The sequence below is a fragment of the Klebsiella sp. P1954 genome (assembly GCF_018199955.1).
GTDB lineage: Bacteria > Pseudomonadota > Gammaproteobacteria > Enterobacterales > Enterobacteriaceae > Klebsiella > Klebsiella pneumoniae.
Map to the genome: position 1 here is coordinate 905,332 of NZ_CP073373.1, position 112,326 is coordinate 1,017,657.

The window sequence follows — 112,326 nt, forward strand, 5'->3', positions numbered from 1 at the left end:
TCGATACGCTAAGGAGAACATCATGACCGCACCGATTCAGGATCTGCGCGACGCCATCGCGCTGCTGCAACAGCATGACAATCAGTATCTCGAAACCGATCATCCGGTTGACCCTAACGCCGAGCTGGCCGGTGTTTATCGCCATATCGGCGCGGGCGGCACCGTGAAGCGCCCCACCCGCATCGGGCCGGCGATGATGTTTAACAATATTAAGGGTTATCCACACTCGCGCATTCTGGTGGGTATGCACGCCAGCCGCCAGCGGGCCGCGCTGCTGCTGGGCTGCGAAGCCTCGCAGCTGGCCCTTGAAGTGGGTAAGGCGGTGAAAAAACCGGTCGCGCCGGTGGTCGTCCCGGCCAGCAGCGCCCCCTGCCAGGAACAGATCTTTCTGGCCGACGATCCGGATTTTGATTTGCGCACCCTGCTTCCGGCGCCCACCAACACCCCTATCGACGCCGGCCCCTTCTTCTGCCTGGGCCTGGCGCTGGCCAGCGATCCCGACGACGCCTCGCTGACCGACGTCACCATCCACCGCTTGTGCGTTCAGGGCCGGGATGAGCTGTCGATGTTTCTTGCCGCCGGCCGCCATATCGAAGTGTTTCGCCAGAAGGCCGAGGCCGCCGGCAAACCGCTGCCGATAACCATCAATATGGGTCTCGATCCGGCCATCTATATTGGCGCCTGCTTCGAAGCCCCTACCACGCCGTTCGGCTATAACGAGCTGGGCGTCGCCGGCGCGCTGCGTCAACGTCCGGTGGAGCTGGTTCAGGGCGTCAGCGTCCCGGAGAAAGCCATCGCCCGCGCCGAGATCGTTATCGAAGGTGAGCTGTTGCCTGGCGTGCGCGTCAGAGAGGATCAGCACACCAATAGCGGCCACGCGATGCCGGAATTTCCTGGCTACTGCGGCGGCGCTAATCCGTCGCTGCCGGTAATCAAAGTCAAAGCAGTGACCATGCGAAACAATGCGATTCTGCAGACCCTGGTGGGACCGGGGGAAGAGCATACCACCCTCGCCGGCCTGCCAACGGAAGCCAGTATCTGGAATGCCGTCGAGGCCGCCATTCCGGGCTTTTTACAAAATGTCTACGCCCACACCGCGGGTGGCGGTAAGTTCCTCGGGATCCTGCAGGTGAAAAAACGTCAACCCGCCGATGAAGGCCGGCAGGGGCAGGCCGCGCTGCTGGCGCTGGCAACCTATTCCGAGCTAAAAAATATTATTCTGGTTGATGAAGATGTCGACATCTTTGACAGCGACGATATCCTGTGGGCGATGACCACCCGCATGCAGGGGGACGTCAGCATTACGACAATCCCCGGCATTCGCGGTCACCAGCTGGATCCGTCCCAGACGCCGGAATACAGCCCGTCGATCCGTGGAAATGGCATCAGCTGCAAGACCATTTTTGACTGCACGGTCCCCTGGGCACTGAAATCGCACTTTGAGCGCGCGCCGTTTGCCGACGTCGATCCGCGCCCGTTTGCACCGGAGTATTTCGCCCGGCTGGAAAAAAACCAGGGTAGCGCAAAATAAGCAATAGCCGCCGGTAAACGGCGGCATTTTTCCATGCCGCGCGATCCTGAGCGGATGGCGCAGGCAGGATTAATTGATCGCAGCGGCGAGATCTTTTTTCACCAGCTCGCGCAGCTCAGAAATCAGCTCCTGGCTTACGTCGAAATGGCGATCGGGGCGTTACGCATGGGGGTATTTACAGGGAATGATCCTTCATAAAAAAGAGAGGCGCTTATCACTGCGCTAATAAAGACTATCAGTAGCAAAGGGGGAATTTAAAACTGGAAAATAAAAGAATAGCAGGTAACCGAAACCAGCCCCCGGTCGACCCTCAACCGCAAAGAAAAATATATTCTTCCTTCCAGTAGCGGCCCTGACCTATGATGTCCCCGGCAGAAGTGATTAACCGTTTTTGCTTTTCGGTTTCGATACCCTCAACGATCACATGGCCGGTCAGGGTATGAATAGACTGCAACAGACCGGGCAAAGCGGGGTCGTTTTCTTTATCCCAGAAGTAATCCTTATCCACTTTGACGCAATCGAAGCGGAATCTCTCCAGCAGCGGGAAGGAGGTTCGCCCGCGACCAAAATCATCCAGCCAGACCGGACAAAGCGCCGCCAGCGTGCTTAGCGCCGTCAGCTCGCGGCCGGCGATAAACTCATGAAAATTCTCATTTATCTCCAAAGCAATATGCTTACACGAGCGCAGAAAATCGCAGAGATAGCGGTCCGTCAGAATAAAATGGCTTAATAAATCATCGATATTGAGCGAGATCGGCTTATTATCGACCAGGGAAAAATCAAATACGGAAAGCAACTCGATTTGTCGGGTAAATAGTGCAAGCTTATCGCTTTCGGTAAGCGTGGAGAAAGAAAACGCGGGCGCTGAGGCGTTATTTCGCGCGGGTGCTATAATATCTTTAGTGAGCAATTCCCACGAGTGGCAGCTGCCATCATCGCTAATAGCGGGCTCCAGTACGAAGCGATAGGAGGTATTTTTCGCGTTTTCTTCAACCATTTAAAAAATACCAAAAATAAGAAAGGGTTAAAGCATGTCATATATTTACCGCCAACAAAAATAGTTTAAAATGATCGATAAGAAACATTCGATAGCTAAAAACTATCAACATATAATTTATTGATCGGTAAAGTGAATTAATATAAATTAGCCACCGCTGTCGCATGCGTTTAGACAACAATTAAAATATTGTTTCAAACCAGCCAGTTACATGACGAGCCGCATCCAGTCGTAGCCACATTACGCTTTTCCCCGGCGGCAAAAAAAAGCGTGGTGTAATAAAAATCAAAAATACAAGCCGCCAGTTTTCGTCCTCTCGTATGCCAAAAGATGAATAATCTCTGGCCCAACGCAACCGCTTGCCAATAATAAAAACGCTGCCCCGGTCAACGAAACGTCATACTTTACCGCTACCTTGCTGGCAGAACAGGCGCAGCGGATAAAGGGCAGTGAAAAGAAAATACATGGTTCCACTGGCGCTAATGCTCCTCATGCTCATCGCCAGCGCATGGCTGGAACCGGCCCCGCGGCCTATCGCCAGAGGGCTGTGCGTCTGGTTCGACCGGGCAATGGTCAACTGTCTGCAGAGGCAACGGCTGGGCGAAAGGTCGCCGATTCACTCGCTGGCCAGGCGGTAAACGGGCACTCGTCGGGTGGTATTGAACAAATTGTCGCTGACCTCCACCTCCGTCGTGACAATCGCCATGCCGGACCGGCGCAACTGCGCGATGTCCGCCGCCACTCGCTGACTGCCGAACCAGAACAGGGCGTCGAGAGCGGTGACCGGCAGGCCGGCGTTCAGCGCCTGGCGGAGCCGCTCCCGGGCCGGCTTTATCTCCCGGGCAATCTGCTGATACGGGGCCGCCGTCAGCCCGGTTGCATCGACGCGACGAATGCGGTTTGCCAGGCGGTAATGAAAGGCTTCCGGTACAGCCTGTAAATCCTGTTTCAAACTATAGACGCAGCCGTAACGTTTGCCGTTGAAAACGGCGGCTTTACGGCTAAGCTGCAATGTCTCACGAACATCGGCGATTAGCTGCGGCGCGCGCACCAGCAGCAGGCGAAAAGGCAGCTCGAAGCTGGTGACATAGTCGACGTTCAGTAACGCAATGCGCAGGCGCTCCTCTGCCCCGGCCCGCAGCTGACGACACTCCAGGTATACTTCGCGCCACTGCTCCCGGAGCCGTGGCGTCTCACCGGCTTCGGTAAACTGGTATTTTTCAATATCGTAATCAATTCTCCCGGCCACCGCGCATTCCTTTCTGAATCAGTCCGCGGGTTATATTATCATCCTCCGACGCCGTCCCCTATGCCCAACGCCGCTGTCGTTGTCGATTATTTACGATAAAGATAACGGGTGATGATCACATCAAGAACAAACAGCAGGAAGATAACGCTGCTTAACCATAATAAGCCTGCGAATAAATCAAGTAATTGCATCGTTGTTCCCTCGCCGTTGGCCCTAAAAAAGACGCTCCATCACCATAAAGTAGTTAACAACCACCTTACCAGCCACAGAATAAAATTATTTAGCACGATGCCATCCCGAGCCCGGACAGATTCATTTTATTGTCATTAATTTGTCATCAAAAAATGTCTATCATCAACCGGCGCCGCAGGGTCGTCTCTGCCGTCATGGTATGGCGGACAACGCGTCGCCACGCGGTTTAACAACACGGAATAACCTCGCCCTGCCTCATTCTTACTGTCATTGCATAATTTTATATCAGGCACGTTTGTCATCCTGCTGAATAATCCGTAAAAGCGCCGTAAGCAATAAAACCCCTGCAGATTGGTTTACCATGGAGAAATAAGATGCCTAGAGAAAAAGCCCGCAGCCTTGACCATTTCTATGAATTACTGGCGACAGGACAACACCCGAAGATTGAACTCGATTTTGATGTCGCCGCGGACGATTTTTTTAAAATCGCCACCGAGTTTGGCGATATTGGCGCGAGGATCACCCGGGTTAACGAACGATTTATTATTAAGATCAAGCCGCCGAAGGCATAAACACCCGGCCCGAGTCGTTGCAGCAGATCACCGGTTTGTGCGCATCCCTCTCGGTCATCCCTGACCGGACGGCGCGACGCGCCGGTCAATCAGCAGCCCGCCTGTTGGCCTCTCAGTGATAGCCCTCGCTACCGGAGACTTTGCCGCGAAAGACGTAGTAGCTCCAGGCGGTATACATCAGGATCACCGGGATAATGAGCAGCGCCCCCGGCAGCATAAATACCTGGCTGGACGGCGGCGCAGCGGCATCCCACAGAGAGATATGCGGTGGGATAATGTTCGGCCAGACGCTGATCCCCAACCCGCTGAAGCCGAGGAAAATCAGGCCCAGCGTCAGGATAAAGGGACGGGCGTGGCTGGCGGGGCGCGCGCTCAGGCGCCAGATCCACAGGCTCAGAGCCAACACCAGAATCGGCACCGGCACGAACCAGAAGAAATTGGGCAGCGTAAACCAGCGTTCCGCCACGTAGCGCCAGCCCAACGGCGTCCAGACGCTGACCACCGCGATCACAGCCATCAGCGCCAGCAGTACCTTGCGGGTCAGCTCGCGCATCCGCTGCTGCAGCGCGCCTTCGCTTTTCATAATCAACCACGTGGTGCCCAGCAGCAGATAGGCCACCACCAGCCCCAGACCGCAGAACAGATTGAAAGGGGTAAGCCAGTCCAGCGTCGAACCGGCGAAGCGGCGGTCAGCCACCGCAAAGCCGTTGATAAACGCGCCGACGACAATCCCCTGGCTGAAGGTCGCCAACAGCGAGCCGCCGGCAAAGGCATAGTCCCAGAAGATGCGATGCGAGGGAACCGCTTTAAAACGAAATTCAAAGGCCACGCCGCGAAAAATCAGGCCGATGAGCATCGCCGTCAGCGGGATAACCAGCGCATCGGTGATCACCGCATAGGCCAGCGGAAAGGCGCCGAACAACCCTGCCCCGCCGAGCACCAGCCAGGTTTCGTTACCATCCCAGACGGGGGCGACGCTGTTGACCATCACATCGCGCTCTTCGCCATCATGCACCACGCTGAAGAGCATCCCAATACCTAAATCGAAACCATCCATCACGATATACATCAGCGTGGCGAAGACAATGATGACAAACCAAATCACCGAGATATCGATGCTCATGATGCGTTCTCCTCATCACGCACCGGCTCAGCCGCTGAGAGCGGACGCGCCGGGGTGCCTGCGGTTTGCGAGGTCAGCTCCGTCACCGGCTGCGGCCCTTTTTTGATAAGCCGGAAAATGTAGTAATACCCCACGCCAAACACGGCGCAGTAAACCACGATAAATACCAGCAGGCTGATGGCCATCTGCAGGGTGCTGTGCAACGACACCGCATCCCGCGTGCGCAACAACCCGTATATCACCCACGGCTGGCGGCCCATCTCGGTGGTCACCCACCCGGCGACCAGGGCAATAAGACCGGCGGGCCCCATACAGAGCGCAAACCACTGGAAGGGACGCGAGTGGTACAGCCGCCGCCGATAGCGCAGCCAGGCGCTGCAGATCCCTAAGGCGATCATCAACACGCCCATCCCGACCATGATGCGAAACGACCAGAAGACGGCGGGCGAATAGGGTCGGTCCTCTTTCGGGAAGTCTTTCAGGGCCGGCACCTGCTTATGCAGGCTGTGGGTAAGGATCAGGCTACCGAGAGCGGGGATCTCCAGACCATAGCGGGTCCGCTCCTGCTCCATGTCCGGCAGGCCAAACAGCAGCAGCGGCGTGGCCTCGCCGGGGCGATTTTCCCAGTGCCCTTCGATGGCCGCGATCTTCGCCGGCTGATGCTCAAGGGTGTTAAGACCATGCATATCCCCCACCACCGCCTGGATCGGCGCCACCAGCAGCGCCATCCACATCGCCATCGACAGCATTTTGCGGATGGCCGGCGAGTCGTTGCCGCGCAGAAGATGCCACGCGGCAGACGCCCCGACGAACATGGCGCTACTGAGAAACGCGGCTATCGCCATATGGAACAAGCGATACGGAAAAGAGGGATTAAAGATAATCGCCAGCCAGTCCTGCGGGATGAGATGGCCATTTTCGATGATAAAACCCTGCGGCGTCTGCATCCAGCTATTGGAGGCAAGGATCCAGAAGGTAGAGACCAACGTGCCAAGCGCCACCATGCAGGTGGTAAAAAAATGCAGCGCTGGCGGCACTTTATTCCAGCCAAACAGCATCACCCCGAGGAATCCCGCTTCAAGGAAGAAGGCGGTCAGCACTTCGTACAGCAGCAGCGGGCCGGTAATACTGCCAGCGAACTGGGAAAATCCGCTCCAGTTGGTGCCGAACTGATAGGACATGACTAATCCGGAGACTACGCCCATGCCAAAATTGACGGCAAAAATTTTCAGCCAGAAATTGTAGAGTGAACGCCAGACATTATCCCGGGTTCGCAGCCACATCCCCTCAAGCACCACAAGGTAGCTGGCAAGGCCGATGGTGATGGCCGGAAAGAGGATATGGAAGGATACGGTAAAGGCGAATTGCAATCGGGCCAGATGAAACGCGTCGAATTCAAACATATTCCACACCCATCATTGTGAATCGCCCCGACCGCAGCCGGGGCTCATGCGAACATCACTTAGCTGATGATGAAGTGTTTTGCTTCCCGGCGCCGAGTTCGGCGCCGGTCAAAGGATCGCCCTGCGGGTCAGACTGCGTTCGCTTCAGCATCGCTTTGCACAGCGCTTCCTGCTCTGGCGTCAGGCCGACAGAAGCACTGCCATCTCCGCCGTCTACGCCCGGCTGTGGATCCTTGACATAATCGAAGTGTTTGTCACTGTTCCAGCTGCCGCGTACTTCTCCACCTTCAGACATATTGTAGTAGGTGTTAGCGTACTCGCTAATGGGCGGCAGTTTGCCCGGTGGATAGTTGTTGCGAATCGACTGCAAGGCCTTCTCAAAAGAGAGCTGATGCGCCGCTTCGCGGGTCATCAGGAAGGCCAGCGCGTCTTTCACGCCAGGATCGTCGGTCACGTTGATCAGGCGTTCATAGACGATCTTCGCCCTCGCCTCCGCCGCGACATTCGACCGCAGGTCGGCGGTGGGTTCGCCGATAGTATCAATGTAGGCCGCCGTCCACGGCACGCCCGCCGAGTTGGTCAGCGGGGTACCGCCGCCGTACAGCAGGGATGTAATATGGCTGTCATTGCCGTTGGCGGTGAGCGAACGATAGAGTTCCGCCTCGCTCTCGGTGCCCTCCGCCAGGGCTCCTTTGGCGCCTTTATTCAGCATGCCGACCAAAGTGCCAATGATCTCCAGATGGCTCAACTCCTCTGTCGCGATATCCATCAGCATATCTTTGCGGCCGGGATCGTCATCGCTTAATCCCTGGGTGAAATAACGACACGCGGCGGCCAGCTCGCCCTGAGGGCCGCCAAACTGTTCGAGCAGTAAATTCGCGAGCCCCGGATTCGGTTCAGCAACGCGTACGGTATACTGCAGTTGTTTCACATGACGAAACATAGGCCTGCCTCCTGGGTTATTTTTTCGCTTCTACGCCGTCAGCATCTGAACGCAGGAGAAACTGCTCCGTGGTCTGAGGAATATGTTTAATCAGCCAGTCGGCCATTTCCCGCTCTTCCGCCAGGATGGCTTCAATGGCTGGGATGGAGGCGGTATCGCCCGCTTTTTCAGCGGCCGCCAGCAGAGAGGTATAGCAGGCGATTTCAAACTGCTCGAAAACGTACCCGCTGATCGAGCCTTTGACGATTTCATCGGAAGGAAACATCCCGCCGATGGACTGGCCGAGAGCCGCCATTTTACTCATCGAATCTTTAATCACCGAGCGCGAAATCTCATTGCGGTCGAGGATCTCTTCCAGCACGGTAATTTGCCGTTTGGTCTCGTTAACATGCTGTTCGATTCTGGCACGGAGATCCGGATAATTATCGATACGGCCAGCCATTGATTCCAGCATGGACTCTGCCTGTTTTTCCATGGCATGCGCATCTCGTAGCCAGTCATGGTAATGTTCAACGTGATTCATCGTGATTTCCTCGTGTCAGGGAGAGTTTATTTTTCCGCTTTCTTATTAATATTACCTACCGCCAGATCGGTTAATTTCACATCGGTTTGTTTTTCTTCTTCCAGGGTTTCGGCAAGCAGTTTGGCTGCTTTTTTATAGCCCAACTGCTCTGCCAGGGTGACCAGAGTACCGTAACTGGCAATTTCGTAATGCTCGACCTTTTGCGCAGCGGCAATTAATGCAGCATCACGTACCTCATTTTTTTCCGTGCTCTCAACGACTTCATTAGCTTCTTCGATTAATCCTTCCATGGCCACGCATTTCATGCGTTTGATTTTCAGGTTGGATTCCTGTTCAATAATCTGGTCGATACGTTCGATCTGGCCCTGGGTTTCTTCAAGATGAGCATTGAACGCCGCGCTGAGTTTTTCACTGGACGCCGCTCTGGCTAGTTTAGCCAGCCCGCGGGTTAATTGTTTCTCTGCGCTGTAGGTATCTGAGAGCAGGTGAATAAATACATCTTCAATGCTTTTCATATTCATAGAAATACCTTCTGGAGTCAGAAAATAACTGCGAGTCTGTGACAGACTCGCAGGAGATACTTTCACTTCAGGGTGCAAGGAAAAGGATAATCAGGAATTATCGGACTTGCGGCCACCACCGTGGCTATTCTGTCCGCCTTTTTTACCCGCTTCGGACGCACGCTGCGGATCATTTTTAAAGTTCCCGCCGCTGTGCTGACCACCTTTACGACCTGCTTCAGAAGCTTTTTCACGGTCTTCAGCAAAATTACCGGAACCACCACGATGCTCTGCCATATTTCACCTCATGTATATCGGTTATGTCAGTACGATACGAAAATATTCCGTATCACTCGTCGTTCGATATTTAAATCTAGCGGGCAATGCTGGTTAGTCAAATTATTATTCCGTTTTTTCGACACCTTTTAGCAGTAATTCGGAATAATTCTACAAGACACCTGAAAAATAACCAGACGGCACCTTGCCGCTAACTCACTGTGTTCAGGGAAATAATGTATGCAGATCACCTCTGCGGCAAAGAATTATCTATACCGGAGGATTACTACCGTTGGGTTATATAACGAAGCGGCAGCATTGCCCTTTGCCAGACTGAAATTCAGAATTTTTCCTGGTTTTACGGATAAAAAAAAGCCGCTGGGGAAGCGGCTAGCAAACAAAATGGAGCGAATATCATGCCCGGTTAATACTGGCACACATAAGGGCAATAGGCAAATAACTCGAACAGACCAGCCGGGAAATAAGCGAAGCGTGGAATATATTCAGCTCCTGGAATATCACGCAGTTCCATTATTAGTACTCTACGCTTTATTTTTTACGATGATTTATCGGTGACGATAGCAGCCGTTCACCAGGCCGAAGAACCGCATGCTGTCAACCTTTCTCTCGAGGAGAATATTCTATGAAAGCACTCACTTATCACGGCCCGCATCATGTCAGCGTCGACAACATGCCTGACCCGGCCCTTGAGGCAGCGGACGATATTATTCTGCGCGTCACCGCGACAGCGATTTGCGGTTCCGATCTGCATCTGTACCGCGGAAAGATCCCCGGCACGCACCATGGTGATATTTTCGGCCATGAATTTATGGGGGAAGTGGTGGAAGCCGGTTCCGAGGTCACCGCGGTCCGCAAAGGCGACCGGGTGGTTATCCCGTTTGTCATCGCCTGCGGAGACTGCTTCTTTTGTCGCTTGCAGCAGTATGCCGCCTGCGAAAGCACCAATAGCGGCCAGGGAGCGACGCTCAATCGAAAAGGCATTTCGCCACCGGCGGCGCTGTTTGGCTATAGCGATTTGTACGGCGGGATCCCGGGCGGCCAGGCGGAATATGTACGGGTCCCCAAAGCCAATACCGGACCGTTTAAAGTGCCAGACACCTTACCCGATGAAAAGGTGCTGTTTCTGTCAGATATTCTGCCCACCGCCTGGCAGGCGGTTAAAAACGCCGAGGTCAAACCCGGCAGTAGCGTGGCTATTTTTGGCGCCGGCCCGGTAGGCCTGCTCTGCGCCTCCTGCGCCAGGCTCAATGGCGCAGAACAGATATTTATCATCGATCATAACGATTACCGACTCGATTTCGCGCAACAACGCTATGGCGCGATCCCGATAAACTTTGACCACCATGACGATCCTGCGCAGTGGATTATCGATAACACGCCGGGCCATCGCGGCGTCGACTCGGTGATCGACGCCGTGGGCTTCGAGGCGAAAGGTAGCCTTACGGAAACCGTCCTCAGCACCCTGAAAATCGAGGGGAGCAGCGGAAAAGCCCTGCGCCAGTGCATCGCCGCCGTGCGCCGCGGCGGCATCGTCAGCGTACCCGGGGTTTACGCCGGTTTCATCCACGGCTTTATGTTTGGCGATGCCTTTGATAAAGGACTGACCTTCAGGATGGGACAAACCCACGTCCACGCCTGGCTGCCGGATCTGCTGGCGCTTATTGAGCAAGGGCTGCTTACCCCGGAGGAGATTGTCACTCACCATATGCCGCTGGAGGAGGCCGCGCGCGGCTATCAGATCTTTGAGAAACGTGAAGAGGCGTGCCGCAAAGTGATCCTCGTACCGGGAATGCAGCCCGGGAAAGCGACCCTCTGAGAAGGCGATTACCGCGCAAGGAAATTCTCGGCGGACCGATCGCGGCATGATATAAACATAGCGTGCTTTGGCCCGCCGTCGCTGATATAGCCGTTCACCAGAGGAGAAGTTGATGCTCGAGTTACGTCCGAATTGCGAATGCTGTGATAAAGATCTGCCGCCAGACTCACCCGAGGCGTTTATCTGTTCGTTCGAGTGCACCTTTTGCCGGGACTGCATGACGACGCGACTGAACGGACATTGCCCGAACTGCGGCGGCGAACTGGTGCGGCGCCCTGTGCGTCCCGAAGAGGCGCTGCGGCGCCACCCCGCCTCCACCCTGCGCCGCCATGCACAGTAGGCGAGACGCAGGTCTCCCGGCTAAGGTAAAAATTCACGCCCGAGGAGAGCGCGGAGCCTGAAGGCGTGACCGGTGGCAGACAACGTGCTCTTTCGATTATCGCCCGGCGGCGCTTCGCTAGTCCGGGCGAGCGTTTCCGGGTTCATATTCTGCATGTCAGTAAAACGGCTTTCCCGCCCGTACTGCCCGTCGGCGATCGCTTTCATCGATAGCCGCAGCCGTCAGGGTTTATCCCCCCACATCGCGATTTCACTAAAACTCAGCCAGCCCTGTGCGCTCAGGCTGCCGTATCGCATGGCTGGCGTTCTTTTTTATTCACCATCGCAATAACGCCTGGGAGCATTTCCGTTGCAATCGTTGATCTCCTGCCTGGCATATTTCGCTGCATACCGAAGCTTCCTGCTCTGGCCGTCAGTAGACTGCCGGGAAATTCACCATGGAGCAGAGTTATGATTGCGGTACTTTTTGAGGCCGACGCCTTACCACAAGCACAGGAAAGATATCTTCAGCTGGCGGCCGGGCTGACGCCTTTGCTATCAGACACGCCGGGGTTTATTGCCATCGAGCGCTTTCAGAGCCTGAGTACGCCCGGCAAAATACTCTCGTTATCCTGGTGGGAAGATGAAGCCTCGGTGGCCAACTGGCAGCAAAATGAGCGGCATCTGGCTGCCCAGCGCGAAGGCAAAGCATCGATTTTTTCATACTACAGAATACGCGTCGCCCGCGTGTTCCGGGATTACGCATCGGATCGGGGAGCACAGTCGGATGTATGACATTCACGTGATTCTCAGCAACTCGCCGGGCTCGCTTGGCGCAATGGGTATGGCGCTGGGTAACAACGGCGTGGGGCTCGAAGGCGGTGGCGTATTCACCACGCCTGATGCCGGACATGCGCATTTTCTGGTGGAAGACGGTGAGACAGCCCGCAGGGTGCTGACCGAGGCCGGCTTTACGGTCAGCAATGTATGCCGTCCTCTGATACGAAAGTTACCTCAGGAACGTCCTGGGGAACTGGGAGACATCGCGGACACCCTGGCCCATAATGGTATTAATATTCTGGTACAGTACAGCGACCACCGTAACCGGCTCATTCTCCTTACCGATGATGACGCCCGGGCAGCGGAAGTGACCAAAAAATGGGCCATACTTTCTGAATGAATCTCCTGAAACCGCAGCAAGACAGTGAGCCAGAGGAGGCGCTGGAAACCGCTATGGCGATGGTGGCCTCCGCCCTCTCTGACTCGTCAAGGGTCAGTATTCTCTGCGCGCTGATGGACGGGCGCGCATGGACGGCAACCGAACTCAGTACGGTCGCCGAGGTGTCCGCCTCCACCACCAGCGGCCATCTTGCCCGGCTGCTCAGCAACGGACTGGTGGTGTGTCTCGCGCAGGGGCGCCACCGCTATTACCGCCTGGCGGGCTCGCATATTGCCGGGCTGCTGGAAAACCTGATGGGCGTCTCTATGCAAGCGCATAAGACGCTTCTCCCCAGCACGCCGGTTAATCTTCGCTACGCCCGGACCTGCTACGATCATCTGGCGGGCGAGCTGGCGGTCAATATTTATGAATTTATGCTGAGGGAAAAATGGCTGGCGGCAGATGGCCTGGCCCTGACGTCAGCCGGTAAAACCCAGCTTGAACGCCTTGGCGCAGTGTTTAACGCCCGCCCACGGCGTAAGCCCTGCTGCCCCTGTCTCGACTGGAGCGAAAGACGTTTTCATCTGGGCGGCGATGCCGGTTCGTCGCTAATGACGCTGTTCCTGCAAAAAGGATGGATAACCCGCGCGCCGGGATATCGGGAAGTACAAGTGACGGATAGCGGCAGAGCGGCGCTGTCCCGGCTGTTTAATCTGAAAGTGAGCGGATAGCCTGAGTTTAGGCTACAGCACATATTCGCCGAACGGCCCCGGTTTAAGCCGGTCGGGCCATCAGTATGACGCCTGGCGTGCAATCCGTTTTCATGCGAGCTCTTACGGCAAATGGATCTCTCCCTGTCATGAGGTATATAGCTTTGTTGAACGTTGCGCTGCGGGACATTCGCCATCGCCTAATGCTTCAAGCGTCCGGCAGAATAATTGCCTGAAGGCGAAAAAAAGCGGGAGCCCATCGGCTCCCGCTTTTACTTAATCCACCAACGGGATTACATGTTCGCGATAATCGCGTCGCCAAACTCGCTACATTTCAGCAGTTTAGCGCCTTCCATCAGACGTTCGAAGTCATAGGTCACGGTCTTGGCGGCGATAGCGCCTTCCATGCCTTTAACGATCAGGTCTGCGGCTTCGAACCACTGCATGTGGCGCAGCATCATCTCTGCGGACAGGATGATGGAGCCCGGGTTCACTTTGTCCTGGCCGGCATACTTCGGCGCAGTACCGTGAGTCGCTTCGAACAGCGCGCACTCGTCACCGATGTTGGCGCCCGGGGCGATACCGATACCGCCAACCTGCGCCGCCAGGGCGTCAGAGATATAGTCGCCGTTCAGGTTCATACAGGCGATAACGTCGTATTCCGCCGGACGCAGCAGGATCTGCTGCAGGAACGCATCGGCGATCACGTCTTTCACCACGATCTCTTTGCCGGTGTTCGGGTTCTTGATTTTCACCCAAGGACCGCCGTCGATCAGCTCGCCGCCGAACTCTTCGCGAGCCAGCTGGTAGCCCCAGTCTTTGAACGCGCCTTCGGTGAACTTCATGATGTTGCCTTTGTGCACCAGAGTGACGGAATCACGATCGTTGGTGATCGCGTATTCAATCGCGGCGCGCACCAGGCGTTTGGTGCCTTCTTCAGAGCACGGCTTGATGCCGATGCCGCAATGTTCCGGGAAGCGAATTTTCTTCACACCCATCTCATCGCGCAGGAATTTGATCACTTTGTCTGCTTCCGCAGAGTCGGCTTTCCACTCGATACCCGCATAGATATCTTCTGAGTTTTCACGGAAGATAACCATGTCGGTCAGTTCCGGGTGTTTAACCGGGCTCGGGGTGCCCTGGTAGTAACGTACCGGACGCAGGCAGACGTAAAGATCCAGCTCCTGGCGCAGCGCCACGTTCAGAGAACGAATGCCGCCGCCGACTGGGGTGGTCAGAGGACCTTTGATAGCAACGCGGTAGTCACGAATCAGATCGAGGGTTTCAGCTGGCAGCCAGACGTCCTGGCCATAGACGTGGGTTGATTTCTCACCGGTGTAAACTTCCATCCAGGAAATTTTACGCTCGCCCTTATAGGCTTTCTCAACGGCGGCATCAACCACTTTCAGCATCGCTGGGGTAACGTCAACGCCGATACCGTCACCTTCAATGAACGGGATAATCGGATTGTGAGGGACGTTCAGTTTGCCGTTTTGCAGGGTGATTTTTTGACCTTCCGCCGGAACTACTACTTTGCTTTCCATTAACCTCTCCTTCGAGCGCTTCTGGTTCTGCTCTTCCCTCTTCACGCGAGCCTGGTGTTGGCTGAGTCGGCCAGCTTCGGCGTACCGGGTCTTCCCGCTAACCGGAGCTATCGCGTCCGTGTCGCCTTCCTGCCTGTAGTGCGAATCGGTTTGAGCAATTTTTTGTTAATAATTTGTAATGAGCATGTCAATACTACCTGAATGTTTGCGTCCATGAAAGGCATTCGTAATTAGGCTATAATGCGGCAATTGATAAAGCCTGAAAATACCATGCAGAAAACTTCATTTAGAAAACATCGCGTTGAGCGATTCAGCACACAACAAGTCACCAGACAACGTAAAGAACGCCAGCCAAAAACTGTGATCTTGTTCAATAAACCCTATGATGTGTTGCCGCAATTTACCGACGAGGCCGGGCGCAGCACGCTGAAAGATTTTATTCCGGTGGCGGGCGTTTACGCCGCAGGTCGGCTCGATCGCGACAGCGAAGGCCTGCTGGTGCTGACCAACGACGGCGCGCTGCAGGCGAAGCTGACCCAGCCGGGTAAGCGCACCGGCAAGATCTACTATGTTCAGGTGGAAGGCGAACCCACGCCCGAGGCGCTGACCGCCTTGCGCGACGGCGTCACCCTTAACGACGGCCCCACCCTGCCTGCCGGCGTAGAACTTGTCGAGGAGCCCGTCTGGCTGTGGCCGCGCAACCCGCCGATTCGTGAGCGCAAATCGATTCCCACCCGCTGGTTGAAAATCACGCTCTACGAGGGACGCAACCGCCAGGTGCGCCGGATGACCGCCCACGTCGGCTTCCCCACCCTGCGGCTGATCCGCTACGCCATGGGCGGCTATACCCTCGACGGACTGGCCAACGGCGACTGGCGCAAAGCCGAATAACTGAAAAGGAAAAGCGATGTTTAAACCTCATGTCACCGTTGCCTGCGTGGTTCACGCCCAGGATAAATTTCTCATCGTCGAAGAAACCATTAACGGCAAAGCGCTGTGGAACCAGCCGGCCGGCCATCTCGAGGCCAATGAAACGCTGCTGCAGGCCGCCGAACGTGAACTGTGGGAAGAGACCGGCATTCGCGCCACGCCGCAGCACTTCATCCGCATGCATCAGTGGTTGGCTCCCGATAACACCCCGTTTCTGCGCTTCCTGTTCGCCATCGAACTTAGCGATCTGTGCGCCACTGAACCGCACGACAGCGATATCGATCGCTGCCTGTGGCTCAGTGCTGAGGAAATTCTTAACGCGCCGAACCTGCGCTCGCCGCTGGTTGCCGAAAGCATTCGCTGCTACCTGCAGGACCCGCGGCAGCCGCTGTCGCTGATTGGCGCATTTAACTGGCCGTTCACAGGGGGTGAATGAACGGTGAGCGCGTGCTAGAATACGCCGCCTCGAAGTTCAATGTAGCGAGTATTTCCATGTCAGAAAGCCAGAAAAAAGTGATCGTCGGCATGTCCGGCGGCGTCGACTCCTCGGTCTCCGCGTACCTGCTGCTGCAGCAAGGGTATAAGGTGGAAGGCCTGTTCATGAAGAACTGGGAGGAAGACGACGGCGAGGAATACTGCACCGCCGCCGCCGACCTTGCCGATGCGCAAGCGGTCTGCGATAAGCTGGGCATTGAACTGCACACCGTTAACTTTGCCGCCGAATATTGGGATAACGTCTTTGAGCTCTTCCTGGAAGAGTACAAAGCCGGCCGCACGCCGAACCCGGATATTCTGTGCAATAAAGAGATCAAGTTTAAAGCCTTCCTCGAGTTTGCTGCCGAAGACCTCGGCGCCGACTACATCGCCACCGGGCACTATGTGCGCCGCGCCGATGTCGACGGTAAAAGCCAGCTGCTGCGCGGCCTCGACGGCAACAAAGATCAGAGCTACTTCCTCTACACCCTTAGCCACGAGCAGATTGCCCAGAGCCTGTTCCCGGTGGGTGAGCTGGAAAAACCGCAGGTGCGTAAGATCGCCGAAGAGCTGGATCTGATCACCGCGAAGAAAAAAGATTCCACCGGCATCTGCTTTATCGGCGAGCGTAAATTCCGCGATTTCCTTGGCCGCTATCTGCCGGCGCAGCCGGGCAAAATCCTCACCGTCGACGGCGAGGAGATCGGTACTCATCAGGGGCTGATGTACCACACCCTGGGCCAGCGTAAAGGGCTGGGTATCGGCGGCACCAAAGAGGGTAGTGAAGATCCATGGTACGTGGTCGATAAAGACGTTGAGAATAATATTCTTATCGTCGCCCAGGGCCATGACCACCCGCGCCTGATGTCCGTCGGTCTGATTGCCCAACAGCTGCACTGGGTAAACCGTGAACCGCTGCAGGGCACCCTGCGCTGCACGGTGAAAACCCGCTATCGCCAGACCGATATCCCCTGCACCGTTACCGCGCTGGATGAAGACCGTATCGAAGTCCGCTTCGATGAGCCGGTCGCGGCGGTGACCCCGGGCCAGTCCGCAGTGTTCTATTTAGGGGAAGTGTGCCTCGGCGGCGGAATTATTGAACAACGACTGCCTCTGCAGTCCTGAACGCGCGTTATTTCCGCCGGGACGAACCGCCCTGGCGGCTGACAAGGAGTATGTGTGGCGAAGAATTACTATGACATCACCCTGGCGCTGGCTGGCGTTTGCCAGGCGGCGCGACTGGTTCAGCAACTGGCGCATCAGGGACATTGCGACAGCGATGCCCTGCATGTGTCGCTGAACAGCATCATCGACCTCGATCCTGAGTCGACGCTGGCGGTGTTCGGTGGCAGTGAAGCCAATCTTCGCCTCGGTCTTGAAACGCTGCTCGGGGTGCTCAATACCAGCAGCCGTCAGGGCCTCAATGCGGAACTCACCCGCTATACCCTGAGCCTGATGGTGCTGGAGCGCAAGCTCGCCGCCAGTAAAGGGGCGATGGACACGCTCGGCAACCGCATCGCCGGCCTGCACCGTCAGCTGGAACACTTTGACCTGCAGTCCGAAACGCTGCTCAGCGCCATGGCGGGCATCTATGTCGATGTGATAAGCCCGCTGGGGCCGCGTATTCAGGTGACCGGCTCCCCTGCCGTGCTGCAAAGCCCGCAGGTGCAGGCGAAAGTTCGCTCAGCGCTGCTGGCGGGTATTCGCGCCGCGGTGCTCTGGCATCAGGTGGGCGGCGGACGTCTGCAGCTTATGTTTTCCCGTAATCGTCTGGTTAACCAGGCAAAGCAAATTCTTGCTCATTTAACCCCGGAGTTGTGATCTATGGAATTATCCTCACTGACCGCCGTTTCCCCTGTAGACGGCCGCTACGGCGATAAAGTCAGCGCGCTGCGCGGTATCTTCAGCGAATTCGGTTTGCTGAAATTCCGCGTTCAGGTGGAAGTACGTTGGCTGCAAAAACTGGCCGCCCACGCAGCGATCAAGGAAGTTCCTGCTTTTGCTGCCGACGCAAACGGTTTCCTTGATAAAATCGTCGCCGATTTCAGCGTTGAAGACGCGGAGCGCATCAAAACCATCGAGCGCACCACTAACCACGACGTGAAAGCGGTAGAGTATTTCCTGAAAGAGAAAGTCGCTGACATCGCCGAGCTGCACGCGGTATCAGAGTTTATTCACTTCGCCTGTACGTCTGAAGACATCAATAACCTCTCCCACGCGCTGATGCTGAAAACCGCCCGCGACGAAGTGGTTCTGCCTTACTGGCGCAAACTGATTGACGCGGTAAAAGATCTGGCGACCCAGTACCGCGATGTGCCGCTGCTCTCCCGTACCCACGGCCAGCCGGCAACGCCGTCCACCATGGGTAAAGAGATGGCGAACGTCGCCTACCGTATGGAGCGGCAGTATCGTCAGCTGAACCAGGTGGAAATCCTCGGTAAAATCAACGGCGCGGTGGGTAACTACAACGCCCACATCGCCGCCTACCCGGAAGTCGACTGGCATCAGTTCAGCGAAGAGTTCGTTACCTCGCTGGGTATTCAGTGGAACCCGTACACCACGCAGATCGAGCCGCATGACTATATCGCTGAGCTGTTTGACTGCATCGCGCGCTTCAACACCATTCTGATCGACTTCGATCGCGACGTGTGGGGCTATATCGCGCTCAACCACTTCAAACAGAAAACCATCGCCGGGGAAATCGGCTCCTCCACCATGCCGCACAAGGTGAACCCAATTGACTTCGAAAACTCCGAAGGCAATCTCGGCCTGGCCAATGCGGTCATGCAGCACCTGGCCAGCAAACTGCCGGTTTCCCGCTGGCAGCGCGACCTGACCGACTCCACCGTTCTGCGTAACCTCGGCGTGGGCATCGGCTATGCGCTGATCGCCTATCAGTCCACCCTCAAAGGGATCAGCAAGCTGGAGCTGAACCAGGATCGCCTGCTGGACGAACTGGATCACAACTGGGAAGTACTGGCTGAGCCGATCCAGACCGTGATGCGTCGTTACGGTATCGAAAAACCTTACGAGAAGCTGAAAGAGCTGACCCGCGGCAAACGCGTGGACGCGGAAGGGATGAAGCAGTTTATTGACAGCCTCGCCCTGCCGGAAGAGGAAAAAGTGCGTCTCAAAGCGATGACCCCGGCCAACTATATCGGTCGGGCAACCACCATGGTTGACGAGCTGAAGTAATCGCCCTGCCCCTCTTTCCGCCGGAAAGAGGGGCGTTTTATCGCCGGAAAGCGATCAGATCCAAACGTCGTTCACCGCCGTCCGCTCGCCGCCTTCGTGGCCGGTATTCAACACCCCGCGCGGCTCAATCAGCATCAGCTTCGCTTCCGTCTCCGCCGAGGTCTTATGTTCCACCCCGCGCGGCACGACGATCATCTCCCCGGCCTTCACCAGCACATGCCCGTCGCGGAAGTCCACGCGCAATACCCCCTCCACCACCATCAATGTCTCATCGGTTTCCGGGTGGCTGTGCCAGATAAAATCGCCGACGATGCGCACGATCTTGAACTGATAGTCGTTCATCTCAGCCACCACTTTGGGCTGCCATTGTTCGCTGAACAGGGAAAATTTCTGAGCAAGATTAACGAGTTGATACATGGGCTGTCTCCTTGTGATAAAGGCAGTCAGCATAGTTCGCCTCGCCGCGGTCACGCTTGAACGATTGTGCAACCTGAACCGCGCTAGCCGCGGATCGCCCGCAGCCAGCGGCCCGGAGAGAGACCAAAGCGGCTGATAAACTGGCGCGTCATGTGGCTCTGATCGGCAAAGCCCGCGTCGGCGGCAATATCCACCAGACGTTCCCCGGCGCGCATCCGCTGGCGGCAAAAATCGAGCCGGCGCATCATGACGTAGCGCCACGGGCTGGTGCCGTACAGCGTTCTGAAATCCCGGCTCAGGCTCCAGCGGTCCCGGCCGCTGACCTGCGACAGGGTGTCGAGGGTCATATCCTGCATAAAACAGGCATGAATATACTCCCGGGCCCTCTCCGCCGCCTGATAATCAAACGCCTGGCGACGGGAACGTTGGCCGCCGACAACGGCCAGGGTCTGCGCCAGGTCGTACAGAGCATCCTCTTCCTCCAGCGGCTCGAAGGTATCCGTGACCGCTTTCAACAGCGGCTGCGCGGCGCGACGTAGCCGTGGATCCGCCGACAGGCCGTCGGGGATAAACGGTAGTGGCCTGCCGCCGAGTATCTTCTGGATCAGCGCCGGTTCGATATAAACCATACGGTAGTGAAACCCCGCCTCGGTGCCCGCCTCGCCATCGTGTATTTCGTCCGGATGAAGCACCATCGTTCCGCCGGGCAGGCTGTGCTGGAGTCCGCCGCGATAGTGAAAGCTCTGCACGCCGGCGATCGTCTGGCCGATGGCGTAGGTATCATGCCGGTGCGGTTCGTAGCCGTGGCCGCCGAAGAAGGCTTCGATGCGTTCCGTCCGGCTGGGCGATTGCGCCAGCCTGACCCAGTCCGCGCTCTGCTGCTGAGACATAATGGATAACCTGCGACGTTCTTGAGGGGTTATTCCAGCACTATTACACAAAAAATTAACATCACCAACCCGCTCGCCGTTCGCATCCTGCCGCTGGGCGTTTACTGAAATTACGCATAGAATGAAGGAGTTCCATGCAGTATGCGCAAAGGGCGCCGCCGAATGCTGGCCAGCCCGGGGGCACCAGGGGCCCTTTTTATAAAAAGCTTTATTTAACAGCCGTTTATATTTTGCGTATATAATGAGCGTCAGACTACTATCGAAAATGCTAGGGAGAACAGCCATGCGCGTACTCGTGGTTGAGGATAATGCCCTGCTGCGTCACCACCTCAAAGTTCAGCTGCAGGAGCTGGGCCATCAGGTCGATGCGGCGGAAGATGCCAGGGAAGCGGACTACTATCTGGGCGAACATCTCCCGGATATCGCCATCGTCGATCTCGGCCTGCCGGATGAAGACGGTTTATCACTGATCCGCCGCTGGCGCAGCCACGACGTGTCGCTGCCGGTGCTGGTGCTGACCGCCCGCGAAGGATGGCAGGATAAAGTGGAAGTGCTGAGCGCCGGGGCGGATGATTACGTCACCAAGCCTTTCCATATTGAAGAGGTTGCCGCCCGCATGCAGGCGCTGCTGCGCCGTAACAGCGGTCTGGCCTCGCAGGTGATCTCCCTGCCGCCGTTCCAGGTCGACCTCTCCCGGCGCGAGCTGTCGGTGAATGACCAGCCGATCAAGCTGACCGCCTTTGAATACACCATTATGGAAACCCTGATCCGTAACCGCGGCAAAGTGGTCAGCAAAGATTCGCTGATGCTCCAGCTTTACCCGGATGCCGAACTGCGAGAAAGCCACACCATCGACGTGCTGATGGGTCGGCTGCGCAAGAAAATTCAGGCTGAATACCCACAGGACGTCATCACTACGGTGCGCGGCCAGGGCTATCTGTTCGAATTGCGCTGATGAAGGGACTGTTGCGGCATATCTTCCCGCTGTCATTACGGGTTCGCTTCCTGCTGGCGACCGCCGGGGTGGTGCTGGTGCTCTCCCTGGCCTACGGCATGGTGGCCCTGGTGGGCTATAGCGTTAGCTTCGATAAAACCACCTTTCGCCTGCTGCGCGGCGAGAGCAATCTCTTTTATATGCTGGCGAGATGGGAAAACGGCGCTATTGACGTCGACATCCCGGAAAACCTGAATATGGAAAGCCCGACGGTGACCCTTATCTACGATGAGCAGGGCAAACTGCTGTGGGCGCAGCGTGATGTTCCATGGCTGGCGAAACGCATTCAACCGGAATGGCTGAAACGCAATGGCTTCCATGAGATTGAAGCCGATGTCGACAGCAGCAGTATGCTGTTGCGCAATAACCATGAGATTCAGGAACAGCTGGACGCTATCCGCGAACAGGGCGACGACTCTGAGATGACCCACTCGGTGGCGATCAACCTCTACCCGGCCACCAGCAAAATGCCTCAGCTCAGCATTGTGGTGGTCGACACCATTCCGGTGGAGCTCAAGCGCAGCTATATGGTGTGGAGCTGGTTTGTCTATGTGCTGGCCGCCAACCTGCTGCTGGTGATCCCCCTGCTGTGGGTCGCCGCCTGGTGGAGCCTGCGGCCCATTGAGTCGCTGGCCAAAGAGGTGCGCGAACTGGAGGAACATCACCGCGAAAAGCTCAATCCCAACACCACTCGCGAGCTGACCCGGCTGGTCAGCAACCTCAACCGCCTGGTTCGCAGCGAGCGCGAACGCTATGACAAATACCGCACTACCCTCACCGATCTCACTCACAGTCTGAAAACGCCGCTGGCGGTGATGCAGAGTACACTGCGCTCGCTGCGCGGCGAGAAGATCAGCGTCGACGAGGCGGAGCCGGTGATGCTGGAGCAGATAAGCCGCATCTCGCAGCAGATTGGTTATTACCTGCATCGCGCCAGCATGCGCAGCGGCGGCACCCTCTTGAGCCGGGAATTACACCCGATCGCCCCCCTGCTTGACAGCCTGACTTCCGCTCTCAACAAGGTCTATCAGCGCAAAGGGGTCAATATCTCGCTCGACATCTCGCCGGAGATCACTTTTGTCGGCGAGCAGAACGATTTTATGGAAGTGATGGGTAACGTTCTTGATAACGCCTGTAAGTATTGCCTGGAGTTCGTGGAAGTTTCCGTGCGCCAGACCACCGACAGCCATCTGCACATCCTGGTGGAAGACGATGGGCCGGGGATCCCGCAGAGCCAGCGCCGGGCCGTTTTCGACCGCGGCCAGCGGGCTGATACCCTGCGTCCCGGCCAGGGGGTAGGGCTCTCCGTTGCGCGTGAAATTGTCGAACAATATGATGGAGAGATCATCGCCGGGGAAAGCCTGCTCGGCGGCGCCTGCATGGAGGTGGTGTTTGGCCGCCAGCAGATGGAAGATAAACAGAGTTAATCGTTGAGATTTTTCACGGCGCCTGCATCGCCAGGGCGCCGCATCCGTTATAATCCCTGTCAGACACCTGCAGTGGAATATCAATATGGATTATCAATTAACGCTTAACTGGCCCGACTTTATCGAACGCTACTGGCAAAAACGGCCGGTGGTATTGAAGCGCGGCTTCGCCAATTTTATCGACCCCCTAAGCCCGGACGAACTGGCAGGACTGGCCATGGAGAGCGAGGTCGATAGCCGCCTTGTCAGCCATCAGGATGGAAAATGGCAGGTCAGTCACGGTCCTTTCGAAAGCTACGATCACCTGAGCGAAAACAACTGGTCCCTGCTGGTGCAGGCGGTTAACCACTGGCATGAACCGTCCGCAGCGCTGATGCATCCGTTCCGTGCCCTGCCGGACTGGCGTATCGACGACCTGATGATCTCCTTCTCGGTGCCGGGAGGCGGCGTCGGCCCGCATCTGGATCAGTATGATGTGTTTATCATTCAGGGCACCGGCCGTCGGCGCTGGCGCGTTGGGGAAAAGGTGCCGATGAAACAGCACTGCCCGCATCCGGACCTGCTGCAGGTTGACCCCTTCGAGGCGATCATCGATGAAGAGATGGAGCCGGGCGATATTCTCTATATTCCGCCGGGATTCCCGCATGAGGGTTATTCGCTGGAAAACTCGCTTAACTATTCGGTCGGCTATCGCGCGCCGAATGCCCGCGAGCTGTTTAGCGGCTTTGCCGACTATGTCCTCCAGCGCGAACTGGGCAGCCAGCGCTACGCCGATCCGGACGTGCCGTCCCGCGACCATCCGGCGGATATTTTACCGACCGAACTCGACCGCCTGCGCGAGATGATGCTGGGTCTGATTAACCAACCGGAGCACTTTAAGCAGTGGTTCGGCGAGTTTATCACCCAGTCGCGTCATGAGCTCGACGTCGCGCCGCCGGAGCCGCCGTATCAGCCAGATGAGATTTACGATGCCCTGCAGCAGGGCGATACCCTGGAACGCCTGGGCGGCCTGCGGGTGCTGCGCATTGACGGCGAGGTATTCGTTAACGGCGAGAAGATCAACTCCCCGCACCGTCCGGCGCTGGACGCCTTAGCCACCCATCTGACGCTGCGCGCCGACCATTTTGGCGATGCGCTGGAAGATCCTTCTTTCCTCGCCATGCTGGCAGCGCTGGTCAACAGCGGCTATTGGTTCTTTGGCGACTGAGCCATCATCCTGCCCGGCGGCGCTGCGCTTGCCGGGCCTACGGGTTCCGCGCTCACCGGCTGGACCGTAGGCCGGATAAGGCGAAGCCGCCATCCGGCATCTTGTCCGACACGCGGCCTTACCGGGCCACCTGAGAAGATTAATGCCCTTTGCGTGCCGCCGTCAGCTCGGCGATACGCACGATCACCTGCACCGCTTTCTCCATTCCTTCCAGGGTGACAAACTCATGTTTGCCGTGATAGTTGTAGCCACCGGTAAACAGGTTTGGGCATGGCAGTCCCATAAATGACAGCTGCGCGCCGTCGGTGCCGCCGCGGATCGGCTTCATCTGCGGTTCAATATCGCAGTCCACCATCGCCTGGCGGGCAATATCGACCACGTGCGGATGGGCGATCACCTGCTCATGCATGTTGTAATAACTGTCCTCGATCACCAGCTCAATATAACAGTCCGGGTGCAGTCCCTTGCCGACCTTTTTGGCGATCTCCATCATCTTGCGCTTGCGCGCCTCGAAGTGCTTACGGTCAAAATCGCGGATGATGTAATGCATCTCGGCCCGATCGACGCTGCCTTTCATGCTGGTGAGGTGATAAAAACCTTCATAGCCTTCAGTGGTCTCCGGCGCTTCATCGGCCGGTACTTCGGCATGAATGCGCGCGGCCAGCGACAGCGCGTTGACCATCACCCCTTTCGCGGTGCCGGGGTGCACGTTATTACCGACAATTTTTATCGTCACCGAGGCGGCGTTGAAGTTTTCAAACTCCAGTTCGCCGACCCCGCCGCCGTCGACGGTATAGGCCCAGCGGGCGTCAAAGGCCTCGACGTCGAAATGCTTCGCCCCTTTACCCACCTCTTCATCAGGGGTGAAGGCCACGCGGATATCGCCATGAGGAATATTTTTCGCCTGCAGGGTCGCCAGCGCGGTCATAATTTCGGCAATGCCGGCTTTGTCGTCCGCCCCGAGCAGCGTTTTCCCGTCGGTGGTGATCAGCGTCTGTCCCAAAAGCTGATGCAGAACCGGGAACATCACCGGGGAGAGCACCTCATCGCCGATACCCAGCGCGATATCGCCGCCGCGATAGTTTTCAACAATCTGCGGATTAACGTTTTTACCACTGAAATCCGGGGAGGTGTCGACGTGGGAGATAAAACCGATGGCCGGGATATCGCCCTCAACGTTAGCGGGCAAAGTTCCCATTACCGTCCCTTTTTCACTCAGCGTTACCTTGACCAGTCCCATTTCTTCCAGCTGCGCCTGCAACAGGCGTAACAGCTTCCACTGCCCTTCCGTGCTGGGGACCTGACGAACGCCAGGCTTTGACTGCGTGTCCAAAGAAACGTACTGCAAAAAACGCTCAAGCAATTTATCCATGTAGCCACCCTCTTCTTTTGTGACAACATTATTCATAAGCCAGAAAAGACAAATATTGCGTCAGGTCATTTTTAGCCCGTAAAGCGAAATTTAATAACGGAACCGACGTTATGGTGTAAAGGTAGACTATGCGGGCGTATCAAGGATTGGCGATTACCCTCGTTTGCCGTAGAATGCTGGCCCTTATTAAAAACGTGCAACCCCAAAGGTGGTTAATCACAAACCCCGCAGCGGCCGGAAATTTGCCGTTGCGTCTACATGGGACAGAGTCAAAAATTGAATATACAACCGCGTTCGCGTTCGCCGCTGGTGCATCTGGCGGGAATTCGCAAGAGCTTTGATGGTAAAACGGTCATCGACAACCTTAACCTGACCATCAACAATGGTGAGTTTCTCACTCTGCTTGGCCCCTCTGGCTGCGGTAAAACCACCGTTCTGCGCCTTATTGCCGGCCTGGAAAACGTCGACAGCGGACGGATCCATCTCGAAGATCACGATATCACTCATGTTCCGGCGGAAAACCGCCACGTCAATACCGTATTCCAAAGCTACGCCCTGTTTCCGCATATGACGGTGTTCGAGAACGTCGCCTTTGGCCTGCGGATGCAGAAAACACCGGCGGCGGAAATCACCCCACGGGTGATGGATGCCTTAAAGATGGTGCAGTTGGAGGCGTTTGCCCAGCGCAAACCGCACCAGCTCTCCGGCGGCCAGCAGCAGCGCGTGGCCATCGCCCGCGCGGTGGTCAACAAACCGCGTCTGCTGCTGCTCGATGAGTCTCTTTCGGCACTGGATTACAAGCTGCGCAAGCAGATGCAGAACGAACTGAAAGCGCTGCAGCGTAAGCTCGGGATCACCTTCGTCTTCGTCACCCACGATCAGGAAGAGGCTCTGACCATGTCCGATCGCATCGTGGTGATGCGTGATGGCAAAATCGAACAGGACGGCACCCCGCGAGAGATCTACGAAGAGCCGAAGAACCTGTTTGTCGCCAGCTTTATCGGCGAGATCAATATCTTTGACGCCACGGTAATTGAACGTCTCGACGAACAGCGCGTGCGCGCCCGCGTTGAAGGACGGGAATGCAACATCACCGTCAATTTTGCCGTGGAGGCCGGCCAGCGTCTGCATGTCCTGCTGCGCCCGGAAGATCTGCGCGTCGACGAGATCCACCATAACAGCGACGCCGACGGCCTGATCGGCTATGTCCGCGAGCGCAACTATAAAGGCATGACTCTGGAGTCGGTGGTGGAACTGGAGAACGGCAAAATGGTGATGGTCAGCGAGTTCTTTAACGAAGACGACCCGGATTTCGACCACTCTCTTGACCAGAAAATGTCTATCAATTGGGTGGAAAGCTGGGAGGTGGTGCTGGCCGATGAAGAACACCAGTAAATTCCAGAATGTGGTGATCGCCACTATCGTCGGTTGGCTGGTGCTGTTTGTCTTCCTGCCCAACCTGATGATCATCGCCACCAGCTTTTTGACCCGCGACGATGCCAACTTCGTCAAACTGGTCTTCACGCTGGATAACTATTCGCGGCTACTGGATCCGCTCTATTATGACGTTCTGCTGCATTCGCTAAACATGGCGCTGCTGGCGACCCTCGCCTGCCTGGCGCTGGGCTATCCGTTTGCGTGGTTCCTCGCCCGGCTGCCGCAGAAGGTACGGCCCCTGCTGCTGTTCCTGCTGATCGTCCCTTTTTGGACCAACTCGTTGATCCGCATCTACGGGCTGAAGATTTTCCTCAGCACTAAAGGTTACCTGAACGAGTTTCTGCTGTGGCTGGGGGTGATCGACACCCCGATACGCATTATGTTCACCCCCTCGGCGGTGATCATCGGCCTGGTGTACATCCTGCTGCCGTTTATGGTGATGCCGCTCTACTCCAGCATTGAGAAACTGGATCGCCCGCTGCTGGAAGCGGCGAAAGATCTCGGCGCCAGCAAGCTGCAGACCTTTATCCGCATTATCATCCCGCTGACCATGCCGGGGATCATCGCCGGCTGTCTGCTGGTGATGCTGCCGGCGATGGGGTTGTTCTACGTTTCCGACCTGATGGGCGGCGCCAAGAACCTGCTGATCGGCAACGTGATCAAAAGCCAGTTCCTCAATATCCGTGACTGGCCGTTCGGCGCGGCAACCAGCATTACCTTAACCCTGGTGATGGGCCTGATGCTGTTGATTTACTGGCGCGCGGCGCGCCTGCTGAATAAAAAGGTGGAACTGGAATGATCGGTCGACTGCTGCGCGGCGGCTTTATGACCGCCATCTACGCGTATCTCTACATCCCTATTATTATTCTGATCGTTAACTCGTTTAACCGGTCGCGCTTCGGCATCAACTGGCAGGGGTTCACCACCGACTGGTATAGCCTGCTGATGAACAACGATAGCCTGCTGCAGGCCGCCCAGCACTCGCTGACCATGGCGGTGCTGTCGGCGACCTTCGCCACCCTTATCGGCTCGCTGACCGCCGTGGCGCTGTACCGTTACCGCTTTCGCGGCAAACCGTTTGTCAGCGGCATGCTGTTTGTGGTGATGATGTCGCCAGATATTGTGATGGCCATCTCTCTGCTGGTGCTGTTTATGCTGATCGGCGTCCAGCTTGGTTTCTGGTCGCTGCTGTTTTCGCATATCACCTTCTGCCTGCCGTTTGTGGTGGTCACCGTTTACTCCCGCCTGAAAGGCTTTGACGTGCGGATGCTGGAGGCGGCGAAAGATCTGGGCGCCAGCGAGATGACCATCCTGCGCAAAATTATCCTGCCGCTGGCCCTGCCGGCGGTAGCCGCTGGGTGGTTGCTGAGCTTCACCCTGTCGATGGATGACGTGGTAGTCTCCTCGTTCGTGACCGGTCCGGGGTATGAAATCCTGCCACTGAAGATCTATTCGATGGTCAAGGTTGGCGTTTCGCCAGAGGTGAACGCTCTGGCCACGATTTTGTTGGTTCTGTCGCTGGTGATGGTCATCGCCAGTCAGTTAATTGCACGTGATAAAACTCAGGGGACGTTAAAATGAAAAAATGGTCACGCCACCTGCTCGCGGCGAGCGCTCTGGCAATCGGCATGGGCGCTGCGCACGCGGACGATAGCAAAACGCTCTATTTCTATAACTGGACCGAGTATGTGCCGCCGGGCCTGCTGGAGCAGTTCACCAAAGAGACCGGCATCAAGGTTATCTATTCGACCTACGAGTCGAACGAAACCATGTACGCCAAGCTCAAAACCTATAAAGACGGCGCGTACGACCTGGTCGTCCCGTCGACCTACTTTGTCGACAAGATGCGCAAAGAAGGTATGCTGCAGAAGATCGATAAGAGCAAGCTGACTAACTTCAGCAACCTCGATCCGCAGATGCTGAATAAACCGTTCGATCCGAATAACGACTACTCCATCCCCTATATCTGGGGGGCGACGGCCATCGGCGTCAACAGCGAGGCGATTGACCCGAAAACTATCACCAGCTGGGCCGACCTGTGGAAGCCGGAATACAAAAGCAGCCTGCTGCTGACCGACGACGCGCGCGAAGTGTTCCAGATGGCGCTGCGTAAGCTGGGCTATTCCGGCAACACCACCGACCCGAAAGAGATTGAAGCCGCCTATAACGAGCTGAAAAAGCTGATGCCCAACGTCGCAGCGTTTAACTCTGATAACCCGGCGAACCCGTATATGGAAGGCGAAGTGAACCTCGGGATGGTATGGAACGGCTCGGCTTACGTCGCCCGCCAGGCAGGTACTCCGCTGGAAGTGATCTGGCCGAAAGAGGGCGGCATCTTCTGGATGGACAGCCTGTCGATCCCGGCGAACGCCAAAAACGTCGACGGCGCGCTGAAGCTGATTAACTTCCTGCTGCGCCCGGATGTCGCCAAACAGGTCGCTGAAACCATCGGTTATCCGACGCCGAACCTTGCGGCGCGCAAGATGCTCAGCCCGGCAGTGGCCAACGATAAATCGCTCTATCCGGACGCCGCAACCATTGAGAAAGGCGAATGGCAGAATGACGTCGGCAGCGCCAGCACCATTTATGAAGAGTATTACCAGAAGCTGAAAGCGGGCCGTTAATCCCGCAGGGCGGAACTGCGGTTCCGCCCTTTTTTTTGCTCTCACCTTAGCCCCGCAGCGCGCGCCAGAGGAGCGCCGGCAATTTGCGCCAGCGCGGCCGATGGTAAAAATCCACCAGCCGCTGCGCCACCGCTTCCTGCCCCCGGTGGGTGATGAACCAGGGCGGCAGGGGCATCAGCGTCAGTTCGCCATGCCAAAGACTACGCGGAAACGGCCGAAACGGCGCCTCAATCACCGTGCGCTCCGTTTTCTCCAGCATAAAGCTGTTATGCACCTTGCCCCGCCCGCTCTGAATATCGTCGAGCGTGTGGCCGGGAAACGCTCCCCACGGGCAAGGGGCTAACAGGAAGGCCACCCCGCTCCAGCAGTTGATCGCCACCGTGCCGTAGCGCAGCTCGGCGATCAGCGCATTAAAACGCTTACGTCCAATCGCTTTGCGGGTGCGCGGGTGGATCACAATATTGGCCCCCAGCGTGCCCTGCAGCCGCTGATTCGCATAGCCGATCGCCTGGCGCAGAAAGCTTTCCGCACTATCGGCCTCAAGACGGGTGACCGACAGCCCCGGGCCAAAGACCTCCTGCTGGCAGAACCCGGGATCATCGTCGGTATTCGCCACAATCAACGGTAGCGCGTCACCGCGGGCTATCTCCAGCGGCTGACGGGCGCGCAGGCGAAAGTCGGTCAGCCGGTTTTCAGCGCCGGGGTAGTAGTCCGGGCGGGTATTCGCGGCGATCAGTCGGTACAGCTGATTCAGCAAGGCCGTCGCAGGCTCCCAGCCTTGCTGCAGGATCAGCACCTGGCTGGCCACGCAGTTAAACCCGCCGTTGTTCATCTTCTGCGTCGCCAGCTGCTGCGCCTGAAAAGCGATGTCCGCCTCGCTCCACGGCCCGGGTACGATAATGGTGGGGCTGACGCCGCCCAGCTCCGAGGTCACCCGACGCGGGTTCAGCGGCGTCCCGGCGGCCCGACGCTGGCGAGCCGTCTCACCCTCGCCCCAGACGATGACGTCATGGGTCTCGCGGGAGCCAGTGATATGGATCTCATCGACAGCGGGATGGGTAGTCAGCCACGCTCCCGCCCGGGCGTCGCCGGTGACGATGCGGAGCGCATCCATGGCAATCACCGGCGCCAGGGCCTGGGCCAGCAGATCGTGCAGATAATCATTCACCGGATTGAGCTTCAGCAGGCAGACCTGATTCTCAATAAACAGCTTGTGTAGCACATCCAGTGGCGCAATCGAGGCCACATTGCCGGCGCCAAGCACCAGCGCCAGCTTGCCCTGCCGCGCGGCAGGCGGGATGTCGTATGCCCGCGCCGCATAGCGGTCGAGATGGGCCCGGGTGACGCCTGGCTGCATCCATATCTCAGCGCGAACACCAGACAGAAGCAGCCGATCCCAGAGCGTGCCGGGCACCACCCGCAGCGCCAGGCGGCCGTCCGCCAGCGTCCGCAGCGGGATCCGCCGCAGAAAGGTCTTCTCCTCCAGTTGCTCCAGGGTGGCGATAAGCCCGTTGCAGCCGACCATTAGCGCGCAGGGGCCCGCCAGCCACTCTTCCCCCGCCAGCGGATCGCCCGCCGGCAGCCCTTTGGCCGCCGCTGCCGCGGCCACCCACGCCGGGGCAATGCCGGCCAGGGCATCCTTGATCTGGCGCAGGAGCGCCAGACGACGGTTCACTGAGGTTTCCGCCCAGCGCTGGCGCGCCGCCGACAAGGCGTGCAGGGCCGCATCATACTGAGAACAGGTCGTCAGACCGGGTCGCGCATGGCTCATTTTCCCTCACTCATTAAAATCTCTCCGTAGGCCTGGCGCAGCTGATTTTTGAGCACCTTACCCGTGGCGCTGACCGGCAGCGCATCGACAAATATCACCCGGTCCGGGATCTGCCATTTAGGCACCCGCTTCTCAAACCAGCTCAGCAGATCGGTCTCCTCCACTTCGCCCCCTTCCGCACGGACGCACAGCAGCACCGGCCGCTCGTCCCAGCGCGGATGGCGGGCGGCGATGGCCGCCGCGCTGCGCACCCCCGGATGCGCGATGGCGATATTCTCCAGCTCAACGGTGGAGATCCACTCGCCACCGGACTTGATAATATCCTTTGCCCGATCGCTGATCACCAGATAACCATTGGCGTCGAGCGTACCGATATCACCGGTATCAAACCAGCCTGCCGCGGTCAGGGCGCTCGCGTCCTGACCATAGTATTGCTCTACCACCCAGTGCCCTCTGACCTGCAGATACCCCTGGCTTTGACCATCCCGGGGCAACGGTTCGCCATCCACGTCCACCACCTGCAGTTCGATGCCGAAAATGGGCCGCCCCTGACCGGCGCGCTGCTTTTGCTGCTCCTGTGCCGGGAGCGCGTCATGTTTGCTCAACGGTGTGTTGATGGTGCCGATGGGCGATGTTTCGGTCATTCCCCAGGCGTGGGTCAGCGCAATGCCGTAATCACGCTGAAAGGCCTCGGCCATCGACGGCGGCAGCGCGGAGCCGCCGACCAGCGCACGTTTAAATTCAGGCAGCCGGACCTCTGTCCGGCGCATCGCCGCCAGCAAGCCGGCCCAGATCACCGGCACGCCAAACCCCACCGTCACCTTCTCGGCGGCCAGCAGCTGCAGCAGGCTGTCGCCATCGAGGTGCGGCCCCGGCAGCACCAGCCGCGCGCCGACCATGGCGGCGATAAACGGCGTCCCCCACGCGTTGACATGGAACATCGGCACCACCGGCAACAGGCTGTCCTTCGCCGATATGCCGGCGGCGTCCGGCTGGTTGCCGCTCAGGGCGTGCAGGACCAGCGAACGATGGGTGTTCAATACCCCTTTCGGCCGGCCGGTGGTTCCCGAGGTGTAACAGAGCGAAGCCGGAGTCAGTTCATTGAGCTGCGGCCAGCGATAGTCTGCCATCCCCTGCTGCAACAGATCGTCATAAAACAGCAATGAGGGCAGCTGGCTGAGCGCCGCTTCGCTGCGGGACTCCATCAGCACGACGTGTTTCACCGTCGGCAGCTGCGGCAGCAGCTGCGCTACCAGCGGCAAAAAGGTCTGGTCAAAAAACAGCACTTCATCGGCAGCGTCGTTGAGGATATACCGCAGATGGTCAACCGACAGCCGCGGATTGACGGTGTGCGTCACCCAGCCGCCGGAGGCGACGGCAAAATAGATCTCCAGATGGCGGCGGTTGTTCCATGCCAGCGTGGCGCAGCGGGCGCCCGGCGGCAGCCCCAGCGACGCCAGCGCCGATGCCAGCCGCTGAGCACGGCTGGCCACCTCCCCCCAGCAGCTGCGCTCCTTCTCACCGCCAGTACTCACCGAGACAATCTCGGTCTCGCTGTGATACTGCGCTGCATGGCCGAGCAGCGCGGCAGTGGTGAGATCCTGATAAATCATCGGTGACGGCATGGCGGGGTCTCCTTTACAGACGTCCGGCGGAATCGAGGGGCGCGGCGCGATCGTGCGGGCGCCTATTGAATCTGGTCTACATTTGCCGGTCTGCACAAAAAAACGTACAGAAATCAGCGGTCACGCACAAAATAGAGTGGGAAATGGTTCAGAAAGGAAAAGACAAACTCATGATCGGAAGATCATTACTCAGAGAGCGTATCGCCCGACTTCGGGCCGGGCGATAGCGGTGGGGATTTACAGCAGTGCTTTCGCTTTAGCAACCACGTTATCGACGGTGAAGCCGTACTCCTCGAACAGCTGCTCAGCCGGCGCAGACTCACCGAAGGTGGTCATGCCAACGATAGCGCCGTTCAGGCCAACGTATTTGAACCAGTAGTCAGCGATACCCGCTTCCACGGCAACGCGCGCGGTCACGGCTTTCGGCAGTACGGATTCGCGATAAGCCGCATCCTGCTTGTCGAACGCGTCGGTGGACGGCATGGAAACCACGCGCGCCTTCACGCCTTCGGCAGTCAGTTTGTCCCATGCGGCAACCGCCAGCTCCACTTCTGAACCGGTGGCGATGAAGATCAGCTCCGGCTGGCCGGCGCAATCTTTCAGCACATAACCGCCGCGGGCCACGTTCGCCAGCTGCTCTGCGGTACGCTCCTGCTGCGCCAGGTTCTGACGGGAGAGGATCAGCGCGGTCGGGCCGTCCTGACGCTCCACGCCATATTTCCACGCAATCGCGGATTCCACCTGGTCACACGGACGCCAGGTGGACATGTTCGGGGTCACGCGCAGGGAAGCCACCTGCTCTACCGGCTGGTGAGTCGGGCCGTCTTCGCCCAGACCGATGGAGTCGTGGGTGTAGACCATCACCTGACGCTGTTTCATCAGCGCGGCCATACGTACCGCGTTACGCGCGTATTCCACGAACATCAGGAAGGTGGAGGTGTACGGCAGGAAGCCGCCGTGCAGCGCGATACCGTTGGCGATAGCGGTCATACCGAACTCGCGCACGCCGTAGTGGATGTAGTTCCCGGCAGCGTCTTCGTTGATCGGCTTAGAGCCAGACCACAGGGTCAGGTTGGACGGCGCGAGATCTGCGGAGCCGCCGAGGAATTCCGGCAGCAGCGGGCCGAAGGCTTCGATGGCGTTCTGCGAGGCTTTACGGCTGGCGATTTTCGCCGGGTTGGCCTGCAGCTTCGCGATGAACTCGTTAGCTTTCGCGTCGAAGTCAGACGGCATCTCGCCTTTCATACGGCGGGTGAATTCGGCTGCTTCCTGCGGGAAGGCTTTGGCGTAAGCCGCAAACTTCTCGTTCCACGCCGCTTCTTTCGCCTGGCCGGCTTCTTTGGCATCCCACTGGGCATAGATGTCAGACGGGATGTCAAACGGCGCGTGTTTCCAGCCCAGCGCTTCGCGGGTCAGGGCGATTTCGGCGTCGCCCAGCGGCGCGCCGTGGGAGTCGTGGGTGCCGGCTTTGTTCGGCGAACCGAAACCGATGATGGTTTTGCACATCAGCAGGGACGGTTTGTCGGTGACCGCCCGCGCTTCTTCTACCGCGCGTTTGATGGCGTCAGCGTCGTGACCGTCCACGCCGCGCACCACGTGCCAGCCGTAGGCTTCAAAGCGTTTGGCGGTGTCGTCGGTGAACCAGCCTTCAACGTGGCCGTCGATGGAGATGCCGTTGTCATCATAGAACGCCACCAGTTTACCCAGTTTCAGGGTACCGGCCAGGGAGCACACTTCGTGAGAAATGCCTTCCATCATGCAGCCGTCGCCCATGAAGGCGTAGGTGTAGTGGTCGACGATATCGTGTCCCGGACGGTTGAACTGCGCCGCCAGGGTTTTCTCGGCGATAGCCATCCCGACCGCGTTAGCGATACCCTGGCCCAGCGGACCGGTGGTGGTTTCCACGCCTGCGGTGTAGCCGACTTCCGGGTGACCCGGGGTTTTGGAGTGCAGCTGGCGGAAGTTTTTCAGCTCGGATATCGGCAGATCGTAGCCAGTGAGGTGCAGCAGGCTGTAAATCAGCATCGAACCATGGCCATTTGACAACACAAAACGGTCACGGTCAGCCCAGGCCGGATTGTTCGGGTTATGGTTCAGGAAATCACGCCACAGCACTTCGGCAATGTCAGCCATACCCATCGGGGCCCCCGGGTGGCCAGATTTGGCTTTCTGTACAGCGTCCATGCTCAGGGCGCGCAGCGCGTTGGCGCATTGGCGGCGAGTGGTATTTGTCGTTTTCATCAGTCTTTATCCCCGCGGATTACAACATCTGCTGAATCTGTTGTTCCAGTTTCACCTGATCGACAGCAAACAGTCGGATCCCTTCCGCTAGTTTTTCCACTGCCATGGGATCCTGATGATGCTGCCAGAGGAACTCCGCCTGCGTCATCGGGCTGGGACGGGTTTCCGTCACGCAGCCGGGAGTCAACTGGCGGGTCAGCACTCCTTCGCTGGCCGCCAGCTCGTCCAGCAGTGCCGGAGAGATGGTCAGGCGATCGCAGCCCGCCAGCGCCTGGATCTGCTCAATTCGACGGAAGCTGGCACCCATTACCACCGTGTCATAGCCATGAGATTTGTAATACTGATAAATCTGGCGCACAGAGACCACGCCCGGATCGCTGTCCACCTGATAGGCTGACTGCGGCTGGTGCTTCTGATACCAGTCGTAGATGCGGCCCACAAAGGGCGAGATGAGAAAGACGCCCGCTTCGGCGCACGCCCGGGCCTGAGCGAAAGAGAACAGCAGCGTCAGGTTGCAGTTTATACCGCTCTGCTCCAACTCTTCGGCAGCGCGAATGCCCTCCCAGGTGGCGGCGAGCTTAATTAGAATCCGCTCGGGACCAATGCCATTTTTTTCATATAACTGGATGAGCTTGCGCGCCTTCGCGACGCACATCCCGCGATCCCAGGCAAAGCGGGCATCCACTTCGGTGGAGATACGCCCGGGCACATGGCGCAGCACCTCGCTGCCGATATCCACTGCCACCTGATCGCAGGCGTTAATCAATTGCGTTTCTGCGCTGCCTCCCTGGCGGCGTGCCTTGCCAATCGCATCGGCAATCAGCGGCTGATACTGCGGCAGCTGCGCGGCCTTCAGCACCAGCGAGGGGTTGGTGGTCGCATCCTGGGGTGCAAACTTTTTAATCGATTCAATATCGCCGGTATCAGCAACAACCGTGGTGTATTTTTTCAGTTCGTCTAACTGGCTCATCATCTGTTCCTTATCTTACGACTGCGGAGATTAATCTCTGGCATGCTGGTGTTCGTAATAATCAATACGTTCCACTTTGGGCGCGGATCCGCCGCCCTCATATTCGGACTCAAGCCACGCCTGAATAATTTTTTTGCCCAGCTCAGCGCCAATCACCCGCGCGCCAAGGGTAATAATCTGCGCGTTGTTACTTTTACGCGCTCGCTCGGCGGAGAAGGTATCGTGACACTGTGCGGCGCGGACCCCGGGGACTTTATTGGCCACAATACTCATCCCAATGCCGGTACCGCAGATCAGGATCCCACGCTCGTGTTCGCCCTGTTTAATCGACATCGCCACCGCATGGGCAACATCCGGATAAACGGTACTCCCCTGGCGTTTATCGCTGCTGTAATCCGCGACGTTAATTCCCAACCCATTCAAATAAGCGACGATGGAATCGCGAAAAGCATAGGCGGCATCATCCGCACCAATAGCGATTGTTTTCATGGTTATTTCCTTAATTTAACAGTACGTCTTAATGACAATTCGGGTAAAACGAAATTTGGTCGCCAGGCTGAATAATTTGTGGTGGTTCGCCGTAAAGGTGTACCGTCCCGGGTAATTCAGCGATATCTGCGCCATCAAAATTTAGCGTGATATGGCCAAGCTGTCGTAAATTTGCCGTTGCCACACGGCCTACCGCGGTCACCCGATAATTTTTATCATTTAATTTCATTTGCTGACCAGGCGATAACTCGGCGGTCAGTTCGCTGGCCTGGTGTACAGCGCAATAACTCGCAATATCGTCGGGAACGGCATCGGAGAATAAAATAAGCCGCAGCTCCCGCAGAGAGTACTCAACATATTCCCCGACGGCGGTAATCCGTAATGAATACAACGGCACGCTCATACTATTTGTGTCCTTTGGCGGCAGGGGAAGATAATGTCACGCTCTCTTCACTTTTCACCTCTTTCAGCGGTTCAGCGGCTGGCGCACGCTTTTTCAGCCGTTTATCAAACCAGGCGACCAGTATCGGCGCGGTGATCATGGTGATAATGCTCGCCGTCGCCAGCTGCGCGGTGGCGGCATCCACGTACATCGCCAGCGAATGATCCGCCTGGGCAACCATCGCCGGCGTCAGCGCCGAGCTGGCGGCGGTGGTTCCCAGCGCGGCGCCCAGCGCGCTTTTCTTCTTCAAAAACAGGTTGTAGATAAAGTAGAACACAATCCCGGTTAGCGCGGAGATAATCCCCAACAGGATCCCGGACAGCCCGGCGGTGAACACCGTATTGATACTGGAGTTGGCGCCGATGGCGAACGACATAATAATGATCACCAGCGGCTGCGCCGCAGCGCATAACTGTTTAAAGCGTTCGTCCAGATTGCCCCACAGCATGCCAATCAGCAGTGGGATCAGCATCGACAGCAGCGCGGCGAAGGGAATATTGGCCAGGCCGCTGACGCCCAGCACCATCATGGTAACAAACGGACCATCCTTGATGCAGAATACGGAGATCGCCCCGGCATCACTGGCATCGCCATAGTTGCTGCACAATGCGATATAGAGGGAGCTGTTCGAGCTGGTCAGGCAGGCAATCAGCGCCAGGGTCGATATTCCGAGAAAACCGCTCGGGCCAAACAACGTTCCCGCAACCCATACCGCCAGTGCCCCGGCCAGACATTTGAGAAACAGCAGCACGGCGCCTTTATAGAGCGGCAACCCGGCCTGACGGATATTGATCGAGGTTCCGCAAATGAGCAAAAATATGCCCATCATGGCGCTGGAACCGACTTTAAATAAGGCGGTGGTCGGGCCGCCAATGCTGAGCACCTGGGGCGCGAAAGTATTAATTAATATAGCCACCAGCAGTGGAATAATAATTAACCCACCGGGCACCTTATTCATTTTTTCAAGTATATTAATATTCATAGGGTAACTCTTAAATTAAGATTTAACAGAGATAACGACGCAATACTACCCTGACGACCATTACGTCGTTTATTAGTCATTAGATTACTGGGTTATTGCTGTGCTTCCTGATAAATTCGGTCAACAATGATGCTAATAATATCTTCCGGTCCGGTTAGCCCTCCTTTCCCGACGCAAATTAAGCCGGCATAATCGCCGCCAATGATCCGCACCATATCGGTTTGCGGGATGACATAGTCAATCATTTCTATTCCGGTGGCGCCCAGCTCTTTTAGTACATTGACCATGGTGTCACCACCGGTCATATACAATCCTTTAATTTCACCCGACGCACAGTTAAGCACCTCGCGCACAATACTGCCCAATCCGTGGTTAATATTTTGCGCAGCCTCACCGTGGGCCAGACCAAATCGCTGCTCCTCTTCCTGAAGGTTTAGCAACCGCCCGGTCAAGGCGGACTCAAAAACAAAGAGCGCGTTGTGCTGCGCCGGAACGCACTGTCGGGCATGCTGCACCACGCGATTGACTTCAATCTCAGCGGCGTTTTTCCGGTCAACCAACAGCTCGGCATCCACCGGGATATGGCAGACCCGGGCATCATTAGCGATCAAATACTGGAGCTGTTTTTTGGTTACTGGCGTTGCGCTGCCGGCAACGATCAAAATCGAGCCGCGCTGGCCGTCCGCTGTCAGGCTCGCGGGCGCGCTGCTCCGCGCTTCGCGCATCAGGCCGCGACGAACCGCCAGCCGTTCGGTAAAGGGCCCCGGATCGACGGCCAGCACGTTCCAGTTCAGGGCCACTACCGCCCCGGCGATGGCATCGACATCGTCGACGGTTATCGCATCGACCACTATCACCCGCACGCCGCGCTGTTGTTGTTCCTGTAAATCCTGCTGGATTTGCCCTTCGCCTTTCATCACCGATGTCAGCGCGATATGCCCGACCTGATGATGGGTCTGCGCCGCCAACAGTCCCGGCACCCACGACTCGGTGACCGGGGTACGTACATCGCGAGCCACATCGGTCCGCGACAGGGCTACCGAATCAATCACCGAGTAACCGCCGACGAGAATACGCCGTGACTGCGGCATCGCCGGCACCACAACCGCCACCGTCTCCTGCGGCAGTTGTTCCAGCATGGCGTCGATTTCAAATCCGATGCCGCCGCGCAGCGTGGTATCAATCCGCTTGGTGAAGTAATGCGCGCCGCGAGCCTGCAGCTGTTTCACCGCAGCGCTCACTTTGTGCTGGGCCTCCGCTTTCGGCAATGGGCGGCTGTCGCTGCTGACCACCATCGCCGGATACTCTACCTCATTGCGGGCGAAGGATTCGGTATCGAAAAACGCGGCGGTTTTTAAACCACTGCGCGCCAGCAGCACCCCGACGGTAGTTGCCCCGGTCAGATCGTCAGCCACGATCCCAAGCTTTCCGCCTTCCCCTTGCGGCCAGACCATCTCAATGCAGGCTGGCGTCACGCCGGAGACGTAGATCCCTTCGTGTATAAATTCCGCCAGCGGGCCGCTTTTACCGGTGGGATGCAGGTTAATGGTGGGAATTCCCCGCTTCGGATAGAGTCCACAGCGCAACGTGCCGCCGCAGTCGATGACCATTAAACCAATCTCTTCCGCCGGCGGTTCGCCATTCTTGAATACATCAATGGAAGGCCAGCCGGTCAGTTCGCTCAGGCGGTCGACGACCGGGGGACGGATCCCCCCGGTGATGTACGCAATCTTTTTCCCCTGACCTGGCGTGATAGTCAGCGGCCCGCCCCAGCCCTTACAGCCCTTGCTAATCAACAGATGTTTTTCCATTTCTCTGTCCTCGTGATTCGCATGAACCTCAGCGATTATTGATGCTTCATTTTCCAGTAACGGGCCGCCACCAGCGTCGACTCCAGCATACTAACGGTACCCGCCTTACCGGTACCGGCGATATCAAACGCCGTCCCATGGTCGACGGAGCTGCGCATAAACGGCAGGCCGAAGGTAATGGTGATCGAACGTTCAAAGTCGAGGGTTTTGCAGGCAATATGCCCCTGATCGTGATACAGCGAGAGAATGGCGTCGTAGCGCCCCTGTTTGCCGAGATGGAACACGGAATCGGCCGGAACCGGCCCGATAGCGTTGATCCCCATCTCCTGGGCCGCTTTCACCGCCGGGATCAGATTGTCAGCCTCTTCGTGACCAAACAGACCATTGTCGGAACCATGCGGGTTCAGGGCGGCCACGGCAATGCGCGGATTTTTGATGTTCAGGGCGGTAAATTCATGGTGGATCTGCTGAACGCAGGCCAGCACTCGCGCTTTGTTGGCATAGTCACAGGCTGCTTTTAGCGCCATATGACGGCTCACGAAGAAGACGCGCAGGTTGTGGACGTGGAACATGGTCAGACCGTAATCAGATTGGGTTTCCACCTGATAGATTTCGGTATGGCCCGGGAGCTTACATCCTGCCAGCTTGATGGCTTCCTTATGAATTGGTGCAGTAGAGACCACGTCGATCAGCCCCGCTTTGCCCAGCTCGATCGACTTCATCACATAGTCCAGCGACATTTGCCCCGCCAGTTTCTGCACCTTGCCCCATTCGATACTGTCGCAATCGTAGTCGCCAGTTTCCAGAACATCCAACGTCCCCCAGCTGAAACGGGCCTCCTGCGGATGGGCAATTTTATGGATAGCAAAATCGCAGCCCATGATTTTCATCGCCCGGCTGATAATCGGTACCGAGCCGATCAGGAACGGTTTGCACTCGTCATACACGCTTTTGTCCATCATGGTGGCCACGGTGATCTCCGGGCCGATCCCTGCCGGATCGCCAATGGTAATCGCCACAACGGGTTTTTTCTCTGCTGACATCATGCGCCTCTCATTTTTTCAGTTGATTGTTCATATGTTCAATGCCAAATCATATGCTCAAAACATTACCTGATGAATGAGCCGCCATGAGTGATGAAGATCACATAAAAAAATTCATAGATTTTTTTCATCGAAAAATGTGATCTAACATATGTTCACACAGTGATAAAAAGTTCAACCTCAATACAGGGTATAGCCCCGTTTCTGGCAAGTATTTGATTTTATTAAGAGGAGAAGCAATGATGACCCCGATATGGTTAGGAACCAGCTGGAAAATGAACAAGCCGCTGTCGCAGGCCATGGCCTGGTGCGAAACGCTGGCAGCGCGGATGCCGGAGGGCTGTCACCCTGCTATTCAGCCCTTCGTCATTCCCCCCTTCACCGCGATCCAACCCGTCAGCCATTTTCTGCAAACGCATCAGTTACCGCTTCTGACCGGCGCGCAGAATATGCATGAAGCGGATCAGGGCGCCTGGACCGGGGAAATCTCGGCGGCCATGTTGGCAGAAACCGGCGCCACGCTTGTTGAGCTGGGACATTCAGAACGACGCGCCGCCTTTAATGAAAGCGATGCCGCGATTAATCGAAAAGTGCATAGCGCCTTAGGTCATGGCCTGCGCCCGCTGATCTGTATTGGCGATAGCGCCGAGGAGAAACGCTGGCAGGTGTCGCGTGAAAGCGTGGTGCGGCAGATGAAGATTGCCCTGTATGGCCTGAGCCACCAGCAGGCGCTGCGGACCCTGATTGCGTATGAACCGGTGTGGGCCATTGGCGAACATGGTACGCCCGCCTCACCGCAGGAGGCGGGCGTCATTCATCAGGCGCTACGTCAGGCGCTTTGCGAGCGGTTTGGTCACGAGACGGGAACCCGTATCCCGCTGCTCTATGGCGGCAGCGTAACGCTGCAAAACGCGGTGGAACTGCTGCGCCAGCAGGAGATCAATGGGTTGTTTATCGGCCGCGCGGCCTGGGACGCGCAAGGCTATTGCGACATTGTTCAACGCGTTACACAGGAATTTATTTTGCAGGCGCAGTAATATAAAAGGGACACCAGAGATGGAAATTCCAGGCCATGATTGAACAAGACTCAGATTACGCCCTGCTCACTGAAATTGCGGTGGCTTATTACGATCAGGAACAAACGCAGGAAGAGATCGCCAAACGATTCGGCATTTCGCGTATCAAAGTCGGGCGCCTGCTGAAAAAAGCGCGCCAGGAAGGGATTGTTGAGATCAGCGTCAAATACCATCCGGTCTTCAGCTCCCAGATTGAGCAGCAGTTTATTTCGCACTTTGGCATTAAGCGCGCGTTAATTGCCCTGGATCACCATGATGAAGATGAACAGCGCCAGCAGGTGGCGGCCCTGGTCAGTAACTACCTTGCCGGGGTGTTAAAAAACGATATGACCGTCACCGTTGGTCAGGGGCGCAATGTGGCCGCGGTGGCGAATCACGTTGGCGTGTTTCCTGAGCGCCACTGCCGCTTTATCTGCGGCATCGGCGGAACCAAGCGTGACAATCAGCTGATTGACGCCGACCACATCAGCCGGAATCTGGCGCGCAAATTTAACGGCTTCAGTGAAACGCTTTACGCCCCGGCCTATGTGGAAACCCCGGAGCTGCGCGCGGCCTTTATGCAAAACCGCCTGATTAAGGCCACGCTCGAACAGGCCAGCAAAGCTGACGTGGCGATCATCGGCCTCGGCGATATGAATGAAAACAGCTTTATGGTGCAGCTCGGCTGGTTTTCGCCGCAGGAAATTGCCACCGCGCGTCAGGAACAGGGGGTGGTGGGCGATCTGGCGGGGTACAGCTTTTTCAATATTCAGGGCAAACCCGTCGATACGGTGATGAATGACCGGGTCATTGGCTTAAGTCTCGAACAGCTGCGGGCCATTCCCTGCGTCATCGCTATCGCCTCCGAAAGTACGAAAGCGACGGCGATCCTGGGGGCATTACGCACCGGGGTTATCGATGTGCTGGCTACCAGCGCCTCGAACGCCCGTTCGGTCATTAATATGCAAAAGGCGCTATAAATAAGCCACGGTGCAGGCGGCGGATCAGCGTTGACCGCCGTCGCGCTGGCCTTTGCCCTTCCCTTTTTCGGCTCGCCGCTGCACAAAATCTTCAATGATGCCGACAACCCAGTTGAGAGGTTTCCACAGCACCACCAGCAGCAGCAACGGGCCGTATATTCGCACACCGCCCGTCGCGACCTGACCGGTCAACAGCAGGGCTAAGAAATCCAGCAGCAGGCACAACGCGCTGCCAGTGCCGAGGAACAGACATAGCAGGAAGAGGATCGGTCGGCTATCGACATGTAGCGGTAAAGCGCGCTGGCTCCAGACGCCAACGATAATGGCCGCGATCAACATGATCGCTTCGATAACCAGCGGATTATGCATGGTCTGACTCCTGTCATGACGTGACATCCTTGTCAGCAGCGCTGCCGGCGGCCGTGGGCTGCGCCCTGGCTACCGGCAGGCTGCTTCAGTTTACAGCGCGTTTTCCTGCAGCAGCTTATCGATAAAGGCGGGTACCACTTCGCTTGCCAGCCCGTAGTGCTTCTCGGCAAACTCGCTGCCCACCTGGCTGGGCTCCAGGTTCAGTTCAACGGTATGGGCGCCGTGCAGTCGCGCCTCGTGCACAAAGCCAGCCGCCGGATAGACATGGCCGGAGGTGCCGATGGCGATAAAAATATCTGCGTCGGCCAGCGCGCTGTAGATCTCATCCATCCCCAGCGGCATTTCGCCAAACCAGACCACGTGCGGACGCAGCGCCGCCGGGAACTGGCAGCAGTGGCACTTGTCCTCGGCGGTGACGTCGCCGGTCCACTCCAGCACCTGGCCGCTCCACGAACAGCGCACCTTTAGCAGCTCGCCGTGCATATGGATCACCCGGCGGTTGCCGGCGCGCTCGTGCAGATTATCAATATTCTGGGTGACCAGCAGAAAATGGTCGCCCAGCAGATCCTCCAGACGCGCCAGCGCCAGATGCGCCGCGTTCGGCGCGATTTCCGGACTCTGCAGCTGACGACGACGGGCGTTGTAGAACGCCTGCACCAGCGCCGGATCGCGGGCGAAGCCTTCCGGCGTCGCCACATCTTCCACCCGATGCTCTTCCCACAGGCCATCGGCCGCGCGGAAGGTTTTGATCCCCGACTCTGCCGAGATGCCCGCGCCGGTTAACACCACCACTCTCGGTTTTGCCATCGCTTCAGGCTTCATCCTGTCCTCCCTAAAGAAAATCCGCTGACGCAGACGGTCACGCAACCGACGTTTATTGCGACGAAAACGGCTCAATCGATGTAAACGGCGCGACTGCATAGCTACCTCTGTGATTAATGGGTCAGGTGAAGGAAGGCCGCACCGCGCATTCCCCCGGCATCGCCGTGGCGCGCGCGCTCAATGCGCGGAACCCTGGCGACTGGCAGAAGATGGCGCGGCAATCGTTGCGCCAGCCCTTCGCTAATGGCCGTAAAGTTAGATAATCCACCGCCGAGCACCAGCAAGTCCGGGTCGACAATGGTCAGTATATTCCCCAGACACACCGCCAGCAGATCGAGATAGCGCTCAACGTGCGCCTGCGCGCGCGGATCGTGCTGCTGCCACTGCGCCACAATCTCCGGCGAGGAGAGCGGTTGCTGATAAAAATGTTCGTACAGCCAGGCGAAACCGCGACCGGAGAGATAATTTTCAATACAGCCCAGCTGGCCGCAGCCGCAGCGCAGCAGCGGAAAATCGCGCCCAACCACCTCCAGGGCATCCACCGGCAGGCGAATATGACCGAACTCGCCGGTGATATAGCTATGTCCGGTAATCGATTTACCGTTCAACACCAGGCCGCCGCCCACGCCGGTGCCGAGGATCAATCCCATCACCAGCGGGTATTGCGTAAACTCATCGTCCCACGCTTCCGACAGCGCGAAACAGTTGGCGTCATTATCGAGACGCACATCGCGCCCCAACCGCGCGCTGAGGTCAGCGCGCAGCGGCCGGCCGCTGGCGGCTGGCACGTTAGCGGCATACAGCGTGCCGTCCGCCGTTTCCGGCATTCCCGGAATACCGATCCCGACCGAACCCTGCTGGTCGAAGCGCTCATCGGCCTCGCGGACCAGCGCCTCTACCGCCTGGAGAAAATCCTCATAACTACTTTTCGGCGTAGCGACGCGTTTTTCCCACTGCAGTCGCCGCTCCTGATTAAATACGCCCAGCGCTATCTTGCTGCCGCCAATGTCAAATCCATAATACATTTCAGCAATTCCTCTTGTGTCGTCAGCCAGGCCGACGATGACGATAAATTACTGGCCACTCAGCACCCTCGCCGGGTCGATGCGGCTGGCGCGGCGGGCGGGATACCAGCTGGCCAGCAAACTCAGCAACAGTGCTGTCACCAGCACATAAAAGACGTCCAGCCAGTGCAATTCTGACGGCAGGAAGTCAATAAAATAGATGTCGCCGGAGAGGAATTTATGCCCAATCAGGTATTCGATGCCGTTGATGATCGACGTCAGGTTCAACGCGCAGATCACGCCGATCACCACCCCAAACAGGCTGCCTACCGATCCGGCTAATAAACCATACCACACGAAAATCGCGCGAATTAAGCCGTCTTTTGCGCCAAGCGTGCGCAGCACCGCAATATCGCCGCTTTTGTCTTTGACCGCCATCACCAGCGTCGAGACGATGTTAAAGCAGGCCACGCCGATCACCAGCACCATCGCCAGGTACATAATGGCGCGGATCATCTGGATGTCGCGATACATATAGCCATAGGTGCCGATCCAGCTCTTGATGTAGACGTAGCTATTGGTCACCTCGCCGGCGTCGCGTACCAGCTTGTTAGCATGGAAAACGTCGGTGACCTTGATGGCGATGCCGGTCACGCTGCTGCCCATCTCCAGGTACTGCTGCGCATCCTGCATCGGGATCATGGCAAAACTATGATCGAGCTGGCCGCTCAGCTGTAAAATTCCGGTCACATGCAGCCTGACGCGTTTTGGCTGCAGCAGCTGATGGTCGGCGTCGGCATTAGGGATCATGATCGACACCCAGTCCCCCTGCTTCACGTGCAGGGCATCGGCGACCCCTTTGCCCAGGATCACCTGCTGTTCGCCAGCCTTGAATCCGGCCCACGCGTTATTCTGCACAAAGGTAGGCAGCGCGCTGAGCTGGCTCTCCTGCTGCGGGTCGACGCCTTTCACCTGGATGGCGCGCATATTGCTGCCGCTCTCCACCAGGCCGGTGAAGTTAATATAGGGCGCTGCCGCGACAATCCCCTTCACCTTCTGCACCTTCGCCAGCGCTTCCTGCCAGTTATTCCACGGCTGATTCACGGGTTCGATTTCGCCGTGCGGTACCACCGCCAGCACGCGGTTATTCAGCTCGCGCTCAAAGCCGTTCATCGCGCTGAGGCCGACGATCAGCACCGCCACCCCCAGCGCAATGCCAATGGTGGAGATCACCGAGATCAGCGACACCATGCCGCCGCGCCGCCGGCCGCGGCTGAAACGCAATGCAATCAGTAACGATAACGGAGACGCCATTACTCGGCCCCCATCAGGGTCAGGTCGGCGGTCAGACGGCCATCGCGCATCTCCAGCTGGCGGCTCATGCGCTTCGCCAGCTGCAGGTCGTGGGTCACCACCAGAAACGCGGTGCGCTGCGCGACGTTCAGTTCGCCCAGCAGCTGGAAGATGCTGTCGGCGTTGCGAGCGTCGAGGTTACCGGTTGGCTCGTCCGCCAGCACCAGCCGCGGTTTATTCACCAGCGCGCGGGCAATCGCCACCCGCTGGCGCTCGCCGCCGGAGAGCTCCGACGGACGGTGATGGCTGCGGTGTTCAAGACCGACCGCTTGCAGCATCGCTTTCGCCTGGCGTTCAATATCCGCCGGCTTCTTTTTGCCAATCAGCAGCGGCATCGCCACGTTTTCCAGTGCGCTAAAGTCCGGCAGCAGATGGTGGAACTGATAGATAAAGCCCAGCTCGCGGTTACGCAGGTCGGCGCGCGCGGCGGTGGATAGCTTGCTCATCGGCTGACCGGAGAAAATCACGTCGCCAGAGGTGGGCGTATCCAGGCCGCCGAGCAGATGCAGCAGCGTACTTTTGCCAGAGCCGGAGGTGCCGACGATAGCCATCATCTCGCCTTCACCAATGCTGAAGCTGACATTGTGCAGGACATCGGTTTGCACATTGCCTTCCTGATAGCGTTTGCACAGGTTGTCGCATTGCAGCAGGATCTTATTCATAACGTAAAGCCTCAGCGGGTTGGGTGGCGGCAGCGCGCCAGGAAGGGTACAACGTAGACAACAGGGCCAGCACCATCGCCACCAGGGCGATAACAATGACCTGCAGCGGCTCAATCGCCACCGGCAGCGCCGCGCCGTCAAGGAAGGCGCCGATGATCGGCATTAAATTATTCAGCTGGCTGGCCAACAGGGCGCCAAGCACCGCTCCCAGCAGCGCGCCGACGATCCCGGCGCTGGCCCCCTGCACCATAAAGACGGCCATAATCTGCCGCGGCGTCAGCCCCTGGGTCTGGAGGATCGCCACTTCGCCCTGCTTCTCCATCACCATCATCCCCAGCGAGGTAATAATGTTGAAGGCCGCGACGGCGACGATCAGGCTCAGCAGCAGGCCCATCATATTTTTCTCCATGCGCACCGCCTGGAACAGTTCGCCTTTGCGCTCGCGCCAGTCCTGCCACTGAGTTCCCGGCGGCAGCGTCTGCTGACTCAGGGTGTCGACCTGCAGCGGTTTATCCAGCCACAGGCGCCAGCCGGTGATATTCCCCAGCGGATAGCGCATCAGACGGGAGGCGTCGTCGATGTTGGTCAGCATCTGATAGCCATCGACTTCGCTGTTGGCGGCGAAGGTGCCGATGACCGTGAACAGACGCTGGCTCGGCACGCGGCCCATCGGCGTAAACTGACTCGCGGAAGGAACCATCACGCGAATTTTATCGCCGCGATTAACCCCCAGCTGGCCCGCCAGCTGCTCGCCGAGAATAACGTTATATTTGCCCGCCTGCAGATCGCTCTGTTTGACGTTCACCAGGTATGGAGTCAGGGGATCGTTCTGCGCCGGATCAATGCCCAGCATAACCCCGACCGCCACGCTGCGCGCACTCTGCAGCACCACGTCGCCGGTGGTGATCGGCGCTACGCGGGTTACCCCATTAAGTTTCGCTTCGCGCTCCGGCAGTTGCTGAGGGTTCACCGAACCCTGTTTGGCGCTAAGAATGGCCTGTGGCATCAGCCCCAGGATGTTGTTTTGCAGCTCGCGTTCAAAGCCGTTCATCACCGACAGGACTGTCACCAGCGCCATTACGCCAAGCGTAATACCGATAGTTGAGAGCCAGGAGACGAAACGACCGAAGCGGTCGGCTGCGCGCCCGCGCATATAGCGTAGGCCGATAAAGAGTGCGGCAGGTTGGTACATGTCATCCATCTGGTTGCTGATAGCCGATGCCCGAGTATATAAGCGATTAGGGGCAGCGTAAACGACTGATACATGACGACTTTATTAGCAATAAACCTAAAAACCAAGTAAATACAAACGGATAGATAAGTACTTACTTATTTATCTTTACGCTTATCGACAGCGCTGACCTTTCTTCACCCAATACGCGATGGCAATTCGGGTTGGCGAATTCAGACCAATCGCGGATAATCTCACTATTGAATATCAGCGAGTTGCCCTCCATATCGGCAGAGCGAATCCCTAAGAGACCATGAAACCGTCTATGCCTGAACAATATCGATACTCATTGCCGGTGAAAGCCGGCGACCAGCGCCAGCTTGGCGAGTTGACCGGCGCAGCCTGCGCCACCCTGGTGGCGGAGATGGCTGAACGCCACAAGGGCCCGGTGGTGCTGGTGGCGCCTGACATGCAAAACGCGCTGCGTCTGAACGACGAGATCAGGCAGTTTACCGACAGCATGGTGATGGGGCTGGCGGACTGGGAAACGCTCCCTTACGACAGCTTCTCGCCGCATCAGGACATCATCTCCTCCCGTCTTGCCACCCTTTACCAGTTACCCACCATGCAGCGCGGCGTACTGATCGTCCCGGTCAGCACCCTGATGCAGCGCGTCTGTCCGCACAGCTTCCTTCACGGCCACGCGCTGGTGATGAAAAAGGGCCAGCGCCTGTCGCGCGATGCGCTGCGCGATCAGCTGGAGGGGGCCGGCTACCGCCATGTCGATCAGGTGATGGAGCACGGCGAATATGCTACCCGCGGCGCGCTGCTCGACCTGTTCCCGATGGGTAGCGATCAGCCCTACCGCCTTGATTTCTTTGACGATGAAATCGACAGCCTGCGCCTGTTCGACGTTGACAGCCAGCGCACGCTGGAGGAAGTGGCGGCCATTAACCTGCTGCCGGCGCACGAGTTCCCCACCGACCAGACCGCTATTGAGCTGTTCCGCAGCCAGTGGCGCGACCGCTTTGAGGTGAAGCGCGATGCCGAACACATCTATCAGCAGGTCAGTAAAGGGACGCTACCTGCCGGTATCGAATACTGGCAACCGCTGTTCTTCAGCGAGCCGCTGCCGCCGTTATTCAGCTATTTCCCGGCCAGCACGCTGATCGTCAACACTGGCGATCTCGAGGCCAGCGCGGAACGATTCCAGAATGAAGCCCGCGCCCGCTTTGAAAACCGCGGCGTCGACCCGATGCGCCCGCTCCTGCCGCCTGAGCTGCTGTGGCTGCGCAGCGATGAGCTATTCAGCGAACTGAAAAAATGGCCGCGCGTGCAGCTGAAAACCGAACGTCTGGCGGACAAAGCGGCAAATACTAATCTGGGCTACCAGACGCTGCCGGACCTCGCCGTCCAGGCGCAGAACAAAGCGCCGCTGGATAATCTGCGCCGCTTCCTCGAGTCCTTTACCGGTCCGGTGATCTTCTCGGTGGAAAGCGAAGGCCGCCGTGAAGCGCTGAGCGAAATGCTGGCGCGGATTAAAGTTGCGCCAAAACATGTGCTGCGTCTGGAGGAAGCCACCGGCAACGGCCGCTATCTGATGATTGGCGCCGCCGAGCACGGGTTTATCGACAGCCAGCGCGGCCTGGCGCTGATTTGCGAGAGCGACCTGCTCGGCGAGCGGGTGGCGCGCCGTCGTCAGGATTCGCGACGCACCATTAACCCTGACACTCTGATTCGCAACCTCGCCGAACTGCATATCGGCCAGCCGGTCGTTCACCTGGAACACGGCGTGGGCCGCTACGCGGGCATGACTACCCTGGAAGCCGGCGGCATCACCGGCGAATATCTGATGCTGACCTACGCCAACGATGCCAAGCTATACGTTCCGGTATCGTCCCTGCATCTTATCAGCCGCTACGCCGGCGGGGCGGAAGAAAACGCCCCCCTGCACAAGCTGGGCGGCGATGCCTGGACCCGGGCGCGACAAAAAGCGGCTGAGAAAGTACGCGACGTGGCGGCCGAGCTGCTGGATATCTATGCCCAGCGCGCGGCGAAGGCGGGTTTTGCCTTTAAACACGACCGCGAACAGTATCAGCTGTTCTGCGACGGTTTCCCATTTGAAACCACGCCGGATCAGGCGCAGGCGATCAACGCCGTCCTCAGCGATATGTGCCAGCCGCTGGCCATGGACCGCCTGGTGTGCGGCGATGTGGGCTTCGGCAAGACCGAAGTGGCCATGCGCGCCGCCTTCCTCGCCGTGGAGAACCACAAGCAGGTGGCGGTGCTGGTGCCGACCACCCTGCTGGCTCAGCAGCACTATGACAATTTCCGCGATCGTTTCGCCAACTGGCCGGTACGCATCGAAATGCTCTCCCGCTTCCGCAGCGCTAAAGAGCAGGCGCAGATCCTCGAGCAGGCCGCGGAAGGCAAAATCGATATCTTGATCGGCACCCACAAGCTGCTGCAGAGCGAGGTGAAGCTGCGCGATCTCGGGCTGCTGATCGTCGACGAAGAGCACCGGTTTGGCGTGCGGCATAAAGAGCGCATCAAAGCGATGCGCGCCGATGTCGATATTCTGACCCTCACCGCCACGCCGATCCCGCGGACGCTGAACATGGCGATGAGCGGGATGCGCGATCTGTCGATCATCGCCACGCCGCCGGCGCGCCGCCTGGCGGTGAAGACCTTCGTTCGCGAATATGACGCCCTGGTGGTGCGCGAGGCGATCCTGCGCGAAACGCTGCGCGGCGGCCAGGTCTACTATCTGTTTAATGACGTTGAGAACATCCAGAAAGCCGCCGACAAGCTGGCGGAGCTGGTGCCGGAGGCGCGGATCGCCATCGGTCACGGTCAGATGAGGGAGCGCGAACTGGAGCGGGTGATGAATGACTTCCATCATCAACGCTTCAATGTGCTGGTGTGCACCACCATCATCGAAACCGGGATCGACATTCCCACCGCCAACACCATCATCATCGAACGCGCCGACCATTTTGGCCTCGCCCAGCTGCACCAGCTGCGCGGCCGCGTTGGCCGTTCGCATCACCAGGCCTATGCCTGGCTGCTGACGCCGCATCCGAAAGCGATGACCACCGATGCGCAAAAGCGCCTCGAGGCCATTGCGTCGCTGGAAGATCTCGGCGCCGGCTTTGCGCTGGCAACCCACGATCTGGAGATTCGCGGGGCCGGGGAACTGCTTGGGGAAGATCAGAGCGGTCAGATGGAAACCATCGGTTTCTCCCTGTATATGGAGCTGCTGGAGAACGCAGTCGATGCGCTGAAAGCCGGGCGTGAACCCTCGCTGGAAGATCTCACCAGTCAGCAGACGGAGGTTGAACTGCGCATGCCTTCCCTGCTGCCTGATGATTTCATCCCTGACGTCAATACGCGCCTGTCATTCTATAAGCGCATTGCCAGCGCCAAAAACGAACAGGATCTGGAGGAGATCAAAGTCGAGCTGATCGATCGTTTTGGCCGCCTGCCCGATGCCGCCCGCAACCTGCTGGATATCGCCCGTCTGCGTCAGCAGGCGCAAAAGTTAGGGATCCGCAAGCTGGAAAGCAACGAAAAAGGCGGCGTGATCGAATTTAACGAGAAAAACAACGTCAATCCGGTGTGGCTGATCGGCCTGCTGCAAAAGCAGCCCCAGCACTTCCGCCTGGACGGTCCCACGCGCCTGAAGTTCATGCAGGACCTGGAGGAGCGTAAAACGCGGATGGACTGGGTTCGCCAGTTTATGCGCCAGCTGGAAGAGAACGCCGTCGCCTGACTGGCAGGAGATACGGCCCCGCTGCCGTATCTCCCTTCCCACATATCTGGCAATCTTTACAAACATTTTGCAATCCGCCTGGATTTCCCCACACAGACTCACGCCATAATCTCATCTGCTTTTCGTATAAAAATAACCAGTTACATATTTTGGAGTTATGGTAATGAGAAACCGTTTCCCCGTGACGCTTTGGCTGACGCTAGTCGCGTTAGTCGCCGCGCTGGCCCTGCCCGCGCGCGCTAACACCTGGCCCCTTCCCCCGCCGGGCAGCCGGCTGGTGGGTCAGAATCAGTTTCATGTGGTACAGGATGACGGCGGTTCGCTGGAAGCGATTGCCAAGAAGTACAATGTCGGCTTCCTGGCCCTGCTGCAGGCCAATCCCGGGGTTGACCCCTATGTTCCGCGCGCCGGCAGCGTGCTGACCATCCCCCTGCAGACGCTGCTGCCCGATGCGCCGCGCGAAGGGCTGGTGATAAACCTCGCCGAACTGCGCCTCTACTATTACCCGCCGGGCAAAAATGAAGTGACCGTCTACCCAATCGGCATCGGCCAGCTGGGTGGAACCACCATCACACCGACGATGGTCACAACCGTGTCCGACAAACGGGCCAATCCGACCTGGACACCTACCGCCAACATTCGCGCGCGCTACAAGGCTATGGGGATTGAGCTGCCGGCGGTAGTGCCTGCTGGTCCTGACAATCCGATGGGCCATCACGCCATCCGCCTCGCCGCCTATGGCGGAGTCTATCTCCTGCACGGCACCAATGCCGATTTCGGCATCGGTATGCGCGTCAGTTCCGGCTGCATTCGTCTGCGCGATAACGATATCAAGGCGCTGTACAACACTATCTCGCCGGGCACGAAGGTGAACATTATCAACACGCCGATCAAGGCGTCGGTTGAGCCGGATGGCCGCCGTCTGGTTGAGGTCCATCAGCCGCTGTCTGAGCATATCGATGACGACCCGCAGACCCTGCCCATTACGCTTAATGCGGCCATGACTGCGTTCAAACAGGCGCCGCAGACCGACGGGACGGTGATGGAGCGCGCGATGAATTATCGCTCGGGCATGCCGATTGACGTCACCCGTCATGCTGACCCAGGACCGCAGTCGCTGTAGTCTTACGCTGCACAAAACAAAAAACCCGCCTGATGGCGGGTTTTTTGTTGGCATGGGTCAAACAGGGGTACAACAGGGTCTTACTCATCGCCGTCCGGTGAAGGGGGCCGGGCAGCGACGCATCGGGCTTACTTGTAGATAACGGCGGTACCGTGAAGGGTATTCGGACCGGTTACCGAAGTAATACGATATGAAGTGGCGCCCATCTCATCCGCTTTCTGCGCCAGCTGGTCTTCCAGCGAGCCCAGGTTAGTCCCGGCAGAAGCAGAGATGGTGCCTACTTTATGCTGTCCTGCAGGGGTGGACTGCACCTCTACAGCGGCAAAGCTGGCGAAAGAAAGGGAACTTAAAACGGCGGCAATAGCCAGAGTATTAACGGTTTTCATGATTATTATACCTGTGCAGATGAATTTTATAGTAGGGTCGCAAGCATTAACTTAACGATCGATAGGTAAATAATAATGTGATCTATGTCACACGTCAATGCATTTTTATAACGATCGTTTAACTATTTATAAAATGCTTAAATTTCATACATATATGAATTATTTATTTTTAAACCGACAGCGCTGGCCCCGGCGATCGTTTATTTTTATAATGGCCTTTCACCAAACCAACATAGGTACAACGGCACCATGACAACTGACGTTCAAAGTTGCGCCAAAAAAAGCCGTGGCCGACCGAAGGTGTTCGACAGGGATGCGGCGCTGGACAAAGCCATGACACTCTTCTGGCAGCACGGCTATGAGGCGACCTCGCTCGCCGATCTGGTCGAGGCGACAGGAGCAAAAGCCCCCACCCTGTATGCGGAATTTGTGAATAAAGAAGGCCTATTCCGCGCAGTGTTGGATCGTTACATTTCGCGCTTTGCCGCGAAGCACGAAGCCGTGCTGTTTGCCGAGGGAAAATCCGTCGATCGCGCGTTGCGTGACTACTTCACGGCGGTCGCCACCTGCTTTACCAGCAAAGAGACGCCGGCCGGCTGCTTTATCATCAATACCTCCGCCGCGCTGGCCGCCTCCTCGACGGATATCGCCAATACCATCAAATCCCGCCATGCGATGCAGGAGCAGGCGCTAACCCAGTTTCTGCAGCAGCGGCAGGCGCAGGGCGAACTGCCCGCGGGCCGCGATGTCGCGCAGCTGGCGCAATTTCTTAACTGCGTTCTGCAGGGGATGTCGTGATGGGGACGGGGACGATTGAGATCGATAATAACCGCCAGCTGCAGTTGGTCACCCAGTATTATAAAAGCCAGGGCGATGATGACTACGGTCTGTGGCTCGGGAAGAACATGTCCGCGGTCACCAGCGGCGGCAAAGCGTATACCACCGATGGGCTCAATTCCGACCGTATCCCCGGCACCGAACGCCATCTGATCAGCCTCCAGTACTCCGATGCCGACTTTTTCGGCCAGAATCTGGTGAGCCAGGTGTACTATCGCGATGAGTCCCTCACCTTCTATCCGTTCCCGACGCTCACGAAAGGTCAGGTCAGTAGCTTCTCCTCGTCGCAGCAGGATACCGATCAGTATGGGGCCAAGCTGACCCTCAACAGTCAACCGCTGGCGGGGTGGGATCTCACCTGGGGTCTCGACGCCGATCATGAGACCTTTAATGCCAACCAGATGTTCTTCGATCTGCCACAATCGATGGCCTCCGGCGGGTTGCACAACGAATCGATCTACACTACCGGCCGCTACCCGGGATACAGTATTTCCAATGTCGCGCCATTCCTGCAGTCCAGCTACGATCTGAACGATATCTTTACCGTCAGCGGCGGGGTACGCTACCAGTGGACCGAAAACCGGGTCGACGACTTTGTCGGCTACGCCCAGCAGCAGGATATCGCCAACGGCAAAGCGCGCTCCGCCGACGCCATCAAAGGCGGCAAAACCGATTATGACAATTTCCTGTTTAACGCCGGGATCGTGGCCCACCTGACCGAGCGTCAACAAACCTGGTTTAACTTCTCGCAGGGTGTCGAGCTACCGGACCCTGGTAAATACTATGGCATCGGTAAATATGGCGCTGCGGTGAATGGTCATCTGCCGCTGATCTCCAGCGTCAACGTCGATGACTCGCCGCTGCAGGGGATCAAAGTTAACTCGTACGAGCTGGGCTGGCGCTACACTGGCGATAACCTGCGCACCCAGCTGGCGGCGTACTACTCGACCTCGGATAAGACCATTGTCGTCAACCGCACCGACATGACCATCGACGTTCAGTCCGACAAACGGCGTATTTACGGCGTTGAGGGGGCGGTCGACTACTTTATTCCGGATAGCGACTGGAGCGTCGGCGGTAACTTTAACGTGCTGAAATCCCAGGTGCAGACCGACGGCCGCTGGCAAAAATGGGACGTCACCCTCGCCTCGCCGTCTAAAGCCACCGCCTGGGTGGGGTGGGCGCCGGATCCGTGGAGCCTGCGCGTGCAGAGTCAGCAGGTATTTGACCTCAGCGATGCCGCCGGTAACAAGCTGGAAGGCTATAACACCGTCGATTTTATCGGTAGTTACGCGCTGCCGGTGGGGAAACTGACCTTCAGTATCGAAAACCTGCTTAACGAAGACTATGTCACTATCTGGGGCCAGCGCGCGCCGCTGCTCTACAGCCCAACCTACGGCAGTTCATCGCTGTATGAGTACAAAGGTCGTGGCCGCACCTTTGGTCTGAACTACGCCTTAACCTTCTGATAAAAAAAGCCCCTCAGCCTGAGCGATTGAGGGGCTAATCACTACACAAATCTGTTTTTAGATTTTGTTGTTCAGGACCAGCTGGCCGTTGTTGTCCAGCGGGATCTGGCTGCCGGGATCGTGATCCATGCGGATTTTCCCCTGCTGATCGCCTATCTTATAGGTCACATCGTAGCCGAGCATTTTATCGGATTTGTCATACACCGTTTTGCAGCGCTGCTGGGTGGTGGTGTAGGTATCGTTGTCCTGCATCGCGCCCTGGATCTGGTTGCCTGCATAGCCGCCGCCCAGCGCACCTACGACCGTCGCCACGCTGCGTCCGTGACCGCCGCCAAACTGGTGGCCAATCACCCCGCCCGCCACCGCGCCCAGCACCGAACCGGCGATGCGGTTTTCATCCTGTACCGGACGACGATGAGTCACCGTGACATTGCGGCATTCCTGACGCGGCGTTTTCACGGTTTCTTTAATCGGTGTACTGGAGACCACTTGCGCATACTGCGGGCCGCGATCCAACACGTTGAGACCAGCGACAGCTGCAACGCCCAGCGCGGCAGCCACGCCTATCCCTATACCCGCCAACATAGATTTATTCACGGGAGTTCCTCCTTTGTTGCTGTTGATACAATTTTGCAACCGGAGCCGGGAGGGCGCAAATCAGATAGCGGATGAAAAGTGCGAGAATTCGCTGCAAATCAAAGGGATTCAGAGGATTCCGAGCGGGATCTCTGCGGTTTCAGCAGAAGAGCCCGGAGGCGCCCTCAGAGCGCGCCTCCGGGTCGCGACAGCGATTAGTGCAGTTTCAGGCGCGGGCGAATGATGCGGTTGATGCGCCCGACCAGCATCATCAGGCCGGTCTTGAAGTAACCATGCAGGGCAATCTGGTGCATACGGTACAGGGAGATGTACACGAAGCGCGCAATGCGCCCTTCCACCATCATCGAACCGCGCATCAGGTTACCCATCAGGCTGCCGACGGTGGAGTAATTTGACAGCGACACCAGCGAGCCATGGTCTTTATAGGTGTACGCCTTCAGCGGTTTGCCTTTCATCTGCGCCAGGATGTTGTTCAGCGCGCAGGTAGCCATCTGGTGCGCCGCCTGGGCCCGCGGAGGCACAAAGCCGCCTTCCGGGCGGGCGCAGGAGGCGCAGTCGCCGATGGCGAAAATATCCGCATCGCGGGTAGTCTGCAGCGTCGGCTCGACCACCAGCTGATTGATACGGTTGGTTTCGAGGCCGCCGATCTCTTTCATGAAATCTGGCGCTTTGATCCCCGCCGCCCAGACCATTAGATCCGCCTCAATATATTCGCCATCTTTAGTGTGCAGGCCGCCCGCATCCGCGCTGGTGACCATGGTCTGCGTCAGAACCCGTACGCCCAGCTTAGTCAGCTCATTATGCGCTGCCCCGGAAATGCGCGGCGGCAGCGCAGGCAGAATGCGCTCGCCCGCCTCGACCAGCGTGACGTTCAGCGCTTCGTTGGTCAGCCCTTTGTAGCCGTAGCTGTGCAGCTGTTTCACCGCATTGTGCAACTCAGCGGAGAGCTCCACGCCGGTGGCGCCGCCGCCGACGATGGCGATATTTACTTTACCGTTAGCGCCGAGGTTAGCAGAGTATTTAAGGAACAGGTTGAGCATTTCCTGATGGAAGCGACGCGCCTGGTGCGGGTTGTCGAGGAAAATGCAGTTCTCTTTTACGCCAGGGGTATTAAAGTCATTCGAGGTACTGCCCAACGCCATGACCAGCGTGTCGTACGGCAGTTTACGCTCAGCCACCAGCAGCTCGCCTTTTTCATTGCGCAGCTCGCCGAGGGTGATGGTTTTCCCTTCGCGGTTGATATCAACCACCGAGCCCAGCTGGAACTGGAAACCGTGGTTGCGGGCATGGGCCAGATAGCTCAGCGCATCAACGCCTTCATCCAGAGAACCGGTGGCCACTTCGTGCAGCAGCGGCTTCCACAGATGGCTGTGGTTACGGTCCACCAGGGTGATTTTCGCTTTCTTATGGCGCCCTAACTTTCTCCCCAGCTGAGTTGCCAGTTCCAGTCCGCCAGCGCCGCCACCCACAATTACGATTTTTTTCAATGGCGTAGTCATGTGTACCCCTAAAATTATTAACCAATTGTTAAATAAAAGTTATTGAAATAGCCTTTATTTAACAATAAGTTACGTTAATGAAACCATTCAGCACTGTCGAGAATACCATGAACGGTGCATTGGTCATACCAAAATTGATGTGCATCAAGTTTTGTCGCGTATTTTTTCAGCGAAACCAATAAGTGTAGACATGAAAAAACCCGCGTGGTGAACCCGACGCGGGTTTGGGAACAAGGGAAAAGCAGTTAGCCGAGGGTTTTAAACGCTTTCAGCCGCTGCAGATGCGGCGAGATATTCTTAAACTTATGGGTCTGCTCTTCATCCCAGATAATTTCATAATAGTGGTGCAGGAGATCGGCGGAACGCTGGCTGTCCAACGCCTCGTCCTGGCGGGAAAGCACCACCAGGCAGCGATCGCGGTTCTTCTCGCGGAAGTTGGTCACGCACTTGGTGGCGATGTCAGCATACTCTTCCGGTCGGTCGATTTTGCCTTCCATGTTCTCATGCGGAAACAGGTTTGGATTGAACACCGCCTGGCGGATATCGCATAGAAAACCAATCCGCTCCGCCCAGTAGCCGCCAAGGCCGACGCCGCAGATCAGCGGCCGGTCATCGGCAGTGAGCTGCAGCATTTTATCGACCTCTTTCAGCAAATGCTGCATATCGTGCTTGGGATGCCGCGTGCTGTAGCTAATCAACCGCACGTCCGGGTCGATAAACTGCAGCTGCATCACCTTCTCATGGTTACCGGGGCTGTTCGAGTCAAAACCGTGTAAATAGATAATCATCGCATCCTCACCAGACAACAACGCCCCGTAGAGCGTTACGCGGACTTCGCCTCTTGCCAGCGCGCATGAAGCTGCTCCAGCTGGGCACTCACCGTTTTCCAACGGGCTGAATCCCTTAACTCCTGACGGGAAAAGGAACCTTTATGATACAATTTCGTAACACGCTCTGCTTTGATCGGCGACAGGTTATCCAGCACACTGACCGCGCCTTTACGATTATTGCAGACGAGGATCATATCGCAACCGGCGTCGAGCGATGCCTGACCGCGTTCGGCATAGCTGCCCATGATCGCCGCCCCTTCCATCGACAGATCGTCGGAGAAAATCACCCCGTCAAAGCCCAGTTCGCCGCGCAGCACCGTTTTCAGCCAGTACGCCGAGCCGCTGGCCGGACGCGGATCGAGCTCCGGGTAAATCACATGCGCCGGCATAATGGCGTCCAGACGCTGCTCGGCGATAAGGCTTTTGAACACCGCCATATCATGGTCGCGGATAACCGATGCCGCCCGCGGATCGAACGGCGTCTCTTTGTGCGAATCGGCAGTCACCGCCCCGTGTCCCGGGAAGTGTTTGCCGGTGGTTTTCATGCCCGCGGCGTGCATCCCGTCAATGAAGTGACGCGCCATCGTCAGCGCTTTCTGCGGATCTTCATGATAAGAACGTTCGCCGATTGCGGCGCTGATATGGCCGACGTCCAGCACTGGCGCAAAACTAATATCGATATCCATGGCGATCATTTCGCTGGCCATCAGCCAGCCGGCTTCGGCGGCCAGTTTGCCCCCCTCTTCCATCCCCAGCAGCGCGGCGAAAGACTGGGCCGCCGGTAGACGGGTAAAGCCTTCGCGGAAACGCTGAACGCGTCCCCCTTCCTGATCGACCGCCACCACCAGATGGTTACGGGAGGCGTCGCGGATCTGGCGCACCAGCTCCCGCAGCTGCGCCGGATCGTGATAATTTCGGGTGAAGAGGATCAACCCTCCCACCAGCGGATGCGCCAGAATCTCGCGCTCTTCCGCATCCAGTTCATACCCTTCAACATCCAACATCACTGGGCCCACACTGACCTCTCTTATCCTTTGCGTTCGTTGTCTAACTGACACCATGTTTCATCTGCCAGCGTGATAAATTGCCGATCCCCGCTCTGCCGCCAGCGCATTTCATACCAGCCCGCCATCAGCAGCAGTACCCACGGGCTCCAGCGCGCCACCTGCCGCCATAGCTGCTGCGCGTCGATGGCCGCCCGCCGGGCATACGCTTCTACCAGCCGACGGCGCTCGCCAGGCGTGATCCACACCGCGGCCAGCTCCAGCGCGATATCGCCATCGCCGGCATATTCCCAGTCGATCAGCCTCAGGCCGGACTCATTATGGATAATATTGCCGGCATGGACGTCCATGTGCAGCGGCGCCAGCCGCAGGGGACGGGGCTCGCCCTGTCGGCGCAGCCGCTGATGCCAGCGCAGCCAACGCGGCTTGCGCCGCGCCGGATCGCACCTCTGCCAGTACTGGGCCAGCAGTGGTGTGAGGCTAACCCGCCAGCCAAACCGCGGTTGCTGATGCAAATCATACAATAAGCCTGACAGCTGCGGGGAGGCCGGTAACTCGCTTTTCACCTCCCCTGCGCAATACTCCACCACCATCCAGCAGGGTGAGTAAAACAGCGGGGTTGGCGCCAGCCTGGCAGGCAGTCGGCGGAGTGCGTGATACTGACGGCGAAAATAGTAAGTGGCGGCAGACGGATCGTGCGGCTGACGCAGCACGTGCCGCCGGTCGCCGTCGCTGATAATCACACTGCCGCCGCTGAGGCCACTCTGGCTCAGCGAGGCGACAGGATGATAATGGGGAAAGAAGCGCGACAAGAGCTCGTCGCGCGTTAGCTTATTGTTGCTGAACAGCACCTTTACCTGACCAGATTATCTCACCGGTTTGCACCAGCATGAGCTGCATTTTCAGCTCAGGCGCGTTGACGTTGCCGGTGGCATTGGAGTAAAGCACATACTGCGCGCCCACGTTGCGGGCGATGCCCATGGCTTTGCTGCGGCTGCCGAGGCTGTCCTGCGGCGACAGGCCCAGCTGCTGCTTGGCGACCGCCAGCTGCTGCGCCGATACCAGGGTAAATTTGCCGTTACCGGCCAGCGCACTACGTAGCGCAGTGGTGGCTTCTCCAGCATTCAGCGAACCGTTGGTGCGGTTGTTCACGCTGTCGACCAGCAGAATACTGCCGGCATTGACCCCACTCGCCTGCAGCATCTGCCCCACCAGCGGCTGAACCGCGCCGTTCCAGTCATAATGACGCACGCGCGGCGCCGGCTGACCCGACTGCTGATCCTGATGCTCAATCGGCCCAGGCTGCGCCGGGACAGAGGGCACCGCCGGTACGGTCGGCACCGTGGGCTGCGGCTGCGCAGGCTGCTGCGGCTGCGGTTTGGCCTCTTCTACCGGCGCGGGCTGCTCCCGCAACCCCGCACAGCCTGCGAGGAATATCGCCAGTGCTGTGATTAACGCATAGCGACACATTTTCATCATTATAATTACCCCTTACAGATAAAGATAAAGGCGGGCCTTATGCGCCCCCAGGATATTGGCGCTGCCATATAACGTGACCGAGGAGCGGGCCGGTACCACGATGGTGCGCGGCGCGTCCAGCGGATGCATCTCCAGCCCTCGGGCGTCATACCAGAAAAAACGATAGTGCACGGTAACCGGCTGCTGGCGCTCGTTATATAGCGTTGAGGAGGCGGTAGCCTGAATCTCTGTCGCCACGACGGCAGGCTCGCTGGCGCTGATCCCCGCCGCCAGCACGCTCGACTCCATCACCAGCGCCTGCTGGTCAGAAACCGGGATCTCCGGGTGTGAACTACACCCGGCGAGTAGCCCCGCCGCCAGACACGCGCCCAAAAGGGTCCTGAGCATGACGTTAGCCTTTGTGCGCCAGCATCGGGCCAAGCGGACGACCGCCCAGCAGATGCATATGGATATGGTACACTTCCTGGCCGCCGTGGCGGTTGCAGTTGACGATCAACCGATAGCCATCGTCGGCAAGACCTTCATCGCGGGCGATCTTCGCCGCGACGGTCATCATCCGGCCCAGCGCCAGCTCATGTTCAGCGGTGACGTCATTTACGGTAGGAATCAGAACATTCGGGACAATCAGAATATGGGTGGGCGCCTGCGGGGAGATGTCGCGAAAAGCGGTCACAAGCTCATCCTGATAGACAATATCCGACGGGATCTCCCGGCGAATGATTTTGCTGAAAATCGTTTCTTCTGCCATGACTGATTCCTTATAAGTTTTATCCCGTGCGCTGGCCTGCTTCTGCAGATAAACGCGGACGCACAGGTTCCGCTAAGAGTATGAGCGACATTCTCCCTCTCTTTCAACCTGAAAGCTCTTTTTCTTATTCAACTATAGACTTAGCTGCTGAGGGAATAAGCATATGGCGGACTGTTTTCAGGGTTATCGCTTGTGGGGCACCGACTTTAGCGCATAAAAAAGGCAGCCAGTTGGCTGCCTTAGTCTCCCCGATACTACGTCTTAACTGTTACGGATGTACTCATCCATTTCAGTTTTCAGGTTATCGGACTTGGTACCGAAGATGGCCTGTACGCCAGAACCTGCCACTACCACGCCAGCGGCGCCCAGTTTTTTCAGGCCAGCCTGGTCAACTTTCGCTACATCCGCCACGCTAACACGCAGACGAGTAATACATGCGTCGAGGTTGGTGATGTTCTCTTTACCGCCGAAAGCGGCGACCAGAGCCGGAGCCATCTCGCTGGTGGCGCCAGCTTTGCTCTCTTCGGTGGTGTCTTCACGACCCGGTGTTTTCAGATCCAGGGCTTTAATCAGCACACGGAAAATGACGTAGTACACGATCGCATAGCAGATACCAACAATCGGGAACAGCCACAGCTTGCTGCTGTTACCGGACAGCACGATAAAGTCGATCAGACCGTGAGAGAACGAGGTACCGTCACGCATACCCAGCAGGATACAGATCGGGAACGCCAGGCCCGCCAGAATGGCATGGATAACGTACAGGATCGGCGCCACGAACATGAACGAGAACTCGATCGGCTCGGTGATACCGGTCAGGAACGAGGTCAGCGCGGCGGAGATCATGATACCGCCCACTTTGGCGCGGTTTTCCGGTTTAGCAGAGTGCCAAATAGCGATAGCCGCTGCCGGCAGACCATACATTTTGAACAGGAAGCCGCCAGACAGTTTGCCCGCCGTCGGGTCGCCTGCCATGTAGCGCGGGATATCGCCGTGGAACACCTGACCAGCCGCGTTGGTGTATTCGCCGATCTGCATCTGGAAAGGAACGTTCCAGATGTGATGCAGACCAAACGGCACCAGGCAACGTTCGATGAAACCGTAGATACCAAACGCCACCACTGGGTTCTGATAAGCAGCCCACTGGGAGAAGGTTTGGATCGCGGAGCCGATCGGCGGCCAAATGAAGGAGAGGATCACGCCGGTGAAGATAGCGGCCAGACCAGAGATAATCGGCACAAAACGCTTGCCCGCAAAGAAGCCGAGATATTCTGGCAGCTTGATGCGATAGAAGCGGTTGAACATGTAGGCGGCGATAGCACCGGAGATAATACCGCCAAGCACGCCGGTATCAGCAAGGTGTTTTGCCGCAATCTCGTCAGCAGGTAAATGCAGCACCAGCGGCGCAACAACCGCCATGGTTTTCACCATGATGCCGTAAGCCACGACTGCAGCCAGTGCGGATACACCGTCGTTATTGGTGAAGCCGAGGGCCACACCGATAGCGAAGATCAGCGGCATATTGGCGAAAACTGAACCGCCTGCTTCTGCCATAACGTGGGAGACCACGGCTGGCAGCCAGCTGAAGTTAGCGGAACCGACGCCCAGCAGGATACCTGCGATAGGCAGTACGGATACCGGCAGCATCAGCGATTTACCGACCTTCTGCAGGTTAGCAAATGCATTCTTAAACATAATTGAGAGTGCTCCTGAGTATTTGGTACTTTTTTACGCTTTCACGCATTGGCCCGGGGGGAGAACCGTGCCGTGGACAGGACATCTAAGCGCCCTTTATTTATTACACAGAGTAAAATAATTAACGGGATGATTGTTTGACGGCTATCACGTTTCAATCAGCCTTCCGGTAAAAATTTACATCAACTTACATAAATTGTATCTAGATGTTGCTAAAAAACCTTCACCGCCACTTTTGTGGCGGTGAACTTTACTCGCTTTGGCTATTAATTACGAGCCTTAAAATAATAAGCAGATCAAGCAGGTTGCAAACGGGCGGGGTCGATGTGGAACAGGGTGGCAAAATTGTCGGTGGTCTGCTGAGCCAGCTGCTCAAGCGACACCCCCTTCAGTACCGCCATATACTCGGCAACGTCACGGACCAGCGCCGGCTGGTTCTCTTTGCCGCGGTGTGGGACCGGCGCCAGGTACGGCGAATCGGTTTCAACCAGCAGGCGATCCAGCGGCACGTAGCGCGCCGCATCACGCAGCTGCTCGGCGTTACGAAAAGTGACGATACCGGAAAACGAGATATAGAACCCCATATCGAGCAGCTTGCCCGCTGTCTCCCTGTCCTCAGTGAAACAGTGTAGTACGCCACCGCAATCCGTCACCTTTTCTTCGCGCAAAATAGCCAGAGTATCGGCACGCGCGTCACGGGTATGGACGATCACCGGCTTATTGAGCTCACGGCCGATACGAATGTGGTCGCGGAACGAGCTTTGCTGTTGGGCTTTAGTTTCCGGGGTATAAAAATAATCCAGACCGGTCTCCCCCATCGCCACGACGCCCTCTTCCGCTGCCAGCGCGCGCAGGGTCTCTACCTCCCAGGGCTCGTCCTGGTTTAATGGGTGTACGCCACAGGAGAAGACGACGTTGTCACGCGTCCCCACCAATTCGCGCATACTGCGGTAGCCAGGCAGCGTCGTGGCGACGGCGAGGCAAAATTTCACATCGCGTGCGGCCGCTTTTGCCAGCACGTCGTCGACGTTTTTGTGTAGAGTTTGATAATCCAGACCATCAAGATGGCAGTGGGAGTCGACTAAAAACATAATGTCTCACTCAGAGGTGGGAGACGGGTAAACCCGTCCCGGGTTGCAGGTAATGTTCCCAGCGCAGCAGGCGCTCGGTAAGCAGCAGTTCGCGGTTGACACCGACAACGTTGAGCAATTGCTCGCGGCAGGTACAGACGTCATGGGCAATCGCCTGCAGCCGGGCGGCGGGCAGGCTGTGCGCCAGCTGCTCCAGCAGCGGCCAGACGTCAGGGTTACTCACCAGGGTAATCCCCTGCTGTCGTTTTTGCGCATCGACCAGCAGCGACGCCAGCCAGTGCAGGCGAACCGCCGCCTGTTCATGATTGAGTATCGGCAGCAGCGCCAGCCAGTCACCGCTCGCCAGGGTAGCCGCCAGCGCCTGACACAACTGCTGCCGCGCCGTCCACAGCGGTTCCTGTAACAGTTCGAGCGCCGCAGCCGGCGCGCTGGCGCACAGGCGTAACGCGGTCAACGATGACTCCTGCGGCAGGCTCACCTCACGCTCCAGCCAGGCCAGAGCATAAGGCTCAGACGGCGGCGCCAGATGATGCAGGCGACAGCGGCTGCGCAGAGTGGTCAGCAGACGCGCCGGCTCCTCGCAGGCGAGGAAGAACCAGGTATTCTCCGGGGGCTCCTCCAGCGTTTTCAGCAACGCGTTGGCGGCGGCATCGGTCAGCAAGGCAGCATCGCTAATCCAGACCACTTTTGCCCCACCAAGGCGCGCATGTTCATAGAGCTTTTCATTGACATCGCGCACCGCGTCAATACCCAGCGCGCTCTTGCCCTTCTCGGGGCTGAGCGCATAGTAATCGGGGTGCGTGCCGGCCTGCATCAGCTGACAGCTATGGCAGTGGCCGCAGCTTTTATGTCCTTCGGGCTGGCGGCACATCAGGAAGCGGCACAGCGCGTAAATCAACGCCTCACCGCCCATCCCGTTCAGGGACTGTAACAGTAAGGCGTGGTGGCCTCGTCCGGCCTGATAGCTACCGACCAGTTGCTCGAACGAGGGGCGCAGCCACGGATACCATTTCATGCCGCTTGCTCCGCCATCCACTGGGCGATCGTGGCGCGAATGTCGCGCGCCACGGCATCCAGCGGCTGAGTTGCGTCAACCGTGCGGATAGAAGGATCGGCGGCGGCCAGCTCAAGATAGCGCGCGCGGGTACGGTTGAAAAAGTTCATGGACTCCTGCTCAATGCGATCCAGCTCGCCGCGGGCCCGGGCGCGCTGCAGCCCCACTTCCGGCGTGACGTCGAGATACAGCGTCAGATTGGGGCGAAAATCACCGAGTACCGCGTCGCGCAGCGTCGCCAGCATCGTGCGGTCAATTCCCCGGCCGCCGCCCTGATAGGCCTGCGTCGACAGATCGTGACGATCGCCGATCACCCACTGGCCGCGGGCCAGCGCGGGCTTAATCACGGTCTCCACCAACTGGACGCGCGCCGCGTAAAACATCAGCACTTCCGCTTTATCGTTAATCACTTCATCGCCCGTGGACTGGATATCCAGCACCAGGCTACGCAGTTTTTCGGCAAGGATTGTGCCCCCCGGCTCGCGGGTAAACACCATATCGTGAATACCCGCCGACTGCAGCGTCTCCACCACCAGTTGACGTGCGGTGGTCTTCCCGGCGCCCTCCAGCCCCTCGATGACGATATAGTTACTGCGCATTTTTTTCCTTAAGTACTTTCAGATAATCCTGCACCGCACGGTTATGACTGACCAGGTTTGTGGTAAACGTATGGCCCCCTTTCCCGTCGGCGACGAAATAAAGATATGGCGTTTTCGCCGGATGGGCGGCCGCCTTCAGCGAGGCCTCGCCCGGCACCGCGATAGGGCCCGGCGGCAAACCGCTGATGGTATAAGTATTGTATGCGGTCGGCGTCTCGAGATCCTTACGCGTTAACTTACCAGTATATCCTGCGCCCATCCCGTAGATTACGGTCGGATCGGTCTGCAAGCGCATACCGATGCGCAGGCGGTTGATAAATACCGACGCGACGCGGTCGCGCTCTTCCGCTACCGCGGTCTCTTTTTCAATAATCGAGGCCATGGTCAACAGCTGGTTCTGATCGGCATAGGGCAGATTCTCCATCCGTCCTTCCCAGACCTTCGCCACTTCGGCGACCATTTTCTGATGCGCGCGCTTGAGGATGGCGATATCGCTGGTGTTGGCGGTGTACATCCAGGTATCCGGCCAGAACCAGCCCTCTACCCAGTCGGCATGCTCAAGACCTAATGCCTTAGCCACCGTCGCGTAGCTATCGTCTTCAAGCGTGTGCTTCACGTACGGGGCATCGCGCAGCTGGCGCAGGTAGTCGCTGACGCGCATGCCTTCGACAAAGCGCAGCGGAAACTGCGCCTCTTTGCCGCTGGCCAGCAGCTGCAACATCTCGCGCACCGTCATTTGCGGCGTGAAGCGATAGGTCCCGGCCTTGAAGTGAGACAGCTCAGGTTCCACCCGCAGCAGCCACTGGAAAACGCGCGGGCGATTGATCACCTTCTCGCGATAGAGATCCTGGCCCAGCGCCAGCCGGCCGGTGCCAGCTTCGAGGGTAAAGATGGTCTCTTCCTTAATCAGCAGCTTGCTGTCCGCCAGCTGGCGTACCTTCCACATGCCTGCCGCCGCAGCGATGCCCAACAGCACGACCAGCAACAGGATAAAACGTAACATTTTCTTCATACTAACCAGACAGCTCACACAAAGGGGCTAAAAAATGGTAAAGCTCACGCGAGGACCAGGTGGTCTCCTCCCAGCGGCGAACCGGCACCAGCGGCATCAGCGCATTGCAGATCAGCACTTCATCGGCCTCCCGCAACGTCTCGGGACGCGCTGTCACTTCGACAACGCGAAACGTCGATGGTGCCAGCTGCGCGATACAGCGCTGCCGCATAATGCCGTTGACCCCGGCATAATCGAGTCGCGGAGTAAATACATCACGTCCCTGACGCCAGAATAAATTCGCGGCACAGCATTCCGTAAGCCACCCGTCACTGTCAAGGACCAGCGCCTCATCGGCGTCCGTCTGCTCAAGATGAGAGCGGATCAGCACCTGCTCAAGGCGATTAAGGTGCTTCAGGCCGGCAAGCCAGGAGTTGCGCCCCAGGGGCACCGGACTCTGGGTCAGAGTAATGCCCTCCTCCCGCCAGCGCGCATAATGCGCCGGGTATGGAGAGAAGCTGAGAATGCGAGTGGGCGACACGCAGCCCGCCGCACTGTATCCCCTTCCCCCAACGCCGCGGGTGAGAGTCACCTTGAGCACGCCCTGCGCGTGCGGCCGAGCCAGACGCTGCATCTCTTCGCTCAGCGTCAGCCAGTCGTTAAATGGGATATGTAATTTTTCACAGGTTGTCTGTAAACGCTGCAGATGGGCGTCCAGTAGCGCAACCTGCCCTTGCTGGATGCGGGCGGTGGTAAAACAGCCGTCGCCAAACTGGATGGCGCGATCGTTCGCTGCCAACGTGTCCTGTACAACGCCGTTTATCAAGAACATAAAGGACTCCTTTTCACTGGTCGGTCAGTGTGTCAGGACCCAGAGCAGAGAACAAGGGGAGAAAGCTGAATAAAAAAGGCCCGATGAACGGGCCTTTTGTTAAAGCAGTACCGGGGCAAGCCCTGTCACACTTTTTTGAAGATCAGCGAACCGTTAGTGCCGCCAAAGCCGAAGGAGTTGCACAGGGTGTACTCCATACCGGAAACCTGACGCGCTTCGTGTGGAACGAAGTCGAGGTCGCAGCCTTCATCCGGGTTGTCGAGGTTGATCGTCGGCGGAACCGCCTGATCGCGCAGCGCCAGGATAGAGTAAATCGACTCTACCGCCCCTGCCGCACCCAGCAGATGCCCGGTCATGGATTTGGTAGAGCTCACCAGTACGCGGCTCGCCGCATCACCGAAGACAGACTTAACCGCCTGCGCTTCCGCTTTATCGCCAGCCGGCGTCGAGGTGCCGTGGGCGTTGACGTAGCCGATCTGGCCCGGTTCGATGCCCGCATCGCGAATAGCATTCACCATTGCCAGCGCGGCGCCCGCGCCATCTTCCGGCGGTGACGTCATGTGGTAAGCATCGCTGCTCATGCCGAAGCCAACGATCTCGGCGTAGATTTTGGCGCCGCGTTTTTTGGCATGCTCGTACTCTTCCAGCACCACCATACCCGCGCCGTCTCCCAGCACGAAGCCGTCACGATCTTTATCCCACGGACGGCTCGCCGCCTGCGGGTTGTCATTGCGCGTGGAGAGCGCACGCGCCGCGCCGAAGCCGCCCACGCCAAGCGGGGTGCTGGCTTTTTCCGCGCCGCCTGCCACCATCGCATCGGCATCGCCATAGGCGATGATGCGCGCGGCCTGGCCGATGTTGTGCACGCCTGAAGTACACGCGGTCGCGATAGAGATGCTTGGCCCACGCAGACCAAACATGATGGTCAGATGTCCGGCCACCATGTTAACAATTGTGGAAGGAACGAAGAATGGGCTGATCTTGCGCGGTCCGCCGTTAACCAGCGAACTGTGGTTTTCTTCGATCAAGCCGAGACCGCCAATACCGGAGCCGATAGCGGCGCCAATACGGGTTGCATTCTCTTCCGTCACTTCAAGGCCAGAATCCTGCATGGCCTGAACGCCAGCGACAATTCCATATTGAATGAAGGCATCCATCTTGCGCTGTTCTTTGCGCGAGATAATGTCATCACAGTTAAAATCCTTTACTAAGCCAGCAAATTTCGTTGCATAGGCGCTAGTATCGAAATGGTCGATCAGGCTGATGCCACTCTGACCGGCAAGGAGAGCTTTCCAGGTAGACTCTACGGTATTGCCGACAGGAGACAACATGCCCAGTCCGGTCACAACTACACGACGCTTAGACACGTTTGTCCTCCAGGGAGGGAAAATAGATTCTTGTGGGACAATAAAAAGATAAAACTCAGGCGGTCGAATGACCGCCTGGAGATGTTCACTTACGCCTGGTGGCCGTTGATGTAATCAATGGCAGCCTGAACGGTGGTGATTTTCTCAGCTTCTTCGTCCGGAATCTCAGTATCAAACTCTTCTTCCAGAGCCATTACCAGCTCAACGGTGTCAAGAGAATCAGCGCCCAGGTCTTCAACGAAGGAAGCATTGTTGGTAACTTCTTCCTGCTTAACGCCCAGCTGCTCGCCGATAATTTTCTTAACGCGTTCTTCGATAGTGCTCATACTCTTAAATTTCCTATCAAAACTCGCTTTCGCGATGGTTTTCGTAGTGTATAAAATGTTGAAAAATTTGCAACTAAATCCCGGCAGGTCTTACCACGATTTTGCGCTATTTTGAGGCCGTTTGCCCTAAGAACGCAAATCTTTTCGCACAAAACCGCACAGAGAACCGTGCGAAGTGCGCGGTTCCTGAACGTTTTGCACAAATCTCGGTCAGACCATGTACATTCCGCCGTTGACGTGCAGCGTTTCACCAGTGATGTAACTTGCTTCGTCAGAGGCTAAAAATGCAACCGCGCTGGCGATTTCATTTGGGGTGCCAAGGCGCCCCGCAGGAACTGCCGCCAGCGTACCCGCACGCTGCTCATCGGTCAGCGCACGCGTCATGTCCGTTTCAATAAAGCCCGGAGCAACAACGTTTACAGTAATACCGCGGGACGCAACTTCACGCGCCAGTGATTTACTGAAGCCGATCAGACCCGCTTTCGCCGCGGCGTAGTTGGCCTGACCCGCATTTCCCATGGTACCAACCACAGAACCGATAGTGATAATACGTCCATGACGCTTTTTCATCATAGCGCGCATTACCGCTTTTGACAGACGGAAAACCGATGACAGGTTGGTTTCGATAATATCGTTCCACTCGTCATCTTTCATGCGCATTAACAGATTGTCGCGAGTGATCCCGGCATTATTCACCAGGATATCCACTTCGCCAAACTCTGCGCGCACATTTTCCAGAACAGATTCAATAGATGCCGGGTCGGTCACATTCAACATCAGACCTTTACCATTGGCGCCTAAATAGTCGCTGATCGCCTGCGCGCCGCTTTCGCTGGTCGCAGTACCGATAACTTTCGCGCCACGGGCGACGAGCGTTTCAGCGATGGCACGGCCAATACCGCGGCTTGCACCGGTAACCAGCGCGATTTTTCCTTCAAAACTCATGGTTTTCCTCTTTTATTGCTCAAGCGCCGCAGACATCGCCGCCGGCTCGTTAAGCGCGGAAGCGGTCAGGGTGTCAACAATACGTTTGGTCAGGCCGGTGAGGACTTTACCCGGGCCAACCTCATACAGATGCGATACGCCCTCGGCAGCCATAAACTCAACGGTTTTGGTCCACTGCACCGGGCTGTACAGCTGGCGCACCAGCGCGTCGCGAATGGCGTCCGGCGCGGTTTCGCACTTCACGTCGACGTTATTCACCACCGGAATCGTCGGCGCGTTGAAGGTGATTTTCTGCAGCTCTACCGCCAGTTTTTCTGCGGCTGGCTTCATCAGCGCGCAGTGGGACGGCACGCTCACCGGCAGCGGCAGCGCGCGTTTGGCACCTGCGGCTTTACAGGCGACGCCAGCGCGTTCAACGGCCTCTTTGTGCCCGGCGATAACCACCTGGCCCGGGGAATTGTAGTTCACCGGAGAGACCACCTGCCCTTCGGCAGACTCTTCACAGGCTTTGGCGATAGCGGCGTCGTCCAGACCGATAATCGCGGACATGGCGCCGGTACCTTCCGGTACGGCTTCCTGCATGAATTTACCACGCAGCTCAACCAGGCGAACGGCATCAGCGAAACCGATAACGCCCGCGCATACCAGCGCGGAGTATTCGCCGAGGCTGTGACCCGCCAGCAGCGCTGGCGCTTTGCCGCCCTGCTGTTGCCAGACGCGGTACAGCGCCACGGAGGCGGCGAGCAGCGCCGGTTGAGTCTGCCAGGTCTTATTCAGTTCTTCTGCCGGGCCCTGTTGCGTCAGCGCCCACAGATCGTAACCCAACGCTGCGGAAGCTTCACCGAAGGTCTCTTCAATGACCGGCCAGGCGGCAGCCATTTCGGCCAGCATGCCTACGGCCTGAGAGCCCTGCCCCGGGAACACAAATGCGAATTGCGTCATGTTTAAATCCTTATACTAAAAACGAACCAGCGCGGAACCCCAGGTGAAACCGCCACCAAAGGCTTCCAGCAAAATCAGCTGACCGCGCTGAATACGGCCATCGCGGACGGCCTCATCCAGCGCGCAAGGGACTGACGCCGCGGAGGTGTTGCCATGGCGGTCGAGGGTCACAACGACGTTATCCATCGACATACCCAGTTTCTTCGCCGTCGCGCTGATAATACGCAGGTTAGCCTGATGCGGCACCAGCCAGTCCAGCGCTGAACGTTCAAGATTATTCGCTGCCAGCGTCTCATCAACGATGTGCGCCAGCTCGGTGACCGCCACTTTGAAGACTTCGTTGCCGGCCATCGTCAGATAGATCGGGTTTTCCGGATCGACACGATCGGCGTTCGGCAGGGTCAGCAGTTCGCCATAGCTGCCGTCGGCATGCAGATGCGTCGAGATAATGCCCGGCTCTTCGGAGGCGCCCAGTACAACCGCGCCGGCGCCGTCGCCGAAAATAATAATCGTTCCGCGATCCGCCGGATCGCAGGTGCGCGCCAGCACATCGGCGCCAACAACCAGCGCATAATCTACCGCGCCGTTCTTCACATACTGATCGGCGACGCTTAGCGCATAGGTGAAACCGGCGCAGGCGGCGGCGACATCAAACGCCGGGCAACCCTTAACGCCCAGCATTGACTGGATCTGGCATGCAGAACTCGGAAACGCGTGCGTGCCGGAAGTGGTCGCAACGATAATCAGACCAATTTGCTCCGCGGACACGCCCGCCATCGCCAGCGCCTGCTTTGCGGCTTCAAAGCCCATCGTAGCAACTGTTTCATGCGCTGCGGCAATACGACGCTCACGGATACCTGTGCGGGTGACAATCCACTCGTCAGAGGTTTCTACCATTTTTTCCAGGTCGGCGTTTGTACGCACTTGCTCGGGCAGATAGCTGCCGGTACCAATAATCTTCGTATACATGTACGCTCAGTCACTCTTGGGTGATATACCCGCCTCGTTCAACCGCCGCGGCGTCAATCGTGGCCATTCGTCCCGCTTTGCTGTCGGGCGTTCACGTCACTGTCGCTTTCCGGCAGCTCGAAACCAGCTGGGTATAAAGATTCCAGGCGCGCGGCGATCCGCTGAGGGATCTGCCGCTGCACCGCCTGCACTGCCTGCTCTATCGCGACGCTAAAGGCGCGTTGATTGGCAGCACCATGACTCTTGATCACGGAACCGCGCAATCCTAACAGACAGGCGCCATTATACTGGTCGGGGTTGAGGTGACTGAATCGCCTCGCCAGGCTTTTTTGTAACCAACGTTTTAGTAACAGCAGCCACCACGACCGTTTTTTGCCCTCTCCCTGAGATTTCAGCAGTGAAAGGAACATTCTGACAACACCTTCCATGGTTTTTAATGTGACGTTGCCCGTGAATCCATCACAAACCAGCACATCGGTTTTTCCGGTCAACAGTTCATTGGCTTCAAGATAGCCGATGTAGTTGAGGGAAGGCAGCGTTTTGAGCACTGCGGCAGCATCGCGGATGCTGCCGAGGCCTTTCATCTCTTCTTCGCCGATATTCAACAAAGCGACGCGGGGGTTGGCAATGCCGACCACTTCTTCCGCCAGCACCGCGCCCATTACCGCGAACTGCACCAGCATCGTGCTGTCGCAATCGACGTTGGCGCCGAGATCCAGCACCACGGTTTTGCCCTTCTGCTGGTGCGGTAAAACCGTCACCAGCGCCGGCCGCTCAATACCTTCGATCGGTTTGAGCAGCAGTTTCGCCAGACCCATCAGCGCGCCGGTGTTGCCAGCGCTGACGCAGGCTTGCGCCCGCCCTTCTTTCACAAGCTCCAGCGCCACGCGCATTGAGCTTCCGCGACTGCTGCGGATAGCCTGCGCGGGTCGCGCATCACTGGCAATAACTGACTGCGCAGGAATAATCTGCAGACGCGAACGTTGTTCGAAGTCAGCTTTGGCGAGTAATGGCGTGATGGCGTCGGGATCGCCGACTAAAAGAAGTGTGAGTTGCGAATTAGAGTTCAGTGCCTGCAGTGCTGCAGGCACCGTCACGGATGGGCCGAAATCGCCCCCCATGACATCTAACGCCAGGGTTAGACGTGTCAAGGTATCGTCGCTGCCCGGTTCGGTGATTCCCCAGTTGCCCGGGGAGTCCTCACTAAGCTTCATCACGCTGGCACCCGCGAATATTCACGCTGCAGACGCAACAATCCGGGCATAAATGCCCCCAGCGACCGGTTTAACCGAGTTTCCAGGGACGCACACGCCCGCCATGGCCTGCAACGGGAAATCCTGCGAGTATCGCGTGATTACTTAGCGATAACCTTGCGACCGCGGTAGAAACCGTCGGCAGTGATGTGGTGACGCAGGTGTTTCTCACCAGAAGTTTTGTCTACAGACAGGCTGGTGACTGCGGTCAGCGCGTCATGGGAACGACGCATGCCACGTTTGGAACGGGTTGGTTTATTCTGTTGTACGGCCATGGACCTTACTCCTCAATTACTTACGCTTTAAGCTGGCTAATACGGCAAATGGGTTTGGTTTTTGTGCCTCTTCAGGCAGTTCGCCAAAGACCATGTCCGCGTCGGACACTTCACAGTGTTCAGAATCATGCACCGGAACTACGGGCAGGGAGAGGATAATTTCATCCTCGACCATTGCCTGCAGGTCGATTTCACCGAATTCGTTAACCTCAATCGGCTCATACGCTTCCGGTAGTGCTTCGGCCTGTTCGTCATTTCTGACGGGGCTAAAACAATACGTGGTGTGGACGTGATGGGAGAACGGTTTCCCGCAACGCTGGCATTCGAGAGTTACCGTTACCTTTGCATCGCCAGTAATAACGGCGAGACGCTGGTTATCGATAGCGAACGACATGCTGCATTCCACATCGCTGTCCACGCTGACTACAGAATCGGTTACACGTTCAACCTGATCGCGGGCATAGATGCCTTCGTAATCAAGGCGTTTTTGAGCCGTGCGTACCGGATCAAGAGTCAGGGGTAATTTTACCTTTTGCATAGGGCGCGCATATTAACTTTGTAATGTCATAGAGTCAAAGAAAAAGGCAGCCTCAGGTTGCCTTTTACCATTTATTCGCACACATTGCGGCGCATAGTTTAAGATGATGCTCTGCGAAGCGCTATATGTGGATGAAAAAATATGTCTGATCTTATCCTCGCGTCAACCTCTCCCTGGCGGCGCATGCTGCTGGAAAAACTGGGTTTACCGTTTGAATGTGCCGCGCCTGACGTCGACGAAACGCCCCGGCCTGATGAATCCGCACGTCAGCTTGTCACCCGGCTGGCGCAGGCCAAAGCGCAAAGTCTGGCCACACGCTTCCCTAATCACCTTATTATAGGCTCCGATCAGGTTTGCGTACTGGACGGTGAAATCACCGGCAAACCGCACACCGAGGAAAATGCCCGCAGGCAGTTAAGAAAGGCCAGCGGATCAATCATTACCTTTTATACCGGACTGGCGCTGTACAACTCTGCCAGCGGCCATCTACAAACCGAATGCGAACCCTTTGACGTTCACTTTCGCCATCTCAGTGATAAAGAGATAGAAGGCTATGTGCGCAAAGAGAACCCGCTGCAGTGCGCCGGGAGTTTCAAGAGCGAAGGATTGGGCATTACGCTGTTCGAACGGCTGGAAGGCCGCGACCCGAACACCCTGGTCGGTTTACCCTTAATCGCGCTCTGTCAGATGTTGCGCCGTGAAAACTACAATCCGCTGTTAGGCTGAGGCAAAAAAAACGGCGGAACTGATTCCGCCGTTGCGCTTATTTGCTCTTCCGTAGCACCTGTAAACAGTGCTTCAGCTGGTTGTCCAGCGGCGCCTCAACGCGCATCACCTCCCCGCTCCCCGGGTGGGTAAACTTCAGCGCCGCCGCGTGCAGGAACAGGCGGTTTAAGCCGGTAGCGGACAGCTGCTTGTCGAACTCGCGGTCGCCATAGCGGTCGTCAAAAGCGATAGGATGGCCGGCATACTGGGTATGAACGCGGATCTGATGCGTGCGGCCGGTGACCGGGCTGCAGCGCACCAGCGTGGCGAATTCGTAACGCTCTTCCACTTTAAAACGCGTCTCCGACGGCTTGCCTTCCTGACTCACGCGAACGATGCGCTCCCCGCTCTGCAGAATATTCTTCAACAGCGGGGCCTGGACCACTTTGGTATGCGACTGCCACTGGCCGCGCACCAGCGCCAGATAATCTTTCTGCATGCCTTTATCGCGCAGTTGCTCGTGCAGCGAACGCAGCGCTGAGCGCTTTTTCGCCACCAGCAGCACGCCGGAGGTATCCCGGTCGAGACGATGCACTAGCTCAAGGAAACGCGCCTCCGGGCGCAGGGCGCGCAGCCCTTCAATCACGCCGAAGCTTAGGCCGCTGCCGCCGTGTACCGCGGTACCAGAAGGCTTATTGAGCACCAGAATATGATCGTCTTCATAGAGGATCACCTCAGAGAGCGCGGCCACTTTCTGCAGGTGCGGCGATACCGCCTCTTCTTCACGCTCCGCCACGCGCACCGGCGGGATACGGACTTCATCGCCCGCTTCCAGCTTATACTCCGGCTTCACGCGCTTTTTGTTTACCCGCACCTCGCCTTTACGCAGGATGCGATAAATCATGCTCTTCGGTACGCCTTTCAATTGCGTACGCAAAAAGTTGTCGATACGTTGCCCCGCTTCATCAGCAGCAATGGCAACCATTTTTACGGTTGGGGTCTCAGTTTTCATGGTGCGCGATTCTAAATAGCCGGACGCATTAGCGCCACTCATTTTTATATGCTTATATTTATCATTATCCTGTTTTCACGGTTTACCTGACCGCCATTTTGTTTGTTATTAGAACAATCTGTATGGGCAGGTGATAAAACTGTGAGTAACCGGGTGATAAAAGGTGAAAGTCAACTTGCTATAACAAGGTTAGCAATGGAATAATGAGACCGTTTTCCGTATTGCATCTTGTTAGAACAAGACATTAGCGGAATGACCAATTTTGTCTGACCGATCGCCCACGCAGCAATGGCGTAAGACGTTGTGATCTTTCAGACAGTTAGCGGGCTGCGGGTTGCAGTCCTTACCGGTACAGGCTCTATGGATTTCAAGTCGCAGGAAGGCGTCAACTCCGGGACTCCCGGGAGCTCATCTGGATCGCCAGATCGAGGTGAGCAGGTTAAGCCACCATGCCTGCAACGCGAAAGACGACGAGTATAAATGGAATATTCTCTGGTGATACATCCCAGGCTGTTCCCCTGAATAATTGCGCTGTGTTTCCGTTTGAAACACAGGCGACCGACACTCTGCGCCTCTTAAGCGCGCGACAACCGTGAGGTTGGCGACGTGAACCAGACACGAGGCCATCGGTTTTCCCCCGGAAAGGCATTACTCTGCCCGCAGCTTAGTCGTCAATGTAAGAATAATGAGTAAGTTACGATGAAAAGAATGTTAATCAACGCAACTCAGCAGGAAGAGTTGCGCGTCGCCCTTGTTGATGGGCAGCGCCTGTACGACCTGGATATCGAAAGCCCCGGGCACGAACAGAAAAAAGCGAACATCTACAAAGGCAAAATCACCCGCATTGAACCCAGCCTTGAAGCCGCGTTTGTTGATTACGGCGCCGAGCGTCATGGTTTCCTCCCCCTCAAAGAAATCGCCCGCGAATACTTCCCCGCCAACTACAATGCGCATGGTCGTCCTAATATCAAAGACGTACTGCGGGAAGGTCAGGAAGTTATCGTGCAGATTGATAAAGAAGAACGCGGCAACAAAGGCGCTGCGCTCACCACCTTTATCAGCCTGGCGGGCAGCTATCTGGTACTGATGCCGAACAACCCGCGCGCCGGGGGAATTTCCCGCCGTATCGAGGGCGACGACCGTACCGAACTGAAAGAAGCGCTGGCGAGCCTGGAGCTTCCGGACGGCATGGGCCTGATCGTTCGCACCGCTGGCGTCGGCAAATCCGCCGAAGCCCTGCAGTGGGACCTGAGCTTCCGCCTGAAGCACTGGGAAGCGATTCAGAAAGCCGCGGAAAGCCGTCCGGCGCCGTTCCTGATCCACCAGGAAAGCAACGTCATTGTCCGCGCCTTCCGTGACTACCTGCGCCAGGACATCGGCGAAATCCTGATCGATAACCCGAAAGTGCTTGAGCTGGCGCGCCAGCATATCGCCGCGCTGGGTCGTCCGGATTTCAGCAGCAAAATCAAACTGTACACCGGTGAAATCCCGCTGTTCAGCCATTATCAGATCGAATCGCAAATTGAGTCCGCCTTCCAGCGCGAAGTGCGCCTGCCTTCCGGCGGGTCTATCGTTATCGATAGCACCGAAGCGCTGACCGCGATCGATATCAACTCCGCCCGCGCCACCCGCGGCGGCGATATCGAAGAGACAGCCTTCAATACCAACCTCGAAGCGGCTGACGAAATTGCCCGCCAGCTGCGTCTGCGCGACCTCGGCGGCCTGATCGTTATCGACTTCATCGATATGACCCCGGTTCGCCACCAGCGCGCCGTGGAGAATCGTCTGCGCGAAGCCGTCCGTCAGGACCGGGCGCGCATTCAGATCAGCCATATTTCGCGCTTCGGCCTGCTGGAGATGTCCCGTCAGCGCCTGAGCCCGTCGCTGGGCGAGTCCAGCCACCACGTCTGCCCGCGCTGCTCCGGCACCGGCACCGTGCGTGATAACGAATCGCTGTCGCTCTCTATTCTGCGTCTGATCGAAGAAGAAGCGCTGAAAGAGAATACCAAAGAAGTCCACGCCATTGTTCCGGTACCGATCGCCTCCTATCTGCTGAACGAAAAACGTGCCGCAGTGAGCGCTATCGAATCCCGTCAGGGCGATGTGCGCGTTATTATCGTGCCAAACGACGAAATGCAAACGCCGCACTACTCCGTCCTGCGCGTGCGCAAAGGTGAAGAAACCTCAACGCTGAGCTATCTGCTGCCGAAGCTGCATGAAGAAGAGATGGCGCTGCCAGGCGACGATGAGCCGGCGGAGCGGAAACGTCCGGAACAGCCGGCCCTGGCCGCTTTTGTCATGCCAGATGCGCCGCCAGCCCCGATGCTCGAAGAGCCTGCCGCCGCGCCTGTCGCCGCAGCGGCACCGGTCGCGGCCGCCGCACCGGCGCAGCCTGGCCTGCTCTCACGCTTCTTCAGCGCGCTGAAGAATATCTTCTCTGGCGCCGAAGAGGCCAAACCGGCTGAAGTTCAGATCGAGAAGAAAGCGGAAGAAAAACCGGAGCGTCAGCAGGAGCGTCGTAAACCGCGCGCCAACAACCGCCGCGACCGCAACGACCGCCGTGATAACCGCGACAATCGTGACAACCGCGATAACCGTGACAATCGCGACACCCGTGCGGACAATGCCGAGGGCCGTGAACCGCGCGAATCGCGTGAAGAGAACCGTCGCAACCGTCGCGAGAAGCCGTCGCAGAACGTGGAAGCCCGTGATGTTCGCCAAACCTCAGGCGACGACGCGGAGAAAGCGAAATCCCGTGACGAGCAGCAGCCGCGCCGCGAACGCACCCGCCGCCGCAATGACGACAAACGTCAGGCGCAGCAGGAAGCCAAAGCGCAGACTCGCGAAGAGCCGGTTGTGCAGGAGACGGAGCAGGAAGAGCGTGTACAAACTCTGCCGCGTCGTAAACCGCGCCAGCTGGCACAGAAAGTGCGCGTTGAGTCCGCTGTCGTCGAGCCAGTTGCCGAGATCGTGCCCGAAGCCGTAGTGGCTGAAGTTATCGCTCCGCACAGCGAGCCGGTGAAAGCCGAGCTGCCGGCAGGGGTGGAGAGCGTGGCGGACCAGGACGAAAATGGCGAATCCCGTGAAGCGAACGGTATGCCGCGTCGATCACGTCGCTCCCCGCGTCACCTGCGCGTCAGCGGTCAGCGTCGTCGTCGCTATCGTGACGAACGCTATCCGACCCAGTCGCCTATGCCGCTGACCGTAGCCTGCGCATCGCCGGAGATGGCTTCCGGTAAAGTCTGGATCCGCTACCCGGTGGTTCGTCCGCAGGATCAGCAGCCGGAAGAGGTTCAGGTTCAGGACGCCAGCGTCGCGAAAACTGTCGAGGCTGTAGCGGCCCCGGTTGCCGTCGTTGAAACCGTTACCGCTGCGCCGGTCACCGTCGAGCCGGCTACCATGGAACCAGTAACCGCTGAGCCGGTAGTCGTCGAGCCGGTAGCGGCCGCCGAGCCGCTGGTCGTTGATGCTGCGGAAGTTGTCGCGCCAGCAGCCGTCGAGCCAGCGCCTCAGGAGCCGGTCACCGAAGCACCGGCTGTCGAAGCGCCTCAGGCTATCGCGCCAGTGACGCTCGACCCCGAGCCGGTGGTGGTAGAACCTGAAGCGGTGGAAACGACGCCTGTCGTTGCAGCGCCAGTGGAAACTATCGCCCCGGTCGCAGAAACCGTGGAGCAAGCGCCAGTGACCGAAGCGGCCCCTGCCGAACCGGTCAAAGCCGAGCCCCCGGTGAGCAAGCCGGTCGTAGTGGCGGGTCATCGCCATGCCACCGCGCCAATGACCCGTGCGCCAGCTCCGGACTATGTCCCGGAAGCACCGCGTCACAGCACCTGGGTGCGCCCGCCGTTCGCCTTTGAAGGTAAAGGCGCCGCCGGTGGTCATAGCGCGACCCATAAAGCCACCGCTGAACCGACTCGCCCACAGCCCGTCGAGTAAGCGTGCTTAATAAAAAAACCGGCCTTTGGCCGGTTTTTTTATGCGCTTTGCGGACGCTGCATCCCGGCGAGATCCGGCATGATCTCCCGCATCAGGTCGAGGAACTTACGCAGGCGTGTCGGGTAATAGCGCGCCCAGGGATAAACCAGATGAACCGGCAGCGAGGCGGGTCGCCACTGCGGGAACAGCTCAATCAGCCGTCCGGCGGCAATATCCTCCACGACTGTCCAGCTGGACACCATCGCCACCCCCAGCCCCGCCAGCGCGGTGTTGCGCGCGACGTAAAGACTGTCAGTGCTCAGACAGGGAGTAATCGCTGTAGAGACAATCTGCCCGCTTGCCTGATGCCTGAGCCGTACCTCATGCTGATAAAAGGTATTAATGGAGATCCATGGCAGGCCCGATAACGCCTCCAGCGAGGTTAACGGCGGATACTTCGCCAGCAGCTCAGGAGAAGCCACTACGCAGCGCGGCACTTCCGCCAGCAGTACGGATACCGTTGCTGGATCCACCTCCGCCCCCACGCGAATAGCGCAGTCGATATTATCGCTGAGGAAGTCGACGGTATTATCGTTTAGCATCCACTCCACCGACAGCTGCGGATGGCGCTGTAGAAATGCCACCAGCGGCGCCAGCAGCTGCTGCTGGCCAAACGCGTGGGGCGCCCGCACTCGCAGAACGCCCACCGGCCGATCGTCGGCAATACGCAGGTCATCCTCCAGCGCCAGCCAGGCGTCCACCACCTGACGGGCGTGACGATAACAGCGTTCGCCATCGTCAGTGAGCTTCATCGCATGGGTGGTGCGCAGGATCAGCTTAACCCCCAGCAGCCCTTCAAGGGACTGCAGGCGGCGGCTGACGGTCGCCTGGGTAGTGTCCATCTGCCCTGCGGCGGCGGAGAGCGATCCGGCCTCTACGATGCGGATATAGGTGCGCATCAGCTCAATGCGGTCTATACGCTCTTGTCTTTTCATTTTCCTTTTGCCTATACGTGCTACGTATAACCGTTTTACCACCAGCCCGGCTACCGCGCCAGCCGCGTTCAGGGAAAAATAGCCCCATCGCATCTATGAGGCATTGAACATGACACCGACTTCCCTTTCCACCCGCGACGCAGGCTGGATTATCTTCATTCTCGCACTCGGCGCCGGCTTTAGCGTCGCCTCTATTTACTACGCGCAGCCGCTGCTGCCGTTGATGGGCGCCAATCTCCACCTGACTGTAGAAGGTATGGGTCTGGTCCCTACCCTGACGCAGGCGGGTTATGCGCTCGGCATTCTGTTCCTGCTCCCGCTCGGCGACCGCCACGATCGCCGCCGGCTGATCCTGGTGAAAAGCGCGCTGCTGGCGCTCCTGCTGCTCCTGTGCAGCCTCACCGGCCAGCTCAGCTCACTGCTGGTGGTCAGTCTGCTGATCGGTATGGCGGCGACCATGGCGCAGGATATCGTCCCGGCGGCGGCGATCCTCGCCCCGGCGGGCAAGCAGGGAAAAATGGTGGGCACGGTGATGACCGGGCTGCTGCTGGGGATCCTGCTCTCCCGGACGGTCAGCGGCGTGGTGGGCGCCGTATTCGGCTGGCGGGTGATGTATCAGGCGGCGGCGGTCAGCGTCGCGCTGATTGGCCTGGTAATGTGGCGCGTCCTGCCGCGCTTCGCTGTGCACTCGACGCTGAGCTATCCGCAGCTGATGGCCTCGATGGCGCATCTGTGGCAGCGTTACCCGGCATTACGCCGCGCCGCGCTAGCTCAGGGCGCGCTCTCCATCGCCTTTAGCGCCTTCTGGTCGACGCTGGCGGTGATGCTCTCCGAACACTATCACATGGGCAGCGCAGTAGCGGGCGGTTTCGGTATCGCCGGGGCCGCCGGGGCGCTGGCCGCGCCGCTTGCCGGCGGTCTGGCCGATAAATTTGGCGCCGGTAAGGTGACACAGATGGGTGCGGCGCTGGTCACCCTCTCCTTTGCCCTGATGTTTATGCTGCCGCTGCTGCCAGTGCACGCTCAGTTGGCGCTGATTGCCCTGTCGGCGATTGGCTTTGACCTTGGCCTGCAGTCAAGCCTGGTGGCGCATCAGAACCTGGTATATGGCCTTGAGCCACAGGCCCGCGGCCGCCTCAACGCCCTGCTGTTCACCGTGGTGTTTATCGGGATGTCGCTGGGGTCGGTGCTGGGCAGTAAGCTGTACGTGCTGGCCGGCTGGAACGGAGTGGTCACGCTGGCAGTGATCACTGGCGCGCTAGCCCTGGCGATCCGCCTGCTGGAGAATGCCCGCATCCTCGCTGCCGAACGCAGCGCATCATAAAAAAACCCCGCTTCGCCTGCGGCGAAGCGGGGTTTTTCTACCCACACAACCGCTTACGCCGTGCGACGGACAAACTCTTTCACGCGGAAGCCCAGCACCAGCAGCGTGGCGAAATAGGCTACCACCCCGGCGATAACCACCGCCAGCAAACGCATCAGACGGAACGGCATCGTCCCAAGCGACCACTCAGGCATGAGATGCATGACGCCCAGCAGCGCCGCGGCCATAACCAGCACTGCAATAATCAGACGCAGCAGGAAGGCCAACCAGCCCGGCTGCGGGGTGAAAATTTTCTGTTTACGCAGTTGCCAGTAGAGCAGCGCGGCGTTCAGGCAGGCCGCCAGGCCGATGGACAGCGACAGACCCGCATGCTTCAGCGGGCCGATAAACGCCAGGTTCATTACCTGGGTCATAATCAGGGTGATAATAGCAATCTTGACCGGGGTCTTGATGTCCTGACGGGAATAGAAGCCCGGCGCCAGCACTTTCACCACGATAAGGCCCATCAGCCCTACGGAATAAGCCACCAGCGCGCGCTGGGTCATCGCCGCGTCAAAGGCGCTGAATTTGCCGTACTGGAACAGAGCCACGGTTAGCGGTTTGGCGAGGATCCCCAGCGCCACCGCGCTCGGCAGCGCCAGCAGAAAACAGAGACGCAGTCCCCAGTCCATCAGCCGGCAATACTCGTCATGGTTACCGCTGGCGAAGCTTTTTGACAGCGATGGCAGCAGGATAGTGCCGAGCGCCACGCCCAGCACGCCGGAGGGAAACTCCATCAGGCGGTCGGCATAATACATCCACGACACCGAGCCCGACACGAGGAATGAGGCGAAAATGGTATTGATGATAAGGGAGATCTGGCTTACCGACACGCCAAGGATCGCCGGCCCCATCTGCTTCACCACCCGCATCGCGCCGGCATCTTTCAGATTAATTCGCGGCAGGACCAGCATGCCAATCTTCTTCAGATGCGGCAGCTGGTAAGCCAGCTGCAGCACGCCGCCGACCGTCACCGCCCAGGCCAGCGCCAGCACCGGCGGATGGAAGTACGGCGCGGCAAACAGCGCAAAACCAATCATACTGACGTTGAGGAACGTCGGCGCAAAGGCCGGCACCGAGAAGCGGTTCCAGGTATTGAGGATCGCCCCCACCAGCGAAGCCAGGGAGATCAGCAAAATATAGGGAAAGGTAATACGCAGCAGCTGGGTGGTTAGCGCAAACTTATCGGCGGTATCGGCAAAGCCGGGCGCAGTAATGGTGATTACCCACGGCGCCGCCAGCATCCCGATAACGGTAACGATAGCCAGGGCCAGGGTCAGCAGCCCGGAGACGTATGAGACAAACACGCGGGTGGCATCTTCGCCCTGCTTGCTTTTATATTCGGCAAGGATCGGCACAAACGCCTGTGAGAAGGCGCCTTCGGCAAAAATACGCCGCAGCAGGTTAGGCAGTTTGAAGGCGACAAAAAAGGCATCGGTCGCCATCCCGGCGCCAAAAATACGCGCCACAATCGCATCGCGGGCAAAGCCCAGCACGCGCGAAAACATGGTCATCGAACTGACTGCCGCCAGTGATTTTAAAAGGTTCATTACGCTGTTATTCCAAACCCTGGAGTAAAACGCCCGCAAATGCGGGCGCTGGAAAGTGGCGATAGTCTACCGGGTTCAACATGAATTACTACTGTCAGTTGTTACAATGGATTATTCGCTAATGGCGTCGCGCCACAGTTTCTCAACGATCCGCTGAGCCAGCAGCGCCTGTTCGCCTGCAGTTTCAGGAACTGTCTGATTTTGCACGCATTCGATAAAATGGCGCGCGCAGCCGACAAAGCCGCGCTGCTCAAGGGTGGTTTGCCAGCCGGCAACCGGGCGCTGGACCACGCCATGACCGCACTCCTCCTGCCATTCGCGCATCTCGCTGACGGCATATAGCCCGCCATCCGTGACCGCCTGCACCCACTCGCGCTGGCTGCCTGCGCGACGATGCATGCTGGTGGTGACCTGCAGCCGGGGCGAACTGAACTGATGTTCGGCATAGAGCATTTCGCCCTGCGGGGTGATCTTCAGCGCGCCGCCGCGCAGACGCGCCTGACCGTCGGCCAGCCATAGCGCGGTATCCACCACATGCAGATAGTCATCAAGCAGCGTAAAGCGCAGATCGTTGCCGACGCTATCGCTACGATGCTTATCCATCCGCAGCGAGGCCGCCTCGCCCAGCCGCCCCTTCAGCTCCCGATAGAACGGCGCGAAGCGGCGATTAAAACCGACCATCAACGTCAGTCGACGTCGCGCCGCCAGCTCGACCAGCGTCTCCGCCTCACTCAGCTTGTCCGCCAATGGTTTATCCACACAAACATGAACCCCGGCATTCAGTAAGTGATTCACTACTTCATAATGTGAAGCCGTCGAGGTATGGACAAAGACCGCATCGCACTGTGCCGCCAGGGCATCGAGGGAATCAGCGTATGGCATCCGCCAGGTTTCGCAGATCCGCAGCGCCTTCTCTTTACCCGGCGACCAGGCCGCCTGCAGCGTCCAGCTTTCCGCCGCCCCCAGCACCGGCAGCCACGCTTTCTGCGCAATGCTGCCTAAGCCGACCACCCCAATGCGCAATCTTGTCCCCACGTTTTAGTCTCCCAGATGGTGTAACAGCGAATCGAGGCGCGCCCACCTCGCCCTCCAGCGCTTCAACCCTGGCGCGCAGATCGCCGTCATCGTCCAGCGGCGCGAGAGCTTCCACTGTGGTGATCAGCGTGTCCATATCGTCGCAAAACAGATGCATATAGCGGCTTTCCCGTTTTCCCGGCTCCCGGGGCAGCCGGGCGACGAAGGGGCCATCTTCGCGCGTCGTCAGCCCTTCCAGCACGCTTTCCACTTCCGCCATATCGCTGAACTCATACATCCGCTGCGCCCGGCTGCGTAGTTCGCCCGGCGTCTGAGCACCGCGCAGCAGCAGCGTCGTGACCACCGCGACCTCGCCGGCGCTAAGCTTCAGATCGCCAAATTCAGAGTTGCAAAAGCGCTGTTCATACTTGGTGACGCGATTACCGAATCCGCTGACCGTGCGCAGATAGTGCCGTTTCACCAGCGTATCCAGCAGGGCCTGGACCTCGCTTTCGCTCAGCGACATCACTGGCTCGCGGTTGGTTTTCTGATTGCAGGCGGTCACCACAGCATTTACCGACAGCGGATACTGCTCGGGGGTGGTGACCTGCTTTTCCAGCAGGCAGCCAATGACGCGCGCTTCATGCGCAGTTAACTGATATTTCATCCTCTCTCCTTAACGTCCCGCAGACCAGTCCGGCGTCGTTAGCGCCGTCAGTACATGGTCACGCCACTGCCCGTCAATCAGCAGATAATCTTTGGCGTAACCCTCTTTTTCAAACCCCAACCGCGCCAGCAGCGCGCCGCTGCGCTGATTATGCGGCATGTAGTTGGCCATAATGCGATGAATATGCTGCGTGCGCTGCATATAGCGAATCGCCGACGTCAGCGCTTCAAACATCAGCCCCTGCCCCTGCCACTTCTCGCCAATGGAATAGCCAAGATAACAGGCATGGAAAGATCCGCGCACCACGTTGGAGAAATTCGCCACACCGATGATCTCTTTTTCCTCAGGGTCGAGCAGCGCGAAATAAAAAGCTGACCCCTGCTTATGAAACTCAGCGATCATCGACAGACGCGCCTGCCATCCGGAGGGATAGCAGTGGCTGTCGTCACGAACCGGCTCCCAGGGTTTTAAGAACGCTTTATTTTCGGCGTAATAATCGGCCAGACGCCAGGCGTCACGATCGTGAACCAGGCGCACCACCAGCCGGTCCGTCGTCAAACGCACCTTCGGCACGTTACTGCGATAGCCAAACATTTCCTTTTTCAGTCCCCCTGACTTCACTCTTGCTTTCATCACTATACCTTTCCTGCACGATAGTGTGAAAACAGCAACATACCATTTTCTGCGCCATCTCCTCTTTTCGATGAATAGGCTCAATCGATCTTGCTTTTTGATAAAAAAATATTGTCGCAAGGGTGCTGGGAAAAGCAGCAGATTGCCCGCAGAATATCCTCGCTTATCTCTATTTTTCCCTGGAGGGGAAATGTCCCGCGTCTCGCAGGCAAGGAGCCTGGGTAAATATTTCCTGTTAGTCGATAACATGCTGGTCGTGCTGGGCTTTTTTGTCGTTTTTCCGCTGATTTCCATCCGCTTTGTCGATCAGATGGGCTGGGCAGCGCTGATGGTCGGCATTGCGCTCGGCCTGCGCCAGCTGGTACAGCAGGGATTAGGCATCTTTGGCGGCGCCATCGCCGACCGCTTCGGCGCGAAACCGATGATCGTCACCGGTATGCTGATGCGTGCCGGCGGTTTCGCGGCGATGGCCGTCGCCCATGAGCCGTGGGTGCTGTGGTTCTCGTGCATACTCTCCGGACTCGGCGGTACACTGTTCGATCCGCCGCGGGCGGCGCTGGTGGTTAAGCTGGTGCGTCCGCATCAGCGCGGCCGCTTTTTCTCCATCCTGATGATGCAGGATAGCGCCGGCGCGGTGATTGGCGCGCTGCTGGGCAGCTGGCTGCTGCAGTATGATTTTCGCCTGGTGTGCAGCGCCGGCGCCGCGCTGTTTATCGCCTGCGCCGCGTTTAACGCCTGGTATCTGCCGGCATGGAAGCTCTCGACGGTGAAAACGCCGATTCGCGAGGGTCTGGGCCGGGTGCTGCGGGACAAACGCTTCGTCACCTATGTCCTGACGCTGACCGGCTATTATATGCTGGCGGTGCAGGTGATGCTGATGCTGCCGATCATGGTGAATGACATCGCCGGCTCGCCGGCCGCCGTGAAATGGATGTACGCCATCGAAGCCACCATTTCGCTCACCCTGCTCTATCCTATTGCCCGTTGGAGCGAAAAACGCTTCCGCCTTGAGCACCGGCTGATGGCCGGTCTGCTGGTGATGACCCTGGCCATGCTCCCCATCGGGATGACCAGCAGTTTACAGCAGCTGTTTACCCTGATTTGCCTGTTTTACATCGGCTCTATCATTGCCGAACCCGCCCGCGAGACGCTGGGCGCTTCGCTGGCGGACGCCCGGGCGCGTGGCAGCTATATGGGTTTCAGCCGTCTGGGGCTCGCCTTCGGCGGCGCGCTGGGTTACGCGGGCGGCGGCTGGCTGTTTGATGCCGGGAAAGCCGTCGGCCAGCCCGAACTGCCGTGGCTGATGCTCGGCGCCATCGGGGTTATCACCTTCCTGGCGCTATGGTGGCAATTCAGTCCGAAACGCTCTGCCTCCGGTATGCTGGAGCCGCGCACCTGATGCGCGCGGCGGCGGATTCTCCTGCTTTCAGCCTATTCTGCTGGCGCGATGGGTGCTGACAGGTCATGATGCTTTGTGTCAGGATGAAGGAAGGTATGAGCTTGAGGAACCCCATGAAAAAGATATTGATCGCCGCCGCGCTAATTGTCAGCGGCCTGCTGAGCGGCTGTAATCAGCTGACCCAATACACGGTAAGCGAGCAGGAGATTAACCAGGCCCTGCAGAAGCGAAACCATTTCGCCAAAGATATTGGTCTGAAAGGCGTTGCCGACGCCCATATCGAACTGCAGAACCTGACCAGCGCTATCGGGCGCGAGGAGCCGGGCAAAGTCACCCTGAGCGGGATCGCCAACGTCGATCTTAACTCCCTGTTCGGCACGCAGAAAGCGACGATCGATCTGAAGCTCAAAGCGCTGCCAACCTTTGACCGAGAGAAAGGCGCCATCTTCCTGCAGGAAATGGAAGTGGTCGATGCCAAAGTGGCGCCGGAGAAGCTGCAGTCGGTTATTCAGGCCCTGCTCCCCTACCTGAATCAGTCTCTGCGCAGCTACTTCAGCCAGCAGCCGGCTTATGTCCTGCGTGAGGACGCCAGCACCGGCGAAGCGCTGGCGAAGAAATACGCCAAAGGTATAGAGGTGAAGCCAGGCGAGATTGTCATCCCCTTTACCAATTAATCTCCAGGGCGCTACGGCGCCCTGAATTTTTTACGGAAATGAGTGCAAAGGAAAACGTTTACGCTTATCCTTAGTGCCCGGCAAAAAACAGCCCTGATGACTGAACCTATTAGCCGGAGCCTTCCATGACAGCACAATCCCAGGTATTGAAAATCCGCCGCCCAGACGACTGGCATATCCATCTGCGCGATGACGATATGCTGAAAACCGTCGTGCCTTATACCAGTGAGTTTTATGGCCGGGCGATCGTGATGCCGAATCTGGTGCCGCCTGTCACCACCGTCGCGGCGGCTATCGCTTACCGCCAGCGCATTATGGACGCCGTGCCGGCCGGGCATGATTTTACCCCGCTGATGACCTGCTATCTGACAGACTCCCTCGACCCAGCGGAGCTGGAACGCGGCTTTAACGAAGGGGTTTTCACCGCCGCCAAGCTCTACCCGGCCAATGCCACCACTAACTCCAGCCACGGCGTCACCAGCACCGACGCCATTATGCCAGTGCTGGAGCGGATGGAAAAACTGGGGATGCCGTTGCTCGTTCACGGCGAAGTCACTCACGCCGAGATTGATATTTTCGATCGTGAAGCGCGCTTTATTGAGACGGTGATGGAGCCCCTGCGCCAGCGCCTGCCCGGCCTGAAAGTGGTTTTTGAACATATCACCACCAAAGACGCCGCCGAGTACGTGCGTGACGGTAATGAACTGCTGGCTGCTACCATCACCCCGCAGCATCTGATGTTCAACCGCAACCATATGCTGGTGGGCGGCATTCGCCCTCACCTGTACTGTCTGCCGGTACTTAAACGCAATATTCATCAGCAGGCTCTGCGGGAGCTGGTCGCCAGCGGCTTCAGCCGCGCCTTCCTCGGCACCGACTCCGCACCGCACGCCCGCCACCGTAAGGAAGCCAGCTGTGGCTGCGCCGGCTGCTTTAACGCCCCGACCGCCCTCGGCAGCTACGCCACCGTGTTTGAAGAAATGAACGCTCTGCAGCACTTTGAGGCTTTCTGCTCGCTGAACGGCCCGCGCTTCTACGGTCTGCCGGTCAATGAGAGCTACGTTGAACTGGTGCGTGAAGAGACGACCGTTGTGGACAGCATTGCCCTGCCTAATGACACCCTGGTTCCCTTCCTGGCGGGTGAAACCGTTCGCTGGACCGTGAAGAAATAAAAACGCAGCCCCCTGTTGTCAACGCTAACCGGATACTGTATAAATAACCAGTATCGAACGCAGGGGGCAATTATGCGCATTGAAGTGTCTATCGCCAAAACGACCGCCTTACCTAACGGCGCGCTGGAAGCGCTGAATAACGAACTCTCTCGCCGTATCGCCGAGCAATTCCCGGCCATCGATAGCCAGGTGAGCGTCCGCTACGCCAGCGGCAATCAGCTCTCGGTGTTTGGCGCCCTGAAAGAAGACAAAGACCGGATAAGCGAAATCCTGCAGGAAACATGGGAAAGCGCGGACGACTGGTTTGTCCACGATATCTCCTGAAGCATGGCGGGATCCAGTTACTCTGGTTTGCTCCCTCATTGTGCTTTTTTTGCCGGGTCGCCCCGGCTTTTTTTATCCCCTCTTCTGTTCAGAATAGTCCTGATTATTCTGCTCAATATCGACTAAAGTGGCCATTTTACGCGCTTATCTTGAGTAAAAAAGCGGCAAAAGAAGAAAATCATGCTGCCTTTCATTTAATTTCTCGAGTTTATTCTTGATCCCTGATATAATTAACTTGCTTCAAAAAATATGCATTAAACCTCGAGAATTGTTGTCTTTTAACATATGAATAAGGGGTTATGATGGAAAAAAATAATGAAGTCATTCAGACCCATCCCCTCGTTGGATGGGACATCAGCACCGTTGATAGCTACGATGCGCTGATGTTGCGCCTGCACTACCAGAACCCCACTCAAGAAAACAGTAATGATGCTGAGATCGGCCAGACGCTATGGCTAACGACGGACGTCGCACGTCAGTTTATTTCAATCCTGGAAGCAGGCATTGCGAAGATTGAATCTGGCGAATACCAGGAAAACGAGTATCGCCGACATTAACGCGGCTTGCGAATGACTTAACATTAAACTTAACAGGCACCTGCGGGTGCCTGAATTATTTTCGGGCTTGTATAAGCACAGGGAGTTAATTACCCTGCTAACAAGGCAATTACCCGGAACTCACCATGCAATACGATCTTATCATTATTGGCAGCGGCTCCGTCGGCGCCGCCGCTGGCTATTATGCGCGCCGTGCCGGACTCAATGTTCTGATGACCGATGCCCATCAACCTCCCCACCAGGAAGGCAGCCATCACGGCAGCAGCCGTCTTATCCGTCACGCCTATGGCGAAGGTGAGAAATATGTTCCGCTGGTGCTGCGTGCCCAGCAGCTATGGGACGAACTGGCAGAGATCAGTGGCGAAGCCGTGTTTGAACGCACCGGCGTCATTAACCTCGGCCCCGCCAGCTCCGCTTTTCTCGCCAACGTCGCCGCCAGCGCCCGTGCGTTCCAGCTTGAGGTGGAAGAGCTGGATGCCCAGGCCGTGATGCAGCGCTGGCCGGAGATACGCCTCCCCGATGACTATCGGGCGATTTTCGAACCCGCTTCCGGCGTACTGCGCAGCGAACTGGCCGTCGAAACCTGGATCCGTCTGGCGCGGGAAGCAGGCTGCGCGCAGCTATTCAACTGTCCGGTCTCGGCTATTCATCACCATGCTGACGGGATCACCATCGATACCCTCGACGGTGAATATCATGGTAAAAAGCTGCTGGTCAGCGCCGGCACCTGGGTCACCCGCCTGCTTCCGGACCTCCCTATCCAGCCGGTACGCAAGGTGTTCGCCTGGTACCAGGCCGATGGCCGTTACAGCAGCAAGAATCACTTCCCGGCCTTCACCGGCGAGTTGCCCAATGGCGATCAATATTACGGTTTCCCGGCGGAAGATAATGAACTGAAAATTGGCAAGCATAACGGCGGCCAGCCGATCTCCACCCCGCAGGAACGGGTAGCGTTTGGCGCTGTCGCCAGCGATGGTTCCGAATCCTTCCCGTTTTTGCGTAACGTCCTGCCTGGCATCGGCGGCTGCCTGCACGGCGCCTCCTGTACCTACGACAATACCGTCGATGAGGACTTTATTATCGATACGTTGCCAGGCAGGCCAGACACGCTGCTGATCACCGGGCTGAGCGGCCACGGCTTTAAGTTTGCGCCGGTGCTGGGCGAAATTGCCAGTCAGTTTGCTCAGGGCGAAGCATCGAGCTTCAATCTGGCCCCCTTTTCTCTGGCGCGCTTTAACGCGTAATGGAATGCGGCACTTTTGCCGTTGGGTAAAGAAACGGCCTCTGCTGAGGCCGTTAGTGATTGAGAGCGGTTATGCGTCGCCTGTTTAATATGCTGGTCAACAACGTGCGCGAGCATTTTATGATCTACCTGGCGCTCTGGCTGCTGCTGGCGATCATCGATCTCGTCTGGTTATGGTTTTTCTGACGGCTCCGGGTCGAGGATCCCGAGTTTGGTATTCAGCCGGCCACGGGATTTATTAAAGATTTTGTTGCCGTTTTCACGCCCGGCGCGCAGCTTACGCTGCTCCTCCTCCGGTAGCTTATGCTCTTCCATGCAGGCTTCGCTACAGCAGCCGGCAAACTTCTCGGCGCAGCTCGGGCACTGGATAAACAGCAGATGGCAGCCATCGTTCAGGCAGTTAGTATGGGTGTCGCACGGCGCGCCGCACTGATGACAGTGCGCGATAACGTCATTGGAGATCCGCTCGCCCATCCGCTCATCAAAGACAAAGTTTTTACCAATGAAACGCACCGGCAGCCCCTGCTCGCGGGCGCGACGGGCGTACTCGATGATGCCACCCTCGATGTGCCAGACCTTATTGAAGCCGTTATGCTTCATCCAGGCGCTGGCTTTTTCACAGCGAATGCCGCCGGTGCAATACATGACAATTTTCTTGTCTTTATGGTCCTGCATCATTTCCACTGCTTTCGGCAGCTGGTCGCGGAAGGTATCCGCCGGGATCTCCAGCGCGTTTTCGAAATGGCCCACCTCATATTCATAGTGGTTGCGCATATCGATAAACACGGCATCCGGATCGTCAAGCATCGCGTTGACTTCCGCCGCCTTGAGATACTCCCCCACATTGGAGGCGTCAAACGAGGGATCGTCGATGCCGTCGGCGACGATACGATCGCGAACTTTCAGGCGCAGCACCCAGAAAGACTTACCATCGTCCTCCACGGCGATATTGAAACGCAGCCCCGCCAGCGCCGGATCGAAGCCATAGAGAAACTCACGCAGAGCCTCAACGTTGCTTTGCGGCACGCTGATTTGCGCGTTGATCCCTTCCCGGGCCAGATAGATGCGGCCAAAGACCTTCAGCTGGGTTAAGGCAACCCACAGCGCATCACGGGTCGCCTGCGGGTCGACAATGGTGAAATATTTATAGAATGAGATCGTCGTGCGCGGCTCGGTCTCAGCCAGCATTTGCGCCTTTAACGTCTCATTTGAAATGCGGTTGTGTAACACTGGCATGGTGTACCTGCTCGACATAGAAATGAGGAAATAAACGGCGGGCATGATATAGCAAAGCTGTTTAATTTACATCCCTACATTTTACGCTACATTTCTCTCACCCGGTCGCGCCCCGCTTAACAAAACGAGCTGACTGTCGCCGCCTTTGGCTGGCCGGTAAAAAAATGCGATAATATAAGACGTTGCTCACTGATACGGGTATGAAATGACTCATTTGCCTAAATTTTCTCCGGCGCTGTTGCATCCGCGCTATTGGCTGCTGTGGCTGGGTATCGGCCTGCTGTGGCTGGTTGTCCAACTGCCCTACCCGCTGATCTACCGCCTCGGGAACGCCATCGGCCGTCTGGCCATGCGCTTTATGAAGTGCCGGGCGAAAATCGCCTATCGCAACCTTGAGCTCTGCTTCCCCGAGAAAAGCGAGCAGGAACGCCACCGAATGGTGGTGATGAACTTTGAATCGGTGGGCATGGGGCTGATGGAGACCGGTATGGCCTGGTTCTGGCCGGTTCGCCGTATCGCCCGCTGGACCGACACCATCGGCTTTGAGCATATTCGCGATGTGCAGGCGCAGCAGCGCGGCATTCTGCTGATCGGTATTCATTTCCTCACTCTCGAGATGGGAGCGCGGATGTTCGGTATGAACGAGCCGGGGATTGGCGTCTATCGCCCCAACGACAACCCGGTGATCGACTGGCTGCAGACCTGGGGCCGCTTGCGCTCCAACAAGGATATGATTGACCGTAAGGATCTGAAAGGCATGATCCGGGCACTGAAAAAAGGCGAAGTGGTGTGGTACGCACCGGATCACGATTACGGCCCGACCGCCAGCGTCTTTGCCCCACTGTTTGCGGTCGACCAGGCGGCGACCACCTCCGGCACCTGGATGCTGGCGAAAATGTCCAAAGCCTGCATCGTGCCCTTCGTCCCGCGTCGCAAACCGGACGGTAAAGGTTATGAACTGATTATCCTGCCGCCAGAGTGTTCCCCGCCGCTGGACGACGCGGAAACCACCGCCGCGTGGATGAACAAGATCGTTGAGCAGTGCATCATGATGGCCCCGGAACAGTATATGTGGCTCCATCGTCGCTTCAAAACCCGCCCCGAAGGCATGCCCTCCCGCTACTGATCCCTTTTCCCGGCCGCGCTCATCCCGGCCGGGAAGCTTCGCCGCTCAGGCTTTAGGCTCTCCTTTAGCTTTAAAAGCTCTCCTCCATTGCGGCATCTATTTCTCAGGCGCATAATTAGGAGGCTCATATTTTCTCTTAATTTGACCTGCCGCGCAGGCCAGTGGAACCCTATGTCGTCTGCTGAAACCCCCATTAACTGGAAACGAAACCTGACCGTGACCTGGCTTGGCTGCTTTTTAACCGGCGCCGCCTTCAGCCTGGTCATGCCCTTTCTGCCACTCTACGTCGAACAGCTCGGCGTCACCGGGCATAGCGCCCTGAACATGTGGTCCGGGCTGGTCTTTAGTATTACCTTTCTTTTCTCCGCCATCGCCTCGCCGTTCTGGGGGGGGCTTGCTGATCGCAAGGGGAGAAAAATCATGCTGCTGCGTTCCGCCCTCGGGATGGCCATCGTGATGATGCTGATGGGAATGGCGCAGAATATCTGGCAGTTTCTGCTGCTGCGCGCATTGCTCGGCCTGCTGGGCGGTTTTATTCCTAACGCCAACGCCCTGATCGCCACCCAGATCCCGCGCCATAAAAGCGGCTGGGCGCTGGGGACACTGTCTACCGGCGCGGTAAGCGGCGCCCTGCTCGGCCCGCTGGCAGGTGGCTTCCTGGCCGACCACTGGGGATTGCGCACCGTCTTCTTTATGACCGCGGCGGTACTATTTATCTGTTTCTTGTTTACCCTGTTTTTAATCCGCGAAAATTTTGTGCCGATCGCCAGGAAAGAGATGCTCAGTGCCAGAGAGGTGTTCTCCTCGCTGCAGAATCCCAAACTGGTGCTCAGCCTGTTTGTGACCTCGCTGATAATCCAGGTGGCCACCGGTTCCATTGCGCCGATCCTGACGCTTTATGTACGCGATCTCGCGGGCAACGTCAGTAACATCGCCTTTATCAGCGGAATGATCGCCTCGGTGCCGGGCATTGCCGCGCTGATGAGCGCCCCGCGGCTGGGCAAACTGGGGGATCGCATCGGGCCGGAAAAAATCCTCATCGTGGCGCTGATTATCTCGGTGCTACTCCTGATCCCGATGTCGTTCGTTCAGACCCCGCTGCAGTTAGGTATCCTGCGATTCCTGCTCGGCGCCGCGGACGGCGCGCTGCTGCCGGCGGTGCAAACCCTGCTGGTGTACAACTCCACCAGTCAGATCTCCGGGCGAATCTTCAGCTATAACCAGTCGTTCCGCGATATTGGCAACGTTACCGGCCCCCTGATTGGCGCGTCGGTTTCCGCTAACTATGGCTTCCGCGCTGTATTTCTGGTCACCGCAGGGGTGGTATTGTTTAATGCGATCTACTCCACCCTCAGCCTGCGTCGGCCAGCCGCGGATACTTCGCATTCAGTAAATTAACGTCGAGAGTGGCTCTGTCCCTTGACGCCGTGCGTACCGCCTTCTATAGATTGAATCGTGTTCAATTCATATTCTTCTCAGGAGATTCGCTATGCCAAAGGATTCGATGTTCTACGCCACGCTTGAAGAAGCTATTGATGCAGCACGTGAAGAATTTCTCGCCAACAACCCTGACAGCGATGAAGAGAGCGCCAACGTTGAGCAGCTCAACATTCAAAAGTATGTGCTGCAGGATGGCGATATCGCCTGGCAGGCCGAATTTTTTGCTGACGAAGAGGAACAAGGCGAATGCCTCCCGATGCTCAGCGGCGAAGCCGCGCAGAGCGTCTTCGACGGGGATTATGATGAGATAGAGCTGCGTCAGGAGTGGCTGGAGGAAAATACGCTCCACGAATGGGATGAAGGCGAATTTCAGCTCGAGCCCTCGCTGGACACCGAAGAGGGGCAGACGGCAGCCGACGAGTGGGACGAGCGTTAATCAGTTATAGGGTCCGTGGCTGGCGTCCAGAGGCAGCAGAAGCGTATCAAATACCAGCGAGAACGGCAGGTCGAGAATGGTGAGATAGCGCCATGCCGAATCGCGAACATCCCACTGTACGCCCGGGTAATATTGATTGCCATGCCCCTGCCCGGGCACCGTACGGCTGATAATGCTGCCGCAGCCGCTGAGCAGCAGCGCCATGGCAATGATCGGTAGTATTCGCATCCACATCCTCGTATTTCAGATAAAAAAATACCGGCATCGCTGCCGGTATTTTCCTTAACGTACGGCTTATTTCGTTTTCAGCGCCAGCGGGTTAAGCGCCAACTGCTGATAGGCGTTCACCCATGAAGAGTATTTCTCCGGCGCGGCCCATACGCGATAGTGCAGACGCGACATGGTTACCGGGTCGCTCAACAGCACCAGTCGGCGATCGCGGTTCAGCTTATCCGGCGTTTCATTCAGCGCCTGCTCGACATGGCGCTCGCGGGCGATCTCCAGGATATGCCCCTGACGGTGGCGCGCAGTGGCCATTGCGGTGGCGAGGGCGTTAAACGACGGGTTAAACACCGCGTGCATAAAGCCATCGTCCAGCGAACGCTGACGGTTCATCGTCAGGTACGCATCGGTATCCTTGAGCACCTGCGGCGGCGAATACTCTTCCGGGATCAGGAACAGCTTCCAGCGCTTGGTGCGCAGGCCCACTGTCGCCCGGCTGGAAATTGCCGATACGAACGGCGAGAGGATCAGCGAGACGACGATCGGCGCCAGCCAGAACAGGAAGCGCAGATCCAGCCATGCCATCCCGACCGCCCACACCAGCCCCAGCAGCAGCTGCGAGCCGTGGCGCATAAAGGCTTCCCCCCACGGCGTGGAGTCATCATCACGCTGCGGCGAATTCCATACCACCTCCCAGCCGAGGAAGGCGCTGACCACGAAGACGGTGTGGAACAGCATACGGACCGGCGCCAGCAGGACCGAGAACAGGACCTCCAGCAGCAGTGAAAGCGTGACGCGGATAAATCCTCCGTACTCTTTCGGCCCTTTACACCACACCAGAATAATACTCAGCAGCTTCGGCAGGAACAGCAGCACCATGGTCGAGGCGAACAGCGCGATGGCCAGCTCAGGCCGCCACTGCGGCCACACCGGGAACAGCTGACGCGGCTGCAGGAAGTACTGCGGTTCGGTCAGGGCATGCACCACCTGCAACGCCGTCGACAGGGCAAGGAACATAAACCACAGCGGCGCCGACAGGTAGGACATCACGCCGGTAAGGAACACCGCCCGGTGAACCGGGTGCATCCCTCTGACAAGGAACAGGCGGAAGTTCATCAGGTTGCCCTGACACCAGCGACGGTCGCGTTTCAGCTCGTCCAGCAGGTTCGGCGGCAGCTCCTCATAGGAGCCCGGCAGATCGTAGGCAATCCACACCCCCCAGCCGGCACGGCGCATCAGCGCGGCTTCGACGAAGTCGTGCGACAGGATCGACCCGGCAAAGTTGCCCTCGCCCGGCAGCGGCGCCAGCGCGCAGTGCTCAATGAACGGCTTCACGCGGATAATGGCGTTGTGGCCCCAGTAGTGGGACTCCCCCAACTGCCAGAAGTGCAGACCCGCCGTAAACAGCGGACCGTACACCCGGGTGGCAAACTGCTGGCAACGCGCATACAGCGTGTCCATGCCCGAGGCGCGCGGGGAAGACTGAATGATCCCGGCATTCGGGTTCGCTTCCATCAGGCGCACCAGGCTGCTCAGACACTCACCGGTCATCACCGAGTCAGCGTCCAGCACCACCATATAGCTATACTGGCTGCCCCAGCGGCGGCAGAAGTCATCGATGTTGCCGCTCTTACGCTTCACTCGACGACGACGGCGGCGGTAGAAGATCTGCCCTTCGCCCTGCACTTCGGCAATCAGCTCCATCCACGCCTTTTGCTCAGCCACACAGATATCGGGGTTATAGCTATCGCTGAGGATATAGACGTCGAAATGAGCGGCGTTACCGGTCGCTTTCACCGACTCCCAGGTCGCCCGCAGGCCGGCGAAAACGCGGTCAACGTCTTCGTTACAGATCGGCATTATCAGCGCCGTACGGTGCGCCGGGTTCAACGGTTCGTCACCGACCGTCGAGGCGGAAATACTGTACTTATCGCGGCCGATCAATAGCTGCAGGAAGCCCATTAACGCGGTCCAGAAGCCGGCGGAAACCCAGCAGAACAGCACCGCGAAGAGGATCAGAATGCCGCTCTGCAACACGTACGGCAGCAGCTGCATGAACGAGATCCACAGGTTCTGCCCCACCATGTCGGCCGGGTTGATCAGCGCCCAGCCCTGATAAGGCAGAATGGTTTTCATATACCAGGTGGCCACTACGGTCTGCGACAGCGTCAGCAGCAGCAGGATATAGCGACGAATGGTGCCGACGGTACGCCATTTTTGCTCACTCTCGCGCTCTTCTTGCGTCAGACGGGAGAGATAGCGCGGCGTGACATCGCGTCCGCGCAGACGGTCCCAGAAGCGGCCGACCGGGTTGGTACGCCACGGGTCCGGGATCATTGAGGAGCGCTTGGCTTTAGGCATCGCATGCAGCTGAGTACGGCCTTCATCATCCTTCACCAGCTGATCGCCAGACAGCGAATCCGGCCAGCTGTGCGCCAGCCGTGCCTTGACCGACCCCAGCGGGGAGTCGTCTTCACGGGCGAAGGTCTGATGGTCGTCATCCAGGGCCTGATGAACGGCCTGCAGGCTGGTGTCCGGCAGCGCCGATTTCTCGGCGTCCGACAGCGGCAATGCGTCAATGTACTTTGTTATCTTATTCATTGGCAGGCAGCTGATAGCTCCAGGTTTCGCTCAACGTGTCATCACCGTTAACCAGCGCGGCGCGCATTTCCGTCGTTTTCTTCGGATCTTTCACCTTCAAACGCAGGATCATTCGCCAGCCTTTGGTCACCGGATTGTAACGCACGGTATTTTCAACGATTTCAGCGTTATCGCCGGTACTCGCCTGGGCGGCGACCGGGGTATCCGCTGGCAGTTTTTTCATATCGGCGCCGGTGAAGTCGACAATGAAAGCAATGGTGCCGTCCGGCTGGCGGATCAGGTTCGACTGCTTCACGTCGCCGGTAGAGCGGCGGGTCTGCATAACGTAAGCGTTATCCGGCGCATGCAGCTTGTCTTCATCGCGGCTGAAGGTGATGGTGTACTTGAAGTTCATCTCCTTGCCCGGCTCCGGCAGCTGATCCGGCGTCCAGTAAGTCACGATGTTATCGTTGGTTTCATCGTTGGTCGGGATTTCAACCAGTTCGATTTTCCCTTTGCCCCACTCCCCTTTCGGGGTGATCCAGGCGCTCGGACGCAGGTCATAACGATCGTCGAGATCCTCGAAGCGCGAGAACTGACGGCCGCGCTGCAGCAGGCCAAACCCTTGCGGGTTTTCCATCGCATAGCTGCTAACGGCAAGGTGTTTCGGGTTGTTCAGCGGACGCCAGATCCACTCGCCGTTACCGGCCAGGATCGACAGACCATTGGAGTCGTGTAGCGCCGGACGATAGTTAAGCGCCGGAGAAGGCTGGTTGGAACCGAACAGGAACATGCTGGTCAGCGGCGCCACGCCCAGTTTGCCCACTTTGTCACGCAGGTAAACTTTGGACTGGACATCTACCACGGTGTCGCGTCCCGGCATGATGACAAAGCGATAAGCGCCGGTTGCCCGCGGGGAGTCCAGCAGCGCATAGATAGTCAGACGTTTGTCGGTGGCTTTAGGACGCTCGATCCAGAACTCGCGAAAACGCGGGAACTCTTCGCCGGACGGCAGCGCGGTATCGATAGCCAGGCCGCGCGCGGACAGGCCGTAAACCTGACCCTGACCCAGCACGCGGAAGTAGCTGGCACCGAGCATGCTGAGGATCTCATCGTTCTTATCTTTGCTATTGATCGGATACAGTACTTTGAAGCCGGCGAAACCGAGGTCTTTCACCGTGTCTTTATCGTGCTGAACGTTACCAAAGTTAAAATAGTCCGGGCTATATTTAATTTTGCGCACGCTGGTGGCCGTCACTTCATTGATGGTGACCGGCGTGTCGAAGTACATACCCTGATGGTAAAATTCAAGCTTGAATGGGGTTTTCTGGTTATTCCAGTAAGCTTTATCGTGATTAAACTGAATTTGCTGGTAATCCGCGTATTTCATGTCGCGGAAAGCGGAGGGCAGGTTACTCTTCGGCGCTTCATAGCCTTTCCCGGCTAACGTTTTGGCCTCTTTTGCAACGTCATCAATGCTAAATGCCCATGCAGATGAAGTACACAGGGACAACATTACGGCTGCGCTTAACCAACGCATTTTCATCATCTGTGGTTTATGTTTCATATAAGTAAGCACTTCCCCCTTTGTGTGCTTAAATCGATCCGATCTATTTTAATGGAAACTCAGGCAATCCGACAACATAATCCCTGCTTTGTTCAGCGTAGCGGCGCAGGGAATAAACAGTTCGCTATCCCGTTTGCACTTTGCGTGCTTATCCTGGAGACAGGTACCCCGAGTTCATGTAGGGTTGCTGATAATGTAAGCGTTATCATCTTGAGTGATAAGACGAATTATCTGAGATTGTCGTGAATCGTATGAATAATACTCCGGTACAGCGTGAATATTTCTTCGACAGCATCCGCGCCTGGCTGATGCTGCTGGGGATCCCTTTCCACATTTCGCTGATCTATTCCAGCCACAGCTGGCATGTCAACAGCGCTGAGCCCTCGTGGTGGTTGACGCTGTTTAATGACTTCATCCATGCCTTCCGGATGCAGGTCTTTTTCGTCATCTCCGGCTATTTCTCCTACATGCTGTTCCTGCGCTACCCGTTGAAAAAGTGGTGGAAAGTGCGCGTCGAACGGGTCGGTATTCCGATGCTGACCGCTATCCCACTGCTGACGCTGCCGCAGTTTATTATGCTGCAGTATGTCAACGGCAAGGCGGAAAACTGGCACACCCTTTCCGGGTACGACAAATTTAACACCCTGGCGTGGGAGCTTATTTCCCACCTGTGGTTTTTACTGGTGCTGGTGGTGCTGACCTCGCTGGGCGTGGTGCTGTTTAAATGGCTGACGCGCCGCCCGGCAGGGGGCGCCTCAGCCTTTGGTGACACTGTCACTATGGGCCAGCTAACGATGATTTTCCTTGCGCTGGGGGTGCTTTACGCGCTGATCCGCCGATCGCTGTTCCTGATTTACCCGCCGCTGCTTAGCAATGGTCTGTTTAACTTTGTGGTGATGCAGACGCTGTTCTATCTTCCCTTCTTTGTGCTGGGGGCGCAGACCTTTATTAATCCGCGTCTGAAGGCGATGTTTACCACCCCGTCACCATGGTGCTGCGCAGCGGCGCTGCTGGGATTTATCGCCTACCGGCTGAACCAGCAGTACGGCTCCGGCGACGGCTGGATGTATGAAACGGAATCGGTGATCACCATGGTGCTTGGGCTGTGGATGGTCAATGTGGTTTTTTCGCTCGGCCATCGCCTGCTGAATTTCCAGTCGGCGCGCGTAACCTATTTCGTCAATGCTTCGCTGTTTATTTACCTGGTGCACCATCCGCTGACGCTGCTGTACGGGGCGTGGATCACCCCGGTCATTAAGTCCAATACCTTAGGCTTTATTGGCGGGTTGGTTTTTGTGGTGGGTATTGCCCTGATCCTGTATGAAATTCACCTGCGCATTCCGCTGCTGCGTTTCCTGTTCTCCGGTAAACCGATGAACAAACCGGCCAAAACCCCAGCCTCGGCCAGCTAACCATTAGCCTGTGCGGCACGCCAGGCGTGCCGTATTATGCCTGCTCGTCAAAAAGCCGGTCGAAAATCATATTGTACAGGGCTTCTAAATCTGCCTTATCGACCGGGGTGGAGGCGCTCAGCTCACAGCGGTAAGCTGCCCCCTCCGTCAGAACGGCGATGAGCTCTGATGCGGCATTGCGTCGCGCATCGCTGAGCCCGGGATGGTAGCGCTGCGACAGGCGACCGCCCTCCTCTTTCAACCGCCGATCGGCCTGCATCAGGATCTCACGCAAGCGTGGGTTACGCGAGGCCTCGGCATTGATCTCCATCAGCAGATAATTATCGCTTTTGGTGGCTGCCGACGTCGGGATCCTGCCAGCCAAAACCGCCGCTTTACGCGCCAGATTGTGGTTCTCATCGATCATCTCCCCGACTCTGGCGTTGACGATTTCGCTAACAATCGCTTCGATGATCGCTTCCTTGCTGGCAAAAATGCGATATAGCTGACCGACGCTCAGGCCCGCTTCCCGGGCGATATCGGCGACGGAAGCGCCGTGCAGCCCCTTTTCAGCGAAACATTTTTGCGCAGCGACAACGATCTCCGCGCGGCGCGCCTGCTGTTTCTGCTGGACTTTTCCTTCTGACACCCTGCTCCCTCCTGCTACCCATCATTCCCGTCAAGACTGGCGGTTATCATAGCCTATTCTGTTGAATCAGGGGTATGACGCCAGCAGGCGGCGATAGATAGCCGCCGTTTCCTCGTCAAAACAGACGAACAGGACGCGCTCAAGAGGGTTATAGCGAGTGAGAAACGCGGTGACGGTGCGCACGGCGATCGCCGCCGCTTCCTCTTTCGGATAGCCATACACGCCGGTGCTTATCGCCGGAAACGCAATGGAGCGATAGTTGTTTGCCGAGGCCAACTGCAGACTGTTTTTGTAAGCATCGGCCAGGGTTTGCGCCTCCATGCGGTCGCCGCCGTGCCAGACCGGGCCCACGGTGTGGATCACCGCGCTGGCCGGCAGATTGCCGGCAATAGTAATTACCGCATGCCCGGGAGGGCATTCGCCCTGCTGCTGCAGCACCTGCTTGCAAGCCGCCAGCAGCGCGGGACCGGCCGCCCGGTGGATGGCCCCGTCTACTCCGCCACCACCCAGCAGCGAGGGATTTGCCGCATTAACAATCACATCGACATCAAGTGTCGTAATATCGCCGAGAATTACCTCAGGTTTAACAGCCATTTCTCCTCCTGTCGGCATAGCGTGTGGATACGGCTTTCTGCCGATACTAGGGCATTCTCGCCTGCGGGAGCAAGATTATCGCTTTGTCCGGTGACGAGAAGATAAAAAAACAGGACCCGTAAGGTCCTGTTTTTTAGTCGTCCTGCCGATCAGGCGTTGTCGTTGGCGAACGATTTATGCTTATCCGCACGGGCCGCCAGCCACAGGCCACTATTTTTCATGGCATAGCCAAAGACCAGACCCAGCGCCAGGGAAGGGATCACCAGACGCCAGTCGCCGTCTGCCGCGAAGGTCGCGCAGGCGCCGATAAAGGTGCCCGGGACAAACGACAGCAGCGTCCGTCGCGCCTGAATGCACATCAGGAAGGCGACCACACCGGTCATCATATAGCTGAGGATCTGCACCTGTGGCGCCAGCGCGCTACCGTGGATAATCACTAACGCCCAGGCCACGCCGCTCATCACCGTGCAGGACGAGATGGCCAGCCCTTTCAAGCCGCCCTGCGGGCAGGCGAAATAGGCCGTACAGCCGAGGAATCCGGCCCAGCTCAGCAGGCCGAGAGCGACCGCCACCCACCCCCAAATCCCGGAGAGGATGCCTGTCGTTAATGCGATTGCGAAGAGTATGTTCATGGCGCGTATCCTAGCAGATACGCGCCGGAAGAATGCGATCTAAAACACAGTATATGAATGAACTTTCTTTCAGTTTCATTCAAACAGTGATTTACATCACATATTATTGCTCATCTTCTTCCTGAAGCTCGTCCCACATCGCGGCGATGGCGTCGCGGGTCAACGGCGCCATGGTGCGCCAGAACGGCGTGTGCGCATGGGCTTCGACTTTCCCCAGCATCGTCCCGCACCACGGCAGGATATAGTCGGCGAACAGGAGCTCCAGCGTCTCGCTCTGGTCTTCTGCGGCATGATCCTCCAGCCAGGAGGCGGCCAGCAGCAGCGAGCCGAGATGATCCGCCGGACCTTCCCCTGTCGGGATGCCGTGTTCGCTCAGAAAAGACCGAACTTCCGCTTCCGAGGAACCCTCCACCCACGCGCTACGGTACGGCGGGACGCTGCAGGCTTCACCGACGAACAGCGCATTATAGTCCGTCGCCAGGGACTGCATTTCACAGCTTTTCTGCAGACGCGCCAGCAGCTCGTCCTGCTCAAGCGGCCAGCTGGCGGCCAGTTTGCCCTCGCGGATCAGGGTAAACAGCGGCACCAGCAGCGGGTCCTGCGGTTGACGGTAATACAGCGAACCCAGCACGCGGCAGAGGATTGAAAACTCGTTCATTCAGTTATTCCAGTTATACAAATTAAAGGTCAGCAAATTCCGGGATCGCCGGCATGCCCCGCGACTCGAGGAAGTTAAGCAGGCGACGCGGAGAAACGTTGAGGATCCTCTCCTCCGGGAAATCGACCGCATCAAGGATCTTGCGGCATTCGGTAAACTCCCCGAGGGTAAAGGCGGTGTGAGAGTCCGAGCCCAGCGCCACCCATCCCCCGGCATCACGCACTGCGGCGGCGATGGCCCGGCAGTTGTCTTCACTGCCCACGCGCGATGATACGAATGAGGAGTTATTAATCTCCAGCGCCACCTGGTAGCGAGCCGCCGCTTCGGCAATCGCCGGGATATCCACCGGGAATTTCGGATTACCCGGATGGCTAATCATATGCACTTTACCGCTGGCCATCGCGGCTATCATCGCCTGTGTATGGGTGTCACGATCCTGCGGCGGAAACACCGGCTCATGAAATCCGGCGATGATCAGATCGAGAGAAGTCAACATCGGTCCGGAACAGTCGATCTCGCCTTCAATATTTTTAATATTCGACTCAATACCGCGCAGGATCCCCACCCCGTCTACCAGGCGAGGCCAGATGCGCATATTAACGAAGTGCCAGTAGTGCGGAGCATCCGCCATGTCCGGGCCGTGGTCGGTGATGGCGAAGAGTTTGATCCCTTTACGCTTTGCTTCCGCAATATAATCGTGCAGGGTGCTGTAGGCATGGGTGCTGGCGACGGTATGCATGTGCAGGTCAACGGGATACATCACATTCTCCTCTTCTGTTTGCCGCAAGAATAGCAGGAAACCGGGCTATTGATTAGCAAAAACCCCGCCGTGGCGGGGTTCTCTCGTCTTAATAACCGCGCTGGCGGTCGACCTGACCGCTTACCGGCTCCCCTCGCTCAAGCCGGCTAATGGTCTCCGCAATGTAGGTGATAGCTTCCATTGGACGGGTCACTGCCGCCACATGGGGGGTCATGGCCACCCGCGGATGCGCCCATAGCGGGCTCTCCTGCGGCAGCGGTTCGCGACTGAAGACATCGAGCATCGCCCCTTTGAGCTTACCGCTGTTCAGCGCCGCCAGCAGATCCTCTTCAACGACATGCACGCCGCGAGCAAGGTTGAGGACATAGCTCTCATCAGGCAACTGCGCCAGCAGCGTCTGGTTAATAATGCCGGCGGTTTCGGCGGTATTCGGCAGCAGGTTGATCAGCACGCGAGTGCCCTGCAGGAATTCGCCCAGCTCGGCCTGGCCGGCGAAGCTCTGCACCTGCGGCCAGGATTTGCGGCTACGGCTCCAGACGCGAAGCGGGAACCCCCAGGGTTGCAGACTTTCCGCAACCTTCGCCCCCAGCACGCCGGCGCCCATAATCCCGACGGTGAATTCGTCGGCGCGGTACTCTGGCAGCGGCTGCCAGCGGGAAACCAGCTTCAGCGCCTGATAGTCATCAAAGCGGCGGAACCAGTGGAGCACCTGGCTCACGGCATACTCCTGCATCTGCCGTCCCATACCGGTATCTTCGAGACGAAACAGCGGAATCGACAGCGGCAGCATATCCGGATGGTCGCGCAGCTTGCTGAGAATAGAGTCCACCCCTGCCCCGAGGGCGAACACGGCCTTCAGCGCCCGGCCCTGCAGCATCTCTACCGGCGGATGCCAGACCAGGGCATAGTCCGCCGGCCGGTTATCGCCCGCTTTCCACTCGCGCACCCGCGCGCCGGGTAACTGCTTTTCCAGCTCACAGATCCAGTATTGGGTATCAAAGGTCGGATGGTAAAAAATAATCTCCATAGGGGCTCCTGATAGCAGACGCCTTTGGCCGATTGACGCTGGCGTCTTATTTTACTCATTGTTTTCTATTGGTTTGCCAGCATAACAAATTTCCCCCGAGCGAAAAGGGAAAAGCTACTGGCGACAAAAAAACGGATTTCGCACGTTTAAGGAGCAAGTTGCTCGAAGTTTGTCTAAACGCGCTTTTTTTGCAAAAAGTTGATTGACGGGCGATACGTATTTCCCTACATTAGCGCCCGTTCCCGACAACAACGGGAAAGACAATATGGTGAGGTGTCCGAGTGGCTGAAGGAGCACGCCTGGAAAGTGTGTATACGGCAACGTATCGGGGGTTCGAATCCCCCCCTCACCGCCATATTCGAGATGAGAGCCTGTACGAAAGTACGGGCTCTTTTCTTTTATATTCTCCACAGGGGGGGATGAGAACCCCCGACCGGGGTTCGACAACTGGCGCAGCCAGTTGGACAGACCGCGAGCCTGCGAGCGGGCTGCCCCGCAGGGGCGAGCGAAGCGAGTCAATCCCCCCCTCACCGCCATATTCAAGATGAGAGCCTGTACGCAAGTACGGGCTTTTTTCTTTTATATTCTCTGCCGGGGGGGAGCCCCGAGAAAAGCCAATCCCGAAGCTAATCCTCCTCCATCCGCTGATACTCTTCGCTGAGGTAGTCCACCAGCGCCCTGACGGAGGGCAGCAGCCCGCGCCGTGAGGCAAATACCGCATGGATCACTTCCCGCCGCGGCTGCCACTCGTCCAGAACCACCTCTAATTCCCCTGACGCCAGCTGATCGCGCACCATTAGTAAAGGAAGCTGCACCACGCCTACGCCGGCCATCGCCGCCTCGCGCAGCGCCAGCATATCGGTGGTCACCATTCGCGGCGTGAAATACACTTCCGCTCTCGCTCCCCCGGGCCCGGTGAGCTGCCATTTATGCTGATGCTTGTTCGCACCCAGGCTGAGCCCCGGCCAGGCGCTCAGCTCGGACGGTGCCTGCGGACGTCCGAGCCGGGAAATGAGATCCGGGCTGGCCACCAGTCGGTGCCCGCGGTCCGCCAGCACACGCATCACCAGGTCGCTATCCTCGATGGGCCGGGGACGGACGCGGATCGCCACATCAACGCCCTCCCCGACCACATCCACCCGGCGGTTGGTCGCCTCAAGATGCAGCGTTACCCCAGGATAGCGTGCCATAAATCGCGCCAGCATCGGTCCGATATGGACATGCAGCAAGGTGACCGGACAGGTGATCCTGACGCTACCGCGCGGCTCGGCGCGCAGCGTCTCGACCGCCTGCTGCGCCGCCTCGGCCTCAATCAGCATCGCTTTGCAATGCTGATAAAAGGTCTGCCCGACCTCGGTGACCGCGAACTGACGGGTGGTTCGCTGAATCAAACGCACGCCCAACCGCTCCTCGAGTTGCGCAATGCGGCGGCTGAGTTTGGATTTCGGCTGGTCAAGCGCTCGCCCCGCCGCCGCGAAACCGCCATGGTCTACCACCTGGACAAACCAGGCGAAGTCATTGAGATCCTGCATCCTTCCTCCATTGTTCCATTTTTAGAACAGTATAGGTCATTTTTGCTCACTACCGCATACGTCGTCCCGGATATAAGCTTATTCACATCAGATACCGATACACAGGAGAAAGCCATGAAACAGATCACAGGAGTCTACACCGCGCCTGCGCAGCATTGGGTAGGCGACGGCTTCCCGGTTCGCTCGATGTTTTCCTATCAGACGCACGGCCAGCAGCTGAGCCCCTTCTTACTGCTCGACTATGCCGGGCCGTACACCTTCCCGGCGGGCAGCGAAAAACGCGGCGTCGGTGAGCATCCGCATCGCGGATTTGAAACCGTCACCATCGTCTACGCCGGTGAAGTAGAGCATCGTGACTCCACCGGACGCGGCGGGGTGATTGGTCCAGGCGACGTGCAGTGGATGACGGCGGGCGCCGGGATCCTGCACGAAGAGTTCCACTCGGAGGCCTTCACCCGCAGCGGCGGCGAGCTGAAGATGATCCAGCTGTGGGTCAACCTGCCCGCGAAAGACAAAATGGCGACCCCCGGCTACCAGAGCATTACCGCCGGGACGATCCCCACCGTGGCGCTGGCGAACGGCGCCGGACAGGTTCGGGTTATTGCCGGCCAGTATGACGACGTCAGCGGCCCGGCCCATACCTTCTCACCGCTTAACGTGTGGGATCTGCAGCTGAATCAGGGGCACGACCTCACGCTGCGCCAACCGGAGGACTGGAGTACCGCGCTGGTGGTGCTGGAAGGGGAAGTGATCATTAACGGTTCCGAATCTGCTCGCGAAGGCCAGCTGGCCGTCCTGAGCCAGGCAGGTGACGCAGTGCATCTGGAGGCGACCGCCCCGGCAAAAGTTCTGCTGATGGCCGGAGAACCGCTACAGGAGCCGATTGTGGGCTATGGCCCGTTTGTCATGAATAACAAAACGCAGATCGCAGAAGCTGTACGCGATTTTAACAGCGGCCGCTTTGGCCAAATCTAACTGATTGAGGTGAATACTATGTCTACTCCCGCTAACTTTAACGGTGCTCGTCCGGTGATTGATGTTAACGATACCGCAATGCTGTTGATTGACCATCAGAGCGGTCTGTTCCAGACCGTCGGCGATATGCCGATGCCAGAGCTGCGCGCTCGCGCCGCCGCGCTGGCCAAGATGGCGTCGCTTGCCGGGATCCCGGTGATCACGACCGCCTCCGTGCCGCAGGGGCCGAACGGTCCGCTGATCCCGGAGATTCATGAAAACGCGCCGCATGCGAAATACATCGCCCGTAAAGGTGAGATTAACGCCTGGGATAACCCGGAATTTGTCGCCGCGGTGAAAGCGACCGGCCGTAAAACGCTGATTATCGCCGGGACCATCACCAGCGTCTGCATGGCCTTCCCGGCTATCGCCGCTGTCGCCGACGGTTATAAAGTGTTTGCCGTGATTGACGCTTCCGGCACCTACAGCAAAATGGCGCAGGAGATCACCCTGGCTCGCGTGGTACAGGCCGGCGTAGTGCCAATGGATACCGCCGCCGTCGCCTCTGAGCTGCAGCGCACATGGAATCGCCCGGACGCCGCAGAATGGGCGGAGGTGTACACCAAAGTCTTCCCGGCCTACCAGCTGCTGATCGAAAGCTACAGCAAAGCGCAGGACGTCGTGAAGAATAACGAACAGCTGGATTCCCAGCGCTAAAACGCCCGCCCCGCTGAGCCGCAGCGGGGCATTGTTCATTGCGTGAGCGAACGGCAAAGAAAGAAGAAAATATGCTTGACCGTTTTAACGCAACTCCCTATAGTAGCGCCCCGTTGCCCACCCAAGGTGAGCAGCAAGACAATATGGTGAGGTGTCCGAGTGGCTGAAGGAGCACGCCTGGAAAGTGTGTATACGGCAACGTATCGGGGGTTCGAATCCCCCCCTCACCGCCATATTTTAAGAAGAGCTCGTACGCAAGTACGGGCTTTTTTTTTCGCATGTGGCACCCACCGGGGGGGATGAGAACCCCCGACCGGGGTTCGACAACTGGCAACGCCAGTTGGACAGACCGCGAGCCTGCGAGCGGGCTGCCCCGCAGGGGCGAGCGAAGCGAGTCAATCCCCCCTCACCGCCATATTCGAGATGAGAGCCTGTACGCAAGTACAGGCTTTTTTCTTTTATATTCTCCGCAGGGGGGATGAGAACCCCCGACCGGGGTTCGACGAGTGGCAACGCCATCCGGACAGAACGAAAAAGACAAACCTAATGATACTTTCTCACTTCGTGTTACAGGGGCTTGTTAAGCAAAAATAAAACCAGATTAGCCATATCCTCTGCATAGGTATCATAGTCATCTTGCGCGAGTGATGCATTGTTAATATGATATTTTCCTGAAACATAAAAAGAAGGCGTACCATGCACTTTCATTTTTTCGACCAGATTATCCTGTCTGGCAATTAAAGCTTTTACCATAAAGTTACTTTGCATTTCGGCATATTTCTCTGACGTAATGCCAAGTTGATTAAACACCATAACAATATCAGCTGCCGTTTTAATATCACGCTTAACCTGTAAACCTTCAAACAATAACTTTTCCACCTTGCCATCTACCCCAGCATATTGTGCTACGGCCCATGCTTCTGTTAATGCTGGTCCTAAAGGCCCCATCTGGCTGACATGGTATTTTTCCAGTTTCATATCGTCGGGCAGGCGCTTTCTGATAGCTGTATCAACATTGATGCGCTCTGCAAACGCATAACAAGGTCCGCAGTAGAAGGAAAAAAACTCAACCAGTGGCGGCGGTTGCTTAACAGTAGAATGAATAACAGTGAAGTTTTTCCCTGCCTGATAATCTTTACTATAAGCAGCGGATGACAACCCCACCATCAAAATAGTAATTAATAACTTGATAACTTTCCCATGTACGACCATTGTGCTTCCCTTACAAGTATCCATACAATTAAATGAGTAAAACGGCGTAAGACGAAAGAAATTATTAGAAAGGCGCTTATGTATAGCAAAGCAGATATTCTTGTATTACAGAGAAGAAATTCTATCACATACAGCGATGGATCCCTCAAAACAGAAATTTTATCCGCACTTCAGACTGTCGCAAGGATCAAAACAACAAAGCCCGGGCTAGCCCGGGCCTTGCTCACAGTATGACGATTAATAATAGGCTTTCAGCGTCCGCTGGCAGAGGGCCGAGCGCACGCAGTCATCGGTGGTGAAACGCACGATGCCGATCATCTCGTCTTCCTCAAAACGCGCCAGCGCATCGCTCAGGCCAGATCTCACGCCAGAGGGCAAGTCGCACTGGGTGATATCGCCATTGACGATGACCGTCACGTTCTCCCCGAGGCGGGTTAAAAACATCTTCATTTGCGCTGCGGTCACGTTCTGGGCCTCGTCCAGAATCACCACCGCATTTTCAAAGGTACGTCCGCGCATATAGGCGAACGGCGCGATTTCCACCTTGCCGATTTCCGGACGCAGGCAGTACTGCATAAAGGAAGCTCCCAGCCTTTTCACCAGCACATCGTAAACCGGTCGGAAATAGGGAGCGAACTTCTCGGCGATATCTCCCGGTAAGAAGCCGAGATCTTCGTCGGCCTGCAGAACGGGACGGGTAACAATAATTCTGTCCACATCCTTATGGATCAGGGCTTCAGCTGCCTTCGCCGCACTGATCCAGGTCTTGCCGCATCCAGCTTCGCCGGTAGCGAAAATCAGCTGCTTATTGTCGATGGCATTCAAATAATGCGCCTGAGCCTCATTGCGCGCCTCAATTGGGGAAGTATCACGGCTGTCCCGCGCCATGCCAATTGCTTCTACGCCACTCATTTGCACAAGCGATGTGACCGATTCTTCTTCACGCTGTTTATGGCTGCGTGAATCCCGTCTCAGCACACGTTTTGCTTCACGACGAGCTTTGATCACTGCTTTTTGTCTTCCCATGGATAGCACCTTGCGTTGTTGGTTTACATCACACGCGTCAACATCGACGCGACTATGCGCACGAACGATTGAGGTTTGGCTTCCTTGTAAGC

General features: G+C 57.7%; 114 protein-coding genes, 2 tRNA genes, 1 other RNA gene and 3 pseudogenes. 48 read left to right on the plus strand and 72 right to left on the minus strand.

Translation table 11 applies throughout. From position 1 onward, the window contains the following. Window positions 1-22 precede the first annotated feature (22 nt). Together KB890_RS04540 and KB890_RS04545 are read left to right on the plus strand one after the other, a co-directional pair. Window positions 23-1,531, plus strand: a complete 1,509-nt coding sequence (locus KB890_RS04540; RefSeq protein ID WP_004140497.1) for a UbiD family decarboxylase — start codon at window positions 23-25, stop codon at window positions 1,529-1,531. Between the two features lie 33 nt (window positions 1,532-1,564). Then, window positions 1,565-1,729, plus strand: a complete 165-nt coding sequence (locus KB890_RS04545; protein ID WP_009486509.1) for a hypothetical protein — start codon at window positions 1,565-1,567, stop codon at window positions 1,727-1,729. Window positions 1,730-1,841: 112 nt separating this feature from the next. Here the strand turns inward: KB890_RS04545 and KB890_RS04550 are convergent, their stop codons facing one another. The 3 genes from KB890_RS04550 to KB890_RS04560 all read right to left on the minus strand — a co-directional run bounded on the left by KB890_RS04550 (window position 1,842) and on the right by KB890_RS04560 (window position 3,777). Beyond that, on the minus strand, window positions 1,842-2,528 hold the full coding sequence (locus tag KB890_RS04550) for a KPN_01159 family EAL domain c-di-GMP phosphodiesterase (RefSeq protein ID WP_004150790.1): 687 nt from the start codon (window positions 2,526-2,528) through the stop codon (window positions 1,842-1,844). Window positions 2,529-2,925: 397 nt separating this feature from the next. After that, on the minus strand, window positions 2,926-3,105 hold the full coding sequence (locus KB890_RS04555; protein WP_020324078.1) for a hypothetical protein: 180 nt from the start codon (window positions 3,103-3,105) through the stop codon (window positions 2,926-2,928). A 39-nt stretch (window positions 3,106-3,144) separates the two neighbouring features. After that, on the minus strand, window positions 3,145-3,777 hold the full coding sequence (locus tag KB890_RS04560) for an ECs1377 family protein (RefSeq protein WP_004150791.1): 633 nt from the start codon (window positions 3,775-3,777) through the stop codon (window positions 3,145-3,147). Between the two features lie 566 nt (window positions 3,778-4,343). On the opposite strand from KB890_RS04560, the gene KB890_RS04565 reads away from it, so the two are divergent. After that, a complete protein-coding gene (locus KB890_RS04565) occupies window positions 4,344-4,541 on the plus strand; it encodes a hypothetical protein (RefSeq protein WP_020324075.1) in 198 nt (65 codons plus the stop codon). Between the two features lie 112 nt (window positions 4,542-4,653). Here KB890_RS04565 and cydB read toward each other — a convergent pair whose 3' ends face one another. From cydB to KB890_RS04595, 6 genes are all read right to left on the minus strand, one after another. Next, window positions 4,654-5,664, minus strand: a complete 1,011-nt coding sequence (cydB, locus tag KB890_RS04570) for a cytochrome d ubiquinol oxidase subunit II (RefSeq protein WP_004140509.1) — start codon at window positions 5,662-5,664, stop codon at window positions 4,654-4,656. Continuing rightward, window positions 5,661-7,067 (minus strand): cytochrome ubiquinol oxidase subunit I, encoded by a 1,407-nt coding sequence (locus KB890_RS04575; protein WP_004140511.1) that lies wholly within the window; start codon window positions 7,065-7,067, stop codon window positions 5,661-5,663. The genes cydB and KB890_RS04575 overlap by 4 nt, the downstream gene beginning before the upstream one ends. Window positions 7,068-7,122: 55 nt before the next feature. After that, a complete protein-coding gene (locus KB890_RS04580; protein ID WP_004179357.1) occupies window positions 7,123-8,010 on the minus strand; it encodes a manganese catalase family protein in 888 nt (295 codons plus the stop codon). A 16-nt stretch (window positions 8,011-8,026) separates the two neighbouring features. Next, window positions 8,027-8,533 carry a ferritin-like domain-containing protein gene (locus tag KB890_RS04585; RefSeq protein WP_004140514.1) on the minus strand — a complete coding sequence of 169 codons (507 nt, stop codon included), beginning with the start codon at window positions 8,531-8,533 and terminating at the stop codon, window positions 8,027-8,029. 26 nt (window positions 8,534-8,559) lie between these two features. Then, the gene (locus KB890_RS04590) at window positions 8,560-9,054 is read right to left on the minus strand and encodes a YciE/YciF ferroxidase family protein (RefSeq protein WP_004148027.1); all 495 of its coding nucleotides are present in this window, start codon (window positions 9,052-9,054) and stop codon (window positions 8,560-8,562) included. Window positions 9,055-9,144: 90 nt separating this feature from the next. After that, a complete protein-coding gene (locus KB890_RS04595) occupies window positions 9,145-9,330 on the minus strand; it encodes a con-10 family general stress protein (RefSeq protein WP_004150795.1) in 186 nt (61 codons plus the stop codon). A 219-nt stretch (window positions 9,331-9,549) separates the two neighbouring features. On the opposite strand from KB890_RS04595, the gene KB890_RS04600 reads away from it, so the two are divergent. The 3 genes from KB890_RS04600 (at window position 9,550) to KB890_RS04610 (ending at window position 11,486) form a co-directional block, all read left to right on the plus strand. Beyond that, window positions 9,550-9,885 carry a hypothetical protein gene (locus KB890_RS04600; RefSeq protein WP_022631258.1) on the plus strand — a complete coding sequence of 112 codons (336 nt, stop codon included), beginning with the start codon at window positions 9,550-9,552 and terminating at the stop codon, window positions 9,883-9,885. 67 nt (window positions 9,886-9,952) lie between these two features. Beyond that, window positions 9,953-11,146 (plus strand): zinc-dependent alcohol dehydrogenase, encoded by a 1,194-nt coding sequence (locus KB890_RS04605; RefSeq protein ID WP_020324096.1) that lies wholly within the window; start codon window positions 9,953-9,955, stop codon window positions 11,144-11,146. 112 nt (window positions 11,147-11,258) lie between these two features. Next, the gene (locus tag KB890_RS04610) at window positions 11,259-11,486 is read left to right on the plus strand and encodes a DUF1272 domain-containing protein (RefSeq protein ID WP_004140530.1); all 228 of its coding nucleotides are present in this window, start codon (window positions 11,259-11,261) and stop codon (window positions 11,484-11,486) included. Between the two features lie 20 nt (window positions 11,487-11,506). Here the strand turns inward: KB890_RS04610 and KB890_RS27735 are convergent, their stop codons facing one another. Next, entirely contained in the window at window positions 11,507-11,692 is a 186-nt protein-coding gene (locus tag KB890_RS27735; RefSeq protein ID WP_019704434.1) for a hypothetical protein, read from the minus strand. On the opposite strand from KB890_RS27735, the gene KB890_RS04615 reads away from it, so the two are divergent. From KB890_RS04615 to KB890_RS04630, 4 genes are all read left to right on the plus strand, one after another. Continuing rightward, on the plus strand, window positions 11,640-11,816 hold the full coding sequence (locus KB890_RS04615; RefSeq protein ID WP_020805510.1) for a hypothetical protein: 177 nt from the start codon (window positions 11,640-11,642) through the stop codon (window positions 11,814-11,816). The two genes, KB890_RS27735 and KB890_RS04615, sit on opposite strands and share 53 nt — an antisense overlap. 119 nt (window positions 11,817-11,935) lie before the next feature. Further along, the gene (locus tag KB890_RS04620) at window positions 11,936-12,259 is read left to right on the plus strand and encodes an antibiotic biosynthesis monooxygenase family protein (protein ID WP_004150797.1); all 324 of its coding nucleotides are present in this window, start codon (window positions 11,936-11,938) and stop codon (window positions 12,257-12,259) included. Then, entirely contained in the window at window positions 12,252-12,644 is a 393-nt protein-coding gene (locus KB890_RS04625; RefSeq protein ID WP_004150798.1) for an amino acid-binding protein, read from the plus strand. The genes KB890_RS04620 and KB890_RS04625 overlap by 8 nt, the downstream gene beginning before the upstream one ends. Then, the gene (locus KB890_RS04630; protein ID WP_020324087.1) at window positions 12,641-13,354 is read left to right on the plus strand and encodes an ArsR/SmtB family transcription factor; all 714 of its coding nucleotides are present in this window, start codon (window positions 12,641-12,643) and stop codon (window positions 13,352-13,354) included. The genes KB890_RS04625 and KB890_RS04630 overlap by 4 nt, the downstream gene beginning before the upstream one ends. A 272-nt stretch (window positions 13,355-13,626) precedes the next feature. On the opposite strand, the gene icd is transcribed toward KB890_RS04630, so the two are convergent. Beyond that, on the minus strand, window positions 13,627-14,877 hold the full coding sequence (gene icd, locus KB890_RS04635; RefSeq protein ID WP_004150800.1) for an NADP-dependent isocitrate dehydrogenase: 1,251 nt from the start codon (window positions 14,875-14,877) through the stop codon (window positions 13,627-13,629). A gap of 240 nt (window positions 14,878-15,117) precedes the next feature. Here icd and rluE point away from each other — a divergent pair, with 240 nt between their 5' ends. The 5 genes from rluE to purB are packed head-to-tail and all read left to right on the plus strand — an operon-like array spanning window position 15,118 to window position 19,476. Beyond that, the gene (rluE, locus tag KB890_RS04640) at window positions 15,118-15,768 is read left to right on the plus strand and encodes a 23S rRNA pseudouridine(2457) synthase RluE (RefSeq protein WP_004150801.1); all 651 of its coding nucleotides are present in this window, start codon (window positions 15,118-15,120) and stop codon (window positions 15,766-15,768) included. Window positions 15,769-15,784: 16 nt separating this feature from the next. Further along, window positions 15,785-16,243: an NUDIX hydrolase gene (locus KB890_RS04645; RefSeq protein WP_004150802.1), complete on the plus strand. Its 459-nt coding sequence runs from the start codon at window positions 15,785-15,787 to the stop codon at window positions 16,241-16,243. A gap of 56 nt (window positions 16,244-16,299) precedes the next feature. After that, window positions 16,300-17,406: a tRNA 2-thiouridine(34) synthase MnmA gene (gene mnmA, locus KB890_RS04650; protein ID WP_004150803.1), complete on the plus strand. Its 1,107-nt coding sequence runs from the start codon at window positions 16,300-16,302 to the stop codon at window positions 17,404-17,406. A 54-nt stretch (window positions 17,407-17,460) separates the two neighbouring features. Next, a complete protein-coding gene (hflD, locus tag KB890_RS04655) occupies window positions 17,461-18,102 on the plus strand; it encodes a high frequency lysogenization protein HflD (RefSeq protein WP_004140557.1) in 642 nt (213 codons plus the stop codon). Window positions 18,103-18,105: 3 nt separating this feature from the next. Continuing rightward, window positions 18,106-19,476 carry an adenylosuccinate lyase gene (gene purB, locus KB890_RS04660; protein WP_004150804.1) on the plus strand — a complete coding sequence of 457 codons (1,371 nt, stop codon included), beginning with the start codon at window positions 18,106-18,108 and terminating at the stop codon, window positions 19,474-19,476. Between the two features lie 54 nt (window positions 19,477-19,530). Here the strand turns inward: purB and KB890_RS04665 are convergent, their stop codons facing one another. Next, window positions 19,531-19,893: a cupin domain-containing protein gene (locus tag KB890_RS04665; protein ID WP_019705568.1), complete on the minus strand. Its 363-nt coding sequence runs from the start codon at window positions 19,891-19,893 to the stop codon at window positions 19,531-19,533. Between the two features lie 83 nt (window positions 19,894-19,976). Further along, window positions 19,977-20,783, minus strand: coding sequence for an AraC family transcriptional regulator (locus KB890_RS04670; RefSeq protein ID WP_004179353.1), 807 nt, complete (start codon window positions 20,781-20,783; stop codon window positions 19,977-19,979). A 283-nt stretch (window positions 20,784-21,066) separates the two neighbouring features. On the opposite strand from KB890_RS04670, the gene phoP reads away from it, so the two are divergent. The 3 genes from phoP to KB890_RS04685 all read left to right on the plus strand — a co-directional run bounded on the left by phoP (window position 21,067) and on the right by KB890_RS04685 (window position 24,411). Continuing rightward, window positions 21,067-21,738: a two-component system response regulator PhoP gene (phoP, locus tag KB890_RS04675; RefSeq protein WP_004150807.1), complete on the plus strand. Its 672-nt coding sequence runs from the start codon at window positions 21,067-21,069 to the stop codon at window positions 21,736-21,738. Then, window positions 21,738-23,204, plus strand: coding sequence for a two-component system sensor histidine kinase PhoQ (phoQ, locus tag KB890_RS04680; RefSeq protein ID WP_004147969.1), 1,467 nt, complete (start codon window positions 21,738-21,740; stop codon window positions 23,202-23,204). The genes phoP and phoQ overlap by 1 nt, the downstream gene beginning before the upstream one ends. Window positions 23,205-23,289: 85 nt before the next feature. Continuing rightward, window positions 23,290-24,411: a ribosomal protein uL16 3-hydroxylase gene (locus tag KB890_RS04685; RefSeq protein WP_004176560.1), complete on the plus strand. Its 1,122-nt coding sequence runs from the start codon at window positions 23,290-23,292 to the stop codon at window positions 24,409-24,411. Between the two features lie 139 nt (window positions 24,412-24,550). Here KB890_RS04685 and pepT read toward each other — a convergent pair whose 3' ends face one another. Further along, the gene (gene pepT / locus KB890_RS04690; RefSeq protein ID WP_004150810.1) at window positions 24,551-25,783 is read right to left on the minus strand and encodes a peptidase T; all 1,233 of its coding nucleotides are present in this window, start codon (window positions 25,781-25,783) and stop codon (window positions 24,551-24,553) included. A 258-nt stretch (window positions 25,784-26,041) separates the two neighbouring features. Between pepT and potA the strand changes: the two genes are divergently transcribed. Genes potA through potD form a run of 4 tightly spaced genes read left to right on the plus strand, consistent with a single transcriptional unit; the run spans window position 26,042 to window position 29,844 of the window. After that, window positions 26,042-27,178: a spermidine/putrescine ABC transporter ATP-binding protein PotA gene (gene potA, locus KB890_RS04695; RefSeq protein WP_004147966.1), complete on the plus strand. Its 1,137-nt coding sequence runs from the start codon at window positions 26,042-26,044 to the stop codon at window positions 27,176-27,178. Then, on the plus strand, window positions 27,162-28,019 hold the full coding sequence (gene potB / locus KB890_RS04700) for a spermidine/putrescine ABC transporter permease PotB (RefSeq protein ID WP_004150812.1): 858 nt from the start codon (window positions 27,162-27,164) through the stop codon (window positions 28,017-28,019). The genes potA and potB overlap by 17 nt, the downstream gene beginning before the upstream one ends. Further along, the gene (gene potC, locus KB890_RS04705) at window positions 28,016-28,801 is read left to right on the plus strand and encodes a spermidine/putrescine ABC transporter permease PotC (RefSeq protein WP_004150813.1); all 786 of its coding nucleotides are present in this window, start codon (window positions 28,016-28,018) and stop codon (window positions 28,799-28,801) included. Before potB ends, potC begins: the two co-directional genes overlap by 4 nt. Further along, window positions 28,798-29,844: a spermidine/putrescine ABC transporter substrate-binding protein PotD gene (gene potD / locus KB890_RS04710; protein WP_020324114.1), complete on the plus strand. Its 1,047-nt coding sequence runs from the start codon at window positions 28,798-28,800 to the stop codon at window positions 29,842-29,844. The genes potC and potD overlap by 4 nt, the downstream gene beginning before the upstream one ends. Window positions 29,845-29,890: 46 nt before the next feature. Here the strand turns inward: potD and KB890_RS04715 are convergent, their stop codons facing one another. The 9 genes from KB890_RS04715 to pdxA form a co-directional block, all read right to left on the minus strand. Continuing rightward, on the minus strand, window positions 29,891-31,615 hold the full coding sequence (locus KB890_RS04715; RefSeq protein ID WP_020324113.1) for an aldehyde dehydrogenase family protein: 1,725 nt from the start codon (window positions 31,613-31,615) through the stop codon (window positions 29,891-29,893). After that, window positions 31,612-33,240 (minus strand): long-chain fatty acid--CoA ligase, encoded by a 1,629-nt coding sequence (locus KB890_RS04720; protein WP_004183652.1) that lies wholly within the window; start codon window positions 33,238-33,240, stop codon window positions 31,612-31,614. The genes KB890_RS04715 and KB890_RS04720 overlap by 4 nt, the downstream gene beginning before the upstream one ends. 237 nt (window positions 33,241-33,477) lie before the next feature. Beyond that, a complete protein-coding gene (gene tkt / locus KB890_RS04725) occupies window positions 33,478-35,481 on the minus strand; it encodes a transketolase (RefSeq protein WP_032408796.1) in 2,004 nt (667 codons plus the stop codon). Window positions 35,482-35,500: 19 nt separating this feature from the next. Continuing rightward, a complete protein-coding gene (gene tal, locus KB890_RS04730; RefSeq protein ID WP_004147958.1) occupies window positions 35,501-36,451 on the minus strand; it encodes a transaldolase in 951 nt (316 codons plus the stop codon). 30 nt (window positions 36,452-36,481) lie between these two features. After that, the gene (gene rpiB / locus KB890_RS04735; RefSeq protein WP_004179338.1) at window positions 36,482-36,940 is read right to left on the minus strand and encodes a ribose 5-phosphate isomerase B; all 459 of its coding nucleotides are present in this window, start codon (window positions 36,938-36,940) and stop codon (window positions 36,482-36,484) included. 28 nt (window positions 36,941-36,968) lie between these two features. Then, window positions 36,969-37,343 (minus strand): PTS glucitol/sorbitol transporter subunit IIA, encoded by a 375-nt coding sequence (locus KB890_RS04740; protein ID WP_004140600.1) that lies wholly within the window; start codon window positions 37,341-37,343, stop codon window positions 36,969-36,971. A 1-nt stretch (window position 37,344) separates the two neighbouring features. Further along, window positions 37,345-38,364, minus strand: coding sequence for a 2-keto-3-deoxygluconate permease (locus KB890_RS04745; protein ID WP_004190951.1), 1,020 nt, complete (start codon window positions 38,362-38,364; stop codon window positions 37,345-37,347). 92 nt (window positions 38,365-38,456) lie between these two features. After that, window positions 38,457-40,175 carry a four-carbon acid sugar kinase family protein gene (locus KB890_RS04750; protein WP_004183649.1) on the minus strand — a complete coding sequence of 573 codons (1,719 nt, stop codon included), beginning with the start codon at window positions 40,173-40,175 and terminating at the stop codon, window positions 38,457-38,459. Window positions 40,176-40,210: 35 nt separating this feature from the next. Continuing rightward, window positions 40,211-41,218: a 4-hydroxythreonine-4-phosphate dehydrogenase PdxA gene (gene pdxA / locus KB890_RS04755; RefSeq protein WP_004179336.1), complete on the minus strand. Its 1,008-nt coding sequence runs from the start codon at window positions 41,216-41,218 to the stop codon at window positions 40,211-40,213. A gap of 242 nt (window positions 41,219-41,460) precedes the next feature. On the opposite strand from pdxA, the gene KB890_RS04760 reads away from it, so the two are divergent. Both KB890_RS04760 and KB890_RS04765 read left to right on the plus strand, forming a co-directional pair. After that, window positions 41,461-42,255 (plus strand): triose-phosphate isomerase, encoded by a 795-nt coding sequence (locus KB890_RS04760; protein WP_004211823.1) that lies wholly within the window; start codon window positions 41,461-41,463, stop codon window positions 42,253-42,255. A 35-nt stretch (window positions 42,256-42,290) separates the two neighbouring features. Continuing rightward, complete coding sequence (locus tag KB890_RS04765) at window positions 42,291-43,253, plus strand: sugar-binding transcriptional regulator (RefSeq protein ID WP_020324988.1); 963 nt, start codon at window positions 42,291-42,293, stop codon at window positions 43,251-43,253. A gap of 24 nt (window positions 43,254-43,277) precedes the next feature. On the opposite strand, the gene KB890_RS04770 is transcribed toward KB890_RS04765, so the two are convergent. From KB890_RS04770 to KB890_RS04800, 7 genes are all read right to left on the minus strand, one after another. Further along, a complete protein-coding gene (locus KB890_RS04770) occupies window positions 43,278-43,622 on the minus strand; it encodes a hypothetical protein (protein ID WP_019705561.1) in 345 nt (114 codons plus the stop codon). A gap of 90 nt (window positions 43,623-43,712) precedes the next feature. Next, complete coding sequence (gene cobB, locus KB890_RS04775) at window positions 43,713-44,543, minus strand: Sir2 family NAD+-dependent deacetylase (protein WP_004176563.1); 831 nt, start codon at window positions 44,541-44,543, stop codon at window positions 43,713-43,715. A 14-nt stretch (window positions 44,544-44,557) separates the two neighbouring features. Beyond that, complete coding sequence (gene nagK / locus KB890_RS04780; protein ID WP_004140619.1) at window positions 44,558-45,469, minus strand: N-acetylglucosamine kinase; 912 nt, start codon at window positions 45,467-45,469, stop codon at window positions 44,558-44,560. A 48-nt stretch (window positions 45,470-45,517) separates the two neighbouring features. Further along, window positions 45,518-46,762, minus strand: coding sequence for a lipoprotein-releasing ABC transporter permease subunit LolE (gene lolE / locus KB890_RS04785; RefSeq protein ID WP_002900801.1), 1,245 nt, complete (start codon window positions 46,760-46,762; stop codon window positions 45,518-45,520). Beyond that, window positions 46,762-47,463 (minus strand): lipoprotein-releasing ABC transporter ATP-binding protein LolD, encoded by a 702-nt coding sequence (lolD, locus tag KB890_RS04790; protein WP_002900798.1) that lies wholly within the window; start codon window positions 47,461-47,463, stop codon window positions 46,762-46,764. The genes lolE and lolD overlap by 1 nt, the downstream gene beginning before the upstream one ends. After that, window positions 47,456-48,655: a lipoprotein-releasing ABC transporter permease subunit LolC gene (gene lolC / locus KB890_RS04795; RefSeq protein ID WP_004176566.1), complete on the minus strand. Its 1,200-nt coding sequence runs from the start codon at window positions 48,653-48,655 to the stop codon at window positions 47,456-47,458. The genes lolD and lolC overlap by 8 nt, the downstream gene beginning before the upstream one ends. Window positions 48,656-48,788: 133 nt before the next feature. After that, window positions 48,789-48,920 carry a hypothetical protein gene (locus tag KB890_RS04800; protein ID WP_020324993.1) on the minus strand — a complete coding sequence of 44 codons (132 nt, stop codon included), beginning with the start codon at window positions 48,918-48,920 and terminating at the stop codon, window positions 48,789-48,791. 39 nt (window positions 48,921-48,959) lie between these two features. Here KB890_RS04800 and mfd point away from each other — a divergent pair, with 39 nt between their 5' ends. Together mfd and ldtC are read left to right on the plus strand one after the other, a co-directional pair. Further along, on the plus strand, window positions 48,960-52,406 hold the full coding sequence (mfd, locus tag KB890_RS04805; RefSeq protein WP_020325001.1) for a transcription-repair coupling factor: 3,447 nt from the start codon (window positions 48,960-48,962) through the stop codon (window positions 52,404-52,406). A 163-nt stretch (window positions 52,407-52,569) separates the two neighbouring features. Beyond that, on the plus strand, window positions 52,570-53,529 hold the full coding sequence (ldtC, locus tag KB890_RS04810; RefSeq protein WP_023279550.1) for a L,D-transpeptidase LdtC: 960 nt from the start codon (window positions 52,570-52,572) through the stop codon (window positions 53,527-53,529). Window positions 53,530-53,657: 128 nt separating this feature from the next. On the opposite strand, the gene bhsA is transcribed toward ldtC, so the two are convergent. Further along, on the minus strand, window positions 53,658-53,915 hold the full coding sequence (gene bhsA, locus KB890_RS04815; RefSeq protein WP_002900788.1) for a multiple stress resistance protein BhsA: 258 nt from the start codon (window positions 53,913-53,915) through the stop codon (window positions 53,658-53,660). Between the two features lie 97 nt (window positions 53,916-54,012). Here bhsA and KB890_RS04820 point away from each other — a divergent pair, with 97 nt between their 5' ends. The 3 genes and pseudogenes from KB890_RS04820 to KB890_RS04830 all read left to right on the plus strand — a co-directional run. Beyond that, window positions 54,013-54,168, plus strand: coding sequence for a hypothetical protein (locus KB890_RS04820; protein WP_004147941.1), 156 nt, complete (start codon window positions 54,013-54,015; stop codon window positions 54,166-54,168). After that, window positions 54,165-54,710: pseudogene (locus KB890_RS04825) on the plus strand (TetR/AcrR family transcriptional regulator); the annotation flags it as partial. The gene KB890_RS04820 and the pseudogene KB890_RS04825, both read left to right, overlap by 4 nt. Next, a pseudogene (locus KB890_RS04830) lies at window positions 54,710-56,221 on the plus strand (TonB-dependent siderophore receptor); the annotation flags it as partial. The pseudogenes KB890_RS04825 and KB890_RS04830, both read left to right, overlap by 1 nt. Window positions 56,222-56,278: 57 nt before the next feature. Here the strand turns inward: KB890_RS04830 and KB890_RS04835 are convergent. The 22 genes from KB890_RS04835 to yceD form a co-directional block, all read right to left on the minus strand. Then, window positions 56,279-56,818, minus strand: a complete 540-nt coding sequence (locus KB890_RS04835) for a glycine zipper 2TM domain-containing protein (RefSeq protein ID WP_002900781.1) — start codon at window positions 56,816-56,818, stop codon at window positions 56,279-56,281. A 194-nt stretch (window positions 56,819-57,012) separates the two neighbouring features. Beyond that, a complete protein-coding gene (locus tag KB890_RS04840; protein ID WP_002900778.1) occupies window positions 57,013-58,317 on the minus strand; it encodes an NAD(P)/FAD-dependent oxidoreductase in 1,305 nt (434 codons plus the stop codon). A gap of 245 nt (window positions 58,318-58,562) precedes the next feature. Further along, window positions 58,563-59,105: an alpha/beta hydrolase YcfP gene (gene ycfP, locus KB890_RS04845; protein ID WP_002900775.1), complete on the minus strand. Its 543-nt coding sequence runs from the start codon at window positions 59,103-59,105 to the stop codon at window positions 58,563-58,565. A 35-nt stretch (window positions 59,106-59,140) separates the two neighbouring features. Further along, window positions 59,141-60,151, minus strand: a complete 1,011-nt coding sequence (gene nagZ, locus KB890_RS04850; RefSeq protein WP_004147935.1) for a beta-N-acetylhexosaminidase — start codon at window positions 60,149-60,151, stop codon at window positions 59,141-59,143. 23 nt (window positions 60,152-60,174) lie between these two features. Next, window positions 60,175-61,002 (minus strand): thiamine kinase, encoded by an 828-nt coding sequence (gene thiK, locus KB890_RS04855; RefSeq protein ID WP_020806201.1) that lies wholly within the window; start codon window positions 61,000-61,002, stop codon window positions 60,175-60,177. Then, window positions 60,983-61,621, minus strand: a complete 639-nt coding sequence (gene lpoB, locus KB890_RS04860; RefSeq protein WP_014342994.1) for a penicillin-binding protein activator LpoB — start codon at window positions 61,619-61,621, stop codon at window positions 60,983-60,985. Before lpoB ends, thiK begins: the two co-directional genes overlap by 20 nt. A 21-nt stretch (window positions 61,622-61,642) precedes the next feature. Continuing rightward, on the minus strand, window positions 61,643-62,017 hold the full coding sequence (locus KB890_RS04865) for a YcfL family putative periplasmic lipoprotein (RefSeq protein ID WP_002900683.1): 375 nt from the start codon (window positions 62,015-62,017) through the stop codon (window positions 61,643-61,645). Window positions 62,018-62,021: 4 nt separating this feature from the next. Next, window positions 62,022-62,378 (minus strand): purine nucleoside phosphoramidase, encoded by a 357-nt coding sequence (gene hinT / locus KB890_RS04870; protein ID WP_002900681.1) that lies wholly within the window; start codon window positions 62,376-62,378, stop codon window positions 62,022-62,024. A 261-nt stretch (window positions 62,379-62,639) separates the two neighbouring features. Next, on the minus strand, window positions 62,640-64,073 hold the full coding sequence (ptsG, locus tag KB890_RS04875) for a PTS glucose transporter subunit IIBC (RefSeq protein ID WP_002900680.1): 1,434 nt from the start codon (window positions 64,071-64,073) through the stop codon (window positions 62,640-62,642). A 296-nt stretch (window positions 64,074-64,369) separates the two neighbouring features. Beyond that, window positions 64,370-65,164, minus strand: a complete 795-nt coding sequence (locus KB890_RS04880) for a metal-dependent hydrolase (protein WP_004140680.1) — start codon at window positions 65,162-65,164, stop codon at window positions 64,370-64,372. Between the two features lie 10 nt (window positions 65,165-65,174). Beyond that, window positions 65,175-66,179 (minus strand): DNA polymerase III subunit delta', encoded by a 1,005-nt coding sequence (holB, locus tag KB890_RS04885; RefSeq protein WP_020324996.1) that lies wholly within the window; start codon window positions 66,177-66,179, stop codon window positions 65,175-65,177. After that, window positions 66,176-66,817, minus strand: a complete 642-nt coding sequence (gene tmk / locus KB890_RS04890) for a dTMP kinase (RefSeq protein ID WP_002900674.1) — start codon at window positions 66,815-66,817, stop codon at window positions 66,176-66,178. The genes holB and tmk overlap by 4 nt, the downstream gene beginning before the upstream one ends. Further along, entirely contained in the window at window positions 66,807-67,829 is a 1,023-nt protein-coding gene (yceG, locus tag KB890_RS04895; protein WP_002900671.1) for a cell division protein YceG, read from the minus strand. Before yceG ends, tmk begins: the two co-directional genes overlap by 11 nt. A 1-nt stretch (window position 67,830) precedes the next feature. Continuing rightward, window positions 67,831-68,640 carry an aminodeoxychorismate lyase gene (gene pabC / locus KB890_RS04900; protein WP_009484237.1) on the minus strand — a complete coding sequence of 270 codons (810 nt, stop codon included), beginning with the start codon at window positions 68,638-68,640 and terminating at the stop codon, window positions 67,831-67,833. A 125-nt stretch (window positions 68,641-68,765) separates the two neighbouring features. Beyond that, a complete protein-coding gene (gene fabF, locus KB890_RS04905) occupies window positions 68,766-70,007 on the minus strand; it encodes a beta-ketoacyl-ACP synthase II (protein ID WP_002900666.1) in 1,242 nt (413 codons plus the stop codon). Window positions 70,008-70,096: 89 nt separating this feature from the next. Further along, window positions 70,097-70,333, minus strand: coding sequence for an acyl carrier protein (acpP, locus tag KB890_RS04910; RefSeq protein ID WP_000103754.1), 237 nt, complete (start codon window positions 70,331-70,333; stop codon window positions 70,097-70,099). Window positions 70,334-70,543: 210 nt separating this feature from the next. Beyond that, window positions 70,544-71,278 carry a 3-oxoacyl-ACP reductase FabG gene (gene fabG / locus KB890_RS04915; protein WP_002899294.1) on the minus strand — a complete coding sequence of 245 codons (735 nt, stop codon included), beginning with the start codon at window positions 71,276-71,278 and terminating at the stop codon, window positions 70,544-70,546. Between the two features lie 12 nt (window positions 71,279-71,290). Then, entirely contained in the window at window positions 71,291-72,220 is a 930-nt protein-coding gene (gene fabD, locus KB890_RS04920) for an ACP S-malonyltransferase (protein WP_004179326.1), read from the minus strand. A 15-nt stretch (window positions 72,221-72,235) separates the two neighbouring features. Next, window positions 72,236-73,189, minus strand: coding sequence for a beta-ketoacyl-ACP synthase III (locus KB890_RS04925; RefSeq protein ID WP_002899288.1), 954 nt, complete (start codon window positions 73,187-73,189; stop codon window positions 72,236-72,238). Between the two features lie 53 nt (window positions 73,190-73,242). Next, entirely contained in the window at window positions 73,243-74,340 is a 1,098-nt protein-coding gene (plsX, locus tag KB890_RS04930; protein WP_004224085.1) for a phosphate acyltransferase PlsX, read from the minus strand. 203 nt (window positions 74,341-74,543) lie between these two features. Beyond that, window positions 74,544-74,717: a 50S ribosomal protein L32 gene (rpmF, locus tag KB890_RS04935; protein ID WP_000290724.1), complete on the minus strand. Its 174-nt coding sequence runs from the start codon at window positions 74,715-74,717 to the stop codon at window positions 74,544-74,546. 16 nt (window positions 74,718-74,733) lie between these two features. After that, on the minus strand, window positions 74,734-75,255 hold the full coding sequence (gene yceD / locus KB890_RS04940; protein ID WP_002899276.1) for a 23S rRNA accumulation protein YceD: 522 nt from the start codon (window positions 75,253-75,255) through the stop codon (window positions 74,734-74,736). A 141-nt stretch (window positions 75,256-75,396) separates the two neighbouring features. Between yceD and KB890_RS04945 the strand changes: the two genes are divergently transcribed. After that, the gene (locus KB890_RS04945) at window positions 75,397-75,981 is read left to right on the plus strand and encodes a Maf family protein (RefSeq protein WP_002899273.1); all 585 of its coding nucleotides are present in this window, start codon (window positions 75,397-75,399) and stop codon (window positions 75,979-75,981) included. A gap of 37 nt (window positions 75,982-76,018) precedes the next feature. Here the strand turns inward: KB890_RS04945 and rluC are convergent, their stop codons facing one another. Beyond that, a complete protein-coding gene (gene rluC, locus KB890_RS04950) occupies window positions 76,019-76,972 on the minus strand; it encodes a 23S rRNA pseudouridine(955/2504/2580) synthase RluC (RefSeq protein WP_002899271.1) in 954 nt (317 codons plus the stop codon). A gap of 699 nt (window positions 76,973-77,671) precedes the next feature. Between rluC and rne the strand changes: the two genes are divergently transcribed. Then, a complete protein-coding gene (gene rne, locus KB890_RS04955; RefSeq protein WP_004179325.1) occupies window positions 77,672-80,905 on the plus strand; it encodes a ribonuclease E in 3,234 nt (1,077 codons plus the stop codon). A 38-nt stretch (window positions 80,906-80,943) separates the two neighbouring features. Here the strand turns inward: rne and KB890_RS04965 are convergent, their stop codons facing one another. Continuing rightward, window positions 80,944-81,972 (minus strand): LysR family transcriptional regulator, encoded by a 1,029-nt coding sequence (locus KB890_RS04965; protein ID WP_020324999.1) that lies wholly within the window; start codon window positions 81,970-81,972, stop codon window positions 80,944-80,946. Between the two features lie 16 nt (window positions 81,973-81,988). Here KB890_RS04965 and KB890_RS04970 point away from each other — a divergent pair, with 16 nt between their 5' ends. Beyond that, on the plus strand, window positions 81,989-83,203 hold the full coding sequence (locus KB890_RS04970) for an MFS transporter (protein ID WP_004176581.1): 1,215 nt from the start codon (window positions 81,989-81,991) through the stop codon (window positions 83,201-83,203). 53 nt (window positions 83,204-83,256) lie between these two features. On the opposite strand, the gene murJ is transcribed toward KB890_RS04970, so the two are convergent. From murJ to rimJ, 4 genes and pseudogenes are all read right to left on the minus strand, one after another. After that, window positions 83,257-84,792, minus strand: coding sequence for a murein biosynthesis integral membrane protein MurJ (murJ, locus tag KB890_RS04975; RefSeq protein ID WP_002899104.1), 1,536 nt, complete (start codon window positions 84,790-84,792; stop codon window positions 83,257-83,259). Window positions 84,793-84,903: 111 nt separating this feature from the next. Next, a complete protein-coding gene (locus tag KB890_RS04980) occupies window positions 84,904-85,815 on the minus strand; it encodes a Gfo/Idh/MocA family protein (RefSeq protein ID WP_022631257.1) in 912 nt (303 codons plus the stop codon). Between the two features lie 15 nt (window positions 85,816-85,830). Further along, window positions 85,831-86,473 (minus strand): annotated as a pseudogene (locus tag KB890_RS04985) (YceH family protein). Between the two features lie 9 nt (window positions 86,474-86,482). After that, entirely contained in the window at window positions 86,483-87,067 is a 585-nt protein-coding gene (gene rimJ / locus KB890_RS04990) for a ribosomal protein S5-alanine N-acetyltransferase (RefSeq protein WP_002899099.1), read from the minus strand. Window positions 87,068-87,296: 229 nt separating this feature from the next. Here rimJ and mdtH point away from each other — a divergent pair, with 229 nt between their 5' ends. The 7 genes from mdtH to KB890_RS05025 all read left to right on the plus strand — a co-directional run bounded on the left by mdtH (window position 87,297) and on the right by KB890_RS05025 (window position 92,661). After that, window positions 87,297-88,505 carry a multidrug efflux MFS transporter MdtH gene (gene mdtH, locus KB890_RS04995; protein ID WP_002899096.1) on the plus strand — a complete coding sequence of 403 codons (1,209 nt, stop codon included), beginning with the start codon at window positions 87,297-87,299 and terminating at the stop codon, window positions 88,503-88,505. Window positions 88,506-88,618: 113 nt separating this feature from the next. After that, the gene (locus KB890_RS05000; protein WP_004150824.1) at window positions 88,619-89,179 is read left to right on the plus strand and encodes a lipoprotein; all 561 of its coding nucleotides are present in this window, start codon (window positions 88,619-88,621) and stop codon (window positions 89,177-89,179) included. Window positions 89,180-89,304: 125 nt separating this feature from the next. Then, on the plus strand, window positions 89,305-90,351 hold the full coding sequence (gene pyrC, locus KB890_RS05005; RefSeq protein WP_004176586.1) for a dihydroorotase: 1,047 nt from the start codon (window positions 89,305-89,307) through the stop codon (window positions 90,349-90,351). A gap of 72 nt (window positions 90,352-90,423) precedes the next feature. Then, window positions 90,424-90,675: a DNA damage-inducible protein I gene (dinI, locus tag KB890_RS05010; RefSeq protein ID WP_004179321.1), complete on the plus strand. Its 252-nt coding sequence runs from the start codon at window positions 90,424-90,426 to the stop codon at window positions 90,673-90,675. 302 nt (window positions 90,676-90,977) lie between these two features. Continuing rightward, complete coding sequence (gene bssS, locus KB890_RS05015; RefSeq protein ID WP_002898992.1) at window positions 90,978-91,232, plus strand: biofilm formation regulator BssS; 255 nt, start codon at window positions 90,978-90,980, stop codon at window positions 91,230-91,232. 125 nt (window positions 91,233-91,357) lie between these two features. After that, entirely contained in the window at window positions 91,358-92,476 is a 1,119-nt protein-coding gene (gene solA, locus KB890_RS05020; RefSeq protein ID WP_002898990.1) for an N-methyl-L-tryptophan oxidase, read from the plus strand. 71 nt (window positions 92,477-92,547) lie between these two features. After that, window positions 92,548-92,661, plus strand: a complete 114-nt coding sequence (locus KB890_RS05025) for a DUF2770 family protein (RefSeq protein ID WP_002898988.1) — start codon at window positions 92,548-92,550, stop codon at window positions 92,659-92,661. On the opposite strand, the gene KB890_RS05030 is transcribed toward KB890_RS05025, so the two are convergent. Beyond that, complete coding sequence (locus KB890_RS05030) at window positions 92,647-93,711, minus strand: oxygen-dependent tRNA uridine(34) hydroxylase TrhO (protein WP_002898987.1); 1,065 nt, start codon at window positions 93,709-93,711, stop codon at window positions 92,647-92,649. The genes KB890_RS05025 and KB890_RS05030 overlap by 15 nt on opposite strands. A 205-nt stretch (window positions 93,712-93,916) precedes the next feature. Between KB890_RS05030 and KB890_RS05035 the strand changes: the two genes are divergently transcribed. The 3 genes from KB890_RS05035 (at window position 93,917) to KB890_RS05045 (ending at window position 96,713) form a co-directional block, all read left to right on the plus strand. After that, complete coding sequence (locus tag KB890_RS05035; protein WP_094965503.1) at window positions 93,917-94,837, plus strand: Kdo(2)-lipid IV(A) acyltransferase; 921 nt, start codon at window positions 93,917-93,919, stop codon at window positions 94,835-94,837. 171 nt (window positions 94,838-95,008) lie between these two features. Next, window positions 95,009-96,235: a multidrug efflux MFS transporter MdtG gene (gene mdtG / locus KB890_RS05040; RefSeq protein ID WP_002898984.1), complete on the plus strand. Its 1,227-nt coding sequence runs from the start codon at window positions 95,009-95,011 to the stop codon at window positions 96,233-96,235. Between the two features lie 91 nt (window positions 96,236-96,326). Then, window positions 96,327-96,713, plus strand: a complete 387-nt coding sequence (locus tag KB890_RS05045) for a MysB family protein (protein WP_002898981.1) — start codon at window positions 96,327-96,329, stop codon at window positions 96,711-96,713. On the opposite strand, the gene KB890_RS05050 is transcribed toward KB890_RS05045, so the two are convergent. From KB890_RS05050 to mdoG, 3 genes are all read right to left on the minus strand, one after another. Beyond that, a complete protein-coding gene (locus KB890_RS05050; protein WP_002898978.1) occupies window positions 96,714-96,941 on the minus strand; it encodes a YceK/YidQ family lipoprotein in 228 nt (75 codons plus the stop codon). 66 nt (window positions 96,942-97,007) lie between these two features. Continuing rightward, the gene (gene mdoH, locus KB890_RS05055) at window positions 97,008-99,536 is read right to left on the minus strand and encodes a glucans biosynthesis glucosyltransferase MdoH (protein WP_002898967.1); all 2,529 of its coding nucleotides are present in this window, start codon (window positions 99,534-99,536) and stop codon (window positions 97,008-97,010) included. Then, window positions 99,529-101,082, minus strand: a complete 1,554-nt coding sequence (gene mdoG / locus KB890_RS05060) for a glucans biosynthesis protein MdoG (protein WP_004179316.1) — start codon at window positions 101,080-101,082, stop codon at window positions 99,529-99,531. Before mdoG ends, mdoH begins: the two co-directional genes overlap by 8 nt. Window positions 101,083-101,333: 251 nt before the next feature. Between mdoG and mdoC the strand changes: the two genes are divergently transcribed. Beyond that, entirely contained in the window at window positions 101,334-102,494 is a 1,161-nt protein-coding gene (mdoC, locus tag KB890_RS05065) for a glucans biosynthesis protein MdoC (protein WP_002898962.1), read from the plus strand. Window positions 102,495-102,528: 34 nt separating this feature from the next. Here the strand turns inward: mdoC and KB890_RS05070 are convergent, their stop codons facing one another. The 6 genes from KB890_RS05070 to ghrA form a co-directional block, all read right to left on the minus strand. Then, entirely contained in the window at window positions 102,529-103,122 is a 594-nt protein-coding gene (locus KB890_RS05070; RefSeq protein ID WP_004179313.1) for a TetR/AcrR family transcriptional regulator, read from the minus strand. A gap of 66 nt (window positions 103,123-103,188) precedes the next feature. Continuing rightward, window positions 103,189-103,716 carry an O-acetyl-ADP-ribose deacetylase gene (gene ymdB / locus KB890_RS05075; RefSeq protein ID WP_004176593.1) on the minus strand — a complete coding sequence of 176 codons (528 nt, stop codon included), beginning with the start codon at window positions 103,714-103,716 and terminating at the stop codon, window positions 103,189-103,191. Window positions 103,717-103,865: 149 nt separating this feature from the next. After that, on the minus strand, window positions 103,866-104,348 hold the full coding sequence (locus KB890_RS05080; RefSeq protein ID WP_002898950.1) for a DUF1097 domain-containing protein: 483 nt from the start codon (window positions 104,346-104,348) through the stop codon (window positions 103,866-103,868). 103 nt (window positions 104,349-104,451) lie between these two features. Then, window positions 104,452-105,006 (minus strand): TorD/DmsD family molecular chaperone, encoded by a 555-nt coding sequence (locus tag KB890_RS05085; RefSeq protein WP_004179311.1) that lies wholly within the window; start codon window positions 105,004-105,006, stop codon window positions 104,452-104,454. Between the two features lie 22 nt (window positions 105,007-105,028). Continuing rightward, window positions 105,029-105,766 (minus strand): phosphatase, encoded by a 738-nt coding sequence (locus KB890_RS05090; RefSeq protein ID WP_004140764.1) that lies wholly within the window; start codon window positions 105,764-105,766, stop codon window positions 105,029-105,031. 88 nt (window positions 105,767-105,854) lie between these two features. Further along, window positions 105,855-106,793 (minus strand): glyoxylate/hydroxypyruvate reductase GhrA, encoded by a 939-nt coding sequence (ghrA, locus tag KB890_RS05095; RefSeq protein WP_004147901.1) that lies wholly within the window; start codon window positions 106,791-106,793, stop codon window positions 105,855-105,857. A 267-nt stretch (window positions 106,794-107,060) separates the two neighbouring features. Here ghrA and KB890_RS05100 point away from each other — a divergent pair. Next, window positions 107,061-107,148: transfer RNA gene (locus KB890_RS05100), tRNA-Ser, on the plus strand. Window positions 107,149-107,191: 43 nt separating this feature from the next. Continuing rightward, window positions 107,192-107,329, plus strand: a non-coding RNA gene (locus KB890_RS05105) — RtT sRNA. Between the two features lie 90 nt (window positions 107,330-107,419). Here KB890_RS05105 and KB890_RS05110 read toward each other — a convergent pair. Next, complete coding sequence (locus tag KB890_RS05110) at window positions 107,420-108,325, minus strand: LysR family transcriptional regulator (protein WP_004179309.1); 906 nt, start codon at window positions 108,323-108,325, stop codon at window positions 107,420-107,422. A gap of 114 nt (window positions 108,326-108,439) precedes the next feature. On the opposite strand from KB890_RS05110, the gene KB890_RS05115 reads away from it, so the two are divergent. The 3 genes from KB890_RS05115 (at window position 108,440) to KB890_RS05125 (ending at window position 110,229) form a co-directional block, all read left to right on the plus strand. Then, entirely contained in the window at window positions 108,440-109,300 is an 861-nt protein-coding gene (locus KB890_RS05115; protein WP_004179307.1) for a pirin family protein, read from the plus strand. Window positions 109,301-109,318: 18 nt separating this feature from the next. Next, complete coding sequence (locus KB890_RS05120) at window positions 109,319-109,996, plus strand: isochorismatase family protein (RefSeq protein WP_002898927.1); 678 nt, start codon at window positions 109,319-109,321, stop codon at window positions 109,994-109,996. 145 nt (window positions 109,997-110,141) lie between these two features. Beyond that, window positions 110,142-110,229: transfer RNA gene (locus KB890_RS05125), tRNA-Ser, on the plus strand. A 334-nt stretch (window positions 110,230-110,563) separates the two neighbouring features. Here KB890_RS05125 and KB890_RS05130 read toward each other — a convergent pair. Continuing rightward, window positions 110,564-111,208 (minus strand): DsbA family protein, encoded by a 645-nt coding sequence (locus KB890_RS05130; protein WP_004179305.1) that lies wholly within the window; start codon window positions 111,206-111,208, stop codon window positions 110,564-110,566. 237 nt (window positions 111,209-111,445) lie between these two features. Further along, window positions 111,446-112,234: a phosphate starvation-inducible protein PhoH gene (phoH, locus tag KB890_RS05135; RefSeq protein ID WP_002898923.1), complete on the minus strand. Its 789-nt coding sequence runs from the start codon at window positions 112,232-112,234 to the stop codon at window positions 111,446-111,448. Window positions 112,235-112,326: the final 92 nt, after the last annotated feature.

What these genes read in the sequence shown, in the direction of transcription:
- fabG (WP_002899294.1), bottom strand. Translation starts at nt 71,278, where the DNA reads ATGAGTTTTGAAGGAAAAATCGCGCTGGTTACCGGTGCAAGCCGCGGT.
- rluE (WP_004150801.1), top strand. Translation starts at nt 15,118, where the DNA reads ATGCGGCAATTGATAAAGCCTGAAAATACCATGCAGAAAACTTCATTT.
- KB890_RS05030 (WP_002898987.1), bottom strand. Translation starts at nt 93,711, where the DNA reads ATGCCAGTGTTACACAACCGCATTTCAAATGAGACGTTAAAGGCGCAA.
- KB890_RS04645 (WP_004150802.1), top strand. Translation starts at nt 15,785, where the DNA reads ATGTTTAAACCTCATGTCACCGTTGCCTGCGTGGTTCACGCCCAGGAT.
- KB890_RS04720 (WP_004183652.1), bottom strand. Translation starts at nt 33,240, where the DNA reads ATGCCGTCACCGATGATTTATCAGGATCTCACCACTGCCGCGCTGCTC.
- KB890_RS04820 (WP_004147941.1), top strand. Translation starts at nt 54,013, where the DNA reads ATGCATTTTTATAACGATCGTTTAACTATTTATAAAATGCTTAAATTT.
- KB890_RS04620 (WP_004150797.1), top strand. Translation starts at nt 11,936, where the DNA reads ATGATTGCGGTACTTTTTGAGGCCGACGCCTTACCACAAGCACAGGAA.
- KB890_RS05080 (WP_002898950.1), bottom strand. Translation starts at nt 104,348, where the DNA reads ATGAACATACTCTTCGCAATCGCATTAACGACAGGCATCCTCTCCGGG.
- ptsG (WP_002900680.1), bottom strand. Translation starts at nt 64,073, where the DNA reads ATGTTTAAGAATGCATTTGCTAACCTGCAGAAGGTCGGTAAATCGCTG.
- KB890_RS05000 (WP_004150824.1), top strand. Translation starts at nt 88,619, where the DNA reads ATGAAAAAGATATTGATCGCCGCCGCGCTAATTGTCAGCGGCCTGCTG.
- potC (WP_004150813.1), top strand. Translation starts at nt 28,016, where the DNA reads ATGATCGGTCGACTGCTGCGCGGCGGCTTTATGACCGCCATCTACGCG.
- KB890_RS04590 (WP_004148027.1), bottom strand. Translation starts at nt 9,054, where the DNA reads ATGAATATGAAAAGCATTGAAGATGTATTTATTCACCTGCTCTCAGAT.
- purB (WP_004150804.1), top strand. Translation starts at nt 18,106, where the DNA reads ATGGAATTATCCTCACTGACCGCCGTTTCCCCTGTAGACGGCCGCTAC.
- mdtG (WP_002898984.1), top strand. Translation starts at nt 95,009, where the DNA reads ATGTCGTCTGCTGAAACCCCCATTAACTGGAAACGAAACCTGACCGTG.
- KB890_RS04545 (WP_009486509.1), top strand. Translation starts at nt 1,565, where the DNA reads ATGCCGCGCGATCCTGAGCGGATGGCGCAGGCAGGATTAATTGATCGC.
- KB890_RS04595 (WP_004150795.1), bottom strand. Translation starts at nt 9,330, where the DNA reads ATGGCAGAGCATCGTGGTGGTTCCGGTAATTTTGCTGAAGACCGTGAA.
- solA (WP_002898990.1), top strand. Translation starts at nt 91,358, where the DNA reads ATGCAATACGATCTTATCATTATTGGCAGCGGCTCCGTCGGCGCCGCC.
- KB890_RS05090 (WP_004140764.1), bottom strand. Translation starts at nt 105,766, where the DNA reads ATGTATCCCGTTGACCTGCACATGCATACCGTCGCCAGCACCCATGCC.
- ymdB (WP_004176593.1), bottom strand. Translation starts at nt 103,716, where the DNA reads ATGGCTGTTAAACCTGAGGTAATTCTCGGCGATATTACGACACTTGAT.
- tmk (WP_002900674.1), bottom strand. Translation starts at nt 66,817, where the DNA reads ATGCGCAGTAACTATATCGTCATCGAGGGGCTGGAGGGCGCCGGGAAG.
- lolE (WP_002900801.1), bottom strand. Translation starts at nt 46,762, where the DNA reads ATGGCGTCTCCGTTATCGTTACTGATTGCATTGCGTTTCAGCCGCGGC.
- ghrA (WP_004147901.1), bottom strand. Translation starts at nt 106,793, where the DNA reads ATGGAGATTATTTTTTACCATCCGACCTTTGATACCCAATACTGGATC.
- pabC (WP_009484237.1), bottom strand. Translation starts at nt 68,640, where the DNA reads ATGTTCTTGATAAACGGCGTTGTACAGGACACGTTGGCAGCGAACGAT.
- pdxA (WP_004179336.1), bottom strand. Translation starts at nt 41,218, where the DNA reads ATGTCAGCAGAGAAAAAACCCGTTGTGGCGATTACCATTGGCGATCCG.
- rpmF (WP_000290724.1), bottom strand. Translation starts at nt 74,717, where the DNA reads ATGGCCGTACAACAGAATAAACCAACCCGTTCCAAACGTGGCATGCGT.
- rpiB (WP_004179338.1), bottom strand. Translation starts at nt 36,940, where the DNA reads ATGAAAACAATCGCTATTGGTGCGGATGATGCCGCCTATGCTTTTCGC.
- KB890_RS04630 (WP_020324087.1), top strand. Translation starts at nt 12,641, where the DNA reads ATGAATCTCCTGAAACCGCAGCAAGACAGTGAGCCAGAGGAGGCGCTG.
- fabD (WP_004179326.1), bottom strand. Translation starts at nt 72,220, where the DNA reads ATGACGCAATTCGCATTTGTGTTCCCGGGGCAGGGCTCTCAGGCCGTA.
- KB890_RS04715 (WP_020324113.1), bottom strand. Translation starts at nt 31,615, where the DNA reads ATGAGCCATGCGCGACCCGGTCTGACGACCTGTTCTCAGTATGATGCG.
- lolC (WP_004176566.1), bottom strand. Translation starts at nt 48,655, where the DNA reads ATGTACCAACCTGCCGCACTCTTTATCGGCCTACGCTATATGCGCGGG.
- KB890_RS04740 (WP_004140600.1), bottom strand. Translation starts at nt 37,343, where the DNA reads ATGAGCGTGCCGTTGTATTCATTACGGATTACCGCCGTCGGGGAATAT.
- KB890_RS04540 (WP_004140497.1), top strand. Translation starts at nt 23, where the DNA reads ATGACCGCACCGATTCAGGATCTGCGCGACGCCATCGCGCTGCTGCAA.
- ldtC (WP_023279550.1), top strand. Translation starts at nt 52,570, where the DNA reads ATGAGAAACCGTTTCCCCGTGACGCTTTGGCTGACGCTAGTCGCGTTA.
- nagZ (WP_004147935.1), bottom strand. Translation starts at nt 60,151, where the DNA reads ATGTTGGATGTTGAAGGGTATGAACTGGATGCGGAAGAGCGCGAGATT.
- rne (WP_004179325.1), top strand. Translation starts at nt 77,672, where the DNA reads ATGAAAAGAATGTTAATCAACGCAACTCAGCAGGAAGAGTTGCGCGTC.
- hinT (WP_002900681.1), bottom strand. Translation starts at nt 62,378, where the DNA reads ATGGCAGAAGAAACGATTTTCAGCAAAATCATTCGCCGGGAGATCCCG.
- KB890_RS04605 (WP_020324096.1), top strand. Translation starts at nt 9,953, where the DNA reads ATGAAAGCACTCACTTATCACGGCCCGCATCATGTCAGCGTCGACAAC.
- nagK (WP_004140619.1), bottom strand. Translation starts at nt 45,469, where the DNA reads ATGTATTATGGATTTGACATTGGCGGCAGCAAGATAGCGCTGGGCGTA.
- KB890_RS05045 (WP_002898981.1), top strand. Translation starts at nt 96,327, where the DNA reads ATGCCAAAGGATTCGATGTTCTACGCCACGCTTGAAGAAGCTATTGAT.
- KB890_RS04615 (WP_020805510.1), top strand. Translation starts at nt 11,640, where the DNA reads ATGTCAGTAAAACGGCTTTCCCGCCCGTACTGCCCGTCGGCGATCGCT.
- mdoH (WP_002898967.1), bottom strand. Translation starts at nt 99,536, where the DNA reads ATGAATAAGATAACAAAGTACATTGACGCATTGCCGCTGTCGGACGCC.
- KB890_RS04600 (WP_022631258.1), top strand. Translation starts at nt 9,550, where the DNA reads ATGCAGATCACCTCTGCGGCAAAGAATTATCTATACCGGAGGATTACT.
- KB890_RS04565 (WP_020324075.1), top strand. Translation starts at nt 4,344, where the DNA reads ATGCCTAGAGAAAAAGCCCGCAGCCTTGACCATTTCTATGAATTACTG.
- KB890_RS04670 (WP_004179353.1), bottom strand. Translation starts at nt 20,783, where the DNA reads ATGTCTCAGCAGCAGAGCGCGGACTGGGTCAGGCTGGCGCAATCGCCC.
- potA (WP_004147966.1), top strand. Translation starts at nt 26,042, where the DNA reads ATGGGACAGAGTCAAAAATTGAATATACAACCGCGTTCGCGTTCGCCG.
- holB (WP_020324996.1), bottom strand. Translation starts at nt 66,179, where the DNA reads ATGAAATGGTATCCGTGGCTGCGCCCCTCGTTCGAGCAACTGGTCGGT.
- KB890_RS04880 (WP_004140680.1), bottom strand. Translation starts at nt 65,164, where the DNA reads ATGTTTTTAGTCGACTCCCACTGCCATCTTGATGGTCTGGATTATCAA.
- pepT (WP_004150810.1), bottom strand. Translation starts at nt 25,783, where the DNA reads ATGGATAAATTGCTTGAGCGTTTTTTGCAGTACGTTTCTTTGGACACG.
- KB890_RS05035 (WP_094965503.1), top strand. Translation starts at nt 93,917, where the DNA reads ATGACTCATTTGCCTAAATTTTCTCCGGCGCTGTTGCATCCGCGCTAT.
- bhsA (WP_002900788.1), bottom strand. Translation starts at nt 53,915, where the DNA reads ATGAAAACCGTTAATACTCTGGCTATTGCCGCCGTTTTAAGTTCCCTT.
- acpP (WP_000103754.1), bottom strand. Translation starts at nt 70,333, where the DNA reads ATGAGCACTATCGAAGAACGCGTTAAGAAAATTATCGGCGAGCAGCTG.
- KB890_RS04575 (WP_004140511.1), bottom strand. Translation starts at nt 7,067, where the DNA reads ATGTTTGAATTCGACGCGTTTCATCTGGCCCGATTGCAATTCGCCTTT.
- tal (WP_004147958.1), bottom strand. Translation starts at nt 36,451, where the DNA reads ATGAGCCAGTTAGACGAACTGAAAAAATACACCACGGTTGTTGCTGAT.
- KB890_RS05120 (WP_002898927.1), top strand. Translation starts at nt 109,319, where the DNA reads ATGTCTACTCCCGCTAACTTTAACGGTGCTCGTCCGGTGATTGATGTT.
- potD (WP_020324114.1), top strand. Translation starts at nt 28,798, where the DNA reads ATGAAAAAATGGTCACGCCACCTGCTCGCGGCGAGCGCTCTGGCAATC.
- KB890_RS04865 (WP_002900683.1), bottom strand. Translation starts at nt 62,017, where the DNA reads ATGCTCAGGACCCTTTTGGGCGCGTGTCTGGCGGCGGGGCTACTCGCC.
- KB890_RS04765 (WP_020324988.1), top strand. Translation starts at nt 42,291, where the DNA reads ATGATTGAACAAGACTCAGATTACGCCCTGCTCACTGAAATTGCGGTG.
- KB890_RS05130 (WP_004179305.1), bottom strand. Translation starts at nt 111,208, where the DNA reads ATGGTCGTACATGGGAAAGTTATCAAGTTATTAATTACTATTTTGATG.
- bssS (WP_002898992.1), top strand. Translation starts at nt 90,978, where the DNA reads ATGGAAAAAAATAATGAAGTCATTCAGACCCATCCCCTCGTTGGATGG.
- KB890_RS05050 (WP_002898978.1), bottom strand. Translation starts at nt 96,941, where the DNA reads ATGCGAATACTACCGATCATTGCCATGGCGCTGCTGCTCAGCGGCTGC.
- KB890_RS27735 (WP_019704434.1), bottom strand. Translation starts at nt 11,692, where the DNA reads ATGAAAGCGATCGCCGACGGGCAGTACGGGCGGGAAAGCCGTTTTACT.
- KB890_RS04585 (WP_004140514.1), bottom strand. Translation starts at nt 8,533, where the DNA reads ATGAATCACGTTGAACATTACCATGACTGGCTACGAGATGCGCATGCC.
- dinI (WP_004179321.1), top strand. Translation starts at nt 90,424, where the DNA reads ATGCGCATTGAAGTGTCTATCGCCAAAACGACCGCCTTACCTAACGGC.
- KB890_RS04685 (WP_004176560.1), top strand. Translation starts at nt 23,290, where the DNA reads ATGGATTATCAATTAACGCTTAACTGGCCCGACTTTATCGAACGCTAC.
- tkt (WP_032408796.1), bottom strand. Translation starts at nt 35,481, where the DNA reads ATGAAAACGACAAATACCACTCGCCGCCAATGCGCCAACGCGCTGCGC.
- phoQ (WP_004147969.1), top strand. Translation starts at nt 21,738, where the DNA reads ATGAAGGGACTGTTGCGGCATATCTTCCCGCTGTCATTACGGGTTCGC.
- KB890_RS04945 (WP_002899273.1), top strand. Translation starts at nt 75,397, where the DNA reads ATGTCTGATCTTATCCTCGCGTCAACCTCTCCCTGGCGGCGCATGCTG.
- KB890_RS04665 (WP_019705568.1), bottom strand. Translation starts at nt 19,893, where the DNA reads ATGTATCAACTCGTTAATCTTGCTCAGAAATTTTCCCTGTTCAGCGAA.
- KB890_RS04625 (WP_004150798.1), top strand. Translation starts at nt 12,252, where the DNA reads ATGTATGACATTCACGTGATTCTCAGCAACTCGCCGGGCTCGCTTGGC.
- KB890_RS04965 (WP_020324999.1), bottom strand. Translation starts at nt 81,972, where the DNA reads ATGCGATGGGGCTATTTTTCCCTGAACGCGGCTGGCGCGGTAGCCGGG.
- mnmA (WP_004150803.1), top strand. Translation starts at nt 16,300, where the DNA reads ATGTCAGAAAGCCAGAAAAAAGTGATCGTCGGCATGTCCGGCGGCGTC.
- cydB (WP_004140509.1), bottom strand. Translation starts at nt 5,664, where the DNA reads ATGAGCATCGATATCTCGGTGATTTGGTTTGTCATCATTGTCTTCGCC.
- mdtH (WP_002899096.1), top strand. Translation starts at nt 87,297, where the DNA reads ATGTCCCGCGTCTCGCAGGCAAGGAGCCTGGGTAAATATTTCCTGTTA.
- yceD (WP_002899276.1), bottom strand. Translation starts at nt 75,255, where the DNA reads ATGCAAAAGGTAAAATTACCCCTGACTCTTGATCCGGTACGCACGGCT.
- KB890_RS04770 (WP_019705561.1), bottom strand. Translation starts at nt 43,622, where the DNA reads ATGCATAATCCGCTGGTTATCGAAGCGATCATGTTGATCGCGGCCATT.
- KB890_RS04610 (WP_004140530.1), top strand. Translation starts at nt 11,259, where the DNA reads ATGCTCGAGTTACGTCCGAATTGCGAATGCTGTGATAAAGATCTGCCG.
- KB890_RS04970 (WP_004176581.1), top strand. Translation starts at nt 81,989, where the DNA reads ATGACACCGACTTCCCTTTCCACCCGCGACGCAGGCTGGATTATCTTC.
- mdoG (WP_004179316.1), bottom strand. Translation starts at nt 101,082, where the DNA reads ATGAAACATAAACCACAGATGATGAAAATGCGTTGGTTAAGCGCAGCC.
- phoH (WP_002898923.1), bottom strand. Translation starts at nt 112,234, where the DNA reads ATGGGAAGACAAAAAGCAGTGATCAAAGCTCGTCGTGAAGCAAAACGT.
- pyrC (WP_004176586.1), top strand. Translation starts at nt 89,305, where the DNA reads ATGACAGCACAATCCCAGGTATTGAAAATCCGCCGCCCAGACGACTGG.
- KB890_RS04745 (WP_004190951.1), bottom strand. Translation starts at nt 38,364, where the DNA reads ATGAATATTAATATACTTGAAAAAATGAATAAGGTGCCCGGTGGGTTA.
- mfd (WP_020325001.1), top strand. Translation starts at nt 48,960, where the DNA reads ATGCCTGAACAATATCGATACTCATTGCCGGTGAAAGCCGGCGACCAG.
- KB890_RS05115 (WP_004179307.1), top strand. Translation starts at nt 108,440, where the DNA reads ATGAAACAGATCACAGGAGTCTACACCGCGCCTGCGCAGCATTGGGTA.
- KB890_RS05110 (WP_004179309.1), bottom strand. Translation starts at nt 108,325, where the DNA reads ATGCAGGATCTCAATGACTTCGCCTGGTTTGTCCAGGTGGTAGACCAT.
- potB (WP_004150812.1), top strand. Translation starts at nt 27,162, where the DNA reads ATGAAGAACACCAGTAAATTCCAGAATGTGGTGATCGCCACTATCGTC.
- KB890_RS04840 (WP_002900778.1), bottom strand. Translation starts at nt 58,317, where the DNA reads ATGACTACGCCATTGAAAAAAATCGTAATTGTGGGTGGCGGCGCTGGC.
- KB890_RS04750 (WP_004183649.1), bottom strand. Translation starts at nt 40,175, where the DNA reads ATGGAAAAACATCTGTTGATTAGCAAGGGCTGTAAGGGCTGGGGCGGG.
- KB890_RS04800 (WP_020324993.1), bottom strand. Translation starts at nt 48,920, where the DNA reads ATGGAGGGCAACTCGCTGATATTCAATAGTGAGATTATCCGCGATTGG.
- cobB (WP_004176563.1), bottom strand. Translation starts at nt 44,543, where the DNA reads ATGCAGTCGCGCCGTTTACATCGATTGAGCCGTTTTCGTCGCAATAAA.
- KB890_RS05085 (WP_004179311.1), bottom strand. Translation starts at nt 105,006, where the DNA reads ATGAACGAGTTTTCAATCCTCTGCCGCGTGCTGGGTTCGCTGTATTAC.
- KB890_RS05025 (WP_002898988.1), top strand. Translation starts at nt 92,548, where the DNA reads ATGCGTCGCCTGTTTAATATGCTGGTCAACAACGTGCGCGAGCATTTT.
- KB890_RS04580 (WP_004179357.1), bottom strand. Translation starts at nt 8,010, where the DNA reads ATGTTTCGTCATGTGAAACAACTGCAGTATACCGTACGCGTTGCTGAA.
- yceG (WP_002900671.1), bottom strand. Translation starts at nt 67,829, where the DNA reads ATGAAGAAAATGTTACGTTTTATCCTGTTGCTGGTCGTGCTGTTGGGC.
- ycfP (WP_002900775.1), bottom strand. Translation starts at nt 59,105, where the DNA reads ATGATTATCTATTTACACGGTTTTGACTCGAACAGCCCCGGTAACCAT.
- rluC (WP_002899271.1), bottom strand. Translation starts at nt 76,972, where the DNA reads ATGAAAACTGAGACCCCAACCGTAAAAATGGTTGCCATTGCTGCTGAT.
- mdoC (WP_002898962.1), top strand. Translation starts at nt 101,334, where the DNA reads ATGAATAATACTCCGGTACAGCGTGAATATTTCTTCGACAGCATCCGC.
- rimJ (WP_002899099.1), bottom strand. Translation starts at nt 87,067, where the DNA reads ATGTTTGGCTATCGCAGTAACGTGCCGAAGGTGCGTTTGACGACGGAC.
- KB890_RS04760 (WP_004211823.1), top strand. Translation starts at nt 41,461, where the DNA reads ATGACCCCGATATGGTTAGGAACCAGCTGGAAAATGAACAAGCCGCTG.
- murJ (WP_002899104.1), bottom strand. Translation starts at nt 84,792, where the DNA reads ATGAACCTTTTAAAATCACTGGCGGCAGTCAGTTCGATGACCATGTTT.
- icd (WP_004150800.1), bottom strand. Translation starts at nt 14,877, where the DNA reads ATGGAAAGCAAAGTAGTAGTTCCGGCGGAAGGTCAAAAAATCACCCTG.
- lolD (WP_002900798.1), bottom strand. Translation starts at nt 47,463, where the DNA reads ATGAATAAGATCCTGCTGCAATGCGACAACCTGTGCAAACGCTATCAG.
- phoP (WP_004150807.1), top strand. Translation starts at nt 21,067, where the DNA reads ATGCGCGTACTCGTGGTTGAGGATAATGCCCTGCTGCGTCACCACCTC.
- KB890_RS04550 (WP_004150790.1), bottom strand. Translation starts at nt 2,528, where the DNA reads ATGGTTGAAGAAAACGCGAAAAATACCTCCTATCGCTTCGTACTGGAG.
- lpoB (WP_014342994.1), bottom strand. Translation starts at nt 61,621, where the DNA reads ATGTGTCGCTATGCGTTAATCACAGCACTGGCGATATTCCTCGCAGGC.
- KB890_RS04925 (WP_002899288.1), bottom strand. Translation starts at nt 73,189, where the DNA reads ATGTATACGAAGATTATTGGTACCGGCAGCTATCTGCCCGAGCAAGTG.